Source organism: Cellulophaga sp. Hel_I_12, from assembly GCF_000799565.1.
In the GTDB taxonomy this organism is placed as follows: Bacteria; Bacteroidota; Bacteroidia; order Flavobacteriales; family Flavobacteriaceae; genus Cellulophaga.
Genome location: NZ_JUHB01000001.1, coordinates 1,325,554 through 1,440,896 on the forward strand (window position 1 = coordinate 1,325,554; position 115,343 = coordinate 1,440,896).

A 115,343-nucleotide genomic window follows, 5' to 3' on the forward strand; every position below is an offset into this window, starting at 1 on the left:
CAATTCATACCATTCTAGAAGTAGCCAGCACAGGAAACGTAGGGGATGGAAAAATATTTGTCTCGGATGTTATTGAGGCCTACCGAATAAGAACAAAAGAAAGCGGTCAAGCAGGAATTAACTAAAACTATCAACCAAAAAAATTAAACATTTATGGAATCAGGATTATTTACAGCAAACAACGTTTGGATGATGGTGTGTACAGCACTTGTATTTTTCATGCATTTGGGCTTTTCATTTTTAGAAATAGGCCTTACAAGACAAAAAAATACCATTAATATTTTATTTAAAAATGTTTTTATTATTTGCATAGGACTTCTATTGTATTACATCGCAGGATTTAATTTAATGTATCCAGGTGATTTTAATGGGTATTTAGGGTTCGCAGGATTTGGACTAGACCCAGGAGAGAACGGCATGACGGCAGAGTATGCCTCGGGAGGGTATACCTATTGGACCGACTTTTTATTCCAAGGAATGTTTGCCGCAACGGCGGCAACTATAGTTTCTGGAGCTGTTGCAGAACGCATCAAAATAGGCGGATTTATGATTTTTACCATTATCTATGTCGGATTGGTGTATCCTATAGTAGGATCTTGGCAATGGGGCGGTGGGTTTTTAGCCACACTTGGTGGAGAAAACGGTGGATTTCATGATTTTGCAGGATCCACATTAGTTCATTCTGTGGGTGGATGGGCGGCACTTATTGCTGTGTATTTATTGGGACCCAGAATTGGAAAATTTGATGAAGAAGGTAAAGCCCAAGCAATTCCAGGTCATAACATCCCATTAGCCGCAGCGGGTGTATTAATCCTCTGGTTGGGATGGTTTGGTTTTAATGGTGGCTCTGTACTTTCTGCAGATCCTGCTGGCACCTCCCTTGTTTTAGTAACCACATCGTTAGCAGCAGCCTCTGGTGGCATTTCATCGGTATTTTTAACGTATATTTTTTACAAAAACTTAGATTTAACGATGTTCCTTAATGGTATTTTAGGTGGTTTGGTGGGGATAACGGCAGGAGCTGATTTAATGTCACCTAGCGAATCTCTAATTATTGGTGCCATCGCGGGAGCAATTATCGTATTCGCTGTGGCCCTTATTGACAAACTTAAATTAGACGATCCCGTTGGAGCCATTGCCGTGCATCTGGTTTGCGGCATTTGGGGAACACTAGCCGTTGGATTTTTTGGCGCTAAGGCAGGAGCAGATCAAATTCTATATCAACTCATTGGTGTAGGCGTTATTGGTGCATTTTGCTGCGTAAGTGCCTTTATTATTTTATTCGCTATTAAAAAAGTTTCAGGCATCAGAGTTTCTAAAGAAGAAGAAGTAGAAGGTTTAGATCTGCACGAACACGGTATGGATGCCTACCCAGATTTTAGATTAAACCAACACTAAATTAAAAGTAAACGGAGCGTTCTGTAAAACGCTCCGCTTTATAACCAATTTTCAATATTTCGACATTAACGTTCAATCATTTATCTCTTTAAAAAAAGAGACTAACTAAATCATTAATTTATGAAAACGATTACAACAACAAAGTACGGAAAAAATATTCTTTTTTTAGCAACTTTATTTTTAAGTACTGGGCTATTTGCTCAGGAAGATGATGAAAAAAAACCGCTATCAATCACAGGTAGTGTGGATGCCTACTACAGAACTAATTTGAGTTCAACTGATGTAGGATCGCAAGCACCAGGGACCTCGTTTGCCGATGAAACAGGTTTTGCCCTAGGTTTCGCTAATTTAATTGCAAGTTATGAAGGTGCAAAAACCGGTGCTGTGGCTGATTTAGCATTTGGACCTAGAGCGTTGCAAGCTGTTGGAGGTGATGCTGGAATCTTTGTAAACCAACTATACGCCTACTGGAATGTAACTGAAAAAACAACCCTAACCTTAGGACGGTTTAATACGTATTTAGGGTACGAAGTAATTTCTCCAGCAGCAAATTTTAACTATAGTACCTCTTATTTATTTTCTTATGGCCCATTTTCTCATGTAGGTTTAAAAGCTGACTTTGCCGTATCAGAAGATTTCAATGTAATGTTGGCGGTGATGAATGTTACCGATGAAAATTTTAATGGCACAAGTGGCTCTATACCTGGAGCATATTCTTTAGGAGCGCAATTAGGCTACTCTGGCCAGTTTTTAAATTTTTATTATGACGGGAATGCAAAATTAGGCTTTGAAATTGATTACACTGGTGGCTTTGATTTAACAGACAGCTTTTACTTAGGTTTAAATGCAGCATACCAAGATAATGACGGTATTGGCTTTTTAGGAGCAGCTATTTATCCACAATTAGCCACATCAGATAATTTTAAAATAGGCTTAAGAGGTGAATATTTCGCAGAAAATGGTGCGTATGGTGCTATTGGTACAGGTGTAGCGGACTCTAGCGTTTTTGCTGCCACTTTAACTGGCAGTTATACCATTGAAAACTTAATCATTAAACCAGAATTTCGTTTGGATAATGCTTCTGATGCTGTTTTTTTTGATAATGATTTAGCAGGAACTAAAAGCTTATCATCATTTTTAATAGCCGCAATATATTCCTTTTAATAAAATCTTCATTTTATATTTGAAAATAAATGGCTGCTCCTTAAAAGCGGCCATTCTATTTTTTGAAAGCCTTAACCCCGGCTAAAACTTCAATTTTTAATCTATTCACTTCAGGAACAATAGGGCATGCGTACTTTTTATTATAAGCACAATAAGGATTATAAGCTTTATTAAAATCGATAAGAATAGAGTCACCCTCCGGAACTTTCAAGTCTATATACCGACCACCGGTATAAGTTTGGTTTCCATTTGTACGATCCGTAAAGGGAAGAAAAAGATAATCTTTGTACTTTTCTTGCGTAAATAGCAATTGATCTTGATAAATTTCTAATTGATAATCTAAATCCTTAATAGAAAAATACACGGTGCCGTACTTTAAATATTCTGACTCCAAATTGGTTGTCATGGGCATCAAAAAAGGCACGGGTTCTGGGGTCCTAATTAGTTTTGCCCAAACGCTAAAGGTGGTGTCAGGTTCAAAAAAATCTAATCCCTCAAAATCTTTTCGATGTCGATCATAAAGAGGCGATACTTCAGGGTCTTTAAAATCTAAGTTCATTTTGTTTTGAAACTCAAGAATAGTTGTAAGCGCTTGTGTTTTTCCCTGAATTACAGCAGACTCTTGATCTTCATGAAATTTCTTTTTTCCATTACAGCCTAGACCAAACATCAAAAGAATTAGCAAAAAAATTTTCATACCAGTACTTTATCACAAAATTACAATATATAATTTTAGTTCGCTTGGATTATGTTTGTACATTCGGCCTAAATTATCAGCTTATGAAATTCATCTCTTTTTCAAGTTTAATACTATTGATTTTGAGTGTATTGGCCTGTAATCAAAATAACGATGCTAGTAACTCTAAAAATGCAGCTTTAAAAATTAAGCCAGATCGTTTTAATGTAGCCTTTTTAATCATGAATGGCACTTACAATACAGAATTAACTGCGTCATTTGATGTTTTTCAACATTCACAATCTAGTAAAAACATTAAAAGTATGAATGTATTTACAGTTGCCAATACCTTAGAACCAATTACCACATTTGAGGGCCTAAGCATACTACCAGATTTTGATTACACTAAAAAAAACGTGCCAGAAATTGATATTCTAGTGATTCCGGGTGCTAAAGAGCATACCAACAAAAATTTAGAAGATGTAATTATGTTGAGTTTTGTTAAAAAAGTTGATGAAAAAGCGCTATACATGACAAGTTCAAGCGTCGGCGCTTTTGTACTTGCCAAAACTGGTCTTTTAGATACCATAGCTTCAACTAGTTTCCCTGATGAAATCGAAGCGTATCAAACTATGTTTCCAAATTTAAACATTAGAAAAAATTCATTTTTTGTTCATGACGGAAAATACATAACATCAGCAGGTGGCACCAAAAGTTTTGATGCTGCGCTATATCTCTGTGAATTATTATATGGAAAAGAAGTAAGCCAAGAGATTGCTAAAGCGCTACTCCTAGAATGGGACGTTAACAGAATTCCACATTTTATTGTTCGTCGATAGTATATCGGGCGTCTTTCAAGTATTTTTCTACAATTTCATTAAATTCAGGAGCAATTCTCAATAAACCCGTATGTTCAATTTCATACAGTGCTTTTGTATCTGTAAAGCCTACTTTTAAAAGTTCTTCTAAATAAAACAGCGCTGTGCTATAATCTTCATTTTTAGAGCTAAGTGAAATAACGCGCTTATAGCCTTCAAAATCTTTAGGATTTGTGATGGTTTTTAACATCCCCAACAACACCAAACCTTCTTCATCTGTTTCTTTTTCGGCTTGTAGCTGCAAGGTGTTTTTATCCACTAAAAAATTTATAAAACCTTTAAGTCGATTATTCATCTGAAGTTTAAACATACTGTCTTTTGAGTTTTGACGCTCCAATTCTTCCATTTGATATTTCCACCAGCCAAGATTATTAAAATTATAACTAGCAATGTCTTCGTACATCGCATAATCATAATCTTCCCTTTTCAGTAATTCATTAAAAGCTACAGCTGCTTCAGTTTGCTTCATGTTTTTATATATCCTATTTTTTCGGATACTTTTTTGCATGTTTTTTAAATCAGAAATATCACATACCCCTCTGTACACCTCCATGAGTTCTAGGGTTAAGTCATAAGCACTTAATAACCGATTTTGATTAATTAGACCCTGAATAAGACGCACCTTGTCTTGATATTTTTCATTGATAAAACTAGAATCTAAGGGTATGCTATTTTTAGCCATGGCCGAGATGGTAAAAATCTCTAACGAAGTATTGATGTAGTCGTATACCGTAGGTTTATCCATTTGATCATACACAAAAAGCTGATTGGGATATCGCAAGGCATTTAAAACCTTTTCGTCGGACTGCATTTCTTTAAGCTTATAATCGTTCACATCAATAACACCAATATAATGAAACATTTTTTTTGAATTCAATATATCGGTATTTGCTAAGGATCCATTAATGGATAAAACCCCTTCAATAGTAGTAATAAATACAGGCAAAAGAGAAGCAAATTTTGCACTATCAGAGAATCCAGCGGTGTAAATTTGTCGCCCTTCAATGGGAAGGATAGACAATACTCTATTCATCATTCTGCTCGTCACCAGCACATTTTCTTCTATCTTTAAAGAGTCATTTAGGTTATTGGGTGCCGCTAAAATATAACCGTTTTTTTCTGCCGCAGGCATAAACATTTGTACGGCCTGTTTCCCTTTGCCATTGCTATCAAAAACAAATACCACCGGCCATTTTTTAGTGACCTCAAAACTAGTAGGTAAATACAAGGTAAAGGATTCTGAAATAGAATCGCTAATTTTTAAATTTTCTAAAATAGTTCCCTTTTTTAAGCTAAGTGATTGCCCCTGAACTATTAAATTAAAACTTACAAATAAAAGGCTGATTACTATTTTCTTTACCATATTTAATGCGCTGGAGTGTTATTTCAAAATTTTTTACTATACCTAGAATATGCTTTACCAACTAAAAAATCACCTCTATTTTGGTAAAATAATATCTATCCTAGTCATCAAAAACCTCGCCAATTTTTTCTTTTAAAAATACAAAATTAACCGTATTCCAAAGTTAAATAAAAACAAAATATTCAATTAATCATTTATTCTTCTTGCCTATTGGGGCATCTGAAACAACTTCTGATAATATAATATGTGTTCGTGTTTCTCCATATTGGATTAATTTATCAATAAATTTTTCCAAATGAAATTGATCTTTTAAAACCACTTCCATAATAATATTTTCATTGCCTGTAATTCGGTAACAATTGATGACCTCTTCAAAAATTTTTACAGCTTCTAGAAAAGGTTTTAATTTTCCCATAAAAGCTCGTAAGGTAATAATAGCCTTAAGCTGGTACCCCGTCTGGGTGTGAGAAATAATGGTTTTGTAGCCATTTATGATTCCCAAATCTTCCATCTTTTTTATGCGCTCTGCCACGGCAGGCGGTGTTAGGCCTACTTGGCGACCAATAGTGGCAAAAGATGCTCTTGCATCTTTCTGGAGCAGTTCTAGGATTCCCCAATTTAATTCATCAATCTTTTGATTCAATAGTAAATAATTTAAAAATATTTGTTTTCAAAGGTAAATTATAAAAATCACTTTATAATATTAAGACAAAAATTTGATTCTGTTCGTAATTTTATAAAAAAATTGCTCAAAATGTCTTCTAGAAATCTAACAACGCTTCCTGTGTACCGCAAAGCAATGGATTTATGCTTTATCAGTCGAGAGATTGTTTCTTATGTAACCAACAATAAAGATTTGTTGTATCTCTACAAATCTAACTCTTTTCGAGATAGTATTGCAGATGCAATTTTGACAGATGCAATTTTAATACCGCAAAAAATTGCTCTCGCAGAGCGCTCTTCGTGCGACGCTATAAGGAATACTACGCTTCTTCATATCAATATCATGACCAAAAATATTCTTTCGTATTGTAGAGGTCTGGAAAAAGATGGTGTTAAAGAAAGAGAATATATTAGCCTACTTAGAGACGAGCTAAAAAAATTCAGGAAATCTTATAACATATGGAAACGTTCTTTGTAAAACGTTTTCAACATTCCCATAGCCCCTTCCGAAGAAGGGGAATAGTTTAAGGCAAGAAATTTATTTGTTTTGACCTTATATTCTTGAGGTCAAAAGCGGTATGTACGCTTGTTCCTTGATTACATATTTCTTCTATACTGGCCACCAACTTTAAATAGTGCGTTGGTTATTTGTCCCAAAGAACTCACTTTAGTCACTTCCATTAATTTTTCAAAAATATTATCATTTTGCACCGCAGCTTTCTGTAATTCTGATAATATATGTTCTGATGTTTTCTTATGACGCCCTTTTAAGTTTTCTAAGGTTGAAATTTGTGTTTCCTTTTCTTCTTCTGTTGCCCGAATCACCTCTATAGGCAAAACCGTAGGTGAGCCCTTTGAACTTAAAAACGTATTCACCCCAATTATCGGGAACTCCCCATTATGCTTTAAAGTTTCATAGTACAAGCTCTCTTCTTGAATTTTAGAACGCTGGTACATGGTTTCCATAGCACCCAAAACGCCACCACGTTCTGTAATTCTGTCAAATTCTAACAAAACAGCTTCTTCTACCAAATCAGTTAACTCTTCTATGATAAAAGAGCCCTGTAACGGATTTTCATTTTTTGCTAAACCAAGTTCTTTATTGATGATTAATTGAATCGCCATGGCTCGGCGAACAGACTCCTCGGTAGGAGTCGTTATCGCTTCGTCATAAGCATTCGTATGTAAAGAGTTACAGTTGTCATAAATGGCATACAAGGCCTGTAATGTAGTCCTGATATCATTAAAATCGATTTCTTGTGCATGCAAACTACGACCCGAGGTTTGGATATGATATTTTAACATTTGCGCTCTTGGATCTGCTGCGTATTTTAGTTTTAAAGCTTTAGCCCATATTTTTCGAGCCACACGACCGATTACTGCATATTCAGGATCAATTCCGTTGGAGAAGAAAAAGGATAAATTAGGTCCAAAGGCATTAATATCCATGCCCCTACTTAAATAATATTCTACATAGGTAAATCCGTTTGACAAGGTAAACGCTAATTGCGTAATAGGGTTAGCACCCGCCTCTGCAATGTGATATCCGGAAATAGAAACAGAATAAAAATTACGCACCTGATTTTGAATAAAATATTCCTGCACATCACCCATAAGTCGCAGGGCAAATTCTGTCGAAAAAATACAGGTATTTTGTGCCTGATCTTCTTTTAAAATATCTGCCTGAACAGTACCTCTTACTTCTTTTAAGGTTTTATTTTTTATGGTGTTATATACTTCTAAGGGCAACACTTGATCTCCTGTGACACCTAAAAGTAGTAAGCCTAAACCATTATTTCCTTCAGGAAGTTTTCCTTGGTACACAGGTCTTTTTTCTTCATTCCCTTTATACAATTCAGTGATTTTAGCTTCTACCGCTTCTTTTAAGTCGTTTTCTAAAATATACTTTTCACAGTTTTGATCTATAGCAGCATTCAAAAAGAAACCTAATAACATGGGTGCTGGGCCATTGATGGTCATACTTACCGAAGTGGTAGGATGTGACAAATCAAAACCAGAATATAATTTTTTAGCATCATCTAAACAGCAAACTGAAACGCCTGCATTCCCAATTTTTCCATAAATATCTGGACGTTTATCAGGATCGTTGCCGTATAAGGTAACAGAATCAAAAGCCGTGGAGAGTCGTTTTGCGGGTAAGCCTAAACTCACATAATGAAAACGTCTGTTGGTTCGTTCTGGTCCGCCTTCCCCTGCAAACATCCGCGTAGGATCTTCGCCCGTTCTTTTAAACGGATAGAGACCGGCAGTATAAGGAAACTCACCAGGTACGTTTTCTTGCAACATCCATTGTAACAAATCGCCCCAAGCTTTGTATTTAGGCAAAGCTACTTTCGGAATTTTAGTATGCGACAACGATTCGGTATGGGTATCTAATTGCAATTCCTTGTCTCGTACTTTAAAGGTGTACATTGGGCTTTTATAACGCTGAACAGTTTCCTCCCAATGCACAATAGCTTCCCAATGGTAGGCATCTAAATCTAGCTTCACCCGATCAAATTCCTTGATTAACAAGCCTAAAAAAGATTTAGTATCAGCCAGTGCTTCTACCTTTTGTAAGGCCCTTTCATCCAATCCGTTTTTAGATAAATAAGCTGATTCTGCTTCATTTTGTTTTATATTCAACAAGGATAAAATAGCTTGAAAAATACCATAAAGTCGCTGTGCTACGTGCACTTGTGCAATTACATTATTATCATAATTTCTATTATTCTCCGCTATTTCAGATAAGTAACGTGTTCTGGCTGGCGGAATTACAAAAGCGTGTTCTGTACTTTCATTAAGAAACTCAAAAGTAGAGTTCAAATTAGCCTTTGCAATATCTACTAATTTCTGCATCAATACGCGGTACAATCTATTGGTTCCTGGATCATTAAACTGGCTTGCCATAGTTCCAAAAATTGGCAATTCGTCTTGATGAACATCCCAAAGGTTATGATTGCGCATATATTGTTTTTTTACATCACGCAACGCATCTAAAGAACCTCTTTTGTCAAATTTATTAATCGCCACTACGTCTGCAAAGTCGAGCATATCAATCTTCTCTAACTGCGTTGCAGCACCAAATTCGGGAGTCATCACATATAATGACACGTCAGAATGTTGAATAATCTCCGTATCTGATTGCCCGATTCCTGAAGTTTCTAAAATAATTAAATCAAAACCAGCTACTTTTAAAACATCTACAGCCTCTTCCACATATTTTGACAAGGCCAAGTTCGACTGTCGCGTGGCTAAGGATCGCATGTACACACGGTCGTTATTTATAGCATTCATTCGGATACGATCTCCTAAAAGAGCTCCCCCTGTTTTTCTTTTTGAGGGGTCAACAGAGATTAAGCCGATTGTTTTCTGTGGAAAATCAGCTATAAAACGACGAACCAATTCATCCACCAAACTCGATTTTCCAGAACCACCAGTTCCTGTAATCCCTAGAACAGGTACTTCATGTTCACTTTTTAGGCCCGAAAAGTGTTTTTTAAAATCGTCATGCCTGTTTTCCGCTAATGAAATTAAGCGCGCAATGGTGTTGACATCCTTTTGTTTCAATGCTTCTTCAACAGAAGTGTTTTTAGGAAGCCTTAAGGCTGGTGTTTCAAAATCGCTTTGTTGCACCAAATCGTTAATCATTCCTTGCAAGCCCATGGTTCTGCCGTCATCTGGAGAATAAATCCGAGCAATACCGTAGTCCATCAAGGCTTTTATTTCTTCAGGTAGAATGACACCACCGCCCCCTCCAAAAATTTTAATATGCGTAGCTCCTCGTTCTTTGAGCAAATCGTACATGTACCTAAAATATTCATTATGCCCACCTTGGTAGGAGGTTAGCGCAATGGCATTAACATCTTCCTGAATGGCACAATCCACCATTTCTTGCACACTGCGATCGTGGCCTAAATGAATGACCTCGACGCCTGTTGATTGAATAATTCGCCTCATGATGTTTATGGCAGAATCATGGCCATCAAAGAGGGAGGCTGCAGTGACAATACGAATTTTATTTTTTGGGGTATACGGTGCTATTTGTTCCATTAGTAAAAAAAGGTATTTTTATGGATTGCAATTTACGAAAAATGCAAAGATTTTTATATGTTATTTATAATATTGTAAAAATTTGTATCCTATGGGTGCTATCGTTTTCAATACCATAATTTTACATCTTAAAACTACATCTTGAAAACAACTATCTTGATTCATTGCCCCGACAAATCTGGAATAATTTGTTCCGTTACTGGCTTTATTCATGCGCAAGGCGGTAACATTATTTACATTGATCAGCACGTAGACAAAGAATCTGACGAACTTTTTATGCGCTTGGAAAGTGAATTTTCAGAGGAAAAGTTTAGTATCAGCGAATTTAAAGAAAAGTTTAGTACTGATTTAGCTGAAAAATTCACTATTAAATGGAGTCTTCATACGGATGATAAAAAACCTAAAATGGGCTTATTCGTATCTAAATACAACCATTGTTTATATGATTTACTAAGCAGGTTTAATTCTGGTGAGCTTGCGGTGGAGATTCCCTTTATTATCAGTAATCATAAAAATCTAGCGTATGTCGCTGAGCAATTTCAAATTCCCTTTTACCACATACCTGTTACCAAAAACACCAAAGAGGAAGCAGAAAATCAACAACTAGCGTTATTGCAAAAATATCAAATAGATTTTATTGTATTGGCACGCTACATGCAAATCGTAACGAATAAGATTATCAACGAGTTTCCGTATAAAATTATCAATATTCACCACTCCTTTTTGCCTGCCTTTGCTGGCGCAAAACCTTATCATGCGGCTTATGAACGCGGTGTAAAAATTATTGGAGCCACTGGCCATTATGTAACAGAAGCCTTAGACGCCGGACCCATTATAGGGCAAGACATCGTTGCAGTGTCACATACAAATACCATTGAAGATTTTATTGCCAAAGGCAGAGATTTAGAAAAAATTGTTCTAGCAAGAGCTGTAAAATTGCACATTCAAAGAAAAACTATGGTGTATCAGAACAAAACCGTAATATTTTCGTAAGGTTTTAAAATTAACTATAGCTTTGTAAAAAATAATACAATGAAATTTAAAGTATTGGTCATCAGCAGTTGTTTTTTCTTTTTAGGTTGTGCAGAACTGCAGCAAGTAGTTAATCAACTTCCGCAAGGCGGCACTATTGGCAATGACCAAATAGCGAATGGCCTAAGAGAAGCGCTAAATTTTGGCATCGATAAGCAAGTTCAGAAATTGACTCAGGAGGATGGGTTTTTTAAAAACGAATTAGTAAAAATAATACTTCCAGAAGAATTGCAAAAAGTCGACAACTCATTGCGAAAAATTGGCTTAGGAAATTTAGCTGATGAAGGCTTAAAAGTTTTAAACCGAGCCGCTGAAGACGCCGTGAAAGAAGCTACCCCTATTTTTGTGGCTGCTGTAAAAGAAATTACATTTAACGATGCCAAGCAAATATTGTTAGGATCAAATAACGCCGCTACAAGCTACTTAAAATCTTCAACCGAATCAAAATTGTATGATTCTTTTAAACCCGTTATTGGCAATTCATTTAGCAAAGTTGGGGCCGACCAAATTTGGAGTAACCTTATTAATAGGTACAACAACATTCCGTTTGTGTCTAAAGTGAATCCAGATTTAACCGAATATGTAACCCAAGAAGCCTTAAATGGAGTCTTTACTATGATTGCAGTAGAAGAACAAGAAATTAGAACAAAAGCTTCATCACGAACTACAACTTTGTTACAAAAAGTTTTTGCCCTTCAAGATGAATAGTAATTTATTAAAAGCTAAAATACTAAATTTAAAAAAACTGCGTTAAGATATTAGAAGTATAGATAACTATTTGCTAATGTTTAGGTAACTTTAGAAAACAGGTTTCGTACTACTTTTGAAAACAATATTTGAGTTTAGTAATTTTTTGAGTTAGTTAGTCTAAAACCGGTGGGAGCACCGGTTTTTTTATTTTAAGTTCATTATGAATACTTTTAAAAAAAAGTAAATTAATGCAATTCAAAGATTTTATGAGTGCTTTTTTTGTGAAACATACGATTCTGTAAAGAATCAAAATGTTTTGTTAATGATTTCTTGTTTGTTTAACTTTTTTTTAAGACTTTAGCTGTATAAATTCAAAATAAAAAAATGAAAACAAAACTCAATTTATTATTGATTATTTTGGCTGCACTTTTAAGTCAGGCCGCTATAAGTCAAAAAAAGACAATCACAGGAAACGTAACTGATGATGCAGGAATGCCATTACCAGGAGTGAATGTTTTGCTAAAAGGCACAACAACGGGAACACAAACTGATTTCGACGGAAATTACAGCATTTCTGCTGCAACAGGTGACGTATTAGTATTTTCGTTCTTAGGGCAAAAAACAGTACAAAAAACTGTTGATGCCTCTTCTGTAATCGATGTAATAATGCAAGAAGATGCATCGCAACTCGATGAAATTGTAGTAGTTGGTTATGGTACGCAAAGCAAGCGAAATTTAACTGACAATATTTCAAAATTAACTTCTTCTGATATTTCCGAAGTGCCGAATCCAAACCTTCAAAATGCACTTGTTGCTAAAGCAGCAGGTGTTCAAGTAACGCAAACCAATGGAAAGGTTGAAGGAGGAATAAATATTAGAGTAAGAGGAGCTGCTTCTGTAAGTGGAGGCACACAACCCTTATATGTTTTAGATGGTATCCCTTTAATTGACCCAACAAGCGATATTGGTGCTATTGGTAATGGAGCGCAAACAAATCCATTATTAACCTTAAGTGCTAATGAAATTGAATCCATAGACATTTTAAAAGATGCTTCTTCTGCCGCTATTTACGGTGCTAGAGGTGCCAATGGTGTAGTATTAATCACTACAAAAAGAGGTAAACAAGGAAAAGCACAATTTACATTTAACCTTTCTCAAGGTTTTAGTGAACCTACCAATGTTAGAAAGTGGCTTAATACAGAGCAATATATAGAATTATTTACTGAAGCCGCCATCAATGGATTGGGTCCGGTAGACGGCATCGATGAAGCTGAAGCTACTTTTGATTTTTTAGCTGGAGATACGGATTGGAGAACAAGAGAAGTTGATACCGATTGGTCCAAAGAGGCTTTTCAAGATGGCTACCAAACAGATGCTGATTTTTCTGTTTCGGGTGCGGATGCTAAAACATCTTATTTTTTCTCAGGAGCCTATAACAATACGACTGGTATTATTAGAGATAACTCATTAGAAAGAGCAAATGCAAGAACTAATGTAAGTCATCAATTTTCTGATAAATTTAAAGCGGGAATGAACTTAAGTTTCTCTAGAACAGAAATAGATAGGATTGCGAATGACAATGCTTTTGCTACACCTTTACAAGCTATTGCACAATCACCACTATCACCAGCGAGATTAGCAGATGGATCGCCTAATCCGGGAACACTTTACGGAAACTTTTTACTAGACGCTGAAAACGCCTTTTTTAAGACTATTATCAGAAGAACTGTCGGTAAAGTTTTTGGAGAATATACTTTTATTCCAGGCCTTAAACTTAATTCTGATTTTTCTTATGATCTTTTTGCTCAGACTGAAGATAATTTTAGAGGGTCCGGAGCTCTTTTCCAATCTACAAATGGAGAAGCTTTTGCTTCCGATTTAAATTCTGAAAGCTATACCTATAGTAACTACGCCACTTTTGATAAGTCTTTTAACGAAAGGCATAATTTTAATGCTGTAGTAGGTACAGAATTTATCAAATACAATAGAAGAATTACAAGTGTAACTAGCCAACAGTTTCCATCTGATGATTTATCTACCGTAAGTGGTGGAGCGGAAATTACTGCTGGTACTGGTGTTCAATTACAAAGTACATTTTTATCCTATTTTGCTAGAGCGACGTACGATTTAGATGGAAAATATTTATTTAAAGCCAGTGTTAGACGCGATGGTTCATCTAGATTCGGTGAAAACCAAAGGTTTGGTACTTTCCCTGCTTTCTCGGCAGGTTGGATACTTTCTGATGAAACTTTCCTAGAAGATTTTGAAGCTTTGTCCTTTTTAAAATTAAGAGGTAGCTGGGGACAATTGGGTAATGCCGATATTGGTGGTGATTATCCATCCTTATTTTTATTTTCTGGAGTTTCGTATAACCAAAGACCAGGTATAGCGCCTGTTCAGCCAGGTAACAATAACTTAACTTGGGAAACATCCACACAAACTGATATTGGTATTGATTTTGGTTTTTTAAATGGTGCTCTTTCAGGAGAAATAGATTACTACCAAAAAAATACGGAAGATTTATTATTTAGCGTTCCATTAATCCCTAGTTCTGGTGCGGCAAGTATTAATCAAAATATTGGTACCTTAGAAAGTCACGGTTTTGAATTTGTTTTAAATTCAAAAAATATAACTACAGAAGACTTTAGTTGGTCGTCAAATTTCAATATTAGCAATAATATTATTGAATTAGCTTCTTTACCGAACAACAACGCAGATATTGTAAACGGATTAAATATTAACCGAGTGGGTGAATCTGTTGCAGCATTTTATCTGAGAGAATATGCAGGAGTTGATCCCGATAATGGAGACGCTTTATACTTTCTTAATACAGAAAACCCAGATGGTTCTTTAAACAAAGAAACGACCAATAATGTTAATGAAGCACAAAGAATTGTGGCTGGGAATCCTTTTCCTGAAGTTATTGCTGGTTTAACAAACACACTTTTGTACAAAAAATTCGATTTAACATTTACCTTCCAAGGGGAATGGGGTGCAAGTATATACAATAACGGTGGTCGTTTTCAATCAGTTAATGGTGATTTTTATGACAACCAAAGCATTGACCAATTAAATAGATGGCAACAGCCAGGTGATATCACCAATATTCCACAGGCCCGACTATTTGGAGGTAATGGCTCAGCCCAATCCACTAGATTTTTGGCTAAAGCTGATTTTGTGAGGTTGAGAAATTTAAGTTTAGGGTACAGCTTACCTTCTCAAGTTATAGAAAAAATGAAAATATCTAAATTGAGAGTTTATGCCACAGCTATAAACCTTTTAACATTTACAAATTACCCTTTTGAAGACCCAGAAGCTAGAAGTGATGTGGAAGGTCAAAACAGCCCAGGTCAGACCTTTTATTCTGCGCCTCCTGCCAAGACTATATCAATAGGTGTTAATGTTAATTTTTAAGATTAGAAATTATGAAATTATATAAAATATTTTTTGTGTTGTTATCAATAGGTTTGCTAACATCATGCGAGAACGAATTAGAAGTCAATCCAACCGATAATATACCCGGAGAATTAGCCTTTGGATCAGAAGCCAATATTTCAGGTATACTGGTAGGTGCTTATGAAGAAGCAGGTCAACAAGCCACTTATGGCGGTAGACTTCAGCTAATGACAAATATGTTAGGCGCAACGAATGAATCTTTTTGGAGAGGTACATTTATAGACCCTAGGCAAGCGTTTACCAAACAATTATTAGTAGATAATGGGTTTGTAGATGGTGTTTGGTCTAATGCTTATGAAACCATCAACCAAACTAATTTGGTTATTGATAACATAGCGACTGTAACGAGTAGTGAAGAGGAAAAAAACAGAATTGAAGGAGAAGCAAAATTTTTAAGAGCCCTTAATTATTTTGATTTGGTACGCAATTTTGGAGCACCTTATGTTTCTGGCCAAGCCAATACACAAGCAGGAGTTCCATTACGTTTAGTCGGAATTGTTGATTACTCTACAAGATCTGAAATAGCTAGAAGCACGGTTGATGAGGTATATGCCCAAGTAATCAATGATGCAACTGACGCTTATGACCTTTTACCAGAAAGTAATACTTTTTATGCTGATAAATATGCTGCCCAGGCTCTTTTAGCTAGAGTATATTTTCAACAAGGAAATTATCCTGCTGCGAGAGATGCCGCACATGACGTGCTGCAAAATAGTGGTCATTCTTTGACGGCGACCTACGCAGAAGCATTTAATAACGATGTTGATAGTGACGAGGATATTTTCACCTTTCAAGTTACAAGCCAAACGGGGACGAATCAATTAGTTAATCATTACGCATCAGAACTTGATGGTGGTAGAGGTGGTGATGTAAGAATTGAACAAGCTTACTTAGACCTATTTACTGATCCTAATGATCAACGTGGTGATTTTACCTATATAAATCCTGCCAATTCAATAAGACTTACCTTAAAGTATACGAACCAATTTGGAAACTTAATTATTTTTAGAATTGGTGAAATGCATTTAATAAGAGCTGAAAGTAACTTTAGAGCAGGAACTGCTATTGGATTACCGCCTTTAACAGAAATAAACGCTTTACGAAATAGATCAACTGCAGCTCCTTTACTTCTATTAACTTTAAATTCTTTTGCTTTAGAACGTAAGTTAGAACTAGCTTTTGAACAAGGCTTTATTCTTCATGATGCTAAAAGAACACAGACTTCTATTGGTAGTTTAGCTTGGAATGCAAATGAATTAGTATTCCCGATACCGCAAACTGAAATGGATACCAACCCATTAATGGTTCAAAACGCAGGGTATACGAATTAAAAAAAGTATTTTTTTAAATGAAAACGACCAACTAACCCTTGGTCGTTTTTATTTTATAGTCGTGAGGTATTGAATAACTTTATCGTTAAAAACCATTGGCTGTTCCACGTTTACTACGTGTCCACAATTTTCAACTATAAAAAGCTGTGAGGTTTTATGTGAGGCTACTATTTTCTCTATAGAAGGCAAAAACAAATAGTCTTCTCGTCCCATCACATATAAGGTAGGTATTCTAATGTCTACCATTCTAAAAAATCTAAGTAATGGCGTAATTTCAGAGGTAAGCCTAAACCAGCGAATAAATTCTTTTTGATATAGCTTCTTTGCTTCTCTAACAAAAAGAGATCTCGATTCTTTATGATTCTTATTGGGCATAATCACAAATGCAAAAAATTTATACAACCAAATATAAGGCACCACAGATTTGAAGATGACACCTAAGCGTATGAGCACTTGAGACCTTAGGTTTAGCTTCATAATAGCGCCGCCCATTATCATACTTTCTACTCTTTCTGGGTATTTTTCAGCCAAATTTCGAATTAAAATAGTCCCTAAGGATATTCCTACGAAATGAGATTTCTGAATTTTTTCGTGATTGATAACTTCTAAAATATCATTGGTGATACAATCAAAGGTATATTTATCATTAAAAACGTCTTTGAAATGAGCTTTAGAATTGCCATGACCTCTTAAATCTAAAAGCAATACGTTAAAGTGTTTTTTAAATTCACGAACTTGCTTAAACCAAATAGTTGAACTACCCCCTGCTCCATGAACAAACGTCACCCATTTGTTAGAACTACTATGTATATGTTTGGTATAACTTAACAATCGGTTTTTTTTGTAAAAGTACTTTATTTTTTTTCAATTTAAGCAAGGTGCAATTTTTAACCTAAAATTGACGTACAATAAACATTTTTGTCGATAATATATACCATTCATCACCTTTATTTGGCCATACATACAAAACAGCTGATTTTCAGATACCTATAACGATTTGTTAACATCTAAATGTAGTATCTGCACGTATATTTGTAAGTATATTAAATTTAATTTATTATGGAAAAGCAATATTGTAAAGTAGGCACGGTAAAAGCCTTAAATACTGAAGAACAATCAATAGCATTCTTGGAGTATTTGTACCAAAATTTTATTGATAAGGCTAGTAATATAAAATATGCCAACACACAATTGGGCGATTTTTTTGAATCAAAAGCAAAAAAATTAGAAAAATTATTAAAAGAAATGTAGGTTAAAATCTCTGGCTTAATTCGATCGCCATGTCTTGCTGCAATTCCTTTGCTTTTTCCTTGGCTGCCTTTGCAAAATTTTCATCTGACGATGCGTAGATTATGCCTCTAGAGGAATTAACCAAAAGCCCTACTGAAGCGTTCATGCCGTATTTACATACCTCTTTTAAGCTTCCACCTTGTGCACCAACCCCTGGTACGAGAAGAAAATTTTCGGGTATTATTTGACGTATTTCTTTTAGAAAAGTCGCTTTCGTTGCCCCGACTACATACATTAAATTATCAGCATTTTTGTAGGTTTTTGAAGTTTCAATCACCTGCTTATATACTTCTTTGCCATCTATTAATTTTGTTTGAAAATCAAAAGCTCCTTCGTTTGAGGTCAAGGCCAAAAGGATGCTATGTTTATCTTTAAACGCTAAAAAAGGTTCTACTGAATCTTTTCCCATATAGGGTGCGATAGTGACCGCATCAAAACCTAAATCTTCGAAAAAAGCTTTGGCGTACATCGTAGAGGTATTCCCTATATCACCTCGTTTAGCATCAGCAATGGTAAAAATATCTGGGAAATTTGTATTCAAATATGCAATAGTTTTTTCTAATGCTTTCCATCCCTTAATGCCATAAGCTTCATAGAAAGCAGTATTGGGCTTGTAGGCTACGCAGTACTTGTGCGTCGCATCTATAATGGCTTTATTAAACTCAAAAATTGGATCTTCTTTCTTTAGTAGATGTTTCGGAATCTTATTTAGGTCAACATCCAATCCAACACAGAGGAATGATTTTTTTTTATGAATCTGGTCAATTATTTGCTTGGTCGTCATTGTGAAAGGTGTTGGGTGTTGGGTTTTAGGTGTTTGGTCCTAGGTTTTTATTTACATAACTTTTTAAAGCTTGTATTCTCCTTTGCAAACTATTTAATTTATCTAAAATTTCTGTAAAATCAGTTTCATTTATGAAATTTAACTGTCTTGATATTTCTAATTGAGTTTCTAATTCAAAAGATGAGCCTAAGGCTATTTGTAAAAATCTTGAAAAATCTTTTTGAGAATCTCTTGAGCAACCTTCTGCTATATTTGAAGATATAGATACTGCACAACGCGACATTTGAGAAACCAAACCAAACTTTTCAGTTATTGGAAAACTCTTTAAAAGATTATAAACGTCTTTAGCTAATACAACACCAAGACTCCAAATATCTAATTCTCTAAAATTTCTCAAAAATATAAATATTCTTTTTAGTAAAAAGTATTAAAACCCAATACCTAGTGCCCAGTACCCAGTGCTAAAAAATTTCCGATGCTTCTTTGAGTTTTTCTGTATTTTCAACAAAGCTTAATTCATCAATAATTTTTTGAATATCACCGTTTACAATATTGGGCAAATCGTATAAGGTGAGTCCAATCCGGTGATCGGTAACCCTTCCCTGTGGATAATTATAAGTTCTAATTTTTGCAGAACGGTCACCACTACTCACTTGAGAGTTTCGTTTCGCCGCGTCTTCTTCTTGTTTTTTCGCTAATTCTTGATCATACAATCGTGAACGCAATACTCGAAATGCTTTTTCTTTGTTCTTATGTTGCGATTTTTGATCTTGACATTGCGCAACCAAACCTGTTGGTAAATGCGTTAGCCGTACCGCAGAATAGGTGGTATTTACCGATTGTCCGCCTGGTCCAGAAGAACAGAAAAAATCAATACGAACATCTTTTGGTTCTATATGAACATCAAAATCTTCGGCTTCTGGCAATACCATAACCGTTGCTGCACTGGTATGCACCCTGCCTTGTGTTTCGGTTTGTGGTACGCGTTGTACGCGATGTACGCCAGCTTCAAACTTTAAAGTACCATAAACATTTTCACCTGTAACTTCAAATTGAATTTCTTTATAACCTCCGCTAGTACCTTCACTTAAATCAATAACATTTGTTTTCCACCCTTTGGCTTCACAGTATTTCGTATACATACGAAATAAATCACCGGCAAAAATACTCGCTTCATCACCACCAGTACCAGCCCTAACCTCAACCACAACATTCTTAGAGTCTTCTGGGTCTTTTGGGATTAAAAGCACCTTGATTTCTTCTTCTAACTTGGGTATTGCAGTTTTTGCTTCCTCCAACTGCATTTTTGCCATATCGACCATTTCAGGATCACTCCCGTCACTTAATATTTCTTGAGCTTCTTCCATATTATTCGTAAGCTCAATATATAAACTTCTTTTATCAACCAAGGCTTTAAGATCTTTATATTCCTTAGTTAATTCTACATAACGCTTTTGATCTGAAATGATATCGGGCTGAATAATCAAATCCGCTATTTCATCAAAACGCTGCTTTACTATATTTAACTTATCTAACATGAACTCCCAATATTTTATGCGAATTTACAATAAATTTGTACATTTAAATAAATACACCAAAATTTGATGTCTTCCATTTTGAAAATAAATAGTGCTCGGTAAACAGTGAGTAGTAAGTAGTGTTCAATAGGCAGTCAGCAGCCTTTAGAAGGCAGCGCTCAGCACTTTGTTTGGTATGACTTTAAGTATCCACTAGACCGTTTTCAAATTTCCACTTATGATTTTTAATTTAAAAAAAGCTCAGCGTACAAAGGTAGTTCCTAGGGTAAAAATAAAAGAATCTAAACCATCACTACGGTTGTAATTACTAAACCGAAGATCCACAGTTTTGAGTCCGAAAGTAAGTAGTTTAGCATTGGTAAAAATATCTTTGTAACGCAAGCCTAATCCGTATTGATGCGCCTTAAAAGCGGATAAATCATAATCAGAGGTATAAAAATTTTGAATAGATAAGGCTGTTTCTTTCTCATTAAAATAATCGGCTGCAGTTTGGGTATAGTACCTATAGGTTGGGTATATCGTAAACGAATTACTTAATTTGATTGGCAGTTCTACACTTGCTGTATGAGATTGAATTCCCCAATCATCGGTATAAAAGCGATAATAGCTTCGTATAATAAAGGTATCATTCAAAAAATAATTTAAACGACCACCAATAGGGAGTTTAAATCTAGTATCTGGCAGACGTTCTATGTCATCCGCCAATTGAAAATCTTCAATAAAAAAGTCGTTGGTATCTGCAAAATAAACCCGCTGAAAAGGCGTACTCAACAGGCCGTTTTGAAACACCGCATCTAGGAAAATAGACCCTTGTAACCTTTTACTTAATATTTGAGAAAAACCTAAAGAAACCGAGTAGGAGTTTCTATTGACATTATCAAATTCAGTAAAATTAGGAGTATAAACACCTGGACCAGAAATTCTATCATCAAAAAAGCCCCCTCTTAATTCTATAGGGTATTGCGGATTCCAGGCATCAAAATAGACGTTCGCACTAGCAGAAACTTCTGTATTTTTTTCATTGAATAATTGCGTATATCCTCCGCCAAAACCTACAGAAGTATAGTCATATTCTGAGGAAACATAGGCTTTTGCATTCCAAATGCTGTTTCGATCGTCAGAGCTATGTTGGTAGCTTGGGTTTAGATGGACCAACTGATCGGCTTGTGAAGCACCCGAAGAAGCAATATACGGACTTACGCGATCACGGGGGTTCCCATCCAAAGGATTTACATTACTGGAAGAAGCAGAAGAATATGCCGATATACCAATATCTAAGGTGAGAATATCATCCTCATTCATCGGCAATCGTACGATCAATGAAGAGGTAACATCGGTTAATTCTTCAGAACCATCACCACCGGTTACCGCTGCGTTATTGCCGTCTTGACCGTAATAACTAAACAGTGCATCAATTTCTGTGGTTTCTAAAACTCTTTTTTTATAGGACGTGTCTTGACCATGGGTGTAAAAACCCATAAAAATCAAACTAAAAAACAAAAGTGCTCTCATGGTATATGTACATGACTATTAATTACAACCACAGCCACCGCCAGTTTTTCCGCCGTTGGCTCCTGCTGCTGCTTCTCGATAAATTTGAAAATTAGTTTCAAATTGTTCCATGTTTTTAGCCGACAGCGCCATTTCGTCATCGTTTAAATATACTTTATCGTACTCTTTGACCACCACACAAGAAGTGACAGAAAAAGTTAACAGCAATAAGATGAGTATTTTTTTCATTTTCTGAAATGGTTTCAAATTTAAAGGTATCACTGTCCTTGGCAAAGGTATTTAATGTGCAAGCCTAGCCAGATTGTTCGTTAATCGTTAATGGCTATTCTGATTTTTTTCGCTTCACTGTTTTATAGTGTCTCTTGCACTCTTACTTCTAAAGTTAGCGTTTTTCATCGAACTTTATTCCTTTACTCTTGTGAATTTTATGATCTGAATCTACAATAATAATTTCCGTTCCTTCTAATTGATCGATAAAAGCCAAGCCTGTTTCCCTACCCATAATAAAGACCGATGTGGCTAAAGCATCACAAAGCTCTGCACTTTTTGAAAAAACCGATACACTATTGATGCCTTTTGACGGATACCCTGTTCTAGGATCAATAATATGCGAATATTTTTCACCTTTAAAAACCACATACTTCTCATAATTCCCAGAAGTAGCTACTGATGATTCATCAAGAGGCAGCCATGAAAAAATCTTTTCACGATCTAAGGGATTTGAAATACCAATAATCCATTTTTCTCCTGATGCTTGCCTTCCCCAGGTGGTTAAATCCCCAGATGCATTTATGATTCCTGCAAAAACATTTTTTGAAAGCATTAATGCTTTAGTTTTGTCGGCGGCATAGCCTTTGCCGATAGCACCAAAACCAATTTTCATTCCTTTGTTTTCTAAAAAAACAGTCGATTTTTCTTTATTTAAAATAATATGTTGGTATCCTACTTGAGCAATGGAGCTTTTAATCTCCGCTTCAGAGGGTGGGTACTGCATGCTGCCATCAAACCTCCAAACCTTATCCATAGACGCATAGGTAATATCGAATGCACCATCTGTAATCGCTGAAATTTTAAGCGACCTTTCAATTAATCCAAATAGTTCAGGATTTACTTTGACGGGCTGAATACCTGCATATTTATTGATCAAGGAAGTTTCTGAATTTTCATCCCAAGAAGAAATTAACTTCTCAATTCTCGTGATCTCTGCACTAGCTTCGTCAATGTGTTTATTTGCTGTAGCTTCACTCTCGGCCACAATAGTAATGACAAAACGCGAACCCATTAAGCTAAGCGTTCTGTCGACGGTGACATACCTTTGCTCTTGTGCGTTAGCAAAATTTAAATAAAAAAAAATAAGGAGTGAAAGTGATTTTCTCAATCGTTAAACGAATTTAAGATCGAAATATACGCTTTTGGCGTGACTTTTTGATAGCCAGTTTCTCCTAAAATTTCACCTTTTGTATTGAGGACTAGTACTAGTGGAAAATAGCCTTTGGCATTGTACTTTTCTGCCAGCCCCTTGTTTTGTTTTTCTAAGTTTTCAGAAAGTTTATTCGCCTTTCTTCTTGGAAAATCTGCTTTATACAAGGCATAGTACTGGGCTGCATAGTCTTTAAATTCTGTTGATTGCCATACCTCTCTATCTAATTTTATACAAGGTGCACACCAATCCGAGCCCGAAAAAACAAGGACTAAGGTTTTATTATTTGTTTGGGCGTCTTTTTGAGCTTCTTCAAAATTTTTATGCCAATTTTGACTAAAGCATGTTAGTGTACTTACTACTGCCAGCCCTAAAATTAAAAATTTCATGTTAAACATACTTATTCAAAAATACGCAAGATATTGTTAGGCAAAAGTTCAGTTTGAAATATTTTTAGTGGATTTGTCGTGACCGAATTTAAAGGTTGACCGGCTTGATTGAAACGCGCTCCGTGAACATCACATTCAAAAATTCCTCCATTTTCTTCAAAAAAGTCAATATTAGGATTTCCCTCGTGACTACAAATTTTACTAGCAGCCACTATATTACCCTCTAAATTACGAACCACAATAACATCGTTTTCTGTAAAGGTTTGTTTTGATTTCACAAAAATAAATCCGCCATTATTTTGAAGGTTTGCTGAACTCGCTGCGTTTAAATCGACCGTAAAACCTTCTCCTGGAAGTTCAGGTATTAATGGATTTTCTCCTCCACCTTTATCTGAGCACCCATGTAAACATGAAAAAGTTATAGCAAAAGCAGCTCCAGCACCTAGGGTTTTTAAAAATTCTTTTCTTTCCATAGCATCATTTCTTTATTGAAACAACGATAAAAATGATAAAAACGTATGTAACAGGGCTATTTAATATTGAAAAACACCCTTACCACTCTTAATGGTTAATTTTTTTGAGGTACTCTCTTCTACCCTACCAATAATTTGCCCTTCAACTCCAAAGCTAGCCGCTATGGCTATCAAGTCTTTTGCAATGGCCTCATTCACATAAAACTCTAAACGATGTCCACAGTTAAACACTTGATACATCTCTCTCCAATCTGTACCAGATTGTTCTTGAATTAGATTGAATAATGGAGGCACTTCAAACAAGTTATCTTTTATAATATGTAGCTTATCTATAAAATGTAGTATTTTGGTTTGTGCTCCACCGCTGCAATGCACCATCCCGTGAATATCTTTTGATGCATATTTTTCCAATATTTTTTTTACAATTGGCGCATAGGTCCTCGTCGGCGACAACACTAATTTGCCTGCATCAAGTGGCGCGCCATTAACGGCATCGGTGAGTTGTACAGATCCTGAATACACCAAATCTTCTGGAACTTCTGCATCATAACTTTCAGGATATTTTTCTGCCAAGTATTTAGAAAATACATCATGACGTGCGGAGGTTAATCCGTTACTACCCATTCCTCCGTTATATTCTTTTTCGTAGGTAGCTTGACCGAATGAGGCCAAACCTACAATAACATCACCCGCTTTAATATTTGCGTTATCGATAACATCTGAACGTTTTAAACGAGCCGTTACCGTAGAATCTACAATAATGGTCCGCACCAAATCTCCCACATCGGCAGTTTCACCACCTGTAGCATAAATGCGTATTCCGTGTTGTTTAAGGTCCTTGATTAATTCTTCGGTACCATTGATGATAGCAGAAAGTACTTCGGCAGGAATTTTATTTTTATTCCGGCCAATTGTAGAGGAAAGCATGATATGATCGGTAGCACCTACGCAAATTAAATCATCAATATTCATAATTAAGGCATCTTGCGCAATACCTTTCCACACACTTAAATCGCCCGTTTCTTTCCAATACATATAGGCAAGCGACGATTTTGTCCCTGCTCCATCGGCATGCATCACCAAACAATAATCCTCATCATTCGTTAAATAATCAGGAACTATTTTACAGAAGGCTTGTGGAAATAGCCCCTTATCTATATTTTTTATAGCCTTATGAACGTCTTCCTTCGAAGCAGAAACGCCACGCTGATTGTATCTTTCACTGTTTGATGAACTCATGATTTACATATTTTGCACAAAAATAACAGAAACATTAAAGAAGCATTGCTTATTCTGTGCTTTTTTACGATTTCAATAGAGTAAATTCTTTTATTGGTTTACACCCTAGGTTTATAAATTTTAAAAGCCTGATCTTTTTAAAAATCAAGATATCAAAGAACGGTATGTTCGTTTACACCATCCTTCTCCATAGGTCAGCAACTTTTCTACTTTTGAAAAAGTAATTCTCGATATTTTGTTAATGGCCAAAGGTCATTATCCATGATACGTTCTAATTTGTCACTATGCGTTCTAATTTGATCAAAATATGGCTTTACATTATCACAATAGGCAAAAGCCTTCTTATTCATATCTTTAAGCTGATTAGCACTTCTGCGCGCATCTGTCATTTTATCTGTTACCTTTTTTATGGCCTCAATATGCTCTGCAATTTGTTCAATGATCGACAATTGACCTTCTGATAATTTTTTGTGCGCTGCCCCATAGATATCTTTTAAGCCCATCACATTTTTTATGATTTGATTTTGATATTTGATTGCTGCGGGAATAATATAACTATACACCAATTCATTATACACCCTACCCTCTATTTGTACTTGAAAAATATAGGTCTCTAACTCTACTTCTTTACGCGCGGCAATTTCAACCTCGCTTAATACCTTCATACTTTTAAAAAGCTCAATGCTTTCTTTTGAAGTTAAAACCTGAAGCGCTGTAGGTGTATTTTTATTATTGCTTAATTTTCTTCTTGCAGCTTCTTTTTCCCATTCATCGCTATACCCATCACCGTCAAAACGAATTCGTTTTGATGTTTTTATGTATTCTCGTAACACATTAAAAACGGCTTCATCTTTCTTTAAGCTTTTTTTATCTATAAGGGCATCAACCTCTTTTTTAAAATCTTGTAATTGCTTGGCTACAATGGTATTTAAAACCGTCATTGGTTTTGCGCAATTTGTTTTTGAACCTACCCCACGCATCTCGAATTTATTTCCAGTAAAGGCAAAAGGAGAGGTTCGGTTACGATCGGTATTATCTAGTAAAATTTCAGGAATTTTACCCACTACGTTTAATTTGAGTTCTGTTTTTTCTTCCGGAGATAATTTACCTTTTGAAACCCCCTCTAATTCATCTAAAACGCTACTTAATTGTGTTCCAATAAATATAGAAAAAATGGCTGGTGGTGCTTCATTGGCCCCTAATCTATAATCGTTACTTGCTGAAGCAATAGAAGCCCGCAATAATTCTTCATAGGTATCTACTGCTTTTATGGTATTGATGAAAAAGGTTAAAAATTGAAGGTTTTTCATGGGTGTTGATCCCGGACTCAACAAATTTACACCAGTATCTGTAGCTAAAGACCAATTGTTATGTTTCCCCGAACCGTTGATCCCTTCAAAAGGCTTTTCGTGGAAAAGCACTTTAAAACTATGCTTATCCGCAATTTTATCCATCACATCCATCAATAATAAATTGTGATCGACAGCTAAATTAGCTTCCTCAAAAACGGGTGCCAGCTCAAACTGATTAGGTGCAACCTCATTATGACGCGTTTTTACAGGAATACCTAGTTTTGTACACTCCTTTTCTAAATCGCTCATAAAACTTAAAACGCGATCTGGAATAACACCAAAATAATGATCATCTAACTGTTGGCCTTTAGCGGCTTGATGACCCACTAAAGTTCTCCCTGTCATGACAAGATCGGGCCTTGAAAAGGCTAAAGCTTTATCAATCAAAAAATACTCTTGTTCCCAGCCTAGGGTCGCGTTTACCTTAGAAACGTTTTTATCAAAATACCGAGCCACGGCCGTAGCTGCATCATCAACAGCACTTAAAGCTCTTAATAGTGGCGCCTTATTGTCCAAAGCTTCTCCAGTATAAGAAACAAATACCGTTGGAATACACAATGTTGTACCATATATAAAAGCATTCGAGGTTGGGTCCCATGCGGTATACCCCCTAGCCTCAAACGTATTTCGAATACCACCACTTGGAAAACTAGAGGCGTCTGGTTCTTGCTGCACTAATTGGCTACCTCCAAATTTCTCAAGAGGCTTGCCATCTAATAAATCAAAAAAGGCATCATGCTTTTCAGCTGTTGCTCCGGTTAAGGGTTGAAACCAATGCGTATAATGTGTGGCTCCCATAGTGATGGCCCAAGTTTTAATGGATTCAGCTACTTGGTCTGCCATTTTTCTATCGATTTTTGAACCAGAGTGCATGGCACTTCGAACACTTTCCAAGGCATCTTTTGTAAGGTACTGAAGCATGCGGTCTTCATTAAACACATGAATCCCAAAAAGTTCAGATCTTCTTCCCTTTTCTTCAATAACTATTCGAGGTCTTTCCTGACTCTTACTGATAGCATCAAATCTCGATTTTGACATATATAATTTTTAAATTAAGTAAAAAACAAAATTAAGAATTTAATAATTCAAACCGAAAAAAATAAATTAAATATAAAATACCCCTTAAAAAATATGGTCATTGCAAAATATAACTAATATTTATGCAATTAACCCCTTATTTTTTATGTAGTATTCTAAAAAATTATATTTTTGTGCTATTCTTAAAGATAAATAACAACTCTTATTATGGCAAAAATTAAATTAGAATACATTTGGTTAGATGGGTACAAGCCCACACAAAACATGCGAAGTAAGACCAAGGTCGAAGAGCATGAAGATTTCAAAGGGACTATTGAAGAATTAAATAATTGGTCTTTTGATGGCTCATCTACCAAGCAAGCTATTGGAGGGTCATCTGATTGTGTGTTAAAGCCAGTTGCTATTTACCCTGATCCAACGAGAATAAACGGGTGGTTGGTCATGACCGAAGTTATGAATCCTGATGGAACCCCACATGTATCGAACGGTAGAGCAGCTATTGATGATGAAAATGACGATTTCTGGTTTGGTTTTGAGCAAGAATATTTTATCATGGATACGAAAACAGAATTGCCTTTAGGATTCCCAAGAGGAGGTTACCCAAAACCACAAGGTATGTACTATTGTTCTGTAGGTGGTCTTAATACGCACGGAAGAGAATTGGTAGAAGAGCATGCGGATTTATGTATCGAAGCAGGATTAAACTTCGAAGGAATTAATCAAGAAGTTGCTTGTGGGCAATGGGAGTTTCAATTATTTGCCAAAGGCGCTAAAAAAGCTGGTGATGAAATTTGGATCGCCAGATATTTACTAGATCGATTAACGGAGAAATATGATTGGTATATTGAATACCACCCGAAACCACTGGGGGATACCGATTGGAATGGTTCAGGTATGCATGCCAATTTCTCAAACACAACACTTAGAACTTGTGGTTCCAAAGAAACGTATGAGAAAATATGTGAAGCTTTCCGTCCTGTTGTCAAAGAGCATATCGCTATTTACGGTGAATTTAACGATCAACGTTTAACCGGTAAACACGAAACGGCTTCAATTCATGACTTCTCTTACGGAGTATCAGATCGTGGAGCTTCTATTCGAATTCCTATTTATACGGTTTCTCATGGTTGGAAAGGCTATTTGGAAGACCGTCGTCCGGCTTCTAATGCTGATCCCTATAAAATTGCAGCTAGAATTATCAAAACGGTAAAATCTGCTAAGGTTTAATTTTAGCCATTTATTTTTATACGAACAAAAAGTGCTATTGAAATTTCTTCAATAGCACTTTTTTATTGGTCTTCATTATCTTTAAAACAACCCCTTATTGACTTGCATTTTTGTAAGGTCTAACACTTTTTGCACCAAGCAATTTTTTCTTTGCCTAGCTTAGCTCACTAGTCATTGTCCACCAAACTTAATAAACCCTAAATTATTGAATGGTAAAGTAAACAAAAATTAAATAACAAGCTACAAGAACTATACCATCGCGCCACCCTAATCGAAGCCCTTTGGGAATAAAAACCAAGGGCAACACTAAAAACGATAAGCCTAGCATCCAAAATATATCATTTGTCAACAAACCTTGGTCCATAACCTTAATGGGTGTTATTATTGAGGTAATCCCTAAGACTGCCAACAAATTAAAAATGTTTGAACCAATAAGATTCCCCAAGGAAATAGCTTTTTCTTTCTTGATAACGGCAATTACAGATGCTGCCAACTCAGGAATACTTGTACCTATAGAAACCACGGTGACTGCAATAACACGTTCGGTAACACCATAATAACTTGCCAAGCCAACGGCTCCACCAATTAAAAATTCCGAACCTCCCCAGAGTGCCGTACCCCCTAAAACTAAAAATAAAAAGGTTTTATAATTGGGTAATAATACATCATCTTCGGGTTGCTCATCTTCCACGGCTGGAGTTTGAAATCGCAACAAGTACACCAAAAATGCAAAAAGTAATACCACCATAATTATGCCTTCATGTTGCTGCAGCTCCTGGTCAAAATATATAAAACCAAAAAACAATAAAGACGCTAGCATCATCACTGGCCAATCTGTCGTGTAAAAACTCTTTTTAACATTAATAGTACCTAAAAGTAAGGTAATGCCTAATACCAATCCGAGATTTGCAATATTAGAACCAACTACATTTCCTAAAGCCAAATCCGGAAAACCATCAAGTGCCGCTTTAACACTCACAATTAATTCTGGTGCGGAGGTAGCAAAAGAAACTACCGTCATCCCAATTACAATTTTTGGGATGTTCAGCCTCAGTGATAAAGCTACCGCCGCCTTTAGCAACCAACTACCGCCAAAAATAAGCAAGGTTAAACCTAAAACAATATATAATAAGTCTTGCATTTTTATAGTTTTTAACAAATATAAGCCAAGAATTTTTTTTTAGGACTTGTATCCTAAAGTTTAAAATGCCTAGTTAAAAGAAATTCTAAAATAACCCCAAAAACGTCTAGTGCCCATAGTTCAAACATCCTAATTACCAATAGAATTTATTTTTAGTTTCATTGGACAATGAAAAAAAAAAAAAAAAAGAAAACCCTCCGTACAGCTTTGCTTTAGCTTTTTTAATTGAATGTCGGTTCCCAACATAAGGTCGTTTATATCTTGAAACTAACAAAAATCATAGATCTAAAAATTTTTTTTACAGGAGAAAAAATGCATAAAAAATAAGCTGGAGCAGATGAAACAGTTAAATTATCTCTTTGAAAAAATCAAAACTGCCTTGCATCAACAAAGTATTACAAAAAAGACCCTATAATTATTACATATCATTATATTTTATAACTTTTTAATTACTATTTATAATATATAAGTAGAATTATATATTACATATTATAACAATAATCATTTATTTAGTTACATCATTGCATTTAATTACAATAAATCGTATTCTAAAATTTGGAGCTTGCTTATTCCTTTCTATATATTGAGGAAATAATCGATTAATTACAACAAATTATTAACCTCTAAAACATCAACTATGATTACTTTTACTAAATTACTTGTACTCCTAATGCTGTCACTCATCCTAATTTTAACATAACATAAATCAAATAGGCCTATATATAAAAGACTGCCTTTCGGCAGTCTTTCTAATTAAAAAATGATACTATATTTGCATAAACTATTTTTAAAATGAAGAAATTACTATTCCAGTTCTTAGCAAAACTAAACAAAGTACTATTGCCTTCATTTTCAAAAAAAAGGCTAGACCTTTCGAAAGCCTCAAAATTACAAATGGCCTTATTGGGTTGGCGTTATTTTGTAACGACTAATGCCATTGATTAATAGTGCACTAAGGACGCTATGTTATGCCCTTTTAACTTATTACGCCCATTTAAAAAATCTAGCTCAATTAAAAAATTACATTGCACAATTTCACCACCTAAACGTGTAATAAGCTCACAAGCTGCCGCTGCAGTTCCACCGGTAGCCAAAACGTCATCATGTACTAATACTTTATCTCCAGGATGAATACTATCCTTATGAATTTCTAAAGTATCGCTGCCGTATTCTAGGGCATAGGAAACACGTTCTACCTGGTAAGGTAATTTCCCTTGCTTTCGGATCGGTACAAAACCAGCATTTAATTTTGCCGCCAACAGTGGCGCAAAGAAAAAACCTCTACTCTCTAAACCAACTACTTTGGCTATCTTTTTATCTTTAAGCAAATCATATAAAGCATGGGCTGCTTTTTGAAATGCCTCAGCATCTAGCAACAAAGGTGTAATATCCTTAAAAACAACACCTTGGTTTGGAAAATCGTTAACATCTCTGATATACTTTTTAAAATCCATAATTTTTAGTAGTTCTTATTTTGCTGTAAATTTAAAAAGAAATATATTTGCAGCCCGTTAAGGGGAAATTAAATGGCCTCGTGGCGCAACTGAATAGCGCACTTGATTACGGCTCAAGAGGTTACTGGTTTGAATCCAGTCGAGGTCACGAAATAAATCCCTAAACATACTGTTAATCAGTTGTTTAGGGATTTTTTGTTTTGTTATTTGTACGATTATTGTACGGTAATTGTATTTTACTTCTTAAATATGATAAAAGGACTAGGATATCTTAGTTACCAGTCTTCGTTTAATTTTGATTTTTTCAAACTTAAATTTAGACTTGACGATAATACAGTTACTTTATTTTGAATTACTTGCTTAATCTGTTCCATCATTTCTATTGAATTTTGAATTTCTGAATCCTTAACCTTTCCTTTCTCTATTCGTTCAAGTCCCATTTTAAGCAATTCACTATTACCTAAGTATCCTAAAGTAAGAACCATAAAATCTATATAATTGTCTTTGTTTAAATCAGGCTTATAAAATACTGGTATTGGCTGAGGTACTGCTGTGTTCCTTTGCTGAAAATCTTTGAATACAAGTTTATAACGACCATCTTTAAAAGCAATATCAAGTACAAAATCAAATGTTACAGGGAAGATATATTTGCCTGACTTGATATTTTCAACAAAACTACCCTTACCAATTACATTATCTTCATTTGATAACCTAATCACTTCTTTTGAATCCGTAAAAGTTAATGCAAGCCATTTTTCAGTTTCTTTTTTAATTTCTGACTTTATCAAATCAATTTCATGTATTCCCTCGAAACTCAACAAATAATTAGTGCTATCTATTTTAATTTTTTGCGCATTTGAAAAATTAAACATTACTAGTGAAAGAATTAATATGTATTTCATGGTTCTTTATTTAATAGTTAAAAGATTGAAAAACTTTGATTAATCAAAGTTGATTAGGAATATTACTATACTTGTCTAGTGTAGCCCCCGAAATAAAAGAACTAATACCGATTATCTTATTAGTCGTAACGCTATAAACCAGCTCAACCCAAAACATAGAAACTGAATACAGGCAATACTTAGTATAACCATCAATAACAACATCTACAAATTGACCCTTGGTAAATACAGTATCATACTTATCATGTTCGGAAAGTATATTAAATTCGTAGATGCCCATTTCTTTTTTAAAGTGCCTCTGCCTTATCTTGAACGCTATTTACATACAACGTTCGTAATTCATCTTTATCTATTTTCCATCTTCTAAAAAAGGCTATTATCAAAATCCTATTCATTGGATCAAATTACAAAAATATTTAATCTTATTATTTAGATTAATTCTAAATAATAAATTGCTTTGAGCTAAAACGAATAAGGAATTGAATTATCTTTGGTACTGCTTATACATTGCCTGTGTAATCATTTGAACAAATAAAAGAGGGTTTCCGTATTGGTTGCCCTCTTTTTATTTTTTTTGTTTTAGTATGCATTTACTACACTTGCTAAATTACAATTTGGCGTCTAGCACATTTAATAACAAACGCAAAAAATAAAAATTAAGCAAATAGGCTTAATTGTTGAGTGCCATTTATTGTTTCTTTCAGTATATAAATAAATCTACTAGTGTCTGCGTAATAGTTCGGATAAGTTAATTTTAAAGTCTCCAAAGTGTCTGATGAAACTAGAACAATATTCTTTTGATTAAACTGATTCTCTTTTTCAATTACTAGATAAGCTTCAGACGCTTCTCTTAGTCCCTTTGAGCCTGAAGGGAAGGAAGATATGTTTACAATTTTAGCAATTGGGTCTAATTGAAGAATAAAAAAACCTGATTTTATTTTTCCTGATTCAGTCGTAAATTTTAGCGCTGCACTAAAACCCTCTAAAGTATGTATTACATCTAATTTTTTTTCCAACTTTATAATTTCAGTTCTTAATTCTTCTAAATTATTCGGCGTTTCTGGGACTATCGGGGTGCCTTCTCTTAGTGCGATTACTGAGCTTATTAAAGAAAAAAATCTTTTCCAATCCTTCTCACCTCCGCCTAGTTTTAGGTTTTGATTAGTGAATGAGTCTATTGTTTCAACTGCGGTAGCCCAAGCGTGCTGAAGAAAGGTTCTTAATTGGATTTCAATTTTAAGGTTGTTATAATCTTTACTTTTATCACTAGCATATTTATAAACTAAATGAATACTTCTATACCCAGTAAATCTGGGTTTATCAAAAACATAATCATCTATTGTGCATAGCTCGTGTTTAAGTCCTCTTGAAAATCTACTAGTATAAATATTTGTAAGCTTTTCGAGAGACTCCATGCTTTCAACAATTGCCCTACAACCACCTATATCTTGTATTTGAGCTAAATTAAGCCCTCTGATTCTCTCTAATTTAGATTTTATCGAAGTAAGCCTCTTTATTCTTTGCCCTATCAAGCAGTTATCGTCTATTTTTTTTGCTTCCCTTCTTAACCTAATTTGAAAAGTATTTAAAGGAAAATGATGAGATGTTCTCCAGTTATTAATAACACTAAAAGCGTGATTTAGTTCTACCTCTGTAGAATCCTCATTCATTAGAGTTAATCCAGCTCTATTTACTTCTCTTCTAGAATTTTGCGGTACACTCCAAGCCATAAATCAAAAGTATTAAAAAATGTCATGCGATTTTTAAAAAATGTCATGCGCCGTGTAATCATTTGTTCTACAAATAATTATTTGTAGATTCTAAAAAAAAGTACATTTCAATTCCGTAACTCATCTTTGTTTTCTTGTTCCATAATGTAATTAGATGCCTAAAATTACACTTCCGTGTTTCATGTAATTTCTAAAACTTGAAAAAACTTGATTAATCAAGTTTAATAAGTTGAGTATTGCCTAAAATCTATCACTTTGAAGTTATTATTAACCTGAATAAGTCCCATTGTAAGTACATAACGTTTATGCTCATATTCTGGCACATCTTCTGTATCCCTTGCTTTTATGTAATCTTCTAAGTTGCTTTCAAAAAACACCAAATCGAAAAAACCTACTAGAATTTTTTTATCTAAAACAAAACCATCCCTTTGCGGTGGTTCGGCCAAAGGTATTTCTTTAGAATAATTCACATCACTAAAATCGAACTCTAAAATATCCTCATGTATCGGTATGAACTTCGTACTTAATTTTTGATTGTTTTCTGTTAAGTGTTCAAAATATCCGTCTTTACTCTCCAAAAACCCCTTATCTGAAGGTTTTCTTTTTTCTACTATAGGGTGCATTATCCAATAAGCACCTAGTCTTAAACTTACTGGTATACGTTCCGCAAAAAGCTCATTCATATTACTAAAGTTTGCTACTATTTTAACGCCCCTATTAGCATCTTTTAATTGGTTTAGTTCGTTTAATTCCAAACGTACTGCGAGTGATCCGTATCGACTATTTCTTTTAATTGGGTAAAACATAATACTTGAATTTAATTAATTAATCTTTTTTAATGGTTGGTTTTCTTTCCTTATGGAATTACTTATAGTAATTCATTAATGATCTTTTTTAATTTTTATCTGGTTGTGATTTTTTTTGCACAACTACGCGCGCGCGATACGTTCCTCTTTTTGTATAGCTATCAAATAATCGGCTAAATCCCAACCCTGTTTTTTTTCGCTTTCAGTTGCTTTAGTTTCCAATAGGGTTGAGGTTCTGAAATTTGCTAATTTAGTAAGCTGTGGTATTTTGTTGTTCCATAAATCGTAACATTTCAAATCGGGAAACAGAACGACGTTACGACCTTTTAAAACCCTGGTCTTTGCTTCGTTGAGGTTATTAACGCTACCAACGGCAAGCCAAATAAATTCAGGTAAATAAACACTAGAAATTACAGCGGTTTTTTCGCTTTCAACTAATGCGACTGGTTTGTTTTCATCCTCATTTAGTAGGTGTTCCCCGAAGTAACATTGTTCTAAATTGAAGCTGTCAAGTTTTAAAACTTTATGCACCCAATTAATATGATTGTAAGGCTCTTTTATTCTTTTTCCAGTAGTTGGATTGTAAAGCATTATTTTACCGCTTCTAACATTGTCTTTTGTATCAACTTGCCAAAATACAGTCGAACCTTGCCAATGTTTAGAGGTTCCAATATTATATTTATCTGCTAAATAACAAGCAATTTCATAATCCCATAAATGAGCCAAAAAATCAATGAAGTAATTAGGCTTTTTACTTGCCTTGCTTTTAGGCATTACCTCAACATTAATAAAACTTGTTTTAGGTTTAGGTGTGGGTTTCGGTTTAAACCTAGTTGTTACTTCGTTGTTAATTGAAATATTATTGTCCTGAAAGAAGTCTTTAGGTGTATAATGATAACCGCACTTAATCAAACGGCTACATGAGCCAGTTGCATCGTTTAAATGCTCGTTGGTTTCCGTATCAATGTATTTAGTAAATACGCCCCTTTTATTGCAGTTAGGGCAATGATAACGGCTTTTCATGCCGTCGTATGGTTCTAGTATGTATCTATAATTATCTTGCATCGGTTTACGGTTTAAACTGATTTATTAAACTTACCACGTTATCGGTTTAACAGTTTAAAAGCGTATATTACGCTTTAAACTAAACCGTGCTAAAAATCAATTGTATCATTTCCATTGATACTGTTAAACTGACCTAGTGTATAGGGTGCTTTAGGTTTTTCTTGAATTAGCCAATCTTGATTTTTGCAGTAGGTAATAAGTTCTTTGCATCTATTATCCCCTAACTTATTCTTAAACTCTTTCTTATAGGCTAATTGTAATTGTATCACTAATTCAGAATAACTAAATATTTCGCTTTTAGTGTAAACCTCGATAAGTAGCTTAAACTTTTTATAATCTTCTAAGTCCGAAATATCAAATTTGTTGTTTCTTGATTCCGTTCTTATCTCAAAATTTTCAACTAATACCGGCAAACCGTCTTCATTGATTTCAAAGGCAAATGGCAAGGGTTCTATGTTTCTGCACATTTGAGATTCAACAATTGAAATATCTTTATCCTGTTCGTTCTTAGTGACCGATAAAACCGTTTCCGCTTTGTTTAGTAGTTCAGTTCCAATATGCCCCCGGGCATTATTATCGCTTTTATTTTGATGCAATACCGTAACGATATGGATATTTTTTTCTTCTGTCCACTTTAATAATTTTGATGCTATCATTGTCGCTTCCGATTCATCATTAATCGAATTAACAAGGTCTTTAATACCATCAATTATAACCAGTCCTAAACTATCAGTATTGTAAATTGCGTGTTCTATGATATTAAGCCGTTCTAAGGGGTTTTTACTTCTTAAATGATATACTTTAAGGTCTTTGGGAATGTCAACGGCAATCTGCTTGCAAATACGCTTTAAAGCTAGTTGAACATGATATTTACCTTGTTCTGTATCAAAGTATAGAACCGTTCTTTTATCACGTGGTAAACAGCCTTTAAATTGACCTAACAAAATGTCATTATTTAGTACTGCAGAAACTGCTATATTTATAAAAAATGATTTTCTACTTTTCGCCTTTCCAATTATCAAAGAAAAGTTCCCTAATGTTCCTAATATTGCGTTGTGATTTTCTTGTATTTGTTCCCATGCTATTTGAGGGGGTGCGATAGCTTCGGTTGCTTTAACTTCTAATTGATTTAATACATCACTTAAGCTAATCGGTTTATCTTGTTCAATAGCCTTTAAAAGGCTTTCAGCTTCATTTAACACCTCATCGATACCAATGTTTGTTTTATTTTCCATTAGTATCAAATTTTAAAGGTTTATTAAAACTTAATACTCCGTTAGTAATAGTTGCTTTATAGACCACCCCTTGTCTAGTTTGCAAACATTGATCACCATCAATAAACGTAATTTGACTACAATTTAACACAACACGTTCAGACATTTTATTTTGTCTTCTTATAGTAGTTTCTTCGTATTCAAATTCTGAATGTATTTTTGTATCTTGTGCCTGTTCTTTGCCGAAAGAATTAAGGCTATTGGTATTGTTTTCCATAGCCTTTTTTATTTTTTTACAGGTTTTAAACATTCAAGTAGTTCACTACGCTTGTAATATCTGCGGTTGCCGATTCCGTAGGTTTTTACTTTACATTTATTTGACCATGCCCATAAAGTACTCGAGTTGATAGATAAAAACTTACACGCTTCTTCACGTGTTAAAAGGTCATCGTTTGCATTTTGGCTGTCGAGGTTCTTTTTAAGTTCCTGAAGTTGGATTTTTACACCATCTGTAATTAGGTCGGCTAATTGTTGCGGTGTGGTTTGAATAAATTGTACTGTGTCCATTTGCTAAGTATTAATTGTTATACTTTGCAAATATTGATTTGAGTTTATACCCTAAAAGATTGTGTATTGTACCTTTTTGGGTACGTTACATATCCTAATTCTTAAAAAGTTGTTTAGCAATGGAATAAATCGCGATTCTTTCATTTGTTACGGAATGGTTCGATGTTTTCTGTATTACAATTTCATAAGTCTTTGAAATCCAATCTAAAAATGTTTTTTGGTTAATTGTGTCAAATATTAAACCGTCTTTTTTCATTATCTCATACATAAACTTTACATCGGTTCTACTAGTTTCATCAATGCAAAAACTATCAAACATTGATTGCCAAACATCAAAACCGTTATTTCTGAATATATTAATATGCTTATTTTCCACTGCATCTGTTTCGGATTCTTGATTTTGTTGAGGTTCATCAGTTTTCAACGAATTTTGACTACTAAATTTTACTTTTTCAATTCTCAAATTACCAAAATCATCTCTTTTAAAATTAAAATCCGCATCGTAACCCAGTTCGTTTGCTCTTAATTCTAAATATGACTTTCTTTTTTTTAACGAGAAGTACATTTTTTTTTCTTCAAAAGGACTTAAAAAATCCCAATGATGTTCCAATATGCACTGTTCAAATTCTGAAATAATGAAATCTATTTCTTCACTATCAATGTAATGGTGCAAAAAACGGGCATAGTATACCACCTACAGCGGATTAAAGTGATCATAGTGGAGCGGGTGAAAGTGAACCACTTGCGGCGGACGAAAGTGAACCACTAAAAATCGATTCTATTTGTAAAGCTTTAAATATCTTTTTATAAAAAGATATTATGGCCAACAAACAAATAGAAATGCGAAAAATAAAACAGATTTTCAAACTTTACAGTGAAGGAGTCAGTAAGCGTCAAATAAGCCTAATCACAGGGCTATCACGTAATACCATCACTAAATATATTGACTTTTTTAAGCGCTATGGGCTTACTAATTACGAAGTGTCTTCCATGACACTCGAGGAGCTGAACAGACTTTTTAAAACCGACCAAAAAGGTAAGAGCCAACAACTATTGACTCTAGAAACATACTTTCCTTATTTCGACAAAGAACTGCGCAAAACGGGTGTAACCAAAGAGCTACTCTGGCAAGAGTATGCTTCCAAACATCCAGATGGTTACAAACTTTCCCAGTTTAGATATTGGTACCGGGAGTGGGCTAAAGAAGTGTCTCCAGTGATGCATTTTACACACAAAGCTGGCGATAAACTTTTTATTGATTTTACAGGTAAGAAGCTTTCCATCGTAGACCGTTACACAGGTGAGATACAAGATTTAGAAGTCTTTGTTTGTGTATTGGGAAGTAGCCAATATACGTATGTTGAGGCTTGTGAGAGCCAAAAGAAAGAAGACTTTATAGCTTGTGTAGAAAATGCACTTTGGTTTTATGGCGGTGTACCACAAGCTTTAGTGCCCGATAACTTGAGGGCAGCAGTTACTAAAAGTAGTCGTTACGAACCGAAAGTAAATGAGACTTTTATAGATTTTGCTGAGCATTATGAAACGGCAGTACTTCCAACTAGAGCCTACAGACCTAGAGATAAAGCCATCGTCGAAAATGCTGTACGTATCATATATACACGTGTCTTTGCGCCATTGCGTAACCAAACGATCCATACTAAAGCTGCACTGAATAAGGCTATATTAGAACTTCTTAAAACCCATAACAGCACCTCTTTTAGGGGGCGTGAATATTCTCGCTATTCGTTATTTGAAGAGATTGAAAAGCATCAGCTCAGACCATTGCCAGCAAAACGCTATGAGATTAAACGCTACGCTAATGCAACGGTTCATAAAAACAGCCATATTTATTTTAGTAAGGACAAACACTATTATAGTCTGCCCTATCAGCATATAGGCAAGCGTATCAAAATGGTTTACTCAGATAGCGCAGTAGAGATTTACTACCAGCAGGAACTGCTTACGGTACATCCAAGAAACAAGCAAAAATATGGGTATAGCACGATAAAGGAACACATGCCTTCCCATCACCGCTTTATCAGCGAGTGGAGCAGTGAAAAATTCATTACCTGGGCAGAGCAAGTTGGTAATAATTGTAAGGTGTTAATCATTAACATATTAGAAAAGAAACAACACCCTGAGCAATCCTACAAATCGTGTTTAGGCATATTGCACCTTACTAAAAAGGTAGGCAATACACGGCTAGATAATGCCTGTAAGCGAGCATTAGACTATGGAGCGCATAACTACAATATTGTAGAGCGTATCCTTAAAAACGGCTGGGACACTTTAGATGAAGATATCGAAGATCAACCAGATATCCCAAACCATAGCAATATTAGAGGGAGCCATTATTACAAATAAATTTAAACCAAAAACAATGAATAAACAGACATTAGAACACATGAAACAACTAAGGCTATACGGCATGTACAGAGCCTTTGACAGCAGTTTATCACCACAAAGTATAAACTACACAAATGATGAACTCATCGCATATCTGCTCCAAAGCGAATGGGATGACCGCCAAAACAGAAAGATAGAACGGTTAACAAAAGCGGCACGTTTTAGATATAGTGCTGTTATGGAAGCTATCGATTTTGATGCTTCAAGACAGCTAGATAAAAATCAAATACAACGCTTTGCTAGCTGTGAGTTTATAAAGCAAAAACAGAATATCCTTATCACAGGAAGTACAGGTGCTGGAAAAAGCTATATAGCATCAGCTATTGGTCATCAGGCGTGTTCATTGGGATATAAAGTCATGTATTATAACACGAATAAACTTTTTACCATGCTTAAAACATCAAAAGCAGATGGCTCTTATTTAAAACAAATCAATAAACTAGAAAAACAAGACCTACTGATTATAGATGACTTTGGACTCAAAGCTTTAGATGCTATAAATAGGCACTCTTTTATGGAAATTATTGAAGATAGACACGGAGAACACAGTATTATTATAGCTTCACAATTACCAGTAGAAGCATGGCATGAAATTATAGGAGAACAAACCATCGCAGATGCCATTTTAGACCGCCTTGTACATAATGCACACAGAATACATATTAAAGGAGAATCGATGCGTAAAAAAATGAAAAATAAAGACTAAATTTAACCACAAATGAATCGATTTTGAGCACTTACTTTGCTATGCTCACTTTCATCCGCCGCAAGTGGTTCAATTTGACCGCCCTATCCAACCAGAACCTGAAAAGGTTATAAGAGAGGTTAAATATGTTGAACGACTTTCTTTGGGTAAATAAGGTTAAAAGATTTAATTAAAATTTATGCGTAAAATTACCCCAAAAACAATTTATAGGTTTGTTTGGTAGATGTTGGGGCTTGCGACGTTACACTCGCTAACTTTATTTTAAAGTTCATTGATGGTAATGTGATATAATCCATAAATTATTTTTAGCAAAGATTTGGCAATAAAACCTATTTACTGCCAAATCTTTGAAATGTTTTATAATCAAACAATGGCGAAAATGAACTAAATTCACCCTTGATTATGCAAAGGTAAATAGTACCTTTTTTATATATTTATTCACATCGGCACGTGACATTCAATCGCCATTTAGGCTAACATTTTAAAAAGACGAAGATTGCCCAACGCTTGAATCCAGCAACTTTAAATCTTCGCCTTTTTAAAACGCTACTTTCGGGGAAAATTTGCCAAGTATTGACAAATTTTGACAGTTTTCGCGTGTCCGCTGAGACTTAATTTTTTATACCTTTTAAGGTATAATTTATTCTATAAACAAAATAATATACCCAAAAAGGTATAGTTTTTAAATATTTTATTAACTTGCACCCATATGGGTATATTAATGAAAGATTGGAATCGACATAATGCTATAGCTGATTTCGTTAGAACAAACAGAAAAGCAAGTAAAATGACACAGACAGAGTTATCAGACTTGACTGGCGTTGGACTTCGCTTTGTGCGCGACCTTGAACAAGGAAAACCAAATTTAATGACCGATAAAGTGAATCAAGTATTGCTCTTTTTTGGTCATCAATTAACACCAACACCTATAAGCGATGAGACAAGGAGAAATTTGGGTGCATAATCAAAAAGCAGGAATGCTTATTGAAAATGATGAAGGTTATCTATTTCAATATGATAAAGCATATTTGGCATTGAAAAATGCTACACCTGTATCCTTAACATTTCCGTTACAGGAAGCACCCTTTACATCAGATAATTTATTTCCTTTTTTTGATGGATTAATTCCAGAAGGGTGGTTGTTAGATATCGCACAAAAAAACTGGAAACTTAACCCAAGAGATCGTATGGGATTATTACTAACCACCTGCCGTGATTGCATAGGTAACATAAGTATTATAGAACATGAGTAGTTGTTTAGCTTGTCATAAACCATTAGCATCAGGAGACAATCAGTATCACCCTGCTTGTCTTGATCGTTTTTGGGAAAGTGACACACCTGTATTTCAATTAGATTATGATATATCACAAATAAATGAGCTTGCTGAAGAAAACGTTGCACAGCGTATTATAGTAACGGGTGTACAGCCAAAATTGTCAATGGGCTTTACAAAAACTGCAACTGAAGAGCGTTTAACCATAGTTGGTGCTTTAAACGGAAGATATATTTTAAAACCACCTTATTCTGCTTATCCACAAATGCCAGAACTAGAAGCTTTGTGTATGCTAATGACCCAAGCTTGTGGCATTGAAACCGTTCCTTTTTTATTACTGCCTTTAAAAGGTGGAGAGTTGGCTTACATAACGAGACGTATAGATCGTAATGCGCAAGGCGATAAGTTCGCTATGGAAGATGCATGTCAATTTAATGAGCGACTAACAGAGCATAAGTATAGAGGGTCTTACGAGCAAATTGCCAAAGGGATAATCGCCTACTCTAAAAACCCCATAAAGGATGTTGTTCATTTTTATGAACAAGTAATTGTGTCTTTCTTAATGGGAAATAATGATATGCATTTAAAGAATTTTTCGCTTATAGCGAAAGCGTCCAACGCATACGAACTCACACCAGCATACGATATGATTTCAGCACAATTATTATTACCAGACGATTTAGAAGATTTAGCATTGAATCTTAATGGAAAGAAGCGAAAGTTAAAACGAGGAGATTTTAATGAAGCCATGTTAAAAGCGCATATACCAGAAAAAGCGATTGAAAATCTTTGGAAACGTATTGAAAAAGGGATGCAGGAATGGTCAGGATTAATTGATCACAGCTTTCTTTCTGAAGAACGAAAAGAGAGTTTTAAAAAATTAATAAATAATAAAACAACTCAACTAACAATTGAAGTTGTCAAAAATTAATTTAGAATAAAAAATGGCAAATAGCAAACACGCGCATTTAAGATATAATATTCTAGATTATTGCTTTCGTAATAAGTCTTATGGTTTTGAGGAATTATTAAGAATTCTAAATGAAGGTATTACAGAGTTATATCCTGGTGAAGAAATTTCAGAAAGAACTTTGCGCGAAGACATTAAAGTTTTCAGAGATAAGAAAGAAGGATTTGGGGCACCACTTAAAGAAGGAATGAGAACTTATAAGTACTCAGATACTAATTTCTCTATTGCACAGCGACCTTTACAGAAATATGAACAATATTTAATTGAAGCTGCACAACAACTTTTATCTAGATTTGAGAATCATCCAAAGTATAATAAACTGGCAGAAGCTTTAATTAAGTTTCAAGACGAAGAAGAACAAGAAAACGATGCATCTAGAATCTTGTTTTATGACCATAACGAAGAATATAAAGGCATAAAATTCCTAAAACCATTATATCTAGCAATCAAGAAACAGCAAGTGCTACAAATAAACTATCAGGGATTTAAAGACGAATCTTCTTCAATGTTTGAGTTTCATCCTCACATATTGAAACAATACAATAGAAGATGGTTTGTTTTTGGCTTGAATAAAACTAGAGAGATTAAAGAATGGAGTATTCCATTAGATGAAAGACTTATAGGTTTTGAAACACTTGAAGATGTCAATTATTTAGATTCAAACAAAGATTGGGAAACCTTTTTCAGAACAATGGTTGGTGTAGTAAGACCTAAAGAAGCACAAATAGAAAAAGTTGTTCTACGATTCCATAATGGAAGAGAAAATTATTTTAAAACAAAACCATTTCAACCAGATTACGAAGAGTTTTTTGAAAAAGAAAAACAAGATCAAGTTTGGTTTGAGACAATAATAAATAAAGAATTAGTACAACAGTTATTGTCATATGGTCAAGATTTAGAGGTGCTAGAGCCAGAGCTATTAAAAAAGCAAATGAGAGAACATTCAAATACAATGCAACAGTTTTATAAAGACTAACTGTGCGGATACTCTGCGTAGTTAAGTGATTAATTTGTAGAGTAAAATTAAAAAAGAGATACTATAATTATGACCCTACACGAAGCTATAGAACAAGTACTGCAGAATGCAGAAAAGCCTCTTTTATCGAGAGATATAGCTGATATCATAAATGATCTAACCCTTTACATTCGTAAGGACGGGCTTCCAGTATCTGCTTCACAAGTAACAACAAGAGCCAATAATTACTCTAAACTCTTTACAAGAGAAGCGGGTAAAATTAAATTAGTAAAAGATGATATTGTTAGCTTAAAATTTCAACATTACAGAAATTTATTAGTTCATCAATCAGATTTTAACAGAATGGCTGGTAAAACAGGCAGCATCAATTTACTTATTCAAGCACTTGAAGAACTATTGCATGAAGATAATTACAAGTTTTCTTATAATTCAGTGTCAGAGCCAAATTTTAGTTATGCTGATAGGAACAGTCAACCAAGAGAAAAACTACTTGTAGCGTACAAATTATGTGATTGGTTTTTTAAGCAGTCTAGTAAGTATTCATTAAGATTAAATGATAGGTTAATTACAGTCCTATCGGGTTTTAAATGGTTCGCAAATAATGATAATTTAATTGAAACTTATTTTGAAGGATACAATGATTTCCTTTTAAAAATTGCAGCCGATAACAAAGGGGCTACGTTTTCAATTAAAAGTAAGTATAATCCAAACTTTTTTAATGAGTATGAGCACGACAATCAAATCAACAGAATAATTTCAAAATTAATTGACCAAGGTAATTTTGCCTACATGATGTCCCAAACAACAACTACAGGTATTTTTATTCCACCATTTAGTAGAAGTGCGGCCAGAAATTCAAGAGGGGAGTTTGATCATATTTTATCAAAATTACAGAATAATCATTACGAGTTAGATAAAGCTATACTAATTGTACCGTCAGGTGTTTTAAGCAGTCAAGCATCATTTAATAAGGAGGCTAGAGAGCAAATTATAAACTCGGGTGCTTTAGAAACTGTTATTTCATTTCCTAACGGCATGTTCGAAAATACGGCTATTAATGTATCCATGCTTATTTTTGATTTTAACAATAGAGATAATAAAGTATTCTTTTTAGATGCCTCAAATATATTAAAGGAGGATATGTCAGAGATGGTTAGAACTATAAATAATAAAAAATCACTTCGAGATATCTCCAGAACTATAACTTATCAAGACCTCTTTCATTACGATTTAAACCCAAAGAGATATGTAGTTAATATTGATGATATAGAAGTCAAGCCTGGCCATCAGTTATATCCTATTGGGCAACTAATAGTAGAGCGAAAATACGGTGCAATGTTCCGAAATAAAAATAGTTTATATGTAGGAGGGGAATATAAGTTGATTAAAATGGGAGATATAGACAAAAATGATCTCTATTTCGAAACAAAAGAGAATATGCTCGGTATTGATCACGACGAAATTCAAAATGTAGATAAGCATTTAATAAGAGGTGGTGTAGTATTGAGTGCATTTCATAAAAAAATCAAGGCATCGGTTTTGCCAAACGATACGTCCTTTGCATTGGGACAAAACTTGTATTGGCTTAAATTTAAAGAAGATGAAGTTTTAGATGAATATGTAGCCAGAGAATTAACACAATCGTATGTTACAAAACAAGTAGAATATTATTCCAAAGGAGCCACAATTGCCAGATTGAATATTAGGGATTTAATGGAGATTAATATTCAGGTTCCTAGTTTGGAAGAGCAAAAGAACATCCTCTTTAAAGAATTCAGAAAATCAGAAAAGGCAGTTCATGGTGAGGGTATAACTAACAAGGAACAAGATTTCATAAAAACGCTTAAACACACGCTCAAACAACCGTTATCTGGATTGAGCAATGATTTCTCATCATTAAAATCGTTTTTAAAAGAGAAAACAAAGACGAAAGAGTCAATTGAGAACACTGAAACAATTGTACCTGTTTTTGATACAGATACACCAGAACAGATAAAAATTCATACACTTAAAAATACACTCGATAGAATGGAGCGTGCGGTTACAGATATGGATTATATTCTAGAACAGGCAATCAAAATCATTTCTATTTCAGAACCTGCAAAGGAAAGTATCGAGCTGAAAAAGTTTTTGCAAAACATTGCATCAGAATATACAAAAATTCAGTTTAAAGTTACAGGTAAAGAAATAGAGTTTTTGGCAGACCGAAAGCAATTAAGGATCCTCATCCACAATTTCATCAGTAATGCAAACAAGCATGGGTTTCAGAAAAGTTCGGAAAAGCCAACAATATGGTTGGAGATAAAGCCTAAAGATGCGATTTCATTTCAACTGTCAATTCGTAATAACGGAGTACCATTACCACCAGAATTTACCATTCAAGATTTCTTGGCAAAAGGAAGCTCAATTCGATCAGATGTAGGTAGTGGCTTTGGTGGCTTTTTAATTGGTTTAATACTAAAAAAGCACAAAGGACAAGTAGAACTTATAAAAAATGAAGGCTTTGGAATATTGCCACATAACGTAGAATTTTTAATATCCCTACCAAAATAATTAATATGTCTAAACCAATAAAAGTACTATTAGTAGATGATAAAAAGGACTATTGCGAATCGCTATCTGGTGTATCACGAAATAGTAATATTAAAGTAGAATATAAACTGGATTGGGAAACAGGTTTTGAACTTTTAAAAAATGATCAGTCTATCGAGTTTGTTATTCTAGATGGAAAAGGTAAAATTGAGGCTGACCAGGAAACTGAAAAAGATAATTTTGTAGTTCGTGCTATGAAAGATATTGACAACTATTCAACGCAAATAAGTAAACACATCCCCTATTGTGTTAACACAGGTTTTATGGAACGTTTTGAAGCTTTAGAGGATAATGTGAATATATTCGAGAAAAACGATAAGGATAGAGATAAAATGTTTCAGCACATCATTGAAGAAGTCACAAAATCAGAATACCGTACGTCAAGAATAAAATTCGAAGAATCATTTTTAGCTTTTGATAAAGGGATAATAAATAAAGTACATGAACATTTATTAATAGAAATTATTAATGCGTATGAGGCAAAAGACTTTCGCAAAAAAAACATTAATGTTCAAAGAGATTTACTTGAAGCAATTTATATGGGATTAAACGATCCGATTCCATGTATCCCAAATGGATTATTTAAAGATGATGGAAAGCCAAATCATGAATGGTGTACGCGTTTTATGGAAGACAGAGAAACAAATGGAAATAAACTAAATAAAGCAATACCTCAAGATATAAAATCAGCCTTTAGAAAACTAAAAGAATCTACCAATAGATATTCTCATCTCGATGATAATGAGGTTTTAAAAGCACCTTTTTCATCAAACAAATTTTTACTTATTGAAATTTTGGAGTGGCTTCCGGAATTTGTTGAAACTAATTATAAAAATTATTTATAACGATATATGATCACAGGACAACTAAAATCACAAATAGACCAAATCTGGAACACCTTCTGGACAGGCGGAATATCAAACACCATCACAATTGTTGAGCAGTTAACCTACCTAATCTTCATCAAAGATTTAGACGAAACCGAAACACGTAACGAGCGTATGGCAAAACGACTAAACAAAGACTTTAGTCCTATTTTTGGTAAAGACCAGCAAAACTTTCGTTGGAAGAATTTAAAAGAAATGGATGTACAAGCACGTCACAACATTTTCAATAATTCTGTTGATGGTATTTTCCCATTCATTCGCAGTTTAGGTAGCGAGAAAAGTTTGTTTAGCACCTATATGAAAGATGCCTCTTTTAGTATCAATAAAGCGGCAACATTAGACCTAGTAATCGAAAAACTAGAGCGTGTTGACATGTCAAAACAAGATATAAAAGGAGATATCTACGAGTACTTATTATCTAAACTAGAAGGTGGTGGTACATCTGGTCAGTTTAGAACACCAAGACACATTATTAAGTTAATGACAGAAATGATGCAACCTACACTTGAAGATACCATATGTGATCCTTCAGTAGGCACAGCTGGTTTTCTAGTAGCATCCAAAGAGTATATAGACAAGCATTATAGTGTTACAGAGCTAGACAAGCGTAAAGACCACATAAACAAACATATGTTTAACGGTACCGAGTTTGATGCTACCATGTTGCGTATTGCCTCAATGAACCTCTTTTTACACGGTGTAGAAGAACCTAACATTGTAGATGTAGATGCAGTAAGCAAAGACAATACGGTTAGCGATGCCTATACTTTAGTATTAGCAAACCCACCATTTAAAGGGACTATAGATAAAGAAAGTATCGCACCAGGACTGCGAAATGTCACCGATACTACAAAAACAGAATTACTGTTTTTAGCTTTAATGCTTCGCCAATTGAAGAAAGGAGGGCGTGCAGCAGTAATTGTACCAGATGGGGTTCTGTTTGGAGCAGGAAAAGCTTTTAAAAGCATACGCTCAGAAATTGTAAAAAACCATAAGTTGGAAGCGGTTATCTCATTACCCAGTGGTGTATTTAAACCATATTCTGGAGTTAGTACCGCTATAATTATTTTTACAAAGACCGATAATGGTGGTACAGATAAGGTGTGGTTTTATGATATGCTGGCAGATGGTAAATCTCTAGACGATAAACGGGACCTATTGGTAGAACCAGAAGTATTTGAAGCCTTTTCTTTTGGTGATGCTTTTGCTCAAGAAGCCAGTGCAGGTAAAGAAAATTTACATAGCAAATTTAATTTACCAGATATTTTAGCACGTTACCCAAAACGTAACCAAGAAAAAAGAGCAAGGACAGAGCAATCCTTCTTAGTACCATATAAAGAAATAAAAGATAATGATTGGGATTTATCTATTAATCGTTACAAAGAAATTATATATGAAGAAGTGGAATATGATGCACCTTCGGAAATATTAAATCGAATCAAGACTTTGAATAAGGAAAGAGATTCATTAATCTTAAAACTAGAAAAGCATTAGTATGATTGATGAAATTGAATTAGCTAGCCTTTACGCCAAAAAGACTAAAAGTCTAAATCCGAAAAAGTTTAAAGATGAGACATTTGAATTATACAGCATAAGAGCTTTTGATAATGGGTATCCTGAGATAATCACGGGTGCAGAAATAGGTTCAAGCAAGAAAATTCTTGAATATAATGATGTAATACTAAGCAGAATAGTTCCTCATATTAGAAGATGTTGGGTAGTGCCTAAATCTGATAAACTGAAGCAAATTGGCTCTGGAGAATGGATAGTTTTTAGAAGTGATAAAATCTATCCTGACTTCTTGAGATATTTCCTTTTATCTAACCCTTTTCATTCAATGTTCATGAATACAGTTAAGGGTGTTGGAGGGAGTTTGTTGAGAGCAGATCCAAAGCAAGTAGGTAGATTCAAAATCCCACTACCATCCTTAAACTCTCAACAACTCATCGCCAGCATTCTAGACGATGCTTCACTCTTACGGGATAAAACTATGCAACTACTCAAAGAATACGATTTGTTAGAGCAATCAATCTTTTTGGATATGTTTGGGGATGTTGTGAATAATCCAAAGAATTGGAAAACAAAGACAATAGAAGGATTAGTAGTTAATGTAAAAGGTTCAATAAAAAGAGGCCCTTTTGGTGGCGCTCTAAAGAAAGAAATTTTTGTAAAACAAGGTTATTTAGTGTACGAGCAATACCACGCTTTAAACAATGATTTCAATTTTGAGAGATATTATATTGATGATAAAAATTTTGAAAGACTGAAAGGATTTGAAGTTAAACCTGGTGATATAATTATAAGTTGTTCAGGTGTATATTTAGGTAAACTAGCAATTATACCTAAAGATGCCAAAAAAGGTATTATCAATCAAGCTTTACTAAAAGTAACATTAGATGAACAAAAAATGAGAAAAGACTTTTTTGTCTTTCATTTTACCCAACAGAATTTTAGAGATAAATATTTTGGAGCTAATAGAGGAGCAGGAATACCTAATTTTCCACCAATGGCAAGCTTTAAAAAGTTTCCATTCATTGCACCACCTATTAATCTTCAAAACCAATTCGCAGAAAAAATAGACTTAATCGAACAACAAAAAGAGTTAGCTAAACAAGAGCTACAAGAAAGTGAAGATTTATTTAATTGCTTGTTACAAAAGGCGTTTAAAGGGGAGTTGGCTTAATAGCTCGTCATTGCGAGGAAGCTGGACGCTGCAATTTCATTAATAAAAACAATAATTATAATAATAAAATTAAAAAAAAGAATATAATTTAACAAAATAGGGTCGAGTGGCCGAGAAGAACGTTTCGCACAATTATTATCATTTGAGATATACGTCAAGTGAGTACTAAATACCAATGTCAAGAGAAGTTAGATTTATTTCTGCTACAATTGATAAAACAGCCAGAAATGCGCTTGTTAAGTTGTTTAGTTTAATGTTGTTCATGGGTTGATATGTTATTTTAATGACCTCTATCGCAATATAAGCAATTATTATACCTGAAAAGTGTAGCGGTATTATAGCCGAATTTCTGGTGAAACTACCGACAGAGCATTGTTCAATCATAAGCCTGCTACTAGCGAATCTCGACCCTTATTTTTATTATGAAGAAAAAAGAAGAGCATCCTTGGATAAAATTTAAAAAATATCCACATATAGGTTTTCCATTAGAGCGTAAAGACATCGCTAAATTGGAAGGCTATATTATGGATGACACCAAAATTGAAAAACACAGTTTTCTTCCTTTTCTACACCGTACTATTTACCAAAGAAAATTTAGAGCAAACACAGAAGGCTTATTAAATAAAAGTAAGAAACGCACAAGAATTAAAGCAATAAGACCTAAAGCAAGAGAAATATATTTTGCTAGTCATTTTGATGCTCAAATTTATTCCTATTACAGTTACCTACTTTCCGAAAAATATAAAGAGTTACTTAAAACAAAAAGTTTCGATAAGTCCATTGTAGCGTATCGAAAGCTTGAAATTGAAGGAAAGAAGAACAAGAACAAATGCAATATAGATTTTGCTTTGGAAACATTTCAATTTATAAAAGATAATCAGTACAAAGAGCTAACTGTTATTGTCGCTGATGTTACTAAATTCTTTGACAGCTTAGATCACAAAATTCTCAAACAAAAATGGGCAGAAGTTTGGGATGGCTCAACAACACTTCCTAAAGATCATTTTAGAGTTTACAAATCTTTAATCGATATGAGATATGTAAACGAGAATTTGCTGTTTAGAAATTATAAAGACCGCATTTGGGTAAAAACAAAAACGGAAAACAATCCTAATAAAACGAGAGTTAAACAAAAACCAATTAAACATAAGAAGTTTTTAAAAGATAACAACGCTATAGCATACTGTGAGAAACCTGAGTTTTTAAAAAACAGTTTGCATTTAATTTCAAAAACTACTGAAACAAAAGGGATACCCCAAGGAACAGCACTTAGTGCAACATTGGCTAATATTTATATGTTAGATTTTGATCAAGAAGTTCAAGATTTTATAGATAGCGATAGCGTAAAAGGATTTTATCAGCGTTATAGTGATGATTTAATCATTGTCGTGCCAAGAGAACATGAAGAGGAAGCTATTAGGCGAATACGATCTTTAGTCGAGGATAAAGCAAAATTAGAAATACAAGCTGATAAAACAAAGGTATATCATTTTCATCAAGCAGCAGGACAGTTTAAGGGAATTGAAGTTGATGAAAATACGGGTGAAGAAAAAAATAAAACACTAGAATATTTAGGGTTTGAGTATGATGGTCAGCGTGCTTTGATAAAAACTGCTGGCTATTCAAAATTTAATCGTTCTATGAAACGAGCTTTTAAAAGAGCAACCTCTTTAACTATAAATGCAGATACTACAGACGATAAAATTCATAAAAGTTCATTATTCAAGCGTTTTACTTACAAAGGTGCTAAAAGAAGACAGATTTATAATGGTAAGACCAAAACAACACGCTACGATTGGGGAAACTACCTAAGTTATGTAGAAAAGGCTAATGTGTCTTTCCAGGCGTTTAATGGAGGTGATAATATTAAAAAGCAATCAAGAAAAAGCTGGGAAAGATTTAATGAGTTGATGGGTAAAACAATCAAAAAAGTGGAAAGAGCCAAAATGGAAAAATGAATTACCGGAAAGAAACATATCCTAGTAACTTAAATTCTTTGTTAGATAAAGCAATGCTAATTGCAAGTGATAGTATTGAAAAGTTAAACTTCAATAATTGTCCAGGCATTAATGATTTGTATTATGAGTTACATAAAACTTGTGGTGTTCAACCGGAGTATTCTGTAGTACGCGACAAAAAAGTATATAATGCCATGGGATATGTTGCAAATATAAAATCAGGAAAGTCAAAATCTTTGAATGAATTTAAAGGCTTGTATGTTTTTGGAGAGGAGATAGATGGTAAAGTAACACCAGTATATGTTGGTATTAGTAGAACTGTATATAGAAGACTGAGACAGCACGGTTTTGGTAAATTGCATAATGAGTCAACCCTTGCTTATTTAATGGCAAAAAACGAAAATAAAGAACTTACTAGAGCAAGTTCTAGTAATAGTATTCTAGAGCCTAAAAAGGAGCTTTTGAGAAATTTTAAGGTGGCACTATATCCAGTATTAAATGACTATGAATTGTATTTTTATGAAGTAGTATTAGCAGGTATTTTAAAAACAAAATGGAATACTTTCCGAACACATTAGTATATTAGAAGTATGAATTCAAATTTCCAGTTTCTTAAAAACGAGTTTGCCACCTTTCACGATAGAGCAGTTAAGGCAGAACAGTTGGTTATTACAGACCCTCGTACATCACTAGTGTATAGTCGTATGGCGTTAGAAGAAGCTATAAATTGGATGTATGCGAATGACGAAGACCTTGAACAACAATATAACACAACCTTACATAACTTATTAGTACAGCCCGAATTTAAAGAACAATTCAATCATAAATTATATAATGAATTATTCATTATTAAGAATGCAGGAAACTTAGCAGCACACAACAAACCCGTAAATGATATAGATTCACACAAGGCTATAGAGGCACTCTTCTATTTTGGCAAGTGGTTTATCAAATCATATGCAAAAGAGCCAGTAAGTGAAATAGGAATTTTCGACTTTGATTATATTCCTAAAGAAGGTGGCAGTACACTTTCACGTAAACAAATAAAACAACTTCAAGAGCAACTTGATAAAGAACTAGACACGTATCAAGAGCAACTAAAAACCAAAGAAGCCGAAAGACAGCAACTAGCTGATGAAAATGAGCTATTTAAAAAGCAAATAGAAGCATTACAAGCACAAATAGAAGCGAATAAAGTTGAAGCTAATATTGAAGATGAAGTTAACCATCCACGTAACGAAGCGGAGACGCGTAAATATTTGATAGATGTTGCACTTCGTGAAGCGGGTTGGGATTTAAAAGGAGTTAACGATAAGGAGTACAAAGTGCAGTTCATGCCAAAGTCTACAAATAAATCCGAAACTGGATATGTAGATTATGTGCTATGGGATGATGATGGTTTACCATTAGCACTAGTAGAAGCAAAACGAACCTTGGAAAGTGCGAGTAAAGGTGAAAATCAAGCACAACTGTATGCTGATAGTTTAGAAAAAATGCATGGTCGTCGACCAGTAATGTATTACAGTAATGGTTATGAAATTTTCTTGTGGGACGATCAGTTTTATAAACAATCACGTCGAGTTCACGGTTTTTACACAAAAGCAGAACTACAGACTGCAATGTTTCGTCGTACACACCGCATGGATATTCGCACTACACCTATAGATACAGAGATTTCAGGACGTTCGTATCAAATGCGTGCCATAAAAAGTATTGCAGAACATTTTGCAGGTAATGATAAAAGTGATGGTAAATTAATAGGAACTAATCGTGGTGCACTTTTAGTATTAGCTACAGGAACAGGTAAAACAAGAACATCTATTGCATTTTCAAAATTAATGCTAGAATGTAATTGGGCAAAGCGTATTCTGTTTTTAGCAGACAGAACCAGTTTAGTAGATCAAGCAAAACGAAACTTTGTAAAGCATTTACCAGAGCATACTAGTGTCAATCTTTTAGAAGAAAAAGACAATCCAGACGCGCGCTTTGCGTTTTCCACCTATCAAACAATGATGGGTTTAATAGATCGTAGTCGAGATGAAGAAGCTCGTTTTTACGGCGTTGGGCATTTCGACTTAATTATAATTGATGAGGCACACCGTTCTATCTATAAAAAATACCAAGCCATATTTGAGTATTTCGATGCCTTATTCTTAGGACTTACTGCAACACCAAAAAATAGTATAGATAAAAACACCTATCACATATTTGGTTTAGCAGATAAATCACCTACAGATGCATATACCTTTCAAGAAGCAGTAGATAATAAACATTTATCACCGTATCACACTATTGAAATTCCTACTAAATTTCTTCGTGAAGGGATTAAATACGATGAGTTGTCTGATGAAGAAAAGGAAGAATTTGAAGAAGAAATATTAGATGGTGAAGAAGCAACAGGTAACGAGTGGATAGCTTCTTCAGAATTAAACAGTTGGTTGTTTAACAAGCCTACGGCTATAAAGACCTTGCAATATGTGCTAGAACACGGTATTAAAAAACGTGGTGGTGACGAATTAGGTAAGTCCATAATTTTTGCTAAAAACCAAAAGCACGCACAGTTTCTTAAAGATACATTTATGGAGCTCGATAAAGAACAATTTGGTAATGATTATGTAAAAGTAATAACCCATAATGAGCCCAAAGCCAAAGAGTTTATAAATCGTTTTTGTGACGAAGAAAAAGAACGTTTACCACAAATAGCTATTTCAGTAGATATGATGGACACAGGGATTGATGCACCTAGTTGTGTTAATCTGGTGTTTTATAAGCCCGTAAAATCGTATTCCAAGTTCTGGCAAATGATTGGTCGTGGTTCTAGATTACGTCCAGATTTGTTTGAAGCAGGTCAAGACAAAACACATTTTTTGATTTTTGACTTATGTGGGAATTTTGAATTTTTTAATGAGAATCCAGAAGGTATTGAAACAAGCTCACAAAAGAGTTTAACGGAGATTTTATTTGGTTTACGATTACGACTTGCAGAATATTTAAAGAGCAATCAGTTTATAGACGATGATTCACTACAAAGTTTTAGAACTGAGTTGTTAGATGGTTTACATAAAGATATTGCAACACTAGATTTAGAGCGATTTGATGTAAAAATGAAACTAGAAATTGTTCACGAATTTGGTAATGATAATCGTGAGATCTGGAACCATTTATCCAAGCGTGATGTAAAGCGTATAGAAGATGAATTAGCACCTTTAGTTAAACCACAAAAAGGAGATACAGACTTAGCGAGATATTATGATAAATTACTTTTCACGCTAATAACGAAACGATTAGAAACACCAAATAGTGAAGAGTATATCAATAGCTTTATGATACCTATTACGAAAGTAGTAGGGACATCAAAAAAGCTATTAAAGAAAACGACTATACCAGCTGTCAAGTCTAAAGAAGCATTAATAAAATTACCCTTGGAAGAGGATTTCTGGAAGGTACAAGGCATTGTTCATCTTGAGAAACTAAGAAAAGGTGTTCGTGAGCTCGTAAAATATATAGATCCAGAGGATCAACGTTATGTAACTACAGATTTCGCAGACTATATTATTGAGGATAAAATAAAAACAAATAGATATTCAGACACAGAAACACCTGAATATGGATCACCCTTTCAAAACAACATACATCGTCTAGAACAATTAATTCGTGCAAATGAAAACCATATCACCATCGCAAGAATTAGAAAAGGTGAAAGGATTACAAAAGAAGAGCTACAAGTCTTAGAGGATATCCTATTCAAAGGAGGAATAGATAAAGAAGCTATTGAAAAGGAATTAGGTTCACAGTTTAGTCTAGTTAAATTTATCATATCATTAATGGGATTAAGTCCTGAGAAAGTAGATGCTGCTTTTGCAAAATTCACCAATGATTATCAATTAAACGCTGTACAAATACAGTTTCTTGATACTATTAAAAAATTCCTGACTACTAATGGTAAGATTGAACCTAGTAAACTATATGACTCACCATTTAAGAACTATCACAGTATGGGTATAGATGGCGTGTTTACGGAACAACAAGCAGATGTGATTTTCAAAATAGTAGAAAACTTTAATCAAGCCAATTAACTTATAGCAGATTACACTTATAAACTATGCAGTTACTTCGCATAGTAAGGTCGTAGTATTGCAGTATTAATCTTAAATACTGTTCGTATGACTGCATATCAAAACTTTTGGGACGCTGAGATAGAAACTCTTCTTCAGCAATTAGACGCACCACAATCTCTAGAAGAGAATATAGTAGACACATTAAACAATTCGAAAAGAACCGGAATGTTCCCTAATCAAATTATTAATGCACTTCGTATTGGTTTGTCTTTAAAAGAAGGCAATCAGAATATGGCATTTGTAGCATCTATGCAAAGTGGTAAGTCTGGAACAATATACTTCTTATGTAATTATATTTTACCTGCAATAGGTCTAATTAAGGAATACGAATCTATCCTTTTTGTTACTAGTATGCGAGATACAGATTTGTACGATCAAAACTGTCGTGTTTTACAGCGTGAATACTATGATTCTGTAACAGGCGATATGAAACCATCTGTTTTAAAAGTGATGAAGATGAGTGATTTCTTTAATCATCCAAATCCACATAAAGTGGTAAACGAATATAATGTGCAATTAATAGTTCGTGACGAGGACCAATATGGTTCTGGTGTAGAATCTTCATTTGAGTTAGCATTCTTTGCTGAACTACGTTACCGAATGCCAGATATCAAATTACTTGCGGTAAGTGCAACACCTTATGATATTTTGGATGCTCAATTTACAGGAGCAACAGATGTAGATGTAATAGTTGGAGTTCGACCACCAGAATATTATGGTATTTCTGAAATGCTTGCTGATGATATTATTGAAGATATTCCAGAAGGGTTTAGACCAGTACAAACACAAGATGTAGATGGAGAAGTACATTATACAGTGCATCCAAAGACCCAAGAGTATGTAAACCATTTAAATACTTTTGAGAATGGGTTGGGTATCATTAGAGAATCTAATACTACAAGAGCAATTGAGCTAAGAAGATTACTGAAAGACCAGTATAAGAAGCAATGTACCACTATCGTAATCGGTTCAGATTTAGCTTGTGATTTTAGTATTAATGAAGGGATTAAGGAGATTTCAGATTTAATTCTAAAAAGAGGACAACGAGTAGTACTTATAATTGTTCAAGCACTTACAGCTGGTAAAGATTTAGGTATAATTAAAGAAAAAGTGCGTTTCGGTATTGAGCCAAGAGATAGACAGCTAGCAAACGGTGCGCAAGGTATTACAGGTCGTTTTTGTGGTTATCATAAAAATCGTGATTTTAAACTGATGGCCAGCAGAAGTCTATTAGAACACTATGCACAGTTTGAACAAGATTGGGAGATTTTTGCAAACGAAGACTGGCGTAACGATTTATTCAATAGTAATGTTAGAGGGTTGAGCACGCATACAAAGTTTGTAAAAACTCAGTCTGAAGGAGCATTTACACCTATTGAACATATTGAAGCCCTTAATTACAATGAGCTGTTGAGTGAATCTGGAAGAGAAAGTTTATCATTTATTGATGATGATGCATATCACCGTTTACTAGATTATTTTGAGTCAACTTTTTACAATGTTTCTACAAAAGGAACACGTTTCAAACAAAAGGGTGTTACTGTGCGTATTGCTTCTGGTTATAACCAAGCAAGTAATCGTGTATATCGCAACTGGAGTTGTAATCTTGAAGATGATTTCGGAAACATCTTCTTTAAAAAGCATCCCTATAATTATGGTATTCTAATCAGCAATTATCCTATAGATGATGAGCGCAATAGTTTAGGATTTACTGGTATTAAAATTCTTAAATCAGGTAAGCAAGAATGGCGTCACCAAGAAACGAATGTGCAAAATAATTCTATGTACGGAAATAATGATGCAGCCTAATGTCAGTCGTGTCAGTAGTTTATAAATGCGTTCATCGATATAAAAATGTAGTTTAACTAAAAAGTGATGAGAATTAGAGATTCGTAATGACAGCTTGTCAATTTAAGAAAGCCTTAACAGTTTGGAACAATGGTTGCCAAATTTATAAGCATAAAAAAAGTCCCAACATTCGACCGGAAGGACTTTTAAAATAGAAAGTGAGTAGTATAATGTAAAGGATACTACCCCATATTTTGTGGCGCAAATATAGTGTCTTAATTTCTCTCTACAAAATATTGCAATTCCCTTTCACGGTTTAGGTATAACGTCTGTAAACGTTTGCCATTTTTTAATGCAAAATAAGATGGAAAATTTTCATTTAGTACACGATGACGGTGTGTACAAACTTAAGAAAGAGAATGCGCGGCGAGCCTCTAAAGTGATTGATGCTAACAAGCCAGAGGCTATAAAGGCGGCAAAAGAATTTATTCAAAATCAAGGTGGAGGTAGCCTCAAAATTCACAAAAATGGCGGTGGTTTTCAAGAAGAGAGAACTTATCCAAGAGCTAATGACCCTAAAAAATCAAAAGGATAGAGACTATGGCTAAGAATTATGAAGAGTTAGTAAATAGGGTTAAATCTAGATATAACCCAGAAGCGATTGATGAAACAACACTTTTAAATGAATCACTTCGCACCGAGTTAAAAGCCTTATCTGGATCTAAAGTTATGGAGTATGTGAAACGTTCAATGCAAGGAGTTGAACCAGCTTATACACAGAATACTATTGTTGCAGGCGATAAAGTCAAAACACATCTTAAAAACAATAATCCAAAGTTGGATTATGAGTATCAAGGATCGGTTATGAGTAATACTCATATAAAGGGCTATAGTGATATAGATCTTGTGCAATTATGTAATAAATTTTATGGTCACGATTTAAGAACTGAATTTACAGAGGAATATCGAAAATCAAATCTTACTGAAACGCAACGATGGGCATTATTAGAAGTAATTGAAGGTTCAATTTACACTGGTGATGCTGATCAAGATCTACGAACTATGCGATTAGAAGCCGAAAACGTACTTGACGCTATGTATAATGATGTAGATATTTCGAAGGATAAATCTATAGAGGTCAATCTAACAAACCCTAAACGTAAAGTTGATGTTGTAACTGCATCTTGGTATAGGTCTGTAAATTCATCAAAATCAGGTGATAAAACTGATAAAGGCATTTGTATTTATGACAAAAATAAAGATGTAAGATTACCCGTGGATTACCCATTTTTAAAAATAAAAATGCTGAATGATAAAGATAAGATCGTCAACGGACGTTTAAAGAAAATGATTAGGTTTTTGAAGACTATAAAAGCTGATTCAGATATCAAAATCAAAATTAATAGTTTCGATATTTCATCAATATGCTACAACATAGATTCTATTTCATACTACAACAAACCGTATTATGAGCTTGTTTATGTTTTGCAAGTAGAGTTAGGTAAAATTATCGCAGATGATTTTTATCGTAATAATATAAAATCAATTGATGGTACTGAGTATATTTTTAGGGATAAACCTGAAAAATATGGTCAATTGTTAATGCTATTAAATGAACTAAATACTATTAAGAAGGACTTGGTAGATAATAACGCAATAACAAGGTTTTTATAACATGAAAAAAAGAATATTTATCGGTAGTTCAAGTGAAGAGTTAGGTACTGCCAAAATTGTTAAATCAATATTAGAAAAAGATTTTGATGTTATCATATGGAATGAATCTATATGGGATAAGTCTATATTTAAGATTAACAATAATTTTTTATCCGATTTACTTACGGCTACTTTAAAATTTGATTTTGGAATCCTAATAGGAACACCAGATGACAAGTTAGAATATAGAGGAGAAGAAAAGCTCTCTGCGCGTGACAATGTTTTATTTGAGTTAGGATTGTTTACTGGACGCTTAGGTTTGGAGAAATGTGCTTTTTTGATTGAAGAATCAGTAAAAGTACCATCAGATTTAGGAGGTATTACTTTGGCTATGTACAACAGTAAAACGCTTGCTGATAAAATCGATGGAATTAGACAGATGTTTCTAAATGCAAGCAACACAGAACTTAATTTTTTTCCGTCTAGTACTTTAGCTTACGCTTATTATGAGAATTTTGTAAAGTATGTGTGTGAACATTACGTGAAAAATAATGGTTTTATTTATCATGAGACTAACTATTCAGATTGTAAACTAAGGATAATCGTTCCACATAAATTACCGAATGATTTAAATTTAGCTTTTAAAAAAATCCAAAATGATATTGGTGTAGACAAACTATCTTTTAGTGCTAATGGCAGACCTCGTAATGTTTATGTTGATGCTAAAGTAATAAATGGTAAATTAATACTTTTAGATTTCCCTACAACACTTACGGGTATTGATTATGCTATATCAAATCATCTTCCGAAGGATTTTAAGAATCAGACGGCAGATTACAACTTGATAATTGAGCGAGAGTTAAATAAATTTATAGCCACTCTGAACAAGATTCTAGCTAAAAATGATTTTGATAGATTTGTTGAAATTGTAAGATCATAAATAAAATGCGGGTTATTAGTATATAATCCGCATTATTTCCACACTTCCAGCACATACTCATTCCTTCATTCCGCAAAAGCTACATTCACTCAATAGCAAGAGCTTCCAGTTCCGCGCAATACTAGTTATGTCCATTCCGCACCTGCCTATCGGACAGACGCTGCATTACCACAACCAGTATTTTTAGCCAACCCACAATAATTAATAAAAATATAGGCTTAGCCGTTTTTATACGTTTGTTTTCGTTTGATTTTTTTATCTTTACATTAAGATTGAAAATCTAACAAACATAATTAAAATCAATCCCTGTGGTAGCTATCAGGCTACCTCATAATTAAGAAATTAGCAAATGCCTTTGTTTATTAAGGTTTGCGGTACTGGGTTTGAATCCAGTCGAGGTCACGAATGAATAGTACGATAAGAGAAAACGCCAAGCTTGCTTGAGCGTTTTTTCGTTTGTATTATTCTCAAAGCGGAGCTTTGCTGGACGCGCGAAGCGAATCCAGTCGAGGTCACGAATGAATAGTACGATAAGAGAAAACGCCAAGCTTGCTTGAGCGTTTTTTCGTTTGTATTATTCTCAAAGCGGAGCTTTGCTGGACGCGCGAAGCGAATCCAGTCGAGGTCACGAATGAATAGTACGATAAAAGAAAACGCCAAGCTTGCTTGAGCGTTTTTTCGTTTGTATTATTCTCAAAGCGGAGCTTTGCTGGACGCGCGAAGCGAATCCAGTCGAGATGCTACATAAATCCTTAAACACACTATATAATTAGTTATATGGGGATTTTTAATGTATGATTCCTGAAGAAATTTTTATGGATGTTCTGGGTGATCTAAAAATTCTCTTGTTTCTTGAAGTTATGTATTTTTTGGACGTGCTATTGCTTTATCATACTCGATAACTAGCAAAAAAGTGGAAGTAAACTCGCTATGTATGTCTCTAAAACAGCCTTTATCCAAATAAACAGTATTCTTAAAATCAACTAAGGACATAAGAATATGACCATAAAAAATTCCCAGACCAATTAAAGGAGTACTAAAAATACATCAGGCAAAAATGTTTCTAATTTTTAATTTGCAACTACATTTTAACAAAGAATATAGTACATGTTCTATATTAAAATTTTTAAATTGCACAAGAATAGCTAAACCCTACAATCATGAAAATAAGCCGCACGCATAATTTAAAAAATAATGTAGAGAGGTCTTCTCAAAGTAAGGCTTTTAGACCTGCGCTAGCTATTTTTACCCTACCTAAATTTTTAAGCCTTTTAGCCCTCGTGATTTTTACGAATCTAACCCTACAGGGGCAAGCCGAAAAAGGCAACTATATCTTGGGAGCAGATATTGGTAGTGGGATTACCACAACCGGAAGCAGTGGCTTATTTGGTGTTAATTTTGGCTTAAATGATGGGGCTGGATTTAACTTAGGCCTTAGTCCAAAAGCTGGTTACTTTTTAACCGATAATTTCTTAATAGGTACAGTAATAAATTTTGGATATATTAAATCTCCTGAAACCAACGGTCAGTCGGCTGAAACCATTATGTATGGTCTACAAGGCTTTTTAAGATACTATGTACGTGCTTCTGATTATGATCAAACAGACTTTCCAAAACATGGCGTTTTCTTTACTGAAATTAATGGAGGCATCGCCGGGTCTAATGTGCGCGGTGGAAATTCTACGAATGGCTTCGCTTTTGGCTTGGGACCGGGCTATGGCATTTATGTATCGGATCAGGTAGCGCTTGAAGTGACCGCAAAATACAATGGCTTAATAGGAGGTGGAAATACCATATACCAACATTCTTTTGGGCTAAATATCGGAATCCAAATTTTTTTAAGAAGAAAATAAACCCTTACCCATCATGTGGAATCTAATAGCATCACTGCCATCCATTGTAAGGGAGGTGGTGACTATTTTTATAATTTTTAATATAAACTGGTCCTTTTTTAAAGAAGCGATAAGGTCTAGTTCATTTTTTTTAAACTATCAAAACTAGGCGTATCCGAAGCTCTAGGATCTGCTTTTAAGGCTATTTTTTTAGTCCAAATAGCATCTAAGCTAAAATGTTCAAACTCTTCAGTTACCCTGCCATAACAGGCATACACGCCAATACCATGTATAGGATATTTATCGACCACTTTGGTAAAATGTACCACATCGAAGTAATCGCCTTCTTGGTCTATAAACGTACTAAAACGCATATTTTGATTGTTTTTAGTTGTATTAAATCGGGTGTTTACTAAAATACCATACAAGCATATTTCTTTATTTTGGTATAAAGGCATATCCTTTGCTTTGGTGGTACTTGCTACTGGTTCAGAAATTAAATCAAAATAACTATAGAGCGGAAAGCCTAGTAATTCCATCTGGTCGTAAGCATCTTCTAGCCAGTTATGGCTTAATTTAGGCAATTCAAAATTTTTGTGTTTTGGTTGAAATAGGGTTGGATTGCCACTTCGTTTTTTTAAGGCATTGATCTTAAATATGGCTTGCCAATGTAGTTCGTTTTTTTCTAAGCCTGTAAAGCTAAATGCTCCTATTCTAATGAAGATAGATAGTTGTTCTATACTAATAACCACCCGATCTATAAAATCATCAAAGTTTTTAAACATACCATACAACTGACGTTCTGTTAAAATACGTTTCACCACTAAATTTTCCACGTTTTTTAGGTAGCCAAAACCTAAGTAAATATCTGTTCCTTTGATGGTGTTGTGATGGTCACTTTGATTGATACAGGGCGAATGAATGTTTCCACCCCACATCCGAGCTTCGTGGATATAATGTTCTGCACTATAAAACCCACCGCCATTATTTAATACGGCTACCATAAACTCTAAGGGATAATAACATTTTAAAAACATACTTTGGTAACTCTCTACGGCGTAAGAAGCGGAATGACCCTTGGCAAAGGCATAGCCTGCAAAACTGGCAATCTGATCCCATACTTCAAAAATTAAGGTGTCAGAATACCCTTTTTCACGACAATTGACGATAAATTTTTCTTCTACGCGTTTAAATTCTTCTCTAGATCTGAATTTACCACTCATACCTCTGCGCAATACATCGGCTTCGCCTAAATCTAAGCCTGCAAACTGGTTGGCAACTTTGAGCACGTCTTCTTGATAAACCATAATACCATAGGTTTCAGGCATAATTTGTGCTAAAATGGGGTTCGCTTGTTGTCGCCTTTCAGGTTCTCGGTGCCTACGGATATATTCATTTTTCATTCCTGAACTAGAAACACCAGGCCGAATAACCGAACTAGCTGCTACCAAGCCTAAATAATCATTCACTTTAAGTTTGCACATAAGCCCTCGCATAGCGGGCGATTCTACATAATACGCCCCAATAGCTCTTCCTTTACTGAGCAATGTATTTATAGTCTCGTCGTTCTTAAATTTTTCTATTTGAGTAATATCAATTTCAGGTTCGTTAGGTCTGTTTTCTTTAATGATGTCTATCGCTTCTTTAATTTTAGCCAAACCACGCTGCCCTAAAATATCAAACTTAAAAATACCGGCATCTTCAGCAATAATCATATCGAATTGAACCGTTGGAAAACCTTTCGGTGGTAGATCGGTTGCAGAATAATGGTGAATAGGTTTTTCTAAAATTAAAATCCCTGCGGAATGAACACTTAAATAATTAGGAAAACCTTTAATTAAAGCACTATACTTCAATACCAGTTTACTCATCTCATCGATACCATCCATAGAAAAATGTCCTTTACACAGTTGGTCTATTTCCTCTTTTGGAAGCCCAAATACCTTACCTAATTCTCGGATAACGGCTCTATATTTAAAGGTATTATAGGTCGCTAGTAAAGCGGTATTTTTAAACCTGCGGAATATAAAAGCAGTAACATCATCCCTATCTTTCCAGCTAAAATCGATATCAAAATCGGGGGGAGAGGCGCGATACGGATTGATAAATCGTTCAAAATACAAGTCTAACTCTATAGGATCCACATCGGTTATTCCGATAATATAAGCCACAATACTATTTGCTCCACTACCCCGCCCTACATGCAAATAGCCTTTAGAGTTCGCATAACTAACGATTTCATGGTTGATGAGAAAATAAGACACAAAATCCATTTCCAGTATGGTTTTCAATTCTACTGCTAAACGCTTTTTAACCGCTTCTGTAATGACAGAATAGCGTTTGGGCAATCCTGTATCGCAAAGTTGTTTTAAATACTTAAAATCACTTTCTTTTGATGCTCCGAATACCTGTTGGTTTTGAGATATTCTACTTTCCCCAAAGTCGAACTCAATAGTACATTGTGCTATTAAGTTTTCGGTATTCTCGATGATATTCGGAAACTCTTGATAGGCTTTTAGCAGCTCTTCAAGCGGGTGCATTTGTTCTGATAGCCGACCTTCTTCTGTTTGTTGTAACTTGCTAAGTAAGGTGTTATTGGCAATGGCTCGCAACAAACGATGCGCATTAAAATCGCGCTTGTTTCGAAAAGTTACAGCTTGCTGAATCACCAATTTATCGGTATAGGTTTTGTATTTTGAAAAGGGTAGTCGTCTTAAATTTTCAATAGAAATACCAATAAATTCGTGCGCTTTAAAATCGACTTTATTTAATTGCAGTACTTTTTCAAAGGGGTAAATGACAAAAGCTTCAGAAAACTCTGGTGCTAAATTGGGCAAAGGCTTTGATAGATGGGAAGCCTTAGAAAGAAATGTGTTTAGTTCTTGAAAACCTTGGTTGTTTTTTGCCAAACCCACATACAATTGCTCTGCTCCTTTTCGAAAATCGATCCCTACAATGGGTCTTATTCCAAACTCAGGTGCTTTTCGGATATAATTTAAACAAGCCGATGTGTTATTAATATCCGTTAAAGCCAAAGAAGTTACCCCATACGCTTGCGCCATTTTCAAAAGGGTCACTTCTGAAAACGTACCAAACCGCAACGAGTAATACGAATGACAATTGAGATACATACTTATTGTTTTCTATGTGCTAATACCATCGGAGGTTCGCCGTTAAAAGGGTTGTCAAAACGACCTATACTTTTAGCCCCCATAGAAGTGGCGCGCATAATGCTATTTTCACCGTATTTTTTTCGGATACGATCCATCGCACTATACAAACTCAACATTTCTTCGGTGTCATCGAATAAATTAATTTGATAATTGCCGGTAACAATATCGCTAAAACGAACACCTACTAACCGAATTAATAATCGCCTTTCATACAAACGTTCAAAGAGTTCTATGATTTTAGGGATTAAAATATGATCAGCACTCGTATAGGGAATTTTGATTTGTTTGGTATAGGTTTGAAAATCTGAATAGCGCAAACGAACGGCTATACATGCCGTTAATTTATTTGCTTTACGCAATTGATAGGCTAAGTTTTCAGCCATAGCCGTCAATGTTGTACGCAGCTGTACCATGTTGGTCGTATCTTTATCAAAGGTTCGTTCGGTTGAAATTGATTTTCGTTCATGAAAAGGAATTAAAGCAGGTCTATCAATACCATTAGCACGCTTCCAAATGGTCTGTCCGTGCTTACCTAAAGCACTTATCATCATCTCTAAGGGCATTTCTTGTACTATTTGCACTTTGGTGATGCCTAAATTTCGCAAGGTCTGATAGGTCTTTGTTCCCACTGCAGGAATTTTCTGAATAGACAAAGGGGCTAAAAACTGCTTTTCTAATCCAACATCTACCCGCATTTGGTTGTTGGGTTTGGCTTCTCCTGTGGCTACTTTAGATACTATTTTATTGGTAGATAAACCAAAAGAAATAGGCAATCCTGTTTCTTTGATGATGGTATTTCGCAATTCTGTCGCAAACTTATAGGTGCCAAAAAATTGATCCATTCCGGTTAAGTCCGCATAAAATTCATCGATACTGGCTTTTTCAAAAACGGGAACACGTTCTTTGATGATTTCGGTGACGGTTTGTGAATGTTTGGTATAGGTGCTAGAGTTTCCTCTAATAACGGTAGCTTCGGGACAAAGTTGTCGTGCTAATTTCATCGACATTCCCGAATGAATCCCAAATTTTCGAGTTTCATAACTACACGCTGCTACGACTCCACGATCGCCAATGCCACCCACCAAAAGTGGCCGTTTTAATAATTTGGAATCAATAAGCCTTTCGCAAGACACAAAAAAAGTATCTAAATCAAGATGTAAAATCGCTTCTGTTTTCATTTTGGATAAAATCCACATATTTGGATTATTTCCAAAATTAAATAATAATCGAGTTCAAAATAGAAGTTTAACAGTTTACTTTTCAACAAGTTTAATTTGCCTCTAGTTCTTTTAAATTTTGTATTTTAAAGCTTTAAAACAAGCCTACATGTGTTACGGAACTAGAGTCACCCAAAAAGCAAAGGAATTAGAGACTTTTTATAAGGTTGAAGCTATTTATGGAAGTTTAGAACAAGACACTGAATTAATCTATGCTTACGCTAATGGTTTTGCGCACCCTACGATGTGGATTATTCCACAACAAAAAAGCAAACACATGATACCCGTTATGTGGGGATTGATCCCCTCTTACGAATTGGGTGCTAATGCTAAGGCATATTATCAAAAGACTAGCCCTTATGGGTCCGGATTAAATGCACGTTCAGAAAAATTATTTGAATCGAACAACTATAAAAATAGTGTATTCACCAAACGTTGTATTATTCCTGTAGATGGTTTTTACGAACCACATACCGCTAAGAAAAATGGAAAAGATTTTAAAGTGCCTTTTTACTTTCATCGTAAAAACGAAAACCCTATTCACTTAGCGGGTATTTATGCCATCACCAAAGATAAAATGATCACGTTTAGCATTCTTACCAAAGAAGCCACTCCCCTGTTTGCAAAGATTCACAATAAAAAAAATAGGCGTCCTGTTATTTTACAAGATGACCATATTGATGTTTGGTTGAATGATTCCTTAAAAGAAAATGACATTTTAAATGTAATTCATGATGACTTGCCTGATACCTCCTTACATGCGTATCCTATAAGTAAAGCGCTGTATAAGAGAAATACTGAAGTGGATCCTGTTGCTGTTATTCAGCCTTTTCATTATGATGAAGTGATGATTGAGTATTAAGGATATAAAAGATATATCTTAAATTAGCAGTATATAAAACATATGTTCTATATATTATTACCAACAATTATCAAATAAATCAAGCTAGCATCAAATGAAAAAAAAAGTTCAAAATTTATTATAATAGACTTCGCGAGCAGCTATGGTTTAGACCCCTACTATTTTGTTTGTTTTCAGTTGCTGGAGCTTTAGTCGCTCATCAAGCCGATGGAATTGGAATTAATGACCTTGTTCCCAATATTGATACTGAATCAATTGAAGGCCTTTTAGATACTATTTCAGCGAGCATGTTGGTCATATCCATATTTGCTGTTGCATCAATGCTTTCCGCATTCTCGTCAGCAAGTGGTACCGCAACCCCAAGATCTTTCAAAATTGTAGTCACAGATGATGTATCGCAGAATGCACTGTCGATTTTTATCGGCGCATTCATATTTAGTATCGTTGCTACAATAGCACTTGATAATGGATATTATGAAAAAGCAGGTAGATTTATTCTGTTTTTGCTCACATTATTATTATTTGCAGTTGTTATACTTACCTTTTTAAGATGGGTAGATAGAATTTCAAGATTAGGACGTTTAGAGCACACCATACATCAAGTAGAAACAGTTGCATCGAGATGTTTATCCACATATATAAAACATCCTTATCTAAAAGCTCACCCAATAAAAAATAAGTTCAATAATGGAGAAGCAATCTTCGCAGATTCTATTGGATACGTTCAACATATCAATTTGGAGTCCTTACAAATACTGGCTCAAGAAAAAGGGTTTAGAATTCAACTAAATTGTCTTCCGGGTAAGTTTGTCCATAAAAATTTTGCTATTGCACACATTAGTACAGACCATAATTTGGATATTAATCAGATTCAAAAAAGCATAAACAATGCTATTCTTGTAGGTCAAACAAGATTATTTGATGAAGATCCCAGATTTGGATTGATATCATTGACTGAAATTGCAAGTAGAGCCTTATCCCCTGGCATTAATGACCCTGGAACGGCAATCCAAATTATTGGTAGCCATGAAAGATTGTTTTTTTTATGGCAGGAAGCAATGGAAAATAGCAATGATGAAACGGTAGCCTATGATCGTGTAGAAGTACCTAAAATCTCAATTCAAGATTTCTTTGATGATGCTTTCAGACCAATTGCTAGAGAAGGTGCCGATAATATTGAGGTGATGCTGAGATTACAGAAAGCATTGACATCCATAGAGACCCTTACTAATCCAGAATTAAAAGAAGCTGCCATACAACATTCCATAAAGGCTTACAATAGAGCTGCAACAGAAATAAAATTTAAAGACGATCTCGCTATTTTAAGAGCACATTGTTTATTTAATAAAAATCAATAAACAAAGATAAAAGCACAATACCATCAATAATTCATCGCTTGGTCACTACCAACTACCAAACATTTCGGCAGAATATTCTACTGGCCTACAAGAAGGTCTGTGATTTATTTATCTAATTTAAAGAATAACAAACTTAAGATGTGTTTAATTCATTGCTAGGTCACTGCCAACTTAAGAACATAGCTGCGGACGTTCTATCTCTAATTTTTTTTGTTAACTTTAGTACTTAAACCCCACAACTAATCTTATACCAACATCTTAGCGGTCATTATGAAAGACAAAACCAATTTTTAAATAAAAAATTATGAAAATCAAACTTCTTTTTACGCTTAGTGTAGTTTCTTTTTTAATCGCCTCATGTGCTCAACCTGAAAAAATACAAACTAAAATTGCATGGGATACTTGGGGTGTTCCGCATATCACGGCAACTACCACCGAAGAATTGTTTTTTGCCCAAGGATGGGCTCAAATGCATAATCATGCTAACCTTATTTTAGAACTATATGGCAGCTCTAGAGGAAAGGGTGCCGAATATTGGGGTGAGGAGAAAGTCGAAAATGATAGGCTTATTCATACCCTTGGTTTTGACGAATTGGCCGATGATTGGGAAAAAAAACAAGACCCCGAAATCAAAACCATCTATACTGCTTTTATAAATGGAATGAATGCTTATGTAGCTGCTTATCCGGATGCCGTGGATGAAAAAAATAAAGTTGTGCTGCCATTAACCACAAAGGACATGAACATGCACAGTATGTATGTTATTTTCACTCGTTTCATTGGTGGAAATGATCTGGGGCGTGTACAAGAATGGCCTGATATGGGTTCAAATACCTATGCTATTGCACCAAAGCGTTCGGCTTCAGGTAAGGCCATGTTGGTTCAAAATCCGCATTTACCTTGGTGGAAAGAATTTTTATTCTTTGAGTCACATTTAAATTTAAATGGGAAAAACATGTACGGTTCAACACTCGTAGGCTTCCCTGGTATTGCAATTGGTTTTAATGAAAACCTTGGTTGGAGTCATACCGATAATACCATTGACAATGCCGATACCTACGAACTAGAACTGAAAGACGGGGGATATGTATTAGATGGTGAACGAAAAGAATTTGAGGCCTCATCAAAAATTATCAAAATAAAACAAGACGATGGCACCACGATAGACCAAGAAATCGCCCTGATGAAAACGGTTCATGGTCCTGTGGTAAATACATCGGAAAATAAGGTTTTGGCATTACGTATGGTCGGCTTGGATAGGCCAAATATGTTTTTACAATGGTGGCGTATGATTAATAGTTCCACTTTTGATGAATTTGAGGATGCTCTGAAAATGGCTCAAATACCTTTTTGGAATGTGATGTATGCCGATAAGCAAGGTGAAATTTTCTATGTATTCAATGGCCTAGTTCCTAAACGAACTACGGATGCCTGGGATTATTGGGACCGCGTTATTCCTGGTGGAAAATCGGAGGATATCTGGACAGAAGTTCATGATTATGCCGACCTGCCCAAAGTAAAAAATCCTGTCGGAGGTTGGCTTCAAAATGCCAATGATCCCCCATGGACTAGTACGATACCAATGACCCTAAATCCTAAAGATTATCCTGGCTATATGGCTCCTCAATACATGCCTTTTAGACCACAGCGCTCAGCGAGAATGCTTATGGAGGATGAATCAATAACTTTTGACGAACTAGTAGAATACAAACTTTCAACCCGACTAGAATTTGCAGATAGAATTTTAGATGATTTATTTGCTGCCGTTGATAATTCTGATTCCGAAAAAGCAAAAGAAGCAAAAAAAGTACTGGAAAATTGGGATAGAGCAGCTAATGCTAACAGTAAAGGCATGCTTTTATTTTACAGTTGGGCAAGCAAATTTAATGCAAGTAGGAGCGCTAATTATACCGAACAATGGAGTATAGACTCTCCAAACACAACGCCAGATGGTATTGCAGACCCAGATAGAGCGGTTGGATTATTGGAACAGGCCGCCATCGAAATCGAAACCAAATTTGGACGTTTAGACACCGAATGGGGAGATTATTTTCGAATAAACTATAATGGCATAAATCTACCAGCAAATGGGATAGATGGTTCAATGGGCGTTTTTCGAGTGGCCTGGCCTGGTGGAGCTAATGATACTAATATGTTTGTAGGTGGCGGAGATTCATGGGTCGGTGTCATTGAGTTCGGTGATAAAGTGCGAGCAAAAGTCTTACTATCTTATGGTAATGCAACTCAAAAAGACTCCCCGCATAATGGTGACCAGTTAGAATTGTTTTCTAAGAAAGAATTGCGTGATGCTTGGTTTACAAAAGCTGAAGTTGAATCAAATACTGCCCGGATTGAGGTAAAAACTGAGAATGGATTTCGTGAACAAAAATAACCAAAGGCTGAAAATTGCTATAAACAATTGCCTTGGTTTTCTTTGTTTGGAAATTTAATCACTAATCCATGCAACTATGCATACCCAAACACCTTGTCGCACATTTTGATCCGTCCTAGATAAAGGCTATATAATAAATTCCTTATCTTTATAATCAACTAATAATCAATTAAATATAAAATTATGAAAACAAAATTGACATTTGTAATGATTATAATTTTCGGAATTGTAATTATAAGTTGCAAACAAAAGGAAGAAAAAGTAGACGTTGCAGAGGTGAAAATAGATTTAATTAATGATGAATTTCCTGAAGCAAAACAAGAATTATTGGAAACCTGGGGCGCCATTGTGCAAAGCCTTAAGGATGGAGACATGGACAAACTAATTGCGTTTCATGCCTACAGTCCAAAGTTTACTGAATTTAAAAATGGAGCAGCACGCAATGGAAGTGAAGCTAATGAAGAATTTGAACGCAATACTTTTGGAGCTGTCACCGAAGTGGTGAAATTCGACACTAAAGATATGATGGTTGCAGTGTATGGTGATGTAGCCAACGTAACCTTTCATTCTGATTTTCATCTTAAATTTGGCGAGGACCTTGTGGTTGTAAACGACCAAATTTCATTGTTATTCGTAAAGACCGATAAAGGATGGAAAATTGTAAGTGAACATCATTCTCCTCTGAAAATAGAAGAAAGCTAAAAACGTGCTACAACCATGTACATAGGGCATAGCAATTAAGGGAATATTGCAAAAACATACATACCTTAGCTGTCATACAAGAAAATTTTTTGAATTTCTTTAAAAGAATGAATCCGATTACATGAAAAAAATCCCTTTGTACTTTCTTTTGCTACTTATTTTAGCAGGAGAGTCCGTATTTATTCTTCCATTTGTTCTTTCACGAGTCTTTAGACCTACGGTACTTGAAGTATTTGGTCTTGACAACATTCAACTAGGTTTGTGTTTTTCAATATACGGTATTGTTGCCTTGTTATCGTATATCTTCGGTGGCCCCTTAGCAGACAAGTTTGCTCCAAGAAAATTGATTGCCGTTGCGCTATGGATGACTGCTCTAGGAGGATTGGTATATGCTACATTTCCTAGTTATTTAGTATTAAAAATACTTTATGGCTATTGGGGATTTACCACTATTTTTTTATTCTGGGCACCAATGATTAAGGCTACTCGTGTTTGGGGTGGATCTACGTCACAAGGCAAAGCGTTTGGCTTTTTGGATGGTGGGCGCGGGTTGGTAGGCGCATTATTCGGAACTATGGGTGTATTCATTTTTTCATTCTTTATTACTTCAGAAGTTGCTGAGCTAAGCATCTACGAAAGTAGAGCCGCGTTTAAGCAGGTTATCCTAGTGTCCTCATTGATAGTTGTTCTGGTTGGAATATTGGTATGGTTCTTTTTAAAACTAGATCATGAAATAGAAAAAGAGATTATCCTGGAAAAAATAACAAAAACACAAATTACAGCAGTATTACGATTACCTTCTATATGGCTCTTGATGATCATTATTTTATGTGCATATGTTGGCTACAAAATCACAGATGTGTTTTCCTTGTATGCTCGAGATGTGATGCTTTTTGACCAAGTGCAATCTGCTCAGGTAGGCACTTTTTTGCTATTTATCCGTCCTGTCATCGGAATATTAATCGGAATATTGGCAGATCGCTCACAAACCACCTTATGGTTGGTTATTGGTTTTATTGTTTCCTTCTTTGGAGCATTATTGTTCGCATTAGGTTTGATTTCAGATGCTTCAACGGCTTTGTTTTTTATATCGATATTAATCGTGGCGACTGGAGTATATGCCGCTCGTTCTTTATACTTCGCAGTCATGGAGCGAGGGCAAATTCCTTTGGTTCTTACAGGAACTGCAGTTGGTCTTATATCTATTGTCGGTTATACACCAGATATATTTGCAGGGCCAGCGATGGGCTATCTCTTAGAAAATTCACCAGGTATACAAGGGCATCAACATGTTTTTTGGATGTTGGCCATCTTTTCTTTTATAGGTAGTATAGCAGCATGGTATTATTACCGATTGTATGGAAAGAAGTCGCTGAATTAAGCTTTTTTTTTCTTGTTTCAAAGAGACCAATTAAAATAAAAAAAGTAATACATACTATAAAAATTCGACGCTGTTTTCATCCGAAAAATTAATGTCATTTTTATACGCTGGGTTTTGTACACCAATTGTTTTTAAAGTAATACGTACCTAAAATATGATCATAGAAATTGCTCAATGGATTGTACTATTTTTCGGATTATTTATCATTTTTATTGGATGTATCATGTTGATTCATCCAAAAAAAGCAAGGAGTATATTAAGAAAAGCTGGTAGTACAAATTTTATAAACTATGCGGAAATAACGATCCGACTACTACCAGCCATAGCACTCATAATATGCTCGGAATTTTCTAAATTTCCTGCAGCGTTTAAGGTTTTTGGAGGAATAATGCTGATCACTTCTCTCGTACTTTATTTTGTGCCGAGAAAAATACATCATCAATTTTCATTGAAAAGTGCAGCTATTCTTAAACCGCTTTTTATTCGACTACTCGCGCCTTTTGCTTTTTTATTAGGCGGATTAATAATTTATAACCTAAATTGCATTTGAATGCAGAAAATCAGACCTTAGAATACTATTTTACCTCATGACCACAAACCTGTAAGCTATTATTAAATTCTTTAGAATAATGAAACAAAAAAATACCTTTCTAAAATAGTCATACTTACCAATGGCAAACAATGCGTCTCACCAAATATTCAACCAACCAATCATCCTTATATGTTCTCGATACTCAAACACTTGAATGAAATCGCTGAAAAAAGCTTTACCTCAGCCTTATTAAAGATCATAGCACTACTGCTTATTATTATTTCTGCATCTTGCGCAGATAAGGAACCTCAGGCTATAAAAAAAGAGTATTCGCTTTTGGGTATAGGGCATGGACTTCATGGGTCAATGCTTATGGTTAACGATTTAACTCGCGCACGAGATTTTTATGCGGATACCCTTGGCTTTAAAATGGCTAAAGCTGATTCGTTTAAAAAAGGTTTTTTTGATGGAACTTTAGTGACTAGCATCAACTTTCCAGATGCTTCAAAACTAGATTTTCTTTCTGTTGAAGATTCTTTAATTATGGATGCCCCACCAACTTTTATTAGGTCATTCTTGGCGAATCATGAAGGTATACAACAGTATTACCTTTCCAGTTCTTCTGTAGACACGACCGCTTTGTGGTTGAATGAGCAAGGATTTGAGATGGATTCTATTCGAGCATACCGTACGTCAATCGAGCCAGTTAAAGGGTGGACAAGAGATGATGGTGGATTACAAGAACGCAGTTTAGATTTTCGAAATACACAGGGTACCTACCTACCCCAGTTTATTGAAGATGCTACTAATGATTATGAAAGAATGCATAAAGACTGGAAGACTTATTATGCCTATTACAGAAGTTTTTCGAACCATCCAAATGGCGTTGTAGGTATCAATTCTGTTCGGGTAGCCGTTAAGGATCTCGATATGGCCCGTAAGGATATTGAAAAAATGGGGCTTAAGGCTTCAAACGCTAATGCATCTAAAAATACAGCGCACTTTAAAATAAAAGAACATCAAGAGTTGGTGCTCAATACCCCCGAATCCAGTACTGATGATATGTCAAAGTTTATTGCGGAACGTGGATCTGGAGTATATGCCCTACGTTTTGATGTAAAAAATATTGATTCTACTTTTCAGTATCTAAATCAACGTTTACCAGCAGAGGCCCTTATACGCGATACCATATTACATACCATCACCGTACCACGCCAATTTGCTTATGGGGTTCAAATAGAGTTTGTAAATGAGCCCAAGGAACAGGCTCTCTTGGCAGAACAATATAAAATAGGAGCTAAACTAGATAGTACAGCTAGCAGTAATGCTGCGGGAATGTACCAAAAATATTGCGCTTTATGCCATGGTAAAAATAGAGAAGGCTACGCCGCAGATAATGCTCCATCCTTGCGCTCTCATTCATTAATGGCAACTTCCTTGACCAATAATTTTCAAAGATATACGGTGCAATACGGTAGAGCGGGAACGGCTATGGGGGGCTATTTAAACACACAAGGTGGCCCCTTAGAATACATTGAAATTGAACTGTTATTGCAATGGCTCTATGAACAAAGTGGCGTAGAAAAACCTATTGAACTCTCAAGAGAACCTGTAACCGGAGATGTCGCTGTAGGCGCCGAGCTCTATGCAAATACCTGTTCAGTATGTCATGGGGCAGATGGCGAAGGTGTCTCAGCACCTGCCCTTGGCAATTCTATGCTTTTAGCTACAGCAACAGATGAATTCTTAAAATATGCCATTAAAATGGGGAGAGATGGCACACCAATGATCGCCTACAAAGACTCCTTAACTGAGGATGAAATTAACGGTTTAACAGCCTTTTTAAGGACTCGTGCCTCCGGCTGGAATATACCAAGTACGGATACCATCAGTGTACCGAAACCTGATCAGTATATCTTGAACCCTAGGAACAAAGCACCAAAATTTAATCTACGAAAAGGACTTTATGTTCCTGCGAAAGAAGTTTATCAGGCGCTACAAGACAGTGCTCGCATGATTATTTTAGATGCACGATCAGAAGTGGCTTGGCGACAAACCCACATTCCAGGATCGGTACCTGTACCCTATTACGCAGAGCCAGAAGCATTTGTAGGCGACCTGCCTAATGATGATACTTGGATTGTAGCTTATTGCGCCTGTCCGCACGCCGCTTCAGGCCGTGTAATAAGTACCTTGAGAAGATTGGGTTATAAAAACACAGCCATCATAGATGAAGGTATTTTGGTTTGGGGACAATTAGGCTATCCGGTTAATTATGGGCAGTAAGATAAGGTGCCGCAATTAACACGATAGAAACTAAAGCTTATTTTTTGCTTGCCAGCAGGCGGTTTTGGATTTTATTGGTTCATTTAAAGCCTGAATACACACCGAATCACAGCCAAGCGGAATACCTACACCATCTTTATAATTTTTTATATATTTATACGAATAGGATGAGATGGTGTTGGTCTAAGGAAAAAGCTTTCCAAACATAGTATAGAGCTGCCCTATTTTTTATCTAAGTGCTATTTATTGCGTACTAAAGAAACTGGTTAGGCCATTTAATAATTCATTTTTGAACTCAACTTGATGACTAAAGCAAGATCTAAAAGAATACTACAAATTATATTATTCGTTGGAACAATAAGCTCATTATACTTTGTTCCTTGGCCTATTCTAAAAGCGTGGTTAACACCATTACCTAAAACAGTTCAGGAACAAGTAGATAAAGCGACTACCTACGGTTTTGATGGAATTATTGTGTACGTAGATCAAAAAGGCAATACACCAGAATTTTTTACTTCAGGCTACAAAAACAGAGAAAATAAAGTTCCTGCCGACCCAAAATCATTGTTTAAAATTGCTAGTGTTAGCAAACTATACACAGCACTAGCAATAACAAAATTAGCACATAATGAACAATTATCCTTAGACAAAACACTTGCTGATTACTTTCCTGAACTAGTGGGTCGAATAGAAAATACGGATAAAATTACCGTGCGAATGATGGTTCAACACCGAAGTGGAATTCCGAATTATACGGATACCAAAAATTATTGGGTACATCCGAAACAAAACGACCAAGAACGCCTAGAATTGGTGCTTGATGTACCCGCCAATTTTGAACCTAACGAAGATTTTGAATATAGCAATACAAATTACTTATTACTCTCTGAACTCATAGAAAGGGTGTCCGGAGTAACAAGGTTTGAGTACATCAAAGAATATATTTTAGAACCCCTACATCTCAATAACACCTATGGTTCCATTCTAGATGTCAATGCAGATGATGTCATGAGTGGCTATTATGTAGGTTATGAAAATGACTTAAAGATGGACGATAATGGCCTGATGTTAGCAACAGCAGAAGATTTAGGTAAATTTATTCGAGCACTGAATAATGGTTCTGCCTTTACAAATAAACAAGAACAGGAAATCTATAGCTCCTTATACGAGTTTGAACATACAGGTCTGATTCCTGGCTATCAAACCATTGCTAAATACCACAAGGACATAGATGCAGTGGTTATTCAATTTACAAATACGGTCGACTTCGATGGCTACAATTGGAGTCTGTCAGAAATAATGTATAATAGAATAGTAAAAATAGTGAGAAAGAAAAACTAGCTATAAAATTGTATGAACGTACTATGCATAAACGTACCCCATGGCAATGAATGAAAATACTCATGTACATTTCGCACCATTGTAATTGTTTTAAAAATAACACCTATTTTATTTTTAGGTACTTGACCGGAAGCAAAAAGCCTTGTAAATACCCATAGGGCAGCTACCAGCTCAAAAAAACCTTCCATACACCTATAAAATATAAAAGTATAACCTGATTTTGAGATTCCTAGATTCTTTGAATTCAATTCCGAATAGCCATTTTTTAACCATGCTAATCTGTAGTATCAACAAAAAATTAAGTAAATTGAACTCATATTGTGATCAACCACTAAATTATACTTTTACATGGAAATTATTGAATCATCAAAAATATATGATGTTATTATCGTTGGGTCCGGTGCTGGTGGCGGAATGGCAACTAAAATATTATCAGAAGCAGGACTTAAAGTGGCTATTGTAGAAGCTGGACCTTATTTTGATCCTGGTGCTCCAGAACAACAAACACAATTAAAATGGCCCTACGAATCGCCAAGAAGGGGTGCTAATACGGTGCGTCACTTTGGAGAGTATGACAGTTCCTACGGTGGCTTTACTATAGAAAATGAACCCTATACGAATGCCGAAGGCAGCGATTTTAGATGGTATAGATCACGAATGTTAGGAGGCCGAACCAACCACTGGGGCCGCATTTCACTGCGATTTGGTCCTGATGATTTTAAACGAAAAAGTATAGACGGCTTAGGAGACAATTGGCCTATTGGCTATGAAGATGTAAAACCCTATTACAACAAAGTAGATAAATTAATCGGTGTTTTTGGCACGAATGAGGGCTTACCAAATGATCCCGATGGCTTTTTTTTACCGCCACCAAAACCCAGGTTACACGAATTATTCTACATAAAAGGTGCTCGTAAATCTAATGTTCCCGTTTACCCGTCTAGAATGTCTATGCTTACCAAACGAATCAATAAAGATCGTGGTATTTGTTTCTATTGCGGACAATGTTCTCGAGGCTGTAGCGTGCACGCCGACTTTTCTTCAGGGACATGTTTAATATTTCCTGCCCAAAAAAGTGGGGCGCAGATCGACTTATTCGTGAATGCCATGGTGCGTGAAGTCATTACAAATGATGAAGGGAAAGCTACTGGCGTATCGTACATTAATAAAGAAGACCGAAAAGAATATACCCTAAAAGGTAAAATAGTTGTTTTAGCCGCGTCGGCCTGTAGTTCAGCACGTATTTTATTAAATTCTAAAAGCAAACAACACCCGAACGGTTTAGGAAATAGCAGCGATATTGTAGGTCGCTATTTACATGATTCTACAGGAAGTGACAGAGCTGCTTTTATCCCTGATTTAATGAATAGAAAAACCTATAACGAAGATGGTACTGGTGGTATGCACGTGTATTCTCCTTGGTGGGGAGACAACAAAAAATTAAACTTTGCCCGTGGTTATCATATTGAAATGTGGGGCGGACTAGGCATGCCAAGCTATGGTTTTGGCTTTAACCACAACCAGTATAACGAGTTTTTTGGTCTTAAAGTTGGGGGGTATGGCGCAGGTATTAAAGATGAGGTAAAAAAATATTACGGCGCTACCGTTGGTATGTCGGGCCGTGGAGAATCTATTCCTCAAAAAAATAACCGGTGTACTATAGATGCTACAAAAGTTGATGAACTTGGTATTCCTGTCTTGAAATTTGATTATAAATGGACCGATAATGAAATTCAACAAGTACGCCACATGCACGATACTTTTGAAGAAATTATTCATAATATGGGTGGGGAAGTACTCGGTAAAAAACCCACTAAAGAACAAAATTACGGAATAGCACCTCCAGGATGGATTATCCATGAAGTAGGAACTACAAGAATGGGAGATGACCCTAAAACTTCAGTAGTCAACCAACACCAACAATTACACGAGGTTGATAATGTTTTTATTGTCGATGCAGGCCCTTTTGTCTCACAAGCCGACAAAAACCCTACTTGGACCATTTTAGCACTCTCTTGGAGAACTTCTGATTACATTGTTGAACAGTTAAAAATGCAAAATATTTAACTCATGGATAGAAGAAAGAGTATTAAATCAATAATTTTAGGGAGCGTTGCAGGAGGCTTAGTTATGCACGGCTGTAAACCTGAGAATGCAACAAATACTGAAGAAGCTATCGCAGCTTCTACCGAAAATTATTTTGGAAGAACACCAGAAGAGCTCAAAATAATTAAAAAATTAAATGCGGAGCAATTTTTTAATCCGCATGAAATGGATAGTCTTACTACTTTGGCAAATTTAATTCTTCCTCCCGACGATAAAGGCTCCATTACTGAAGCTGGAGTTCCAGAATTTATGGAGTTTATGGCTAAAGATTACCCGCCAATGCAAGCCACTTTACGAGGAGGCCTTATGTGGTTAGACCATGAAAGCAATTCTTTATTTAATGCAGAGTTTAAAGCAGCTACAGAGGTGCAACAAAAACAGATTTTAGATAGCATTGCCTATCCAGATGTTGAAATTCCAGAAGCTAAAAGACCCCTTGAAGTGCAGTTTTTTTCTGTAGTGCGCAACCTAACTTTAACGGGCTATTATACCTCAAAAGTGGGGATTGCAGATTTAGGCTATAAAGGAAATCAGCCCAACGTTTGGGATGGTGTTCCCGATGATGTTCTTAAGCAACATGGCGTTTTTTACGAAGAAGAATGGCTAGCCAAGTGTGTGGATCAAAGCAAAAGAAACGATGTTGCTCAATGGGATGAATTAGGAAATTTATTGTCTTAATCGTATTGCATACAGCAATTGCCGGTGTTTTTAATTAAACCATAGGTAGAAATCAACGAATTGACATAGATGTCGTAAAATTGTCATAATGATACCGTTATCAATTAGCACAGTACTAGAGTAGCTTTGACTCAACAATAATCATTGAAAAAATGGAACACATGGGTCAAAAAATCGTTGAACTGAGAAAGTCAAAAGGCTATACTCAAGAAGAATTAGCGGAAAAAGCAAAAGTAAACTTGAGAACCATTCAAAGGATAGAAAATGGAGAAAACAAACCAAGTGCAAATACCCTAAAACTTATTTGTGAAACATTAGACACCTTACCTGAAAAAATAATGCATTACGGTAAAAAAGAAGACTCAAAGCTTTTAATGTTGATGCATTTATCCGTCATTAGCTATTTGGTGATTCCCATTGGAAATATATTAATTCCATTGATTTTTTGGGTTTCAAAAAAAGATAAAATTATAAAATTAGATGAAACTGGAACTCGGCTATTAAATTTTCAAATAATCTGGACCGTATTAACCTCAATCACATTTTTTTCAAGTGTATTAACTGCTTCGCTGCACATCACCAATTCCGAACATGCCTATATTCCTGATCTATTGTTGTATTTTTTTATACTGTTAAACATCATTAATATTGGAATAGCACTTATTAGTGCATTGAGAATCAAAGACAAAAAAACTTTCACCTCCTATCCAAAAATATTCAAGATAATTAGGTAGATGTTGCTAAAATACCCTAAAATAAAATAGCTTTAACTTTTATAAAAACATAATTTTTTAAAGAACTACTATCGAAATTAAAGACCATGGAAATAATTGAAAACATACAACAATGGTTAAATGAACATCCCATTTCTTATAATATCATTAAATATGTACTTTGGGCTGTATTTATATTAATAACCATTGCTTTCCTTAGACGTTTTTTAAGGAGAAATCTACCGGATATAGGAATTAGATACAAATCTCAAAAAGGGGTTGAGTTTATTGGTTATATATTATTGCTTATCGTTACCATTTCTTTTTTTTCCGGTAGCATTAAAGACTTTGCTTTAGCCATTGGATTACTCACTGAGGGGATTACCATTACCCTGCAAGAGTTAATTTTAAGTGTTGCAGGCTCGTTCTATATCTTTTTTGTCGGAGTCTATAAACCTGGCGATAGAATAGAAATAAATAACATCAAAGGTGATGTTATTGACATCGATAGTATTTATACGACCATGATGGAAATTGGAGAATGGGTTTCTAGTGATAATTATAGTGGTAGAATTGTAAAATTAAGTAATGCCTTTGTTTTTAAGGGTCCCGTATATAACTATTCAAAAGATTTTCCATTTGTATGGGATGAATTTAATTTGCCTATCAGATATGGTTCTGATGTAGAACTAGCGAAAACAATTATCGTTCAAATTGCCTCTGAAACACTCTCTGATTATGTAACGGAATCTATGGAGCAATGGAACCAAGTGGTCAATAAATATTACATAGAGAATGCTGAGGTAGCACCAACATTAGCCATCACTATGACTGATAATTGGATTCAGTTTAACCTTCGGTACATAGTTGACTATAAAAAAAGAAGGCTTACCAAACACATATTAAATGAGCGTATTGGAAAAGAAATAGAAAATACAAATAGAAAAGTTCAACTAGCTTCTGCAACTTTTGAGATTGTTCAAATTCCAAATATTAATATAAAAAAAGAATAAAAACTACCACGCAATATCAAACTTTAAGTGATTTCTCCTGATTAATTCCCTAGTTAGATGTAATTATAAAAATTAATTACGTCTAAAGAAATCATTCAAACTTTTTTGTAATACTTGAATGTTTATTCAACTTTGCCAAGTCTGTCAAATCATTTAACTTGGCATTAAATTCAAAAAAAATAGCTTAAAAAAATGGAATTTCTTCTTCAACCCTGGCCATGGTATGTTTCTGGTCCTTTGATTGCATTTACGATGATTATTTTAGTTCTTTTTGGCAAAAGCTTTGGCATGTCATCTAACCTAAGAACCCTATGTGCTATTGGTGGTGCAGATAAGTATGCTGATTTTTTTAAGTTCGATTGGAGGTCCCAAAAATGGAATTTAATCGTAGCAGTAGGTGCTGTATTAGGCGGGTTTATTGCCGTATATTTTTTATCCGATGGTTCGGCAATTGCTTTAAACGAGCAAACCATTAGCGATTTAAAAGGTTTAGGTTTTCAAAATGTTGGCACAACAATTTTACCCCCAGAAATTTATAGTTGGGATGCAGTATTAAGTGTAAAAGGAATTGCCATACTTGTTATCGCTGGTTTTCTTGTTGGTTTTGGAACAAGGTATGCCGGAGGTTGCACCTCTGGCCATGCCATTACGGGATTAAGCAACTTACAGCTTCCTTCTTTAGTCGCTGTCATTGGTTTCTTTATTGGCGGATTAGTCATGACATTTTTTATTTTACCCCTAATATTTAGTTAAAATGAAGGCAATAAAATTTTTAATCGTTGGTATGTTTTTTGGAATCGTTTTAGTAAAATCTGAAGCAGTTTCATGGTATAGAATTTATGAAATGTTCAAATTTCAATCCTTCCACATGTATGGCATCATTGGATCGGCAGTGGCGATCGGTGTTGTATTTTTTTTAATTTCTAAAAAATTGCAATTAAAAAGCATTTCTGGACAAATTATTAGTCCAGATGAAAAAGAAAAAAACTATAAAGCGAACATTCTGGGTGGTACTATTTTTGGCTTCGGATGGGCTTTGGCAGGGGCTTGCCCAGGTCCTATGTATATTTTAGTAGGCACAGGTGTATTTAGCATGCTCATCGTTATTGCCGCTGCTTTATTAGGCACTTTTGTGTATGGACTCCTGAAAAATAAATTACCGCATTAAAGTGCTTGTCAAAAACACGAACATAAGGGGTCAAAAACTCTACAGCTAAAGGCTTGGTCTTCTTTTGTGACCCTAAACAAATAGAAGACCCAACCTACTAGGTATCACGAGATAAAATAACCCCTAAAAGTTGAGCAACATTAAATTTTTTTAGTCCAGACTTAAAGGTATTTTATTTTTTCGTTTTTATCCCACAAACCCCAGTAAGCTCCAACATCGCCCTCGTCTCCTGTTTTCCAAGACTCGTCAAAAGAAGAAAAATAAAAGGTTTCTATATTCGCCTTTGAGGCCCAAGCTTGGGTATTTATAAAATACTTCATCGCATTCTCTTCTGAAGAAAATGCACCTCTTAAGCTTCCCCCTTCACTTGGCCAGCCTGTTTCTGTAATGATGACCTTTTTCCCTTGTGCAGCGTGCACGGCTTGGCCATACATTTGCTGCATGTGCGCTAAGGATCCATCTATATGACAGCCTTCCCAATAGGGGTAGCAATTAGCTAGTATAACATCACTAAGCGCCACTAATTCTGGATGTACTGAAAATTCATAATAAGCATCTACATAACCCACAGGGATATGGGGAACTGCTTCTTTGACACGTTTTATATATTCTAAAAGTTCTTCTAAAGGCAAATCATTTCGATAGAGCACCTCATTTCCTACCGCGGCTATTGTTACACATCCCTCCTTAGCCAATTGAATTAAACCTTCAATTTCCTTTTCATTATCTTCTTTATCACTGCCCAACCAAGCACCTACTAAGGTTTTCATACCATGTTGATGGGCAATTCGTGGAATGTGCTCGTTTCCTTCAACACAAGAAAAAGAGCGTACCCATTGGGTATAGGGTTTAATAATTTCTATTCTTCTCTTCACCTGTTCCACGGTAATGATGTCACCTGGCTTTTGCCCATCTTCATACATACTAAAACAAAGGCCATGCATTCCTTTATTTAAAGTTGCTCTCCATAGTTTTTTTAGATCATCTGTGTTGGAGTAGGTACTAAAATCAATACCTGAATGCTCCTTAAAATCTAAGCCATTGTAGGCATGATATTCCTCGTTTCTATATGACATTTTTCTAATGTTTTTATTAGTGTTCCATTCGTTAAACTAACCCAAGGTTAATTCTTTTGCTTTTGTATCAGTAAGCCTATACGTTTAACTATACTTGAGTTTTTCGTCCTTATCCCAAATACCCCATCGTGCTCCTAGTTCGCCTTCAACCCGTACCTTCCAGGATTCATCAAAAGATGAGAAATGAAAGATTTCTACTCCTTCTTTACTTGCCCATTCTTGGGTTTGTATAAAGTACTTCATGGCGTTTATAAGGGATGGATGCGCATCTTCATTTGCGTTCCCTTGGCTCGGCCAACCTGTTTCGGCTATAATCACCTTCTTACCTTTAGACACATACTTAGTTAAGGCGTACATTTCTCTTAAATGTTCTAGGGAACTTTCAATACCAAAGCCTTCCCAGAACGGGTAACAATTGGCTAAAATAATATCCGTGGCATCTACCAAATTAGGTCTTGTATAATACTCATAATAAGTATCCACATAACCCACTGCAACATCAAAATCTTTAAGCGCTTCTTTAACTCTATTGATATAACCTATGAGTTCTTCCTCGGATACGTCGCCTCTGAGCAATACTTCGTTACCAACAGCCGCGACATTGACTACCCCTGTCTTGGCAAGTGCTATCAAGGCATTAATCTCCTTCTCATTGCGCGCTTTATCCTCACTAATCCATGCTCCAGCAATAGAGTTCAAACCCTTTTCATGAGCCACTTTTGGGATCAACTCATTACCTTCCGTACAGGAGAACGATCTAATCGCATGGGTGTAAGGTGCTATAACCTCCATACGCCGACGTATTTGACTCTCCTTAAGAATATCACCGGTATCTTGTCCTTCTACATAGGGACTAAAACAAAGACCACATAACTTACTGTTGAGTTTATCTGCAAACATGACTTTTGCATCTTCTATGGTTTTATCTGAAAAATCTATCTCTGTATAGGGCGCGAGTTGAATAGTATGATTTAAAACCGAAAGTAAATGACCAGCACCATATGCGGAGGACACTTCTTTCGCTTTCTTCTTTATTTTTCGTTTTGCTAATTCTACACTTATTTCTACGGCCCGCTCTTCGGTAAGGTTATAATTACGCATAATCCACAGCGCTCCTAATGTGCCTGCTATTGGTAAGCCTGAGTAAAACAGTCGTATGCCCATAATAGATGCCTCAGAATTTACAGTATCTGGCACAAACCCCACCAAGGTCATAATAGCGCCTGTTAATAATCCAGCAATGGCAAAACCAAACTTTACCATCCACCAATAAATAGCTCCAAAAACCCCTTCTCTGCGTTTTCCAGTATTTAATTCGTCAATATCGATAACATCAGAGGTCATGGACATCATTAGCGTAAACAAACTTCCAATCCCAAAAGAGAAAAAGGGTAAAGCAAATAAAAACATATAGGGTTTGCCGGGAATAAACAAAAACCAAAGCATCACATAACCCAAAACAGAAATACCTTGAGAAACCATAAAAGCTTTCTTTTTTCCCATGATTTTCGACATTTTTGCCACAATAGGGATAACCAAAAAAGTAGTGGATAAGGCCCCTATACTCCCTAATAAGGTTGGCCAAAGACCTGCAGCTGCTGCATCCCCATTAAATAAATAATAGACGACAATAAAAAATGAAAAACCAGCGACAACATTAAATGCATTGTAGATTAAAAATGTTGAAAAACACAACTTTCTAAATTGCTCTATTTTAAAGGCTTCTTTAAAGTTTTCTATAATCTGTTTAAAACTTCCTCCAATAGTTTTTAAGGTTAATGGCGTCAAACTTTCATCATTTTTAGTAGACTTACTTTTAATAAAAAAAGCAGGCACCATAGCTAAAATTGCAAAAATAACGGCAACCCAAACACCCAAAGTTCTGGTAGTATCTGTTGTGGTTCCGAACCAACTATCATCATACATCACCACCCAAAACCAAGGTGCAATGACCCAAGCCCACTGTCCTATCCATTGGGCTATAGCCATAATGTTGGTGCGTTCATGAAAATCATCACTCATCTCATAACCCATGGCAACGTAGGGTACGGAAAAGATGGTAAGGCCTAAATAAAAAACCAATGACCATATTAAGAAATAGCTAAAGTTATAACTCACTCCATCTACGATATAAATTTGCCACATCAATGAAAAAGAAATTCCCATTATCACCGCTCCTAAAAACACATACTGTCTTCGTCTGCCCCAAATAGACTTTGTATTATCGGAAATAAATCCCATAATTGGATCCGTTACGGAATCAAAAATACGCGGAAGAAAAAATAAAATTCCCCACATCCAGGTTGGAAAGGCATAATCTTGCACCAACACCACCATAAAAATAGCCAGCGCAGCTGGGAACATTTGATTGGAAAGCATCCCTAACCCAAAGGCTATTTTTTGACCCATTGGAACTGAATTCGAAGTTGTTGCCATGATTATTTTATTTAGTTGGTTAATTTTAGGATTGCGTGATTACAATAGTTTGTATTGCTTGCCCACTTATTTTTAGGTTTAGTGTTTTATCGTTTAACATTAGCTTAAAATTCTTTGGAAGAGCTCCTTCATTAAAAATAACAACAGCAATAGAGTTATCTGGATTTTTTGCTGCCGTGACCATAAGGTCATCATCTGAATTTTCAACACCAATCACCACAGCTCCTGGTCTTATATATCTACTAAAGTGGACTAAGGTGTAATACAATGGCGTAAAATAAACTTCATCTTTATCAGGGTCAACAATGACAGGAGCAACACACCAGTTTTTAAACCAATTAGGGCCACCTTGTTTATCTAGTACCATATTCCAATCAATCCAGCCATCGACCCAATTATTAAGACAGCCTATGATATCTCTTGCATAGCGATTTACCGGTGCATATTTGGGATGTAAATATTTATCTTTTTCTGGAGCCCAATCCCAACCCCAATCGGTTGCTTCTTTTTGCCAATACCAGGAATCATTTTTCCATTTCGGAATTTCGGAATCAACACAGGCTTCGGTTTGAATAAGGTATTTGTTAGGGGCTTTGTTGTGCGTAAATTGTAATGATTCTGGGAAATAATCGTAGGTACTCGCATACCAATGTATGGCCATACCATTATAATATTTAGAAGAAGCTTCATCTTTATACATGACACTAGCCCACTTTTCAAGTTCCTCACCTCTATTTTGGTCAAACCCCAATATATTCACGTCATGACCGTCTTTTTCTAGTTTTGGCCCTAAATAATGTTGTACAAAATGAGTCATTTCTTCTGGTGTATAATGCATACTTTCCCAGTTGCCATCATTTCCTACAGGTTCATTTTCTACTGTAAACCCCCAGATATCAATGCCTTCGTTTTTATAAGCAGTACGATATTTAGAAAAGAATAAAGCCCAAGTATCGTAATATTCCGGTAATAACTTTCCACCTCTCCAATCTTTATTATCCTTCATCCAAGGTGGTGCTGTCCAGGGTGAGGATACTATTTTAAAACCCTCCTTAGAAACTGCCATCGCCTCTTTGATCATCGGGATTAAATCATCGCGGTCTTCGTCAATCGAAAAATTATTTAACGCTATATCTCCTTCAACAGGTGCATACGAATAGTTGCCCAGAGAAAAATCACAGGAATTCATATGAGTACGCGTCAAGGAATATTTTGCCCCACTTTCACCAAAGTAGGCTTCCAAAATTTTAGCGCTATTTGCTTTACTTAATCGGTTTAATAAAGACGCTGATGCCTCCGTAAATGATCCACCAAAGCCAGTTATGGTTTGGTATGTTACCTCTGGCAATAGTGCTATACTTTCCATAGCAGGCTCAGAGTTAATTTCAGTTAATCTTGTCAGTTGATGCCCACTCGCCGATGTTTCATACACCTCGGCTTTTAAGGGTTCTTGTTTTTCGCTACAACTCATGATTACTAATGCTACTAAAAATTGAGAATAAATCTTGGTTGTTTTCATCTGTTCCTGTATTAATCGGCCTTGTTGGCCCCTATCTGGTCTTGTGTTGGTGGCACTAATACATCTTTCATGACTGCATCCTTATCACCACCATAGGTTTTAGTTATGGGGTTTCCGTTTCTGGTTAAGCCTTCGAAAGTACCTTTATCTACCAAATCCCATAGTGCAAATTTTGCTTTGCCATCTACGGTCATTAAGCCAAAGTGTTTTTCTGAATTTCCCACATTATCACTTCCTTTCCAAGGCTCATCAAATCCTTCGAAATAAAAACAAGATAAGCCTGCTTTATTGGTCCATTCGCGCATGTGCTGGTAATAGAGGGCTTCTTTATACTCATCGCAAGCTTTAGACCCATCGGAGCCGTATTGATCCGTGGAGACACTTGCCCATCCGGTTTCACCAATATGAATTGGTTTGTCGACGCCAAGACTTTTCATATATTGTTGTACATTTTTAAATTGCAGCTGAGCATACTCTTTTGCTCTGACCATAGCAGCCTCTATTTTTTCTAAATCCGTCATTTCGTCCTGGCCTTCTGATTTTAACCAAAATTCAGGTTGATAATGGGTGTCATGCATGGGATAGGTATGCATAGAAATGAAGTCTACCGCATGGATTAATTTAGTCAAATCTTCTACATAGTACTCTTCTCCACCACCTCCCCAAGAGGCAAAATTATCTGAACTTGTAATCCATAACTCTTTAGAAAGCTTCCCTTCTTTTTTTAAATCCTGTAAATAATTAACCCATTTTAAAATAATCCAAGGTTCTACATAATAAGTTTCAGCCCATTTTACCATAGCTTCATTACCTACCGCAATTACCTTTACGATATCGGGATACTGATTTGCTAAAGTCACTACTTTTTCCATCTGGGGAACATTAGCTTCACTTTCTACATTATGGTCTTTTTCTTCATCTGTAAATGCATTTTTACAGTCTATCCAAGCTCCTAACATCACATACATCTCAAAATTAGGATCTTCTTTCTTTAATTCAGAGATTACTTTCAACACATTTTCGGCCTGTGGCTTATGTACTTTATAGGTTCTAATGATTTTAACACCCATAGCGGATAGAAGTTTCATATCCTCCTTAAGTTCAGCCAAAGTTGGTTCAATAGCAGGATCCTTATATCTGTACCCTCCATACGACATAGCTAAGTAGTCTGGATTGCCTAAAATTTCTTTTGCCGTCATTGACTTTTCTTCCTGCATATGCTTCTTCGCCTTTGAATTTTGATTACAAGACATAACAAAAATTGAGATAAGTATGGGTATAAAAAAGTAAGTCTTCAACTTCATGACGCTCGATGTTTTATTATTTTTTTATTTAACTCATGGCTACTTTGTCATCAAATAGGTAAAACCGAAATCTGACTACATTGGAACAAAAATTATCTTTAATGTTTTACGGGTGGCACTAACACATGAGGCATTAAATCCTCTCTATTGCCTTTGTATGTCTTTGTTATCGGATTTCCATTTCTTGTTAATCCTTTAAAAATACCTTTATCTACCAAATCCCATAGGGGATATTTAGCTTCCCCATTAATTTTGAATAATCCAAAGTGATTTTCTGAACCGTTTGGATTATGAGCATCCTTCCATTTTTCATTAAATGCTTCAAAATAAAAACATGATATCCCAGCGCTATTGGTCCATTCTCGCATTAATTTATAATACAAGCCTTGTTTGTACTCATCTGTTGCCTTAGAGCCGTTTTGACCATAAAAATCATTAGATACACTAGCCCAACCCGTTTCACCAATATGCACAGGCTTATGGACTCCCAGTCTTTTCATATAATTCACGGTGGCATGGTATTGATTTTTTGAAAATTCTAGTGCGCGCTTCATGGCATTATCAATCTTCTCTATTTCAGAAAGGGAATGTTCTTCTTCTGGAATACCCCAAAATTCTGGATTGTAATGGGTGTTATGATAGGGATAGCTATGCACTGAAATATAGTCTACCGCTTTTATTAATTGATTTAAATCTTCACAGTGGTACATAGAATCTCCACCTCCCCATGATGCAAAATCATCGGAGCTTGTAATCCATAAATCTTTCGGTAATTTTTTTAGCCTTTTTAGCTCTTGTAAATGATTGACCCATTTCAAAATCACCTTGGGTTGTACAAAATAACTTGTGGCCCACTTTACCATGGCTTCATTTCCCACAGCAAGTACTTTAACAATGTCGGGGTAATTATTGGCTAAAGCTACAGCTCTATCAATTTCTGCTGCGTTATTCGGACTTTCTACATCATGATTTGGCATTTGATCGGTCCATGCGTTGAGGCAATCGATCCAAGCACCTAACATAACATACATTTCAAAGTTTGAATCTTCTTGTTTAAGTTCGCTAATAGCCTTTAGGATATTTGCTGCATGAGGTAAAGGCAGTTGCACGTTATAGGTTCTAATGACCTTGACACCCATGGCGGACAACAATTTCATGTCTTCTTTTAGCTCGTCAAGTGTTGGTTGAATTTCTCTTGATATTGCCCTATAGCCACCATAGCTTATCGCCAAGTACTCTGAATTTCCTAAAATATCTTTAGCTGTCACTTCTTTTGTCTTTTGATGCTGAAAAACTTTAATTCTTTCTATTTTGATCACAGACTATGACCAACATCGTATGTGAATGTTGTGGTAGTGCTGCGTTTTTTTATTATAAGCTTTATTTTAAGCTATCTTCTTTTAGCTGAACCCTAATTACTTCGATTTCGCCTGAGCGCTGAAACACCATTTTACTTATGGACTTATCTAAGCTTAAACCAGAGACCCTTTTTATCTGTCCATCGCTTAGTGTTATTTCAATATTCGTCTCTGTTGAAATTTTATAAACTATAGGTACTTGGCAATAAGTCATTGCTAATTCTCCCTTTCTTAATTGAAGCTGCGATTTTACATTGCTAACCGTTAAATAATTGAAGGTCTTTGGTTCCTTTAAAAACTCTACTTTGCGCAACATACAGGGATTAAAATACAATTGCCCCTTCGTAACAAAAACACCCAATTCACCAAATCTACTGAGGATATCCTCTTTTACTTGTCCAGTCATACCTGGCTGTTGCGCTCCTTTACCCGCGGGTGTATGTGAGTAAGCATCTGTTGGGAATGCCCCGTAAAGTTCTGGTGATTTGTGCACCCCAATACCTTCATTAATCTCGTAATAATGCTCCAAAAGCCTCCCTGTAATTTCGTCACTTTCATTAGTAGCAATGGCTTTTAAACAGCATTCTTGAACTGCCAAAAGCAATTTAGAAACCATGTGCCAATAAATAGACCCTAAGCCTTCATACCCATAGAAAGTACCTGATCTACCAGTGAAGGCCTTATGATTAAAAACCTGCTCAAAAGTTTGCAACAATAGGTCTTCATCTTTTTCTGCTAAGGTCTCATAACGCGACCCTTTCAGTGCCTTCAAAGCTTCTTTTATACTGCCTGCATTATGAAAGTTTCCATTAAAATGCGTGTTCCCATAAACATCTTTTTCAACGATGCTTGTATGTCCATCTGCAATCATTTGTTGCAGCAGCTCTGATTGTGCTATAGCATTTTTTGGCAGGGTATTTTTTATCAAAAATCGCGAAAGTTCTTTATTTGGATATAATAAATAACTGTATTGATCTTCTCTAAATAATTGACTATGCTTTAGACCGTCTAAAAGCTTTAAACAAGCTTCGGAGGAAAGGTAACCCGAACTTAAAACGGCTACTTGACCCTCTAACATTTCGCTTAAATAAGAAATAGAAATTTTATTCTCATCCGCTATGGTCATCAAATTGTAGGCATGGTATAAATTATCTGATCGTCTATTTACATCAATGGTATGGTCGATACCCTTTAAAGTTGTTTTCACGAAACCACTTAAACTGGCTAATGAAAGCCTCGCTTTTTTCCCAGAAAAACCATTTTTATAAATAACAGCCCTATAATCACTGCCTGCCATTCCCAAACCGTCTAAAATTCTTTTTCGGTCTGTATCGTTTATTTTTTTGATGAGCAGGGATTCATTTTGATCTAAGGTATCATGAACTTGATTAAAAAACAGCAAAAGTTCTTCCGAAATAGAAATTTCCGCTAGCTCCACATTCGATATAAGATCATCGAAAAAACTTAAAAACCTCCTTAAATAATACAGGGTAACCATAGAAACCCCATTGCCTACCAAGGCATTATTGGCATCATTCCATTCCGGTCTTTGGGTATTTAACCAAATACCTGCCTCTGGAATAAAATTAGATGTTTTGGCCAAAACAGTCGCTAGTATTTTTTCTATAAAATTAACTTTATAGATCTCTTTTTGCTGATCAAATAACAAAGCGCCATCAGCACCTAGGGCCAATTTTCTTTTGCCAATTTCATGATCTAATTCAAGATCAAACTCAATGGTATCTTTTGGGTTTTTGAGAATGTCCGTATAGCTCTTTATTTTATAAGGTACATTGGCATACACAAATAAGTCTTTATCAAAGTAGCTTATTAATTTACCTGGATGATGATTTTCTATAATTTCTAAAAACTTCAGCAAATATATAATTTGATGATCTCCCCAATACCCAATATAAGACCACGGATCGTCTGGCTCTATAGTTTCCCAATCAAAACCATCTTTGGTCACTCTATATGGGTTGTATCCATCAAAGGTAGAGGCGTTTAAAAACTTATGGATCATGTTTTCTGTAAAGTCTGGAAACGAATGTGCTAAAGCTTCCCAGTTTTGAAAAATATCACGCCAATTTCCTTCGTAATCCAAAATTTTAGACCCATCAGTTTCACTTCTGGTGTTGATTGAAAATTTATTCCATGGTCTGCTTGGGTCCCCATGTCTTCTGCTAAATTTTAAGGGCATGTATTCTAGGCACAACCTTTCGAAGTCTTTATCTTCACTGTTCTGACCAATTTCCTTTAACCTAGCTGACGTAAATTCATCTGGAAGCCTTTCAATTAAAGGTTTGGCAGATTGAAATGATTTTTTATTGGATTTTGCTAGATAGTTTTTAAAATCCCATTTCTCCATTCGGTAATTATGATCAAAAATACCCCCTCTCATAATATTGAACAAGGTGTTCGAAAAATGTCGTGTGTTTCTAAACCTATCTGTAGTGGTTTGCAAACCATCAGAAGAAGCTGCTAATTGAATTAAATTATCCGTTCCTAAATTTATACTTTGGTTAACCGTGGCTGCTATATTTTTATCTGTCTTGAGGGTGTTAATAATGTTTGCAATGGCCGAATGGTTCTGATTGACATTGGCAACCGTGCTCCATTTTTTCTCAGATAGTGATGGCAAGCTGATTTCGGCTTGTATAAAGTAGGCACCTTTCTCAGCTTTAATATCTTTTTCTGGATGTATTGGTCGTCCTTTTCTAAAAGCATCGAGTTGCAAGGAAGACAGTAAATAGGTAGCATTCTCAAGTCCAAAAGACCAAACAATGTTGGCTTTTAAAGACTCGCTCGGCTCGGCTTTATCCACGATAAATGCACTTAAGGCATAAATTCCTAAGCCTACTTCCGCCTCCAATTCAGCTCTCTTATAAGCATCTACTAAATTGCTACTACTATTCTGCAAGCTCGAGTTTACGCCGTAAGGCAATATATTCTGTAAACCATCTAAAACCGTAATCCTTGTGGCATCTTGATCCTCATTTTTTAGTGTTGATTTTTTTACAAAACCAAATTCGTTACTGGAATTCCACTCATAAGTGAACCTTAGTTTTAAATCGTGATTTATTTCTTCAAAAACTAATTTATTACCGTACACACTCTTATAGAGATTTCGAGTGGTGGTATAGATACCAGCATAGCGATTTGAAAAAGGTTCCCATAAATAGGTTTTTTCCTTTTTAGTCACTTGCATGAGGGTTTTGCTTCCTGTTATCTCTGCTGATTCTGTAATTTTATCATCTGTGTAATAGGGAAATAAAGATGACTCAGCATCTTTTCTACCAGCTGTTAACCCGCCATTGCTCGCTATAAACATCCAATGATTAGAATCGCTAACGATACTCATAAAAAATGGTCGCATGGCATCGCTATTGCTAATCTTGTAATAACTTTCATTTTCAATTTGAACCAGTTCGCCTTCAACGGCGTTCTGGTCAAGGTTTGTTTTTGAATTGCCTATGTAAATGTCTGTATGCTTCATTAATTTATTTCTAGAATTGTAACTGAAAGTAAAAAAAAAATTACAAAAAGTTGCTTCTTTACGCGATAACATATGCTTTTAGGAAAATCTAAAAACATCAAGTGTACGTTATATTATAAATTAGTACGGCCTTAATTTCTAAGACCGCACTAATTTCATTAAATTTTAAACTATTTATTGAGCTACTAGAGATACATTATCGATAAATACAGTTCCTGTAGTAGTCGGTCCTCCACCGATCAACTCAATTAGAAGAGATAAACCTCCATCTACATTACCCGATGTTGTAAATGTTATCGTTCTTGTGGTCCAAGTGGATGGTATATTTGCATCACCTGATACAAGATTATGCCTTACTGCACCAATCCCAGAACCTTCTGCTGATTCAGAAAATGTGGCAGCATTAAGTATTGAACCATTTGCCACGGGGTCGTTAGCGTCGGATCGGATATCAAATTTCACAATATATGCAGTATTTGGTAATATAGCACCAATACCAAAGCGTGTTTGCTTTATTCCAGGATTTCCGGCTTGAGCTGTTTTGATACGTGCTGAATTACTTCCTCCATTATTTACAGTTGTAGAAATTGTACTTGAGGTACCTGCCTGTATTTGTATAAGCTCCCAACAACCTGCATTTTGTTCAAATCCGCCATCAGTTATAAACTGTCCTGCAGGTGGTGGAGTACATGAGCTTCCGCCGCCGCCAGAACCTCCATTGTCACACAACCTTATGTTATCAAACTGAATAGTCCAAGCTGCGCTACCATCTCCTTGAACACCGTTGTCCATAATCAAAGTGATTCCGGTAACTGCGCCCGTAAAGCTCGAAAAGTTATAGGACAGGGTTTCCCACCCGGTGCCTGATGTCGGCAAGATCAGTTCTTGATTTAATCCTTCCAGCTTGAACAACAACTGCCGAACAGACTGAGAATTTACATCGATAGAGAATGTTCCTTTGTCCAAATCAATAGTACTGGCCAAGGCTATAGTGATTCCACCAAAAGGCTCACCTGCATTTTTAACATATTGTCCCAACTTAGCACTGCTATTAACAGAAGTGTCCGAATTATCGATAATGGTACCTAAACCACCACCAAAATTATTGAAAATGGAGTTATCCGCAGTCTCGAAGTTATTCACCAATACTCCACCGTCACACGCTACCAAAGCTCCGCCGCCGCCAGAACCCCCATTGTCACACAACCTTATGTTATCAAACTGAATAGTCCAAGCTGCGCTACCATCTCCTTGAACACCGTTGTCCATAATCAAAGTGATACCAGTAACTCCGCCCGTAAGACCCGAAAAGTCGTATGATAGGGTTTCCCACCCAGTGCCAGATGTCGGCAAGATCAGTTCTTGATTTAATCCTTCCAGCTTGAACAACAACTGCCGAACGGACTGAGAATTTACATCGATAGAGAACGTTCCATTGTCTAAATCAATAGTACTGCCCAAGGCTATGGTGATTCCACCAAAAGGCTCACCTGCATTTTTAACATATTGTCCCAACTTAGCACTGCTATTAACAGAAGTGTCCGAATTATTGATAATGGTACCAACACCACCACCAAAATTATTGAAAATGGAGTTATCCGCAGTCTCGAAGTTATTCACCAATACTCCACCGTCACACGCTACCAAAGCTCCGCCACCACCAGTTGCAGGGGCTGAAAGGGTAAGATCATCAAAGTAATAGGTTCCGTCTGCAGTAATGGCACTATCAGTTTCATTATTATCTGGCTTAATCACCAATTGATTGTATGCGGTAGGCGCACCGGGTAAATTGGTAAATGTAAATGATACTTCCGTCCATACATTTGCATTTGCTACCGTTCTAAAAACGGGAGCAGGATTTCCTGTAACCGGAACCGTTTGTGGATTAACAGCCAACTCAAAACGTAATACCACATTAGCCTTTGTAGAATATACTTTTACCTTAAACGTATTTGTGGTCGTCAAATCGAAGTTATTCTCAAAGGTATTCTGAACTCCTGCAAAGAAACTAGAACCAGCAGGTTTATCTACCTGCAACACAAAATCGGAGTTGTTTATTCCTGATTTAGATGGATTCGGAGCTAACTTTGAACTAATACCATCCCCAAAATTCTCTGAGGAAAGAAAGGTTTCACAAGCTTCAAAATTTAATGGCAGTGCAGTTGCTGCGATCGGCGTAGTAGCACAACCATTTTCAACAATTGGTGTTACAATTTGTGCGATATCGTCAATATAAAAAGTACCAGCGCTTGTTCCTGGCCCATCTACAAATAAGGTTAAACGTATATATTTCGCTGATGAGGAAAAATTAAAATTGATCGTTTCCCATCCAGTACCGCCATGATTTGCAGTGACTTCGATATCTGCCGCAGTACCTTCTTCAAGTTTCATTAAAACTGGTACAGGTACATCAGACCAAAAATTCATGGTAATTGTTTTTTCGGTAGCTAGATCTATTTGCGTACCAACATCAAAATTAATCCCTTCAAAAGCAGCTCCAATATTGGTAATTGCCCCAACTTTAGAAGCCTTATCATTAGTGCCTGAAGCATCAGGATTATCAAGTATTTCAAATGAAGTACCATTAAAAGTAGCAATAGTATAGGCTACATTTGGACCATCAAAAGTAACTGGTAATGAAATTTTGTCTGGAATATTAATTGTTATCGTATCCTCAGAAGTATTAGAAGCTCCTGAGATTCCCATTGCTTTTAAAGTAATGGTAAAGGTTCCGTTTGCAAATGTTTTTATAGGATTAATTTCGGTGGAGGTTCTACCGTCTCCAAAGGTCCACAAGTAAGTTCTGGCATCTTCAGAAATATTTATAAAAGTTACCGTCCCTGTGTTTTCATTTATGGTATAGGTAAATGCAGCGCTAACTGCAGGTAATTGAGATTCCTCGTCATCACATCCTAGAAAGGAAATCGCCAAGATAAAAATTGAAATTAACTTAGCTTTTTTTAGTAGTAGTTTCATAATAGTTATTCGTTAGTTTATTCAATTATATTTATAGGCTCTTACATAGTCGACCAACATGGTCTGAGGAAATACAGTTTCTGCATTGGGTGCGCCAACGAAAGTACCGCCCACCGCTACATTAATAAGAATGTAAAAATCATTATCAAAAACCCATTCTGATCCCTCAGGAAGGTCATCAGGTGTCGTTTGATTGTATAAGACATCGTCTATATAATGATTTACATAATCTGGTCCCCACTCAATCCCGTAGATATGAAAGCCGGTATCGAGGCGATCGTTTTGAAGCACATACTCTTTTGAAATTGCTTCTCCACCTGAATACCCAGGGCCATGTAGACTTCCTATGAGTTTTGTTGGTTCCTGTCCTCGTATTTCCATGATATCGATTTCTCCTATATTTGGCCATATTTCATCCTGATCTTCTGGAACACCCAGCATCCAAAATGCAGGCCAAATACCTTGTCCATAAGGCACTCGAATACGGGCTTCGAAACGACCGTAGGTCTGTGAAAATTTATTTTTGGTTAAAAGGCGGGCAGAGGTATACGAAGATCCTTGAAAATTTTCTTGCTGTGCCGTAATGATCATAATTCCATTATTGATGGTGACATTCTCTGGCCTATCCGTATAGTATTGTAATTCTTGATTTCCCCAACCGTTTTGGCCTGTGCCGATATCATAGCCCCAAATAGCGCTATCTGGAGCACCGTCGGTATCGAACTCATCCTGCATCGTTAATTCCGTAAAATTCACCACCGTCTGGGTATCATCTACCGCACAACTTTGATTGACCATCAAGAAAATTACCAGGAAAAAGGACTTTAGAACAACTACCGTTCTGGATAAAGAAAGGAAGTTCCCATGGTATCCAATTTTCTTTTTATTGTATAACTTTATCATTTGATTCATATTTAATTTCGTTTTTTAGTGGGTATTATTCTGTATAGAAGTACATATTATCTACCAACAAATTGGAAATAGTAGCATCAGAAACAAAAAATATTTGAGCCAGATTGCGTCTACTGCTCAATCCAAAATCTGCTAATGGAATATCCAAGCTTATCCATTGGTTGCTGGTCAGCGCTGTACTGGCAATAATTACCGAACCACTAGAATCATTGTTGCCTCCAAAAGCACCGTCCGAACCAAAATCACCTAGTTCTATTCTAATAAAATCTGATGCATCTATGGCTTCTGGTATTCTAATATCAACATGAAAATGAGTCATTCCTGATGCATCTACGGTAGGGTTCTTAAACTCTGTTGCCACAAAATTGAGCGCAGTATATTCTATTACATTGTCACCATTAATGTTAATTGCGCCACCCAATGTCGTTTGAAATTCTGCGAAAAATCCATTATAGAAATCCACTGGCACATTGGTATAGGCATCACTAAAAATACTTATCACATTGGCAGCATTTCTGCTAGGTATGGGTGCAAATTCGAAACTACCACCAACGTCAATGCTTAAAGATCCTTTTGCAAGTACCCCGGCAAGCGTTGCGGTAATTACCGCCGAACCTGTTCCTACCATAGTTACCACTCCTAACTCACTAACCCTTGCAACTTCGGGATCTGAGGATGTAAATGTAAAGTAAGAAGGAGCCGCAGTAACAGTTTCATTAACACCCGAAGCTAAATTAAAGGTTTGTGTGAGTCCGGTGACAGAGGTTTCTATACCCAGGAAAGATTGTAGTGCTACTTCTTCCCCATTAAAAATTGCGGGTCTTGCTTGTGCTACCGTCCCCAATTTTTCAAATTTTAAATCATCTATCCAAAAGGTATACCCATCGCCATCCTCAGGGCCTTCTGAATACCAAAACATTCCACGCTCTGTCGTTAAAACAAAAGGATCCGGTATAGGTATAGTATACTTAGTCCAGCCCGTGCTTATTCTTAAGTTATTCTTGGAAACAAGGTATTTATTTTCACCAAAATTATTTCCAAATCCAATTTCATTTATGGTAGCTGATTTCGTTGCCTTTGCCCAAAAGGTAAGTGCATCAAAACCACTTAGATCTCGACCGCCGTCATCAGGAAAAATCGCTCCGGCAAAAGCACCACTGGGATCACCAACATTAGGCACATCAAAGCGCATAGAAGCCGTTCCGTTATACTTTACTTCGGTATCCACAGTAAAAGCTTCAAGTTTAGATCCTTGAAAAGGAAAGTATTCAAGTCCACCACTAAACCCATCAATAAATATGTTGCCATTTTTTGAAAAGGAAGCAAAGGCTACCTCATTTGAAACTTCTCTTTCACAAGCTGTAAACCAGACTAAAACGAGTCCTAACAGCATGGTGGTTCTTAAAAAGATATTATTTTTATTTTTCATTTGTCTCTTTTTTATTTCCCAATATTGATATGTATATATGTTCTTATCTCCCATTCGTTGCCATTCCCAAAGCCAACAGGACTAATGGTAGGGCTTGTTGCAAATTCTGCCGCCTCATTAGGAAGATATCGAGGAGAAAATTCGTTCATGGTACGCCAAGTACCTCGGATACCCACTTGAGTACTGGGTAAAATAAACCAGTCTGGCTTTCCTAATGTCGTTGAAATATCTAACATGAGCTGCACAGGATACGTAAGGTTAAAATCGCGATGGTAATCAAAGGGACCCCAATCATTAATTTTAAAAGCATGTTCTACCTTTATTTTGTTGTAGATTAAGCGAATATCGCCTCCAAAACGCTCCACCAATCGTTCATCACTACCATTGGCTTGTGCATTTCCAAAATAAAGATTTGCAATCATACCCAAGTCTGGGTTTATTTTAGAAACAATTCTAGTATGTGTTTCCCATAAATTTTGTGCAGGCACTGAATTAGGAAAAGCAAATAAGGTACGGTTCCCTAAAAATCCAATAGCGGCATCCATGGTGGTCGGATGATGGCGAAAAACAAACCCGGCACTAACAGCTAATTTTGCGTCTTCAGCACGATCATTATCCCATTCGTACATCCAAGTACCAGGAGTTGGATCCCAAGTAAGGAGTAGTTCTCCCGCTGTAGTTTCTCTATTGGCTCGCACAACAAAGGGATCATCTAAAATATTTCTAAGTCTTCCAGGCCCTTGGGCGTCATTTGGCATGGGACCCACGATAGGTTTTTGCCATAAGAAGTTAGGTGCAATTTGAACATTGCCAACGGTATAGGTTAACCCTGTAAGGAAATTAGTTTGATTTCCACTTCCGCTATCCTTTAATCGCCAACCTGTAAAGGTTCTTGTATAATCAGCACCACCATTGGCGACTAAGCCCATGGCTGCCCCCTGAGCATACCAATTGAAGCGCCCACCTGAGTACGTGATTTTTCCTTTGGCACCCCAATTATCTTTTTCATTAACTTGGTCGGTATAGATGATATATTTTGGATCTTCATTTGGTGTATTTGGATTATAATTTGGATTCTCTTCTGAAAATTGGAATAGTCGATCATTTAATGGTTGACCACCCCAGATCCCTCCAATTTCAAAACCAAAATCTCCAATTTCTCTTTCAATATGCAGCGTAGCCCTTCGAGTTCTAGGCATAGGTACAGCCAAAGAAGAAACAATGGTACCAAAATCATCAATGTCTTCATGATAAACACCAGTAAGGTCATATTTACCAATACTTCTACTGTATTTTAATAGAATGGCAGGGTTAGCACCCCACCAAAGTTGCTGGCCGAAAGCTGCTTTAAATCCTTTTATGTCTCTTTTCCCATCAAATTCAAAACCACTAATGACCCCGTTGTATATGTCTAAATTTGGACCGTAGTTGGCCTCTGGATATAAACCGAAGAAATCTCCTTCATACCCCCAATGGTAATGTCCTGTTCTATAAAAACCTCTTAGATCAAAGTTTTTAGTATTCCACTCGTAAGAAGCATTATAAACTTGTACGCGATTAACATCTTCAATAAGCACATTTCCTTCACCAGTAACCACCTCTATCGGTCGCCCTCTATTCTCATAAAATATTTCATCGATAGGATTTGTTGCGACATTTCCAAGGATGTTAAAATTAACATTAGCTCTCATATTTGGAGCTGGCTCTCCTTCAAAACCTATAAAATAAGATTGCATATCGTCAAAACCCAATTGGTTAGGATAATCTGTAGCATTTGGATCGGGAGACTCAGGCGTGGTAAGTAAATTACCACCCGTATTAAAGGTGGTGAATTTCGCTTCCAGTTTACTCACTCTAAGCTTACTAGTTTGCTCACCAACCAATGCTGCTTTATCACCTCGTGCTTTTAAAACAGCATCCATAATTTGGATATTATCAAAGTAATTTTGAACAAAGGATAAGGTGACCCCATCTTCGTACGGGTTTAATCGATGTGCCTCTTTTAGAGTATAATAGGCTGCTCTCGGATATAAATCATAAAGTCCTCGAGGGTCTGTCTGGCCTTTAGCACAGATTCCAAACCATTCTTCGTTCATATTATTCTCGCCCGGAACTAAATCAATATCATACCCGCCATTAGACCATGACGCGTTATTGTCGTGTATATCTGCATTTTTCCTGTCATCAAAACCGTACTTCCACCACCCATCACTAAATTGAAAGGTAAACCCACCAATTGAATTTTCAGCCTTTCCCAATCCTGCCGCATTTTCGTAAATCTCTTTCCAGTTCCCTAACATATAATAGGCCTGAGCTTTTTGATCTTCTTGATTTTTAATAGCATTAAAAGCATCTGCCCCAAATTCTGTAAATAAAATGGGCTTGTTCAATTTGTCTTTTACTGTTTGAAACGCATCTCCAAAAGATACACCCCGGTACATATTTACACCATAGATGTCAACATCCTTACACTCTTCGGCAATAATGTCTATAAATAAAACATCACCATTACAAATGGCTACAGGATGAGAAGAATCCATGGACTTCATTTTAAGCGTGGCTTCATTCATAAGCTTATACATGGGTCTTCCTCTCTTTTCCCCAACAAACATTCTTTCTTCCTCGTCGTCTGGAAAATCTTCTGTTTCGGCCCCCGCCCAAAACAGGCCATAGTTATTTTCATTACCTAACAAGTACATTAATAGTCCTGGCGTGTTTTTATAATCTCTGACCAAATTTTCAATTTCAGACATCAAGAATTTCTGAGTACGCGCATCTGAATAATCTGTAACAGGAGTCCATACACCATCAAGTGTTAGCCCATACCTTCCAAATGAATGATTCAACATGGTATATATGCCATAGTTTTCATAGATATATCGAATCCACCTTGCCGGAACACCAGTATATTGCCTAATGGCATTAACACCCATATTTTTTAAAAGTGACATTTCCGTATCGAGTCCGGCCATAATAATGTCATCCGACTTTTTCCAAAATTCGGCGTCTACTGTATTTCTTCCGATAGGTATATAATCCCAGTTCATACCATTAATCATGAAGTCCTCACCATTGACTACCAATCGCATTCCGCTTTCATCGTTTACGACCACCACTTTATCTGTTTGCGAAAAGATAAATGTTGTACATAACAAGAGTACTAGGTTTAGTGCGTTTTTTCGAATTGTATCCATATAAGAATTTTTGATTTCATAAAATTATCATAATTATATTATTAAATCAATTTTTTTTACCTCAACAAAAAGTATACATGACAATAAAACCACCTATTTATTATCAATTTAAAAGTGGAGAGCAGCAATTTATAAAGAAACTCAAGTTTAGCTCGAGAACTAGAAAATACCGTTAAAAAAAATAGCCTTGACGCTATTGTTGAGGTAATGTTGAGGTAGTAGTGGTGTTAAAAATAGAATTGTTGAGGTGTTATAGCTCTAAAATATAAGTAACAAGATTGTCTTTATGTTCTAAATTGAGTTTTTTACGGAGTCTATAACGCTTTATTTCAACACTTCGAGAAGAAATATTTAACAAATTAGCGATTTCTTTAGAAGATAAGTTCAAGCGCAAATACGCGCATAATTTTAAATCACTAGGAGATAACGAGCCATGTATTTTTTTGATATTCTTTAAAAAATCAGCATCGGCATTATCAAAGGCCTCTTTAAATAATTCCCAATCATCGTTCTTTTTCAAACTTTTGTCAATAATAGAAATTACCGGCTTTAATGAGTTTTTATCCTTAACTGTATCTAGTTCTTCTTTTATGGTATTTAATAATTCGTTCTTTTTTATAATACTCATAGCTGAAACCGCTAGTTCTTTGCTTTTACTTTTAAATTCGGTCTCTAATTGTTCGTTTCTAATTTTAATAATTTCCTTTTCGTTGCGTACTTGAGTCAACTCTAATTCTTTTCTGTTTTTAAGTATTAATTTTTCCTGCTGTTTTTTGTAGTAACGCTTATATACGTTATGCATAAAAAAGGAAAAAAGGAATACCCCTAGAATATAAAGAATAATTAAAGTGTTCGATACATACCATGGCTTAGCGATACTAAAGGAAAAGCTAGCCATATTACTGGCGACTTTATTTCCTATTCTAGATCGAACCTTAAAAACGTAATCACCATAAGGAAGGTTCTCAAAAGTTGTCTCTGCTTCTTCAGACCAATCACTCCAATCGTCATACATCCCTTGTAACTGATATTGGTATTGCGTTGTTAATAATTTATTGAACTCTGGGGTATAATAGTTTATTTTAAGGTTATTTTGATCACTGTTATAATTTGATTGGAGACTTGGATCAACTAAACTTAGATCTATCTTGTTAAACCCATTTAAAACCTCTCCGATACGTATTTGAAAATCTTTTATTTCTAACTTATCTAAATCAGCCGTTAAGTATCCCGAAGTTGTCCCTATTAAATAGGTGTTTTTATCCGGAAATTTCATTATATTTTCATACCCTACAATACCCTCACGCGTTTTCTTTGTCAAGGGTATACTCTTCACTTTTAAGGTATTGGCCAACACTGGCCTGTTTACATAACTTATATTAGTATTGGTAAAAATCCATAAAGAATTGTTTTTTTTATTTGAAATTAATTTCCCGGTTAAGTATTCATCTTCAGTATACACTGCGCTCAATATACTATCTCTTTGAAACTGCTCAGAACCCATATTGTAAACATAAATGCCCTTTTTATACCCAAACAATAAAGAACCATTATAACTAATGATCCCTGAATTAGCACCCTTTAAACTAGAATCTATAGCCACACTATTTATCTTAATTAAAGAAGGGTCAACCGATAGTTCAAAAACACCTTTATATTCATGGTTTACAAATATTTTATTATCTATTTTCTCAAAGTATCGTGAGGAATTATTAAAACCCTCCAGCTTATTCCGAAGTTTCCAATTTTGGTTGTTTTTTTCCAAAATATACAAACCATCATAATTTCCTTGAAGCAATAAATTTGGCTCATTAGCAATTTCAGCAATATCCCAAGTTCCTTGAATACCCTCTATTTTTTGGGCCTGGCCGTCGGCAATAATAAAAGTACCTGAGTTATGCCCACAAAAAAGTGTATCCTCAAAAATATTTAAACTCCATACTTGGCCCTGGGTTCCATTTATAAATTTAAAGGTATCGTCAGCGAGCAGACTTCTATAAAAAAGCCCTTGATTGGTACCTAAATACAACATGTCATTATGTACTATAGAGGCGTAAACACTTCCTAAAACGCCCTTATAATCGTGGAATACTTTGTAGGGAGCATTGCTATTTACATAACTTATACCATTATCAAGCCCTAACCAAATATTATCATCAACATCTTCAAAAAGCGATAATACGGTATTGTTTGATAGTCCATTGTTTTGATCTATTTGATATATAAGTTCCCCATTCTGATCTAAATAACTTAATCCGTTAGAAATTGTACCCAGCAAAAAGTGTTTATTTTTAAGCTGTATACCGGCATAAAGGCTTCCCTTTGAGACAAATTCATTAGAAATACGTGTTGACTTTATCAGCTTATCATCTTGAACACTATAAAAACCATTGTTTTGGGTAAGTAAGACTATTCCCGTTGCTGTTTTAAAAATATTAATGACCTCATCTTCCTTTACGATTTCATCATCAAAAAGTAAAATGTCTTTGCCATAGTCTATTTTAAAAATGCCTTGACCCATTCTTTGAAAATATATGCTTTGACCCACTTTAAATATTTTAGTTATGGTGTTTTTTGAGTCAATAATATTTACCGAGGCATCTTTTACATTATAAATATAGATACGTTTTAAAGATTGAAATACCATCCAATCTTCCATAGCTATAATATTCCAAAATTCTTCATCTTCAATTAAATCATAATCAATTTTATTTGCTAAAGACGTATACGCTAATACTCCTAACGAATTTTTTTTCCAATATCCAAAATCCATAAAACAACCCGTATAAATGAGATCATCTACCACTTTTACAGATCTTAAAATAGATTCATTGGGCGTGGGATATAGTTTCCAGTTTGCCCCATTGTATTCAAGCAAACCCTTACTATTGGCGACATAAATTAATTTCTCGGCCGATTGAGAAATAGACCAATTTTGATTTTCAGCATTATAGTCTTTAGGAAAAAAGTTTTTAATGGGCGGTAATTCTTGTGAAAAACAAGAAAAAAGGAACAATAGGGCTACTAATACGTTGAAATTTTTCAATAGTGTAGATATATAAAACCAAGTTATAGCAATGGTTTCTAAAGATAATAAAAAAGCCTAATACCAACTATACAATTTCTGCGCTTAGTCCGGCTTGTAATAGCTTACTGCATCGAGGCTTTAAATCATCGTAATCCCCTGTTTTTACGGTACATTTACCATTGTGATGAACAATAATAGAGCATTGTTCTGCTTGCTCCGGCGTATGATCGCAAACCCCTATTAAGGTTTCAATGACATGGTCGAAGGTATTGACCTCATCGTTATACAGTACTATTTCGTTTTGTTGTTGCGTTGCTTCTTCTACAAGTAGGTCTTCTAAGACCTTTTCTTTTGTGCTCATAGATACATTTTAATACTAATATACAATTTCTTTGAAAACCTAGTTTATTTTAAACCTGCTTTTTAACAATTATGTACTATTAAAACTATGTAATCAAATTAAAAAAGGGATTTCTCTATCCCTAGAAAAACCCCTTTTTGATGTAATCTTGTTTTTAATTTTAAATTAGTAAAGGTAATTTAGTGCGATAATATCATTGTTATTAAACTCTCCATCCTCATTAAAACTAAAACATGCCAGCATGATTGAAGTGGGGTCATAGGCCGCAGGAGTTCCCGGAATGGGTATGGCTCCTACACCTGAGGTTCCTTCATTGAGATTCTGTCCGCAGCTTTGACGGCTAAACCAATCGGTATGTCTAAAACCTACAGAATGACCCATTTCATGAGTAATAACGTGTTCTACAACATTCACATCTGCGTTGTCTAAACCGTAAATTTGAATAAATTTATTGGGGTTCCCATTACTTGGAAAACCCGCAGAGCCGCCTGCTCCTGATTCATTAGGATTGTAGTACACGACCATATCCTTATTTTGGTAGGAGGTTCCAAAAGTTAGTGTGAACCGAATACTTAAATTTAAAGCATTATAATTATTAACTGCATATTGTAGTGCGGTTCGTTCTTTGGTAGAAAGTGCATTTTGACCGCCAGTATAGCCAATAATTGAAAGTACTCTGGGCCTTACTAAATTTGTGGTATGATAATTTTTAGCCGCTTTAGTATTAAGTTCTGATAAACTTTTAAACTGTTCAGCTGAAAATAAAATATCATTTTCTAGCTTAAATCTTTGTTCCATGGTTCCATCGGGAAGCATAAAATCAACTACAGAAACGTCATCTACATTATAGTAATTGTTTTTAAATACTTTTAAAACATCGTCAGTTAATGCTAAGGCTTCTTGCTGAATAAGATCATTACTTTCTTCAGGCAAAAGCAAGTTGGTTTCATTTCCTTTTTCACAAGCGCTTTGTAGGCCCATTAATACAATAGCGCTAAAAATTAATCGGTTTTTTTTCATAATACTTGAGTTTTAGTGGTTTATTTATTTGTAGTCTTTTTCAATATTAAATTGAAATATTCCTACAATATAACAATACCCTAAATTAAAACATCATAAAAAAATTTATTTTCGATAAACTGCAGCCACCCAATTATTACGTTCTAAATTAGAATCGAATTTTAAGCCTACTTCATTACATTTCTCGGTAATTATGGGCAGATCTTCCGTATAGAATCCACTTAAAAATAAAATCCCGCCTGGTTGTAAGCATTGTACATAGGTCGAAATATCAGCCAACAAAATATTCCGATTAATGTTGGCGATAATGATAGCATAGCTTTTATCCCCTAACAAAGAGGCATCACCCTCCATAACATTGATATGCGTGCAATTATTGCGCTCTACATTTTCTTGTGCGTTCAAATAGCACCAATTATCAATATCGATAGCGTCGACCTCTGTTGCGCCTTTCATGGCTGCTAAAATGGCTAATACACCAGTACCACTTCCCATATCTAAAACAGACTTATTTTTAAAATCTGTATCTAGAATATGTTGTAACATCATGTGGGTTGTTTCATGATGTCCAGTGCCAAAACTCATTTTAGGTTCAATAACAATATCATACAGCACATTGGCTTTTTCGTGAAAAGGAGCCCGAACAATACATTTTTCATCCACCTGAATCGCATTGAAATTCTGTTCCCAAGTAGCGTTCCAATTTTCTTGAGCTATTTCTTTAGAGTCGTTTTCTATTTTAAAGTTTGGGTTTTTCAATATCTCGATAGTGTCTAAAATCGAAGTTGACCAATCGCTTTTTTTAATGTAGGCCAAAACTCCGTCTTCAGTTTCTAAAAAGCTTTCAAAAAGCACTTCACCTAGTTGAGCAATTAAAATATCAGTAGCGGGTTCTAGTGGGGTTACTCTAAAATGATATTCGATGTACGTATTTTCTTGTTCCATTTTTATAGTGAATAAAAAAAGGACATTCGTTGTTTGAACATCCTTTTAAAAATTAAATGTTTAACCTTTAAATCGCTTTTACTATCGCCATAAAATCGTCCGCAACTAAAGATGCCCCTCCAATTAACCCTCCATCCACATCGGGCTTAGAAAATATTTCAACAGCATTAGACGGCTTTACGCTACCACCATATAAAATAGAGACGGTATTAGCGATATTCGCATCAAAAGCTTCGGTGATTGTTTTACGGATAAAAGCGTGCATTTCTTGCGCTTGCTCAGGTGATGCTGTTTCCCCCGTACCTATGGCCCAAACAGGTTCATACGCTAAAACAATATTTTTCCAAGCTTCGGCCTCCAAATCAAATAAACCATTTTTTAATTGACCTGCGACAACATTAAAATGATTATCTGACTTTCGGTCTTCTAATTCCTCTCCAAAACAGAACATAACTCTCATATTTTTTGCCAGTGCTGCTTTTACTTTTTTTGCTAATATTTCATCAGTTTCACCGAAATAGGCTCTTCGCTCAGAATGACCTATGATTACGGTTTGAACTCCTATGCTCAAAAGCATATCGGCAGAAATTTCACCTGTAAAGGCACCACTTTCAGCAAAATGCATGTTTTGAGCAATTACTTGAATGGTTGAAGATTCTAAATCACGAACAGCAGAAGCTAAATTCACAAAGGTTGGTGCCACCATTACTTCTGCGGCTGTATCAGGCAGTTTTGCGGAAAGTTCAGCAAGTAATGCTTCTGTTTCTTCCTGATTTTTATTCATTTTCCAATTTCCTGCTACAATTTTACTTCTCATAATTTTTATACTTTTAATAAGATGCTTGATATTTAATTCCTTTAACTTTAATTAAACTTCAATTCATCTAAATCGTTATAATGTACTTTTTGTTTGATCGTTCCTTTTTCTAAAACCAGCACCCCGGGGTTAGATCTAACGATGGTTTTTAAGGTAGTTTGATCTGTAAAATAGAAATCAAAAGCCAGTTTGTATTCTTTGCTTAGTTTTAAGGTAAAGTCTTCACTTGAGGCCGACATACCAATTACTTTATATCCGTTTTTAGTGGCTTCTTCAGCTATTTTTTTAATTTCCTCGAAGGCTTTATAATTACTTTTAGATAAGTCATAGGCAACTACCATCACTAATTTAGGCTCTTGTAGTAATTCATCCGCCCTATCAACCCCATCCTTTTCAATGGTAAAATCATGAATAGGGGGTTCATAACCTGATGCTATTTCGGTGGTTTCTACATCTAAGAATTCACCATCAACCGTGGGGTAATCGCCACGGGTTACAATCACTTTTTCCTCACCATTTACCTTAAATTTCCAAGCGTAATCAAAGACAGCTTTTTGCGCATCTTCCGGAACTATCATACCTTCTTCTATATTGGCACCAATTTTATAAGGTCTAAAATCTATTGCCGGTAGGTGATTTAATACATAGTAAGCAAAAACAGAACTCGCTAATACCGCAAGCAGGGTTAAAAATCTATTTACACCAGCACTAAAAATAGGGCTAATGTATTTTTGCCCTTTAAACAAAATTAAAATAAAAAGCAGCAATATAACATCTTTGGTAAAAGATTCCCAGGGGGTTAACTTTAAGGCATCTCCAAAACAACCGCAATCTGTTACTTTATTGAAATAAGCGGAATAAAAAGTTAAAAAAGTAAAGCCAATAATCATTAATAATAAGCTCCAGAGGGTAAATTTTACACGAAAACCTAGTAATAAAAGCACTCCTAAAAGCACTTCTAAAATAACCACTAGAATAGAAATTTTAAGGGCGTGAGGTTCTAAAGAGGGAAAGTTCAAGACACTAAAACTAAAATACTCTTCAAGTTTAAACGAAAAACCTACTGGATCATTCAGCTTTATAAATCCACTGATAATAAATAACAAGCCGACAAAAATTCTACTTACTGCTACGAAATATTTCATTCTTATTTAGAATTTGAGGTTAAATGTATCATGGCAAATACCGCATAATTAATCATGTCTTGATAATTTGCCTCAATACCTTCACTTACCAAGGTTTTGCCTTTATTATTTTCTATGGACTTTACACGTAATACCTTTTGTAAAATTAAATCGGTAAGGGAGCTTACACGCATATCTCTCCAGGCTTCACCATAATCGTGGTTTTTGTTAAGCATTAGTGCTTTCGTTAGCGATAGATGACTATTAAAATGCTCCAAAGCCTCTTCAGTAGTCATGTCTGGCTGATCTGCTACACCTTCATGGATTTGAATTAAAGCCATAAGCGCATAATTTATAATGCCTATAAACTCTGATTGCTCGTCTTCATCAACTTTATGAAACTCGTTTTCCTGCAGTCCACGAATGCGTTGCGCTTTAATAAAAATTTGATCGGTTAAAGATGGAAGTCGCAATATTCGCCAAGCACTGCCGTAATCTTTCATTTTTTTAGAGAATAAATCTCTACAAATTTCGATGACTGCATCGTATTGTTCTGACGTTTTTTGCATGTATTGTTTCTAATTTGTGTAAATTTCGTTCAAAATTTTTAAATGTTCAAGTATCACGGTTTAAAGTTAAGCCAATACATCAAATCTTATTCAATTTCATTAAAAAATGACAGTAAATTGTAAAGGAAACCTTATAGATTTTAAAAATCCTAAAATAATGGGTGTGTTAAATAGTACGCCAGACTCATTTTATGATGGCGGAAAATATATGAATCCTGAAGCTAGTATAGCACAAGTAGCTAAAATGATCAATGACGGCGCTACTTTTATTGATGTTGGCGCCTATAGTTCTAGGCCAGGCGCTGCACATGTTTCTTTAACTGAAGAATTGCGACGAATTGTTCCCATTGTTGAAGTATTACTAAAAGAATTCCCTTCTATTTTGCTTTCTATAGATACCTTTAGAGCTCAAGTGGCTAAGGAATGTATTGAGGCGGGAGCCAGTTTAATTAATGACATTTCGGCGGCGAGTTTAGATAAAAACATGATGCAAACCGTTGCCGAACTGAAGGTACCCTACATAATGATGCACATGAAAGGTACGCCTCAGCAAATGCAACACCATACAAATTATGAGCATCTTTTAAATGATGTGTTATACTATTTTTCAGAAAAAATTAGCAAGGCACATGCTCATGGCATTAATGATGTTATTATTGATCCTGGATTTGGCTTTTCAAAAACATTGGAACAAAATTACGAACTCATGCAAAAATTAGATCTCTTCAAAATTACCGAAAAACCTATTTTGGTCGGGATTAGCAGAAAATCTATGATATACAAACTATTAAAAACCGACGCCAAAAACGCATTAAATGGCACGAGTGTTTTACATACCATTGCCCTTTTAAAAGGGGCTCATATACTTAGAGTTCACGATGTTAAAGAAGCTGCAGAATGCATTGAAATAGTGGCGCAAACTGAGCTTACAAATAACTCGTTTTAAGTTCATTGATTTTTCCTAATTTTACAAAAAACCACGTAGCTTGAATTTTCTAAATTTTCTGGATTTTAAAATTACCGACCTTATCGATATTTTTTTGGTCGCTATTCTCTTGTATTACATTTACAAATTAGTTCGCGGAACTGTTGCTATTAATATTTTTATTGGTATTGTCTTTGTTTGGGGCTTTTGGAAACTGACTGAGTTGCTCGAAATGAAAATGATTAGCAGCATGGTAGGCGGTTTTATGCAAGTAGGTTTAATTGCTTTAATCATTGTGTTTCAACAAGAAATTAGAAAATTCTTATTAATGATTGGGTCGACCAACTTTTCAAATAAACGAAACTTTATAAAACACTTTAAGTTTTTAAAACAAGAAGCTGGAGCGATAAGCACCGATGTAGATGCTATTTTAGGCGCTTGTGATAAAATGAGCAGTTCTAAAACGGGTGCCTTATTAATTATTAGCCGCACCAATTCGTTAGATTTTGTAAAATCTTCAGGCGATAAAATGCATATTGAAATTTCGCAACCCATCATTGAAAGTATCTTCTACAAAAATAGCCCCTTACACGATGGCGCCGCTATTATTGAAAACAATTACATTGTAGCTACCCGAGTAATCTTGCCGGTATCGAACGAGCGAAATATTCCTTTGCGTTTTGGATTGCGACATAGGGCCGCTGTGGGCATTACCGAAAAAACTGATGCATTAGCCTTAGTGGTAAGTGAAGAAACGGGCAGCATTACCTATATAAAAAACGGAGAATTTACGCTTTATAAAGATTTGAACGAGCTTTCAAACATGCTTAAAGAAGACCTTTTGTAAAGTTTTAGGTGCTAAGATTTAAATTCTTGTAAAATTAGTCGCTAGACTAAAGTTTGTAGTTGTTTGGGGATAGTTTACGAGTTTAAATGCACAAAAACTAGGTATGTAGAAATTAATAATGTATCAAAGATTGTAAAAATAGTTCTGATGACAAATGTAAACTATTTTGTTCTATTGAGCCTCTAGAAATGGCTTGCTCGTTGGTCTTCGACAAGCTTAGACTGACATTTTGAAATTCATTAGCTTTAATTTTTAAATAACAAAAAAACCAACCAATGGAATGTAAAAACTGTAATGACTCTCTAAGAACAGATTATTCTTTTTGTCCTGCTTGTGGTGCTAAAGTGATACGGAATAGAATTACGGTTAAAAATCTAGCATATGATGTTACCGAACGATTTTTTAATTTGGATAATACTTTTTTAAAAACCTTTTGGCATTTATTCACTAAACCCGATATTGTTATAGGTGGTTATATTGATGGTATTCGTAAAAAATATATGAACCCCGTAAGCTATATGACTATAGCTTTAACACTATCTGGAATATTATTATTCTTCTTGAGAAAATACTTTAAAGATGATATAAAATGGAATAGTATTTCCAACGGACAAAATGAAGCTGCGAATGCAAAAATTATGGAGCTTATGTTTGATTATAGCTCCTTTATATTTTTGCTTTATATACCTATTTTAGCCATTGCATCATATCTCGCCATTAACAAGGGTAAATATAATTTACCAGAATATTTTGTCACTTTTATTTATATTTTGGCACAATATAGTATACTATCTTTTCCAATTAGTATAGGCGTTTTATTAATTTCTCCTGAACAATACCTAACTATTGGACTACCGCTAGTGTTTTTTATATTCTTTTATAGCGTTTATGTACTTCAAAAAATGAATACTTATAAAATCAAATATTTAATCCCTAGATCGATGTTGTATTCGTTCTTAACATTTGTGGGATTCATAGGGTTGATAATAGTATTTGTGATTGTATTATTTGCTACTGAAATGTTAGTTTTAGAAGATTTTGCGCCGCCCAATTAAATAAAATTGAATTGTCCAAAAATTAAACGTAGAATAGAAAAATAAAAAAAACTAGATTTCCTTCTCGGAAAAAACTTAAAACTTAAAACTCGAAACTAACCTTACGCCACTTCCTCTGATAAAAATTGCGCTTCGTATAAATTGCTATAATAGCCTCCTTTTTTAAGGAGTTCTTTGTGACTGCCCATTTCCATAATTTTACCGGCATCCATCACAATTATTTTATCTGCTTTTTTAATGGTTGCCAAACGATGTGCGATAATGATCGATGTTCTGCCCTCCGTTATTTTTTCGGTCGCTTTCTGAATCAGTTGCTCAGAATAGGTGTCAACAGATGATGTTGCTTCATCTAAGACCAAAATACTGGGATTGCTTACGTAGGCCCTTAAAAAAGCTATTAACTGTCGCTGTCCACTTGAAAGCATAGTGCCACGTTCCTTCACGTTGTAATCATAGCCATTGGGTAAACTACTAATAAATTCATCAACACCAATTTGTTTCGCTGCAGCTTCAATATCCGCTTTGCTAATATCTTGATTTTTTAAAGATATATTATTGGCAATGGTGTCCGCAAATAAAAATACGTCTTGTAAAACTACCGCAATTTTTGAACGCAAGGAACTGAGGGTATATTCGTTAATAGAAATTCCATCTACAGAAATAACACCAGAGTTGATCTCGTAAAAACGATTTAATAAATTTATAATAGTCGATTTTCCTGCTCCAGTAGCACCAACAATGGCCACCGTCTCCCCTGCCTGTACTTTAAAAGAAATTCCATGAAGCACTTCTTCATTTTCTAAGTAGCCAAAGTGTACGTCTTTAAATTCAATGTTTCCTTTAACATCTTTTTGTTCAATAGTACCTGAATCTTCAATTTGGCTATCCGTATCTAAAATTTTAAATACCCGATTTGCTGCAACCATACCCATCTGCAGTGTATTAAACTTATCTGCAATTTGGCGTAAGGGTCTAAAAAGCATATCAGAGAGTAAAATAAACGCAAAAATAGCGCCGTATTCATTAGGAGCAACATTCGCAATATTTAATAAGCCACCATACCAAACAATTAATCCAATCGCAAGCGAAGAAACGATTTCAGCAATAGGAAAGAAAATAGAGTTGTACCAAACTGTTTTTAACCAAGCATTTTGGTGTTTTTCATTAATCACTCTAAACTTTTCTTTTTCGGTTTCTTCTCGGTTAAAAAGTTGCACTATTTTCATCCCTGTGATGCGTTCTTGCACAAAAGAATTTAAATTCGACACTTGTGCTCTTACTTCAGTAAACGCAATCTTCATTGCCTTTTGAAATAAACGCGTCGCATAGGCAATGATTGGCATAAGCGCGAAAACAATTAAGGCAAGTTTCCAATTCTGATACAACATAACCCCACCCACTA

At 35.3% G+C, this 115,343-nt stretch carries 92 protein-coding genes and 1 tRNA gene (2 of these 93 only partly in view); 48 read left to right on the forward strand and 45 right to left on the reverse strand.

Features of this window, described 5'->3' with window-relative positions; translation table 11 throughout:
* The 3 genes from GQ45_RS06050 to GQ45_RS06060 all read left to right on the forward strand — a co-directional run.
* Positions 1 to 125, forward strand: the 3' portion of a protein-coding gene (locus GQ45_RS06050; RefSeq protein WP_047415997.1) for a P-II family nitrogen regulator. Its footprint begins 214 nt before the window's first position; 125 of the gene's 339 nt are visible here — the last part of the coding sequence; the start codon falls outside the window, past its left edge; its stop codon occupies positions 123 to 125.
* A gap of 28 nt (positions 126 to 153) precedes the next feature.
* A complete protein-coding gene (locus tag GQ45_RS06055) occupies positions 154 to 1,398 on the forward strand; it encodes an ammonium transporter (RefSeq protein ID WP_047415998.1) in 1,245 nt (414 codons plus the stop codon).
* Positions 1,399 to 1,518: 120 nt separating this feature from the next.
* Entirely contained in the window at positions 1,519 to 2,562 is a 1,044-nt protein-coding gene (locus tag GQ45_RS06060; protein ID WP_047416000.1) for an outer membrane beta-barrel protein, read from the forward strand.
* A gap of 55 nt (positions 2,563 to 2,617) precedes the next feature.
* Here the strand turns inward: GQ45_RS06060 and GQ45_RS06065 are convergent, their stop codons facing one another.
* Positions 2,618 to 3,259, reverse strand: a complete 642-nt coding sequence (locus tag GQ45_RS06065) for a DUF1684 domain-containing protein (protein ID WP_047416001.1) — start codon at positions 3,257 to 3,259, stop codon at positions 2,618 to 2,620.
* A gap of 83 nt (positions 3,260 to 3,342) precedes the next feature.
* On the opposite strand from GQ45_RS06065, the gene GQ45_RS06070 reads away from it, so the two are divergent.
* Positions 3,343 to 4,077, forward strand: a complete 735-nt coding sequence (locus GQ45_RS06070) for a DJ-1/PfpI family protein (protein ID WP_047416003.1) — start codon at positions 3,343 to 3,345, stop codon at positions 4,075 to 4,077.
* Here GQ45_RS06070 and GQ45_RS06075 read toward each other — a convergent pair.
* Together GQ45_RS06075 and GQ45_RS06080 are read right to left on the reverse strand one after the other, a co-directional pair.
* Positions 4,061 to 5,479: a hypothetical protein gene (locus GQ45_RS06075; RefSeq protein ID WP_047416005.1), complete on the reverse strand. Its 1,419-nt coding sequence runs from the start codon at positions 5,477 to 5,479 to the stop codon at positions 4,061 to 4,063. The two genes, GQ45_RS06070 and GQ45_RS06075, sit on opposite strands and share 17 nt — an antisense overlap.
* A gap of 190 nt (positions 5,480 to 5,669) precedes the next feature.
* The gene (locus GQ45_RS06080) at positions 5,670 to 6,122 is read right to left on the reverse strand and encodes an Lrp/AsnC family transcriptional regulator (RefSeq protein ID WP_047416007.1); all 453 of its coding nucleotides are present in this window, start codon (positions 6,120 to 6,122) and stop codon (positions 5,670 to 5,672) included.
* 111 nt (positions 6,123 to 6,233) lie between these two features.
* On the opposite strand from GQ45_RS06080, the gene GQ45_RS06085 reads away from it, so the two are divergent.
* Complete coding sequence (locus tag GQ45_RS06085; RefSeq protein ID WP_047420094.1) at positions 6,234 to 6,620, forward strand: hypothetical protein; 387 nt, start codon at positions 6,234 to 6,236, stop codon at positions 6,618 to 6,620.
* Positions 6,621 to 6,739: 119 nt separating this feature from the next.
* Here GQ45_RS06085 and GQ45_RS06090 read toward each other — a convergent pair whose 3' ends face one another.
* Positions 6,740 to 10,195: a methylmalonyl-CoA mutase family protein gene (locus GQ45_RS06090; RefSeq protein ID WP_047416008.1), complete on the reverse strand. Its 3,456-nt coding sequence runs from the start codon at positions 10,193 to 10,195 to the stop codon at positions 6,740 to 6,742.
* 141 nt (positions 10,196 to 10,336) lie between these two features.
* Here GQ45_RS06090 and purU point away from each other — a divergent pair, with 141 nt between their 5' ends.
* The 4 genes from purU to GQ45_RS06110 all read left to right on the forward strand — a co-directional run bounded on the left by purU (position 10,337) and on the right by GQ45_RS06110 (position 16,704).
* Positions 10,337 to 11,188 carry a formyltetrahydrofolate deformylase gene (purU, locus tag GQ45_RS06095; RefSeq protein ID WP_081980886.1) on the forward strand — a complete coding sequence of 284 codons (852 nt, stop codon included), beginning with the start codon at positions 10,337 to 10,339 and terminating at the stop codon, positions 11,186 to 11,188.
* Between the two features lie 39 nt (positions 11,189 to 11,227).
* Positions 11,228 to 11,935, forward strand: a complete 708-nt coding sequence (locus GQ45_RS06100) for a DUF4197 domain-containing protein (protein ID WP_047416012.1) — start codon at positions 11,228 to 11,230, stop codon at positions 11,933 to 11,935.
* Positions 11,936 to 12,301: 366 nt separating this feature from the next.
* A complete protein-coding gene (locus GQ45_RS06105) occupies positions 12,302 to 15,331 on the forward strand; it encodes a TonB-dependent receptor (protein ID WP_047416014.1) in 3,030 nt (1,009 codons plus the stop codon).
* Between the two features lie 11 nt (positions 15,332 to 15,342).
* The gene (locus GQ45_RS06110) at positions 15,343 to 16,704 is read left to right on the forward strand and encodes a RagB/SusD family nutrient uptake outer membrane protein (RefSeq protein ID WP_047416015.1); all 1,362 of its coding nucleotides are present in this window, start codon (positions 15,343 to 15,345) and stop codon (positions 16,702 to 16,704) included.
* A gap of 48 nt (positions 16,705 to 16,752) precedes the next feature.
* Here GQ45_RS06110 and GQ45_RS06115 read toward each other — a convergent pair whose 3' ends face one another.
* Positions 16,753 to 17,535, reverse strand: a complete 783-nt coding sequence (locus GQ45_RS06115) for an alpha/beta fold hydrolase (protein WP_047416016.1) — start codon at positions 17,533 to 17,535, stop codon at positions 16,753 to 16,755.
* A 228-nt stretch (positions 17,536 to 17,763) separates the two neighbouring features.
* On the opposite strand from GQ45_RS06115, the gene GQ45_RS06120 reads away from it, so the two are divergent.
* A complete protein-coding gene (locus GQ45_RS06120) occupies positions 17,764 to 17,955 on the forward strand; it encodes a hypothetical protein (RefSeq protein ID WP_047416019.1) in 192 nt (63 codons plus the stop codon).
* 1 nt (position 17,956) lies between these two features.
* Here the strand turns inward: GQ45_RS06120 and pyrF are convergent, their stop codons facing one another.
* The 10 genes from pyrF to GQ45_RS06170 form a co-directional block, all read right to left on the reverse strand.
* Entirely contained in the window at positions 17,957 to 18,778 is an 822-nt protein-coding gene (pyrF, locus tag GQ45_RS06125) for an orotidine-5'-phosphate decarboxylase (RefSeq protein ID WP_047416021.1), read from the reverse strand.
* Between the two features lie 25 nt (positions 18,779 to 18,803).
* Complete coding sequence (locus GQ45_RS06130; RefSeq protein WP_047416023.1) at positions 18,804 to 19,175, reverse strand: four helix bundle protein; 372 nt, start codon at positions 19,173 to 19,175, stop codon at positions 18,804 to 18,806.
* A 64-nt stretch (positions 19,176 to 19,239) separates the two neighbouring features.
* The gene (gene prfA / locus GQ45_RS06135; RefSeq protein ID WP_047416025.1) at positions 19,240 to 20,316 is read right to left on the reverse strand and encodes a peptide chain release factor 1; all 1,077 of its coding nucleotides are present in this window, start codon (positions 20,314 to 20,316) and stop codon (positions 19,240 to 19,242) included.
* Between the two features lie 240 nt (positions 20,317 to 20,556).
* A complete protein-coding gene (locus tag GQ45_RS06140; RefSeq protein WP_047416027.1) occupies positions 20,557 to 21,828 on the reverse strand; it encodes a DUF3570 domain-containing protein in 1,272 nt (423 codons plus the stop codon).
* An 18-nt stretch (positions 21,829 to 21,846) separates the two neighbouring features.
* Positions 21,847 to 22,056, reverse strand: a complete 210-nt coding sequence (locus GQ45_RS06145) for a DUF4266 domain-containing protein (protein WP_047416028.1) — start codon at positions 22,054 to 22,056, stop codon at positions 21,847 to 21,849.
* 154 nt (positions 22,057 to 22,210) lie between these two features.
* Positions 22,211 to 23,206 (reverse strand): FAD:protein FMN transferase, encoded by a 996-nt coding sequence (locus tag GQ45_RS06150; protein ID WP_047416030.1) that lies wholly within the window; start codon positions 23,204 to 23,206, stop codon positions 22,211 to 22,213.
* On the reverse strand, positions 23,203 to 23,637 hold the full coding sequence (locus tag GQ45_RS06155) for a thioredoxin family protein (RefSeq protein WP_047420096.1): 435 nt from the start codon (positions 23,635 to 23,637) through the stop codon (positions 23,203 to 23,205). The genes GQ45_RS06150 and GQ45_RS06155 overlap by 4 nt, the downstream gene beginning before the upstream one ends.
* An 11-nt stretch (positions 23,638 to 23,648) precedes the next feature.
* Complete coding sequence (locus tag GQ45_RS06160) at positions 23,649 to 24,110, reverse strand: ubiquinol-cytochrome c reductase iron-sulfur subunit (protein WP_047416032.1); 462 nt, start codon at positions 24,108 to 24,110, stop codon at positions 23,649 to 23,651.
* A 60-nt stretch (positions 24,111 to 24,170) separates the two neighbouring features.
* A complete protein-coding gene (locus GQ45_RS06165) occupies positions 24,171 to 25,349 on the reverse strand; it encodes an AIR synthase related protein (protein ID WP_047416034.1) in 1,179 nt (392 codons plus the stop codon).
* A 206-nt stretch (positions 25,350 to 25,555) separates the two neighbouring features.
* Entirely contained in the window at positions 25,556 to 27,739 is a 2,184-nt protein-coding gene (locus GQ45_RS06170) for a glutamine synthetase III (RefSeq protein ID WP_047416036.1), read from the reverse strand.
* Between the two features lie 207 nt (positions 27,740 to 27,946).
* Between GQ45_RS06170 and GQ45_RS06175 the strand changes: the two genes are divergently transcribed.
* Positions 27,947 to 28,966: a glutamine synthetase beta-grasp domain-containing protein gene (locus GQ45_RS06175; protein WP_047416038.1), complete on the forward strand. Its 1,020-nt coding sequence runs from the start codon at positions 27,947 to 27,949 to the stop codon at positions 28,964 to 28,966.
* 202 nt (positions 28,967 to 29,168) lie between these two features.
* Here the strand turns inward: GQ45_RS06175 and GQ45_RS06180 are convergent, their stop codons facing one another.
* Positions 29,169 to 30,107: a calcium/sodium antiporter gene (locus GQ45_RS06180; RefSeq protein WP_047416040.1), complete on the reverse strand. Its 939-nt coding sequence runs from the start codon at positions 30,105 to 30,107 to the stop codon at positions 29,169 to 29,171.
* 792 nt (positions 30,108 to 30,899) lie between these two features.
* Between GQ45_RS06180 and GQ45_RS06185 the strand changes: the two genes are divergently transcribed.
* A complete protein-coding gene (locus tag GQ45_RS06185) occupies positions 30,900 to 31,052 on the forward strand; it encodes a hypothetical protein (protein WP_047416041.1) in 153 nt (50 codons plus the stop codon).
* Here the strand turns inward: GQ45_RS06185 and GQ45_RS06190 are convergent.
* Positions 31,049 to 31,561, reverse strand: coding sequence for an adenine phosphoribosyltransferase (locus GQ45_RS06190; protein WP_047416043.1), 513 nt, complete (start codon positions 31,559 to 31,561; stop codon positions 31,049 to 31,051). The two genes, GQ45_RS06185 and GQ45_RS06190, sit on opposite strands and share 4 nt — an antisense overlap.
* Before the next feature lie 74 nt (positions 31,562 to 31,635).
* Here GQ45_RS06190 and GQ45_RS06195 point away from each other — a divergent pair.
* Positions 31,636 to 31,709: transfer RNA gene (locus GQ45_RS06195), tRNA-Arg, on the forward strand.
* A 127-nt stretch (positions 31,710 to 31,836) separates the two neighbouring features.
* Here GQ45_RS06195 and GQ45_RS06200 read toward each other — a convergent pair.
* The 8 genes from GQ45_RS06200 to GQ45_RS06240 all read right to left on the reverse strand — a co-directional run bounded on the left by GQ45_RS06200 (position 31,837) and on the right by GQ45_RS06240 (position 38,539).
* A complete protein-coding gene (locus tag GQ45_RS06200) occupies positions 31,837 to 32,463 on the reverse strand; it encodes a hypothetical protein (RefSeq protein WP_047416045.1) in 627 nt (208 codons plus the stop codon).
* A gap of 656 nt (positions 32,464 to 33,119) precedes the next feature.
* A complete protein-coding gene (locus GQ45_RS06210) occupies positions 33,120 to 34,193 on the reverse strand; it encodes a RelA/SpoT domain-containing protein (RefSeq protein ID WP_047416049.1) in 1,074 nt (357 codons plus the stop codon).
* Positions 34,194 to 34,414: 221 nt separating this feature from the next.
* Positions 34,415 to 34,999 carry a hypothetical protein gene (locus tag GQ45_RS06215; RefSeq protein WP_047416051.1) on the reverse strand — a complete coding sequence of 195 codons (585 nt, stop codon included), beginning with the start codon at positions 34,997 to 34,999 and terminating at the stop codon, positions 34,415 to 34,417.
* Positions 35,000 to 35,122: 123 nt separating this feature from the next.
* On the reverse strand, positions 35,123 to 36,064 hold the full coding sequence (locus tag GQ45_RS06220; protein ID WP_081980888.1) for a DUF6371 domain-containing protein: 942 nt from the start codon (positions 36,062 to 36,064) through the stop codon (positions 35,123 to 35,125).
* An 89-nt stretch (positions 36,065 to 36,153) separates the two neighbouring features.
* Complete coding sequence (locus GQ45_RS06225; RefSeq protein ID WP_052188132.1) at positions 36,154 to 37,299, reverse strand: AAA family ATPase; 1,146 nt, start codon at positions 37,297 to 37,299, stop codon at positions 36,154 to 36,156.
* Positions 37,289 to 37,555, reverse strand: a complete 267-nt coding sequence (locus GQ45_RS06230; protein ID WP_156125361.1) for a hypothetical protein — start codon at positions 37,553 to 37,555, stop codon at positions 37,289 to 37,291. Before GQ45_RS06230 ends, GQ45_RS06225 begins: the two co-directional genes overlap by 11 nt.
* 8 nt (positions 37,556 to 37,563) lie before the next feature.
* Complete coding sequence (locus GQ45_RS06235; protein WP_047416055.1) at positions 37,564 to 37,845, reverse strand: helix-turn-helix domain-containing protein; 282 nt, start codon at positions 37,843 to 37,845, stop codon at positions 37,564 to 37,566.
* Between the two features lie 94 nt (positions 37,846 to 37,939).
* Positions 37,940 to 38,539, reverse strand: a complete 600-nt coding sequence (locus GQ45_RS06240) for a hypothetical protein (protein WP_047416056.1) — start codon at positions 38,537 to 38,539, stop codon at positions 37,940 to 37,942.
* A gap of 125 nt (positions 38,540 to 38,664) precedes the next feature.
* Here GQ45_RS06240 and istA point away from each other — a divergent pair, with 125 nt between their 5' ends.
* The 18 genes from istA to GQ45_RS06330 all read left to right on the forward strand — a co-directional run bounded on the left by istA (position 38,665) and on the right by GQ45_RS06330 (position 62,649).
* Positions 38,665 to 40,209 (forward strand): IS21 family transposase, encoded by a 1,545-nt coding sequence (istA, locus tag GQ45_RS06245; RefSeq protein ID WP_047414181.1) that lies wholly within the window; start codon positions 38,665 to 38,667, stop codon positions 40,207 to 40,209.
* A gap of 16 nt (positions 40,210 to 40,225) precedes the next feature.
* Positions 40,226 to 40,957 carry an IS21-like element helper ATPase IstB gene (gene istB, locus GQ45_RS06250; RefSeq protein ID WP_047414086.1) on the forward strand — a complete coding sequence of 244 codons (732 nt, stop codon included), beginning with the start codon at positions 40,226 to 40,228 and terminating at the stop codon, positions 40,955 to 40,957.
* Between the two features lie 709 nt (positions 40,958 to 41,666).
* Positions 41,667 to 41,921: a transcriptional regulator gene (locus tag GQ45_RS06255; protein ID WP_231555162.1), complete on the forward strand. Its 255-nt coding sequence runs from the start codon at positions 41,667 to 41,669 to the stop codon at positions 41,919 to 41,921.
* Positions 41,893 to 42,210, forward strand: coding sequence for a HipA N-terminal domain-containing protein (locus GQ45_RS06260; RefSeq protein WP_047416057.1), 318 nt, complete (start codon positions 41,893 to 41,895; stop codon positions 42,208 to 42,210). Before GQ45_RS06255 ends, GQ45_RS06260 begins: the two co-directional genes overlap by 29 nt.
* Entirely contained in the window at positions 42,203 to 43,162 is a 960-nt protein-coding gene (locus GQ45_RS06265) for a HipA domain-containing protein (protein WP_047416059.1), read from the forward strand. The genes GQ45_RS06260 and GQ45_RS06265 overlap by 8 nt, the downstream gene beginning before the upstream one ends.
* A gap of 13 nt (positions 43,163 to 43,175) precedes the next feature.
* Positions 43,176 to 44,177: a YafY family protein gene (locus tag GQ45_RS06270; protein ID WP_047416061.1), complete on the forward strand. Its 1,002-nt coding sequence runs from the start codon at positions 43,176 to 43,178 to the stop codon at positions 44,175 to 44,177.
* 69 nt (positions 44,178 to 44,246) lie between these two features.
* A complete protein-coding gene (locus GQ45_RS06275; RefSeq protein ID WP_047416063.1) occupies positions 44,247 to 46,730 on the forward strand; it encodes an N-6 DNA methylase in 2,484 nt (827 codons plus the stop codon).
* 5 nt (positions 46,731 to 46,735) lie between these two features.
* Complete coding sequence (locus GQ45_RS06280) at positions 46,736 to 47,614, forward strand: hypothetical protein (RefSeq protein WP_047416064.1); 879 nt, start codon at positions 46,736 to 46,738, stop codon at positions 47,612 to 47,614.
* Positions 47,615 to 47,620: 6 nt separating this feature from the next.
* Entirely contained in the window at positions 47,621 to 49,150 is a 1,530-nt protein-coding gene (locus GQ45_RS06285) for a class I SAM-dependent DNA methyltransferase (protein ID WP_047416065.1), read from the forward strand.
* 1 nt (position 49,151) lies between these two features.
* Complete coding sequence (locus tag GQ45_RS06290) at positions 49,152 to 50,339, forward strand: restriction endonuclease subunit S (RefSeq protein ID WP_047416066.1); 1,188 nt, start codon at positions 49,152 to 49,154, stop codon at positions 50,337 to 50,339.
* A gap of 422 nt (positions 50,340 to 50,761) precedes the next feature.
* On the forward strand, positions 50,762 to 52,297 hold the full coding sequence (locus GQ45_RS06295; RefSeq protein ID WP_052188133.1) for a reverse transcriptase domain-containing protein: 1,536 nt from the start codon (positions 50,762 to 50,764) through the stop codon (positions 52,295 to 52,297).
* Positions 52,294 to 52,875: a hypothetical protein gene (locus GQ45_RS17505; protein ID WP_156125363.1), complete on the forward strand. Its 582-nt coding sequence runs from the start codon at positions 52,294 to 52,296 to the stop codon at positions 52,873 to 52,875. Before GQ45_RS06295 ends, GQ45_RS17505 begins: the two co-directional genes overlap by 4 nt.
* 12 nt (positions 52,876 to 52,887) lie before the next feature.
* A complete protein-coding gene (locus tag GQ45_RS06305) occupies positions 52,888 to 56,373 on the forward strand; it encodes a DEAD/DEAH box helicase family protein (protein WP_047416067.1) in 3,486 nt (1,161 codons plus the stop codon).
* Positions 56,374 to 56,766: 393 nt separating this feature from the next.
* The gene (locus GQ45_RS06310) at positions 56,767 to 58,224 is read left to right on the forward strand and encodes a hypothetical protein (RefSeq protein WP_156125365.1); all 1,458 of its coding nucleotides are present in this window, start codon (positions 56,767 to 56,769) and stop codon (positions 58,222 to 58,224) included.
* Between the two features lie 343 nt (positions 58,225 to 58,567).
* Positions 58,568 to 58,798, forward strand: a complete 231-nt coding sequence (locus tag GQ45_RS06315; protein ID WP_047420108.1) for a DUF2188 domain-containing protein — start codon at positions 58,568 to 58,570, stop codon at positions 58,796 to 58,798.
* 5 nt (positions 58,799 to 58,803) lie between these two features.
* The gene (locus GQ45_RS06320) at positions 58,804 to 59,877 is read left to right on the forward strand and encodes a hypothetical protein (RefSeq protein WP_047416069.1); all 1,074 of its coding nucleotides are present in this window, start codon (positions 58,804 to 58,806) and stop codon (positions 59,875 to 59,877) included.
* Between the two features lies 1 nt (position 59,878).
* Positions 59,879 to 60,796, forward strand: a complete 918-nt coding sequence (locus GQ45_RS06325) for an STING domain-containing protein (RefSeq protein WP_047416073.1) — start codon at positions 59,879 to 59,881, stop codon at positions 60,794 to 60,796.
* A 1,160-nt stretch (positions 60,797 to 61,956) separates the two neighbouring features.
* A complete protein-coding gene (locus tag GQ45_RS06330; protein WP_052188135.1) occupies positions 61,957 to 62,649 on the forward strand; it encodes a hypothetical protein in 693 nt (230 codons plus the stop codon).
* Positions 62,650 to 62,765: 116 nt separating this feature from the next.
* On the opposite strand, the gene GQ45_RS06335 is transcribed toward GQ45_RS06330, so the two are convergent.
* Both GQ45_RS06335 and dinB read right to left on the reverse strand, forming a co-directional pair.
* Complete coding sequence (locus GQ45_RS06335) at positions 62,766 to 65,759, reverse strand: DNA polymerase III subunit alpha (RefSeq protein WP_047416075.1); 2,994 nt, start codon at positions 65,757 to 65,759, stop codon at positions 62,766 to 62,768.
* A 2-nt stretch (positions 65,760 to 65,761) separates the two neighbouring features.
* Complete coding sequence (gene dinB, locus GQ45_RS06340) at positions 65,762 to 66,979, reverse strand: DNA polymerase IV (protein ID WP_047420112.1); 1,218 nt, start codon at positions 66,977 to 66,979, stop codon at positions 65,762 to 65,764.
* 148 nt (positions 66,980 to 67,127) lie between these two features.
* On the opposite strand from dinB, the gene GQ45_RS06345 reads away from it, so the two are divergent.
* The 14 genes from GQ45_RS06345 to GQ45_RS06415 all read left to right on the forward strand — a co-directional run bounded on the left by GQ45_RS06345 (position 67,128) and on the right by GQ45_RS06415 (position 83,550).
* The gene (locus GQ45_RS06345) at positions 67,128 to 67,880 is read left to right on the forward strand and encodes an SOS response-associated peptidase (protein WP_047420114.1); all 753 of its coding nucleotides are present in this window, start codon (positions 67,128 to 67,130) and stop codon (positions 67,878 to 67,880) included.
* Between the two features lie 113 nt (positions 67,881 to 67,993).
* A complete protein-coding gene (locus GQ45_RS06350; RefSeq protein WP_047416077.1) occupies positions 67,994 to 69,238 on the forward strand; it encodes a DUF2254 domain-containing protein in 1,245 nt (414 codons plus the stop codon).
* A 304-nt stretch (positions 69,239 to 69,542) separates the two neighbouring features.
* Positions 69,543 to 71,630 (forward strand): acylase, encoded by a 2,088-nt coding sequence (locus tag GQ45_RS06355; protein WP_052188137.1) that lies wholly within the window; start codon positions 69,543 to 69,545, stop codon positions 71,628 to 71,630.
* 183 nt (positions 71,631 to 71,813) lie between these two features.
* Positions 71,814 to 72,332 carry a nuclear transport factor 2 family protein gene (locus GQ45_RS06360; protein WP_047416079.1) on the forward strand — a complete coding sequence of 173 codons (519 nt, stop codon included), beginning with the start codon at positions 71,814 to 71,816 and terminating at the stop codon, positions 72,330 to 72,332.
* A gap of 121 nt (positions 72,333 to 72,453) precedes the next feature.
* The gene (locus GQ45_RS06365; RefSeq protein ID WP_047416080.1) at positions 72,454 to 73,713 is read left to right on the forward strand and encodes a nitrate/nitrite transporter; all 1,260 of its coding nucleotides are present in this window, start codon (positions 72,454 to 72,456) and stop codon (positions 73,711 to 73,713) included.
* A 154-nt stretch (positions 73,714 to 73,867) separates the two neighbouring features.
* Positions 73,868 to 74,263 (forward strand): hypothetical protein, encoded by a 396-nt coding sequence (locus GQ45_RS06370; RefSeq protein ID WP_047416081.1) that lies wholly within the window; start codon positions 73,868 to 73,870, stop codon positions 74,261 to 74,263.
* Positions 74,264 to 74,434: 171 nt separating this feature from the next.
* Positions 74,435 to 76,531: a c-type cytochrome gene (locus GQ45_RS17510; protein ID WP_081980891.1), complete on the forward strand. Its 2,097-nt coding sequence runs from the start codon at positions 74,435 to 74,437 to the stop codon at positions 76,529 to 76,531.
* Positions 76,532 to 76,834: 303 nt separating this feature from the next.
* On the forward strand, positions 76,835 to 77,872 hold the full coding sequence (locus GQ45_RS06380; RefSeq protein WP_047416082.1) for a serine hydrolase: 1,038 nt from the start codon (positions 76,835 to 76,837) through the stop codon (positions 77,870 to 77,872).
* 348 nt (positions 77,873 to 78,220) lie between these two features.
* Positions 78,221 to 79,939 (forward strand): GMC family oxidoreductase, encoded by a 1,719-nt coding sequence (locus GQ45_RS06390; RefSeq protein WP_047416086.1) that lies wholly within the window; start codon positions 78,221 to 78,223, stop codon positions 79,937 to 79,939.
* A gap of 3 nt (positions 79,940 to 79,942) precedes the next feature.
* On the forward strand, positions 79,943 to 80,656 hold the full coding sequence (locus tag GQ45_RS06395) for a gluconate 2-dehydrogenase subunit 3 family protein (protein ID WP_047416087.1): 714 nt from the start codon (positions 79,943 to 79,945) through the stop codon (positions 80,654 to 80,656).
* 161 nt (positions 80,657 to 80,817) lie between these two features.
* Positions 80,818 to 81,390, forward strand: coding sequence for a helix-turn-helix domain-containing protein (locus GQ45_RS06400; protein ID WP_231555164.1), 573 nt, complete (start codon positions 80,818 to 80,820; stop codon positions 81,388 to 81,390).
* An 86-nt stretch (positions 81,391 to 81,476) separates the two neighbouring features.
* Complete coding sequence (locus GQ45_RS06405; protein ID WP_047416090.1) at positions 81,477 to 82,382, forward strand: mechanosensitive ion channel family protein; 906 nt, start codon at positions 81,477 to 81,479, stop codon at positions 82,380 to 82,382.
* Between the two features lie 192 nt (positions 82,383 to 82,574).
* A complete protein-coding gene (locus GQ45_RS06410; RefSeq protein ID WP_047416091.1) occupies positions 82,575 to 83,135 on the forward strand; it encodes a YeeE/YedE family protein in 561 nt (186 codons plus the stop codon).
* A 1-nt stretch (position 83,136) separates the two neighbouring features.
* Complete coding sequence (locus tag GQ45_RS06415; protein WP_047416092.1) at positions 83,137 to 83,550, forward strand: DUF6691 family protein; 414 nt, start codon at positions 83,137 to 83,139, stop codon at positions 83,548 to 83,550.
* A 161-nt stretch (positions 83,551 to 83,711) separates the two neighbouring features.
* Here the strand turns inward: GQ45_RS06415 and GQ45_RS06420 are convergent, their stop codons facing one another.
* From GQ45_RS06420 to GQ45_RS06500, 17 genes are all read right to left on the reverse strand, one after another.
* Entirely contained in the window at positions 83,712 to 84,626 is a 915-nt protein-coding gene (locus GQ45_RS06420) for a glycosyl hydrolase family 17 protein (RefSeq protein ID WP_047416094.1), read from the reverse strand.
* Between the two features lie 84 nt (positions 84,627 to 84,710).
* Positions 84,711 to 87,062: an MFS transporter gene (locus tag GQ45_RS06425; RefSeq protein WP_047416096.1), complete on the reverse strand. Its 2,352-nt coding sequence runs from the start codon at positions 87,060 to 87,062 to the stop codon at positions 84,711 to 84,713.
* Between the two features lie 25 nt (positions 87,063 to 87,087).
* Positions 87,088 to 88,581: a glycoside hydrolase family 30 beta sandwich domain-containing protein gene (locus GQ45_RS06430; RefSeq protein ID WP_047416098.1), complete on the reverse strand. Its 1,494-nt coding sequence runs from the start codon at positions 88,579 to 88,581 to the stop codon at positions 87,088 to 87,090.
* A gap of 11 nt (positions 88,582 to 88,592) precedes the next feature.
* A complete protein-coding gene (locus GQ45_RS06435) occupies positions 88,593 to 89,885 on the reverse strand; it encodes a glycosyl hydrolase family 17 (RefSeq protein ID WP_047416099.1) in 1,293 nt (430 codons plus the stop codon).
* A 98-nt stretch (positions 89,886 to 89,983) separates the two neighbouring features.
* Positions 89,984 to 91,204: a glycosyl hydrolase family 17 protein gene (locus GQ45_RS06440; protein WP_156125367.1), complete on the reverse strand. Its 1,221-nt coding sequence runs from the start codon at positions 91,202 to 91,204 to the stop codon at positions 89,984 to 89,986.
* A 61-nt stretch (positions 91,205 to 91,265) separates the two neighbouring features.
* Positions 91,266 to 94,739 carry a hypothetical protein gene (locus GQ45_RS06445; RefSeq protein WP_047420121.1) on the reverse strand — a complete coding sequence of 1,158 codons (3,474 nt, stop codon included), beginning with the start codon at positions 94,737 to 94,739 and terminating at the stop codon, positions 91,266 to 91,268.
* Between the two features lie 174 nt (positions 94,740 to 94,913).
* A complete protein-coding gene (locus GQ45_RS17515) occupies positions 94,914 to 97,715 on the reverse strand; it encodes a PKD domain-containing protein (RefSeq protein WP_052188139.1) in 2,802 nt (933 codons plus the stop codon).
* A gap of 21 nt (positions 97,716 to 97,736) precedes the next feature.
* Complete coding sequence (locus tag GQ45_RS06455) at positions 97,737 to 98,618, reverse strand: family 16 glycosylhydrolase (RefSeq protein WP_052188357.1); 882 nt, start codon at positions 98,616 to 98,618, stop codon at positions 97,737 to 97,739.
* A gap of 34 nt (positions 98,619 to 98,652) precedes the next feature.
* A complete protein-coding gene (locus tag GQ45_RS06460; RefSeq protein ID WP_047420126.1) occupies positions 98,653 to 100,056 on the reverse strand; it encodes a hypothetical protein in 1,404 nt (467 codons plus the stop codon).
* Positions 100,057 to 100,067: 11 nt separating this feature from the next.
* A complete protein-coding gene (locus GQ45_RS06465; RefSeq protein WP_047416102.1) occupies positions 100,068 to 103,250 on the reverse strand; it encodes a glycoside hydrolase family 2 TIM barrel-domain containing protein in 3,183 nt (1,060 codons plus the stop codon).
* Positions 103,251 to 103,500: 250 nt separating this feature from the next.
* Positions 103,501 to 106,296: a triple tyrosine motif-containing protein gene (locus GQ45_RS06470; protein ID WP_052188141.1), complete on the reverse strand. Its 2,796-nt coding sequence runs from the start codon at positions 106,294 to 106,296 to the stop codon at positions 103,501 to 103,503.
* A 67-nt stretch (positions 106,297 to 106,363) separates the two neighbouring features.
* A complete protein-coding gene (locus GQ45_RS06475) occupies positions 106,364 to 106,639 on the reverse strand; it encodes an ATP-dependent Clp protease adaptor ClpS (RefSeq protein WP_047416103.1) in 276 nt (91 codons plus the stop codon).
* Between the two features lie 165 nt (positions 106,640 to 106,804).
* Positions 106,805 to 107,659, reverse strand: a complete 855-nt coding sequence (locus GQ45_RS06480) for a M57 family metalloprotease (protein ID WP_047416104.1) — start codon at positions 107,657 to 107,659, stop codon at positions 106,805 to 106,807.
* 105 nt (positions 107,660 to 107,764) lie between these two features.
* Positions 107,765 to 108,604, reverse strand: coding sequence for a 50S ribosomal protein L11 methyltransferase (gene prmA / locus GQ45_RS06485; protein WP_047416105.1), 840 nt, complete (start codon positions 108,602 to 108,604; stop codon positions 107,765 to 107,767).
* A 67-nt stretch (positions 108,605 to 108,671) separates the two neighbouring features.
* Positions 108,672 to 109,421 carry a triose-phosphate isomerase gene (tpiA, locus tag GQ45_RS06490; RefSeq protein WP_047416107.1) on the reverse strand — a complete coding sequence of 250 codons (750 nt, stop codon included), beginning with the start codon at positions 109,419 to 109,421 and terminating at the stop codon, positions 108,672 to 108,674.
* A gap of 47 nt (positions 109,422 to 109,468) precedes the next feature.
* Positions 109,469 to 110,566: a BT_3928 family protein gene (locus GQ45_RS06495; protein WP_047416108.1), complete on the reverse strand. Its 1,098-nt coding sequence runs from the start codon at positions 110,564 to 110,566 to the stop codon at positions 109,469 to 109,471.
* A 2-nt stretch (positions 110,567 to 110,568) separates the two neighbouring features.
* On the reverse strand, positions 110,569 to 111,114 hold the full coding sequence (locus tag GQ45_RS06500; protein WP_047416109.1) for a DUF1599 domain-containing protein: 546 nt from the start codon (positions 111,112 to 111,114) through the stop codon (positions 110,569 to 110,571).
* 106 nt (positions 111,115 to 111,220) lie between these two features.
* On the opposite strand from GQ45_RS06500, the gene folP reads away from it, so the two are divergent.
* The 3 genes from folP (at position 111,221) to GQ45_RS06515 (ending at position 113,941) form a co-directional block, all read left to right on the forward strand.
* Positions 111,221 to 112,060 carry a dihydropteroate synthase gene (gene folP / locus GQ45_RS06505; protein WP_047416110.1) on the forward strand — a complete coding sequence of 280 codons (840 nt, stop codon included), beginning with the start codon at positions 111,221 to 111,223 and terminating at the stop codon, positions 112,058 to 112,060.
* A gap of 40 nt (positions 112,061 to 112,100) precedes the next feature.
* Positions 112,101 to 112,886, forward strand: coding sequence for a diadenylate cyclase (locus GQ45_RS06510; protein WP_047416111.1), 786 nt, complete (start codon positions 112,101 to 112,103; stop codon positions 112,884 to 112,886).
* A 275-nt stretch (positions 112,887 to 113,161) separates the two neighbouring features.
* Positions 113,162 to 113,941 (forward strand): DUF3667 domain-containing protein, encoded by a 780-nt coding sequence (locus GQ45_RS06515; protein ID WP_047416112.1) that lies wholly within the window; start codon positions 113,162 to 113,164, stop codon positions 113,939 to 113,941.
* A 101-nt stretch (positions 113,942 to 114,042) separates the two neighbouring features.
* On the opposite strand, the gene GQ45_RS06520 is transcribed toward GQ45_RS06515, so the two are convergent.
* Positions 114,043 to 115,343 carry the 3' portion of an ABC transporter ATP-binding protein gene (locus tag GQ45_RS06520; RefSeq protein ID WP_047416113.1) on the reverse strand. 466 nt of this gene lie beyond the right edge of the window, so the window shows 1,301 of its 1,767 coding nt (coding positions 467-1,767); its start codon lies off the right edge, out of view — the gene reads right to left on this strand; its stop codon occupies positions 114,043 to 114,045.

Bases quoted from the DNA above. Each gene is read 5' to 3' on its own strand.
- GQ45_RS06055 (WP_047415998.1), top strand. From the start codon at position 154: ATGGAATCAGGATTATTTACAGCAAACAACGTTTGGATGATGGTGTGT.
- GQ45_RS06060 (WP_047416000.1), top strand. From the start codon at position 1,519: ATGAAAACGATTACAACAACAAAGTACGGAAAAAATATTCTTTTTTTA.
- GQ45_RS06065 (WP_047416001.1), bottom strand. From the start codon at position 3,259: ATGAAAATTTTTTTGCTAATTCTTTTGATGTTTGGTCTAGGCTGTAAT.
- GQ45_RS06070 (WP_047416003.1), top strand. From the start codon at position 3,343: ATGAAATTCATCTCTTTTTCAAGTTTAATACTATTGATTTTGAGTGTA.
- GQ45_RS06075 (WP_047416005.1), bottom strand. From the start codon at position 5,479: ATGGTAAAGAAAATAGTAATCAGCCTTTTATTTGTAAGTTTTAATTTA.
- GQ45_RS06085 (WP_047420094.1), top strand. From the start codon at position 6,234: ATGTCTTCTAGAAATCTAACAACGCTTCCTGTGTACCGCAAAGCAATG.
- GQ45_RS06090 (WP_047416008.1), bottom strand. From the start codon at position 10,195: ATGGAACAAATAGCACCGTATACCCCAAAAAATAAAATTCGTATTGTC.
- GQ45_RS06100 (WP_047416012.1), top strand. From the start codon at position 11,228: ATGAAATTTAAAGTATTGGTCATCAGCAGTTGTTTTTTCTTTTTAGGT.
- GQ45_RS06105 (WP_047416014.1), top strand. From the start codon at position 12,302: ATGAAAACAAAACTCAATTTATTATTGATTATTTTGGCTGCACTTTTA.
- GQ45_RS06110 (WP_047416015.1), top strand. From the start codon at position 15,343: ATGAAATTATATAAAATATTTTTTGTGTTGTTATCAATAGGTTTGCTA.
- GQ45_RS06120 (WP_047416019.1), top strand. From the start codon at position 17,764: ATGGAAAAGCAATATTGTAAAGTAGGCACGGTAAAAGCCTTAAATACT.
- pyrF (WP_047416021.1), bottom strand. From the start codon at position 18,778: ATGACGACCAAGCAAATAATTGACCAGATTCATAAAAAAAAATCATTC.
- prfA (WP_047416025.1), bottom strand. From the start codon at position 20,316: ATGTTAGATAAGTTAAATATAGTAAAGCAGCGTTTTGATGAAATAGCG.
- GQ45_RS06140 (WP_047416027.1), bottom strand. From the start codon at position 21,828: ATGAGAGCACTTTTGTTTTTTAGTTTGATTTTTATGGGTTTTTACACC.
- GQ45_RS06145 (WP_047416028.1), bottom strand. From the start codon at position 22,056: ATGAAAAAAATACTCATCTTATTGCTGTTAACTTTTTCTGTCACTTCT.
- GQ45_RS06155 (WP_047420096.1), bottom strand. From the start codon at position 23,637: ATGAAATTTTTAATTTTAGGGCTGGCAGTAGTAAGTACACTAACATGC.
- GQ45_RS06160 (WP_047416032.1), bottom strand. From the start codon at position 24,110: ATGGAAAGAAAAGAATTTTTAAAAACCCTAGGTGCTGGAGCTGCTTTT.
- GQ45_RS06165 (WP_047416034.1), bottom strand. From the start codon at position 25,349: ATGAGTTCATCAAACAGTGAAAGATACAATCAGCGTGGCGTTTCTGCT.
- GQ45_RS06170 (WP_047416036.1), bottom strand. From the start codon at position 27,739: ATGTCAAAATCGAGATTTGATGCTATCAGTAAGAGTCAGGAAAGACCT.
- GQ45_RS06175 (WP_047416038.1), top strand. From the start codon at position 27,947: ATGGCAAAAATTAAATTAGAATACATTTGGTTAGATGGGTACAAGCCC.
- GQ45_RS06180 (WP_047416040.1), bottom strand. From the start codon at position 30,107: ATGCAAGACTTATTATATATTGTTTTAGGTTTAACCTTGCTTATTTTT.
- GQ45_RS06185 (WP_047416041.1), top strand. From the start codon at position 30,900: ATGAAGAAATTACTATTCCAGTTCTTAGCAAAACTAAACAAAGTACTA.
- GQ45_RS06190 (WP_047416043.1), bottom strand. From the start codon at position 31,561: ATGGATTTTAAAAAGTATATCAGAGATGTTAACGATTTTCCAAACCAA.
- GQ45_RS06200 (WP_047416045.1), bottom strand. From the start codon at position 32,463: ATGAAATACATATTAATTCTTTCACTAGTAATGTTTAATTTTTCAAAT.
- GQ45_RS06210 (WP_047416049.1), bottom strand. From the start codon at position 34,193: ATGGCTTGGAGTGTACCGCAAAATTCTAGAAGAGAAGTAAATAGAGCT.
- GQ45_RS06215 (WP_047416051.1), bottom strand. From the start codon at position 34,999: ATGTTTTACCCAATTAAAAGAAATAGTCGATACGGATCACTCGCAGTA.
- GQ45_RS06220 (WP_081980888.1), bottom strand. From the start codon at position 36,064: ATGCAAGATAATTATAGATACATACTAGAACCATACGACGGCATGAAA.
- GQ45_RS06225 (WP_052188132.1), bottom strand. From the start codon at position 37,299: ATGGAAAATAAAACAAACATTGGTATCGATGAGGTGTTAAATGAAGCT.
- GQ45_RS06230 (WP_156125361.1), bottom strand. From the start codon at position 37,555: ATGGAAAACAATACCAATAGCCTTAATTCTTTCGGCAAAGAACAGGCA.
- GQ45_RS06235 (WP_047416055.1), bottom strand. From the start codon at position 37,845: ATGGACACAGTACAATTTATTCAAACCACACCGCAACAATTAGCCGAC.
- istA (WP_047414181.1), top strand. From the start codon at position 38,665: ATGGCCAACAAACAAATAGAAATGCGAAAAATAAAACAGATTTTCAAA.
- istB (WP_047414086.1), top strand. From the start codon at position 40,226: ATGAATAAACAGACATTAGAACACATGAAACAACTAAGGCTATACGGC.
- GQ45_RS06255 (WP_231555162.1), top strand. From the start codon at position 41,667: ATGGGTATATTAATGAAAGATTGGAATCGACATAATGCTATAGCTGAT.
- GQ45_RS06260 (WP_047416057.1), top strand. From the start codon at position 41,893: ATGAGACAAGGAGAAATTTGGGTGCATAATCAAAAAGCAGGAATGCTT.
- GQ45_RS06265 (WP_047416059.1), top strand. From the start codon at position 42,203: ATGAGTAGTTGTTTAGCTTGTCATAAACCATTAGCATCAGGAGACAAT.
- GQ45_RS06270 (WP_047416061.1), top strand. From the start codon at position 43,176: ATGGCAAATAGCAAACACGCGCATTTAAGATATAATATTCTAGATTAT.
- GQ45_RS06275 (WP_047416063.1), top strand. From the start codon at position 44,247: ATGACCCTACACGAAGCTATAGAACAAGTACTGCAGAATGCAGAAAAG.
- GQ45_RS06280 (WP_047416064.1), top strand. From the start codon at position 46,736: ATGTCTAAACCAATAAAAGTACTATTAGTAGATGATAAAAAGGACTAT.
- GQ45_RS06285 (WP_047416065.1), top strand. From the start codon at position 47,621: ATGATCACAGGACAACTAAAATCACAAATAGACCAAATCTGGAACACC.
- GQ45_RS06290 (WP_047416066.1), top strand. From the start codon at position 49,152: ATGATTGATGAAATTGAATTAGCTAGCCTTTACGCCAAAAAGACTAAA.
- GQ45_RS06295 (WP_052188133.1), top strand. From the start codon at position 50,762: ATGAAGAAAAAAGAAGAGCATCCTTGGATAAAATTTAAAAAATATCCA.
- GQ45_RS17505 (WP_156125363.1), top strand. From the start codon at position 52,294: ATGAATTACCGGAAAGAAACATATCCTAGTAACTTAAATTCTTTGTTA.
- GQ45_RS06305 (WP_047416067.1), top strand. From the start codon at position 52,888: ATGAATTCAAATTTCCAGTTTCTTAAAAACGAGTTTGCCACCTTTCAC.
- GQ45_RS06310 (WP_156125365.1), top strand. From the start codon at position 56,767: ATGCGAGATACAGATTTGTACGATCAAAACTGTCGTGTTTTACAGCGT.
- GQ45_RS06315 (WP_047420108.1), top strand. From the start codon at position 58,568: ATGGAAAATTTTCATTTAGTACACGATGACGGTGTGTACAAACTTAAG.
- GQ45_RS06320 (WP_047416069.1), top strand. From the start codon at position 58,804: ATGGCTAAGAATTATGAAGAGTTAGTAAATAGGGTTAAATCTAGATAT.
- GQ45_RS06325 (WP_047416073.1), top strand. From the start codon at position 59,879: ATGAAAAAAAGAATATTTATCGGTAGTTCAAGTGAAGAGTTAGGTACT.
- GQ45_RS06330 (WP_052188135.1), top strand. From the start codon at position 61,957: ATGAAAATAAGCCGCACGCATAATTTAAAAAATAATGTAGAGAGGTCT.
- GQ45_RS06335 (WP_047416075.1), bottom strand. From the start codon at position 65,759: ATGTATCTCAATTGTCATTCGTATTACTCGTTGCGGTTTGGTACGTTT.
- dinB (WP_047420112.1), bottom strand. From the start codon at position 66,979: ATGAAAACAGAAGCGATTTTACATCTTGATTTAGATACTTTTTTTGTG.
- GQ45_RS06345 (WP_047420114.1), top strand. From the start codon at position 67,128: ATGTGTTACGGAACTAGAGTCACCCAAAAAGCAAAGGAATTAGAGACT.
- GQ45_RS06355 (WP_052188137.1), top strand. From the start codon at position 69,543: ATGAAAATCAAACTTCTTTTTACGCTTAGTGTAGTTTCTTTTTTAATC.
- GQ45_RS06360 (WP_047416079.1), top strand. From the start codon at position 71,814: ATGAAAACAAAATTGACATTTGTAATGATTATAATTTTCGGAATTGTA.
- GQ45_RS06365 (WP_047416080.1), top strand. From the start codon at position 72,454: ATGAAAAAAATCCCTTTGTACTTTCTTTTGCTACTTATTTTAGCAGGA.
- GQ45_RS06370 (WP_047416081.1), top strand. From the start codon at position 73,868: ATGATCATAGAAATTGCTCAATGGATTGTACTATTTTTCGGATTATTT.
- GQ45_RS17510 (WP_081980891.1), top strand. From the start codon at position 74,435: ATGTTCTCGATACTCAAACACTTGAATGAAATCGCTGAAAAAAGCTTT.
- GQ45_RS06380 (WP_047416082.1), top strand. From the start codon at position 76,835: ATGACTAAAGCAAGATCTAAAAGAATACTACAAATTATATTATTCGTT.
- GQ45_RS06390 (WP_047416086.1), top strand. From the start codon at position 78,221: ATGGAAATTATTGAATCATCAAAAATATATGATGTTATTATCGTTGGG.
- GQ45_RS06395 (WP_047416087.1), top strand. From the start codon at position 79,943: ATGGATAGAAGAAAGAGTATTAAATCAATAATTTTAGGGAGCGTTGCA.
- GQ45_RS06400 (WP_231555164.1), top strand. From the start codon at position 80,818: ATGGGTCAAAAAATCGTTGAACTGAGAAAGTCAAAAGGCTATACTCAA.
- GQ45_RS06405 (WP_047416090.1), top strand. From the start codon at position 81,477: ATGGAAATAATTGAAAACATACAACAATGGTTAAATGAACATCCCATT.
- GQ45_RS06410 (WP_047416091.1), top strand. From the start codon at position 82,575: ATGGAATTTCTTCTTCAACCCTGGCCATGGTATGTTTCTGGTCCTTTG.
- GQ45_RS06415 (WP_047416092.1), top strand. From the start codon at position 83,137: ATGAAGGCAATAAAATTTTTAATCGTTGGTATGTTTTTTGGAATCGTT.
- GQ45_RS06420 (WP_047416094.1), bottom strand. From the start codon at position 84,626: ATGTCATATAGAAACGAGGAATATCATGCCTACAATGGCTTAGATTTT.
- GQ45_RS06425 (WP_047416096.1), bottom strand. From the start codon at position 87,062: ATGGCAACAACTTCGAATTCAGTTCCAATGGGTCAAAAAATAGCCTTT.
- GQ45_RS06430 (WP_047416098.1), bottom strand. From the start codon at position 88,581: ATGAAAACAACCAAGATTTATTCTCAATTTTTAGTAGCATTAGTAATC.
- GQ45_RS06435 (WP_047416099.1), bottom strand. From the start codon at position 89,885: ATGAAGTTGAAGACTTACTTTTTTATACCCATACTTATCTCAATTTTT.
- GQ45_RS06445 (WP_047420121.1), bottom strand. From the start codon at position 94,739: ATGAAGCATACAGACATTTACATAGGCAATTCAAAAACAAACCTTGAC.
- GQ45_RS17515 (WP_052188139.1), bottom strand. From the start codon at position 97,715: ATGAAACTACTACTAAAAAAAGCTAAGTTAATTTCAATTTTTATCTTG.
- GQ45_RS06455 (WP_052188357.1), bottom strand. From the start codon at position 98,618: ATGATAAAGTTATACAATAAAAAGAAAATTGGATACCATGGGAACTTC.
- GQ45_RS06460 (WP_047420126.1), bottom strand. From the start codon at position 100,056: ATGAAAAATAAAAATAATATCTTTTTAAGAACCACCATGCTGTTAGGA.
- GQ45_RS06465 (WP_047416102.1), bottom strand. From the start codon at position 103,250: ATGGATACAATTCGAAAAAACGCACTAAACCTAGTACTCTTGTTATGT.
- GQ45_RS06475 (WP_047416103.1), bottom strand. From the start codon at position 106,639: ATGAGCACAAAAGAAAAGGTCTTAGAAGACCTACTTGTAGAAGAAGCA.
- GQ45_RS06480 (WP_047416104.1), bottom strand. From the start codon at position 107,659: ATGAAAAAAAACCGATTAATTTTTAGCGCTATTGTATTAATGGGCCTA.
- prmA (WP_047416105.1), bottom strand. From the start codon at position 108,604: ATGGAACAAGAAAATACGTACATCGAATATCATTTTAGAGTAACCCCA.
- tpiA (WP_047416107.1), bottom strand. From the start codon at position 109,421: ATGAGAAGTAAAATTGTAGCAGGAAATTGGAAAATGAATAAAAATCAG.
- GQ45_RS06495 (WP_047416108.1), bottom strand. From the start codon at position 110,566: ATGAAATATTTCGTAGCAGTAAGTAGAATTTTTGTCGGCTTGTTATTT.
- GQ45_RS06500 (WP_047416109.1), bottom strand. From the start codon at position 111,114: ATGCAAAAAACGTCAGAACAATACGATGCAGTCATCGAAATTTGTAGA.
- folP (WP_047416110.1), top strand. From the start codon at position 111,221: ATGACAGTAAATTGTAAAGGAAACCTTATAGATTTTAAAAATCCTAAA.
- GQ45_RS06515 (WP_047416112.1), top strand. From the start codon at position 113,162: ATGGAATGTAAAAACTGTAATGACTCTCTAAGAACAGATTATTCTTTT.